Genomic DNA, 113,186 nt, shown 5'->3' with positions numbered 1-113,186 from the left:
GAGCCCGGCCGAGCTCGGCCGCATCCATCCCATCGCCCAGGTGACGGAGGAACTGACCGCCATCTTCGCCGACATGGGCTTCTCGGTGGCTGAAGGTCCCGACATCGAGGACGACTTCCACAATTTCACGGCGCTGAACTTCCCCGCCGGCCATCCGGCGCGCGAGATGCACGACACCTTCTTCCTGCCGCCCGGCAAGGACGGCGAGCGCAAGGTGCTGCGCACCCACACCTCGCCGGTGCAGGTGCGCACCATGCAGACCAAGGCGCCGCCCATCCGCGTCATCTGCCCCGGCCGCACCTATCGCTGCGACTCGGACCAGACCCACACCCCCATGTTCCACCAGGTGGAGGGGCTGGTGATCGACAGGCATGCCCATCTCGGCCACCTGAAGTGGATTCTCGAAGAATTCTGCAAGGCGTTCTTCGAGGTGGAGGGGGTGAAGATGCGCTTCCGCCCGTCCTTCTTCCCCTTCACCGAGCCAAGCATGGAAGTGGACATCCAGTGCGACCGCTCCCGCCCGGGCGAGATCCGCTTCGGCGAAGGCAGCGACTGGCTGGAGATCCTCGGCTGCGGCATGGTGCATCCCAACGTGCTCAGGAATTGCGGCATCGACCCGGACGAACATCAGGGCTTCGCCTGGGGCATGGGGATCGACCGCATCGCGATGCTGAAATACGGCATGAGCGACCTTAGAGCCTTCTTCGAGGCCGACGTGCGCTGGCTCTCCCACTACGGCTTCCGCCCGCTGGACTTCCCGACGCTCGCCGGCGGGCTGAGCGCGTAAGGAGCAGGACCCATGAAATTCACCTACTCCTGGCTCCAGGACCACCTGGAGCCCACCGCCTCGTTCGACGAGATCGTCGAGCGCCTGTCCCTCATCGGCCTGGAGGTGGAGGGCGTCGAGGACAAGGCGAAGCAGCTCGCCCCCTTCGTGGTGGGCGAGGTGCTGACCGCGCAGAAGCACCCCAATGCCGACAAGCTCAAGGTGTGCACCGTCTCCATCGGCAAAGGCGAGCCGATCCAGGTGGTGTGCGGCGCGCCCAATGCCCGCGCCGGGCTGAAGACCGTCTTCGCCGCGCCCGGCACGATCATCCCCACATCGGGGCTGGAACTGAAGATCGGCAAGATCCGCGACGTGGAGAGCCGCGGCATGCTGTGCTCGGCGCGCGAGATGGGCCTGTCCGAGGAGCATGAGGGCATCATCGAGCTGCCCGCCGACGCGCCCGTGGGCGCGCCGTTCGCCCAGGTTCTGGGGCTCGACGATCCGGTGATCGAGATCGCCGTGACGCCGAACCGCGCCGATTGCCTCGGCGTCTCCGGCGTCGCGCGCGACCTCGCCGCCGCCGGCCTCGGCGAGCTGATGGCGCCGCGCATCAAGCCGGTGGAGGGCGCGTTCCCCTCGCCGGTGAAGGTGAGCCTGGAGTTCGGCGACACCCCATCGCTGTGCCCGGCCTTCGCGCTGCGCGTGGTGAAGGGGGTCAAGAACGGCCCCTCCCCCGACTGGCTCCAGGAAAAGCTGCGCGCCATCGGCCTGCGCCCCATCAACGCGCTGGTGGACGTGACCAATTTCATGACGTTCGATCGCAACCGCCCGCTCCACGTCTTCGACGCGAGGAAGGTGGCTGGCGACCTCGTGGTGCGCCGGGCCAAAGCCGGCGAGACGCTTCTGGCGCTGGACGGCAAGACCTATGCGCTCGACGAGACCATGTGCGTGATCGCCGATGAAAACGGTGTCGAGAGCCTCGCCGGCATCATGGGCGGGGAAGCCTCCGGCTGCGACGAGACGACGACGGACGTGGTGATCGAATCGGCGTTGTGGGACGCGATCAACATCGCCCAGACCGGCCGCCGCCTGGGGATCAATTCGGATGCCCGCTTCCGCTTCGAGCGCGGCATCGACCCGGCCTTCACGCTGCCGGGGCTGGACCTGGCCACCCATCTCATCGTGCAGCTCTGCGGCGGGACGCCGTCGGACGTGGTGCTGGCGGGCGCCATCCCCGACACCGCCCGCACCATCGCCTTCCCCTTGTCGGAGGTGAGGCGCCTGTCCGGCCTCGACACCTCGGAAAAGGAAATCCGCGACGTGCTGGGCGCGCTCGGCTTTTCGGTCTCGGGCGCGGCGCCGGTGCTCGACGTGGTGCCGCCCTCCTGGCGCGGCGACATCGAGGGCAAGGCGGACCTGGTGGAGGAGGTGGTGCGCATTCTCGGCCTCGAGCGCGTGCCGGCGACCGAATTCCCGCGCGACGCCGACGCCAGGAAGCCGGTGCTCACCGCGCTCCAGCTGCGCACCCGCAAGGCGCGGCGCGCGCTCGCCGCGCGCGGGCTCGTCGAGGCGGTCACCTGGTCGTTCGTCTCGAAGGCGGAGGCGGAGACGTTCGGCGGCGGCAAGCCTGAGCTGGCGCTGTCCAACCCCATCGCCGCCGACCTCTCCGACATGCGCCCGAGCCTGCTGCCCGGCCTCCTGCGTGCCGCCCAGGCGAACGCCGACCGGGGCTTTGCCGACGTGGCGCTGTTCGAGGTGGGCCAGGTGTTCCTCGGCGACGGCGAGAAGGACCAGCGCCAGTGCGCCTCCGGCATCCGCCGCGGCACCGCGAAGCCCGACGGCGCCGGCCGCTTCTGGAACCGCGCGGCGGACGTCGTGGACGCCTTCGACGCCAAGGCCGACGCCATGGCCGCCCTCGCCGCCTGCGGTGCGCCGATGGCGAACCTGCAGGTCACGGCGGACGCGCCGTCCTGGTACCATCCGGGCCGCTCCGGCACGCTGCGCCTCGGCTCAAACGCCATGGCGCATTTCGGCGAGGTGCACCCGGCGGTGCTGGAGGCGCTCGACGTTTCGGGGCCGCTGGTGGCGTTCGAGATCACCCTCGACAAGATCCCCGAGCCCAAGGCCAAGGCGACGCGGGTCAAGCCGCCGCTCGAATTGTCCGCGTTCCAGCCGGTCCGGCGCGACTTCGCCTTCCTGGTGGGCCGCGAGGTGGCCGCCGCCGACATCCTGAAGGCGGCGCAGGGCGTGGACCGCAAGCTCGTGACCGGCGTCGGCGTGTTCGACCTCTATGAGGGCAAGGGCATCGAGCCGGACAAGAAGTCGGTGGCCATCGAGGTCACGCTGCAGCCGCGCGAGCGCACGCTCACGGACGAGGAGATCGAGGCCGTGGCGGGAAAGATCGTCGCCGAGGTGGCCAAGAAGACCGGCGCGGTGCTGCGCGCCTGAGGGCACCCCGGCCCCGTGGCGGCGCGCCCCAACCGCGCCCCGCGATGGCGCGGCCGGAGCGCCGAGCCGGGATCCAGCGCAGAACTCCTGCGCAGCAGGCGATCTGAAGGCACCCCGCTTGCGTCCTGAATTGTGATGATTTATGAAAATCATCACAATTCGAACTTCGAGGGTCACGGTCAGTGAACGTGCGCGGACGAGAGACGGCGGACGAGACCCGCGAGAAGATCGCGCAGGTGGCCGAGGAATTGTTTCGTCGCATGGGCTTCGCCAAGACCGCGGTGGCCGATATCGCGAACGAGCTCGGCATGTCGTCGGCCAACGTCTATCGCTTCTTTCCCTCCAAGAACGCCATCGTCGCCACCATCTGCCAGAAGTGCCTCACCGAGAACGAGGTGGAGATCGCCCAGGCCGTCGCCGGTCCGGGCACGCCGCAGGACCGGATCGTCGCCGCCTTCGGCTCGATCCTCGCTTATCACAAGGCCAATTTCCTGGCCGAGCGGCGCGTGCACGACATGGTCCTGGTGGCCATCGAGCACAATTGGCAGAACATCGAGGCCCACAAGGCGCGCATCGGCGCCATGCTGGCCGGCGTGCTGGCCGAAGGCATCCGGAGCGGCGCCTTCGTGGAGCACGATCCGGCCGAGGTCGCGACCATCCTGCTCGGCACCTGTGTGGGCTTCTGCCATCCGATCCTGATCGCCCAGAAGATCGACGAGAACCTGGAGGCGCAGCTCGACGCCACCGTGCGCTTCATCCTGCGCGGCGTCGAGGCCGAGCGCGCGCCGCTGGTAAGCAAGGCGGCGCCAGGCCAGGTCGCGCGGCGCGGGGACGGCTGAGCGCCAGAGACGGGCGCGGGTCGGCGGCGCGCCTGCCGGCGCGTCCTTGAAGCGACGCCGCAGGTGGGTGGCAGGGCCGGTTCGCGCCCTTGAAGTGATGATCGACGAGTTTCGTCAGTTTTGATCCATAACCTTTCATCGGTCAGGACGTTCGCCATGAGTGACCCTCTCGCATCAAGCACGCCCGGGACCCGCCGCGGCCGGTCCGACGGCCGCGCAGCCGCTCCTGCCGGCATCCGCATCCTTGCCGGCGGCGCCCTGCTGGCCGCCCTCCTCCTGCTGGCCGGTTGCGGCGACAGCGCGCCGGCCCAGACCGCGGGCCAGCGCGCCCGCCCGGTCCAGGTGGTCACCGTCGCCCTCGCCCCGCGCGAGGCGGAAAAGCGTTTCGTGGGCGTGGTCCGGGCGCGGCGCGAGATCGATCTCGCCTTCCGCGTGCCCGGCAAGGTCACCCAGCGCCTGGTGGGCATCGGCGACCGCATCGCGCCCGGCACCGTGGTGGCGCGCATCGATCCGGAGGACCTGAAGCTGGAGCTGCAAAGCGCCGAGGCCGAGCTCTCCGCAGCCAAGGCCAACCTGTCCCAGAATTCCGCCGAGGACGAGCGCGCCCGCTCGCTGACCGCCAAGGGCTTCGCCTCCGCCGCCGAGCTCGACCGCAAGGCGCTCGCCAAGGAGGAGGCGGTGGGCCGCCTGGAACGCGCCAAACGCTCCCTCGAACTGGCCCAGAACCGGCTGTCCTACGCCGAGCTGGTCTCGGATCAGGCGGGCGTCGTCATCGCCACCGCGGCGGAGCCGGGACAGGTGGTCTCCACCGGCCAGACCATCGTGCGGGTGGCGCGGCTCGACGAGAAGGAGGCCCTGGTGGCGCTGCCGGAGATCGACCTCGCCGACGCGCGCACCGCGCCCGCCGCCATGGAATTGTGGGCCGCGCCGGGCAAGGCCTATCGGGTGAAGCTGCGCGAACTCTCGCCCCAGGCGGATGCCACTTCGCGCACCTATCCGGCGCGCTTCACCATCCTCGATCCGGACGAAAGCGTGGCGCTCGGCATGACCGCCACCGTCACCCTGCATCCGAAGGACCAGGCCAAGGTGGCGCGCCTGCCGCTCTCCGCCGTCATCGACAAGGGCCGCGGCCCGCTCGTCTTCGTGGTGGAGGGCGATGCCTCCACCCTCGCCGAGCGCAAGGTGGAGATCGCCGCTTACACCGATGCGGAGGTGCTGGTGGCCGCCGGCCTCCAGGGCGGCGAGCGGGTGGTGACGCTCGGCGTGCAGACGCTGGAACCGGGCCAGGCCGTGCGCACCGTGCCGGCCAAGGGACAGCTCGCCACGGCGGGGCTGGCCGGCGGGGCGCGCCGATGAGCGCCCCCAAGACCCCAGCGGAGGCCACGGCGGACGCGAGCGCGGGCCAAGGCCGCTTCAACCTCTCGCGTTGGGCCATCACCCATCGCGCGCTGACCCTGTTCGCGATCCTGCTGCTCGCGGCGGCGGGGCTCTATTCCTATTTGAATCTCGGCCGGGCGGAGGACCCCTCCTTCACCATCAAGGTGATGGTGATCTCCGCGTCCTGGCCCGGCGCCACCGCCTCCGAGATGCAGGCCCAGGTGGCCGACCCGATCGAGAAGAAGCTCCAGTCCCTGCCGCATCTCGACCGGGTGGAGAGCTATTCGCGCCCGGGCGTGTCCTTCGTCCAGGTGATCCTGGCCGACAGCACGCCGGCACGCGAGGTCAAGGAGCTGTGGTACCAGGTGCGCAAGAAGGTCGGCGACATCAAGGGCGACCTGCCGCTCGGCGTGATCGGCCCCGGCTTCGACGACGAATATGGCGACGTCTATTCCAACCTCTACATGCTCTCCGGCAAGGGCGCCTCGCCCGCCGAGCTGAAGCGCCAGGCGGAGGAGATCCGCCAGCGCCTGCTGCGCGTTTCGGGGGTGGAGAAGGTGGACCTCGTGGGCGAGCGCCCCGAGCGCATCTATATCGAATTCTCCCACGCCCGCCTCGCCACCCTCGGCATCACGCCGCAGCAGATCTTCGACAGCGTGGCGCGCCAGAATGCGGTGGTGGCGGGCGGCGCCATCGACACCAAGGCGGACCGGATCAATCTGCGCCTCACCGGCGCGTTCTCCGGCGAGAAGGCGGTGGCCGAGGTGCCGGTGAATGCCGGCGGGGCGCTGCTGCGGCTCGGCGACATCGCCACCATCCACCGCGCCTACGAGGACCCGCCGGCCTTCCTGGTGCGCCAGAACGGCGAGGGGGCGCTGGGCATCGGCGTCTCCATGGCGGCAGGGCAGAACATCATCATTTGGGGCAAGGCGGTGAAGGCCGCCATGGACGAGGCGACGAGCGAGCTTCCGGTGGGCATCGACGTGGTCCAGGTGGCGGACCAGCCGCACATCGTCGGCGAGTCGGTGGGCGAGTTCCTCAAGACCTTCGGCGAGGCGCTGGTCATCGTGCTGGCGGTGAGCCTGCTCTCGCTCGGCCTGCGCACCGGCGTCGTGGTGGCGCTCTCGGTGCCCCTCGTGCTCGCCATCGTGTTCCTGGTGATGTTCGCCACCGGCATGGACCTCCACCGCATCACGCTGGGCGCGCTCATCATCGCCCTCGGTTTGCTGGTGGACGACGCCATCATCGCCATCGAGATGATGGTGGTGAAGATGGAGGAGGGCTGGGACCGCGCCCGCGCCGCCACCTTCGCCTGGACCTCCACCGCCTTTCCCATGCTCACCGGCACGCTGGTGACGGCGGCGGGCTTCCTGCCCGTGGGGTTTGCGAAGTCGTCGTCCGGCGAATATGCCGGCGGCATCTTCTGGGTGGTGGGCTTCGCGCTCGTGGCGTCGTGGTTCGTGGCGGTGATCTTCACCCCCTATCTCGGCTTCATGCTGCTGCCGCAGATGAAGAAAGCGGGCGCCCATGGCGCCCACGGAATGCATGACGGACGGCTCTACCGCCTGCTGCGGCGGGTGCTGGAATGGTGCCTCAGGCACCGCTTCCTCGTCATCGGCTCCACCTTCGGCCTGTTCGCGCTCTCGGTGGCCGGCTTCGGCCTGGTGCAGCAGCAATTCTTTCCCACCTCCACCCGGCCCGAGCTGTTCCTGGAGATGCGCCTGCCGGAGGGCACCTCGATCTCGGTGACGGAGGCGACCGCCCGCAAGGCCGAGGCGCTGATCGCCGGCGATGCCGACGTCGCCACCGCCACCACCTATGTCGGCCGCGGCACGCCGCGCTTCTGGCTCGGCCTCAGTCCGGTGCTGCCGAACCCGAATTTCGCGCAGATCGTGATCGTCGCGAAGGACGTGGAGGCCCGAGAGCGGCTCAAGGCCCGGCTCGACGCGGCGGTGGCGGACGGCGCCCTGCCCGAGGCGCGGGTGCGCATCGACCGCTTCGTGTTCGGCCCGCCGGTGGGCTTCCCGGTGCAGTTCCGGATCGCCGGCCCCGACCCGCTGGTGGTGCGCGACATCGCCGAGAAGGTCCGCAAGGTGATGGCGCAGGATCCCGCCGTCATCGATCCCCACCTCAATTGGGGCGAGCAGGTCAAATCCATCACCCTGGCGGTGGACCAGGACCGGGCCCGGGCCATCGGCACCACCCCGCGCGACCTCGCCGAGACGCTGCAGACCCTGCTCACCGGCTACACCGTGACCCAGCACCGCGAGGGCAACCTGCTGATCGACGTGGTGGCGCGCGCGGTGCCGGAGGAGCGGGTCGACCTCGAGCGGATCGGCGCGCTCACGGTGGCGGGCGGCAACGGCACGCCGGTGCCGCTCGCCCAGGTGGCGCGGATCGCCTATTCCTATGAGGAGCCGATCCTGTGGCGGCGTGACCGCGACATCGTGCTCACCGCCCGCGCCGACGTGACGGACGGCGTCCAGCCGCCCGACGTGACCACCCGGATCCTGCCGCGCCTCGCTCAGCTCAAGGCGGAGCTGCCGGCCGGCTACCGCATCGAGACCGGCGGCTCGATCGAGGAGAGCGTCAAGGCGAATGCCTCGCTGGCGGCGGTGTTCCCGGTGATGATCATCGTCATGCTGACGCTGCTGATGATCCAGCTGCAGAGCTTCTCGCGGCTCGGCCTGGTGCTGGCCACCGCGCCGCTCGGCCTGATCGGCGCCACCGCGGCGCTCTTGATCGCCCACCGGCCGTTCGGCTTCGTCGCCCTGCTCGGGCTGATCGCGCTCGCCGGCATGATCATGCGCAACACGGTGATCCTGGTGGACCAGATCGACCACGACATCGCCGAGGGCCGCGCGCCGCACCGCGCCATCGTCGACGCGACGCTGCGCCGCGCCCGGCCGGTGGTGCTGACCGCGCTCGCCGCGGTGCTGGGCATGATCCCGCTCGCCGGCAGCGTGTTCTGGGGACCCATGGCGGTCACCATCATGGGCGGCCTGCTGGTGGCGACCGCGCTCACGCTGCTGGTGGTGCCGGCGCTCTACGCGGCCGCCTTCCGGGTCGACGTGCGCGCGGCCGCCGCCGCGGAAGCGGGCGCGGTTCCGGTCCCGGCTCGGTGACCGGCGGGACCCGTCCGGGTCCCGCCGTCGGCATGGGATGGGGACGCGGGCTCAGGCCTTCTTGTCGCGCAGAGCGAGGCCGAACATGGCGGTGGTAACGCCGTTCACGATCAGATCGATGCCGAGGAACAGGCCGAGGATGTAGAGCGAGTTCACCGGCCAGCGGGCGATGATGACGAGGCCCAGCAGCAGCGTGATGGCGCCGGCGAAGACGATCCAGCCCCAGCCGGCGGCCGGCCGCGTGCCGAAGCCGGCGGCGATGCGGAACACGCCCTCCACCGCCAGCGCGACGCCGATCATCAGCGTCAGCACGCCGGCGCCGAGCAGCGGGTTGTACATCATGAGGGCGCCCGCCACCACGTAGAGCAGGCCGGCCAGAAGCCAGAAGAAGAAGCGGCCCCAGCCCTTCACCCGGAAGGCGTGGATCACCTGCACGACGCCGCCCACCACGACCAGCGCGCCCACATAGAGCACCGTCACGAGGGTGGAGGCGAGCACGTGGCCGAGCGCGACGAAGCCGAGGATGGCGAAGGCGACGCCGAGTGCGACGAACCAGCCCCAGCTGGCGCGGATGGACTGGAGGCCGTCGATGGCGGCGGCGGACGGGGCAGAAGCAGGCATGGTCATGGGCCGTCTCCGAGCGCGCCGGAGGAAGGTCGCCGCGACTCGCGGCAGGCCCGGCGTGCATGCGCCATCATACAGGAGTATGGCTCGCCACATAACGTCCCCGTGACCGGCACGGCGGGACCTTAAGGAGAAAGACATGCATGTCTCGGGAAGCGGTCCGCGCGCGTGGTGGGCGGCAGCCTATGGCAGGATGCCGGGCTGGGTGCGGCTGCATCCGCGGCTGTTTGTTGCCGTCGGGATCGCGGCCTATCTCTTGGTGCCGGTCCACAATCCGCGGGTGCGCTTCCTGGTCTCCTTCGACGTGGGCGCGGCCCTGTGGCTGCTGCTCGCCGGGCTGCTGGTGCTGCGCTGCGATCCCGCGCAGGTGCGCTGCCGGGCGCAGGGCGACGACGAGGGCGCCTGGGTCGCCCTGCTCGTAGCGGTGCTCGCCACGGGGTCGAGCCTCGTCGCCGTGATCATGGAGGCCGGGGCGCCGTCGGACGGCGAGCGATGGGCCCATGTCGCGCTCGCGGTGGGAACGCTGATCGCCTCCTGGCTCTTCTTCCACACCCTGTTCGCGTTCCACTATGCGCGCGAGTTCTACGATGCCGAGCGCGACGACCCGCAGCCGGCGCTGGGCTTCCCGGGGGGCGACGCGCCGGACTATTGGGACTTCCTCTATTTCGCCTTCAACATCGGCACCGCCTCGCAGACCGCGGACGTGACCGTGAACGCGCCGCGCCTGCGCCGCTTCGTGCTCGGCCATCAGATCGCGTCCTATATGTTCAACACCGCGGTGATCGCGCTCGGCGTGAACGTGGCGGCGGCGCTGATGTGAGCGCCGCCGGTCCTCGGAAAAGCAAACGGCCCGCGGCGCAGGGTGCGGCGCGGGCCTTCGCAGATCGAAGGGCTGGGCGACGCCGGGGAAACCGGCGCGGGCGGTCAGCGCTGGGCGGTGGACGATGCCGCGGGCGTGGAGCCCGTGGTGACCGGCCCGGGCGCCACGCCGGCCGCATTGGCCTGGGCGCCGCCGGGCTTGGGCAGGATCACCACCCGGGTGCCCACCTTGACGCGGTCATAGAGATCTTCCACGTCGTTGTTGAGCATGCGGAAGCAGCCGGAGGACACGAACTTGCCGATGGTCTGCGGCTCGTTGGTGCCGTGGATGCGATAGATGGTCCCGCCGAGATACATGGTGCGCGCGCCCAGCGGGTTGCCGGGGCCCCCCGCCATGAAGCGCGGCAGATATGGCTGACGCTGGATCATCTCGGTCGGCGGGCGCCAATCGGCCCATTCCTTCTTGCCGGTGATCTTCTCAGTCCCCGACCAGGTGAAGCCGTCGCGGCCGACGCCGATGCCGTAGCGGATCGCCTTGCCGCTCCCAAGCACATAATAGAGGTAGGTGTTGGGGGTATCGATGACGATGGTGCCCGCGGGCTGGGTGGTCACGTAGTCCACCGTCTGGCGGCGGAAGCGATCCGGCACCGGCTCGGCGGGATCCACGTCCTCGATGCGCGGGCCAGACGGCGCCTCCTGGGTGCCGGGCACCAAAGCGGCATTGGGCCCATAGACGCCGCCGGGCGGCGCCGCGGCGGTGCCATAAGCGACATTGCCCTGCGGGGACGGCGCCTGCGGGTACCCGGGAGCCGCCGCGGGCGCGCCCCCATAGACCTGCGGCTGCTGCCCATAGCCCGGCTGGGGATAAGCCTGCTGCGGATAAGCCTGCTGGCCGGGCGGATAGGCCTGCTGCGGCTGCGGATAAGCCTGCTGGGGGTAGGCCTGCTGCGGATAGCCGCCCCCCTGCTGGGGATAGGCCTGCTGCGGCGTGATCGACATGGGCTGGCCGGCATCGGCGGGCGCCGGCGCTCCGGAGGCCTGCTGCGGCGCGCCGGACGGGGCGTAGACCTGCGGCTGGCCGTAGCCGGACGGCGGCGGAAGGCTGGTCCGCTCCACCTGGTCGCTGCTGCCGCCGCGCATGGGCCGCGCATAGGGATCATTATAGCCGGGTGGCGGGGCGCCATAGCCCACGCTGCCGGGCGGCGTGTCGGGCGCCGCCGTCGCCTCCTCGGGTTCGGGAACACTATAGGTGCCGCTTCCGTACGAGCCTTGCGCGAAGGCAGGCAAAGACACGAGAGCCCCGAAGGCAGCGAGAAGGAAAGTCTGGCGCAGCATCATGGGGAAGCTGTTAACCTTGAAACGTGACGAAATTGGAAACGGCCCCGAGAAATTCTGCGGCCGGCTCCCGAGGGGACGGCCGCGAACGCCGGAGAACTCACCCTCGTGGCCGTGCCGCACGGGTTGTGCAGGGGATTATCCCGCGCCGCGATCGGGCGCAACGCGGCTTCGCGCTCCGCCGCAAATCGTGATCCGATCTTTGCCGCGTCCCGCCCCGGAGGCCCCCGCCCGCGGGCCTGCTTGCGCCCCGGCGACAAACGATATAAAGATATCCTTATGTCATTTGCCGACCTCGCTCTTCCCTTCCCGTTCGCGCTCGAGGGCCTGAAGGCCGCCGGCGAGAGCACGCGCCTGCGCCTGCTGGCCGTGCTCGCGGAGGCCGAGCTCACGGTCTCCGACCTGACCGAGATCCTCGGCCAGTCCCAGCCGCGAATCTCGCGTCATCTGAAGCTTCTGGCCGACGCCGGGCTGGTCGAGCGCCACCGCGAGGCGAGCTGGATCTTCTATCGCTGCGCCACCGAAGGCGCGGGCCGCGCCTTCGTGTCGCGTCTGCTGGCGGTGCTCGACCGCGCGGACGGCGTCCTGGCCCGCGACCGCGAGCGCCTCGCGGACGTGCGCGCCGCCCGCGCCGCCGCCGCCCAGAGCTATTTCGCGACCCATGCAAAAAGCTGGGACGAGATCCGCAAATTGCACGTGCCCGAGGCCTCGGTGGAGAGCGCCGTGCGCGAGGCGCTCGGCGGCGAGCCGATCCGCAGCCTGCTCGACCTCGGCACCGGCACCGCGCGCATGCTGGAGCTGTTCGCGCCCGACATCGAACGCGGCGTCGGCCTCGATCTCTCCCCGGACATGCTCGGGGTGGCGCGGGCCAATCTCGAGCGCGCCGGCATCCGCCATTGCACGGTGCGCCAGAGCGACATCTATGCCATTCCTGCCGCGCGCGATTCGTTCGACGTGGTGATCCTCCACCAGGTGCTCCACTTCCTCGACGACGCGGCGCGCGCGCTCGCCGAGGCGGCGCGGGTGCTGCGCCCGGGCGGCCGGCTTCTGGTGGTGGATTTCGCGCCCCACGATCTCGAATTCCTGCGCGAGGACCACGCCCACCGCCGGCTCGGCTTCGCGCGCGAGCAGATGGAGGCGTGGCTCGCCCAGGCGGGCCTACGCCCCGTGTCGTTCCGCACCCTCGTGCCCGAGGGCGGCGCCGGGGACGGGCTCGTGGTTTCCATCTGGCTCGCCCGCGACCCGCGCATGCTGATGGCGGGCGCCCACAGGGAGGTTGCGTGATGACTGACGCCGTGCGGGCGAGCCGCCAGACGGACAAGGCGCCGATCTCGGTCTCGTTCGAGTTCTTCCCGCCGAAGACCGAGGAGATGGAGAAGCAGCTCTGGTCGGCCATCGACCGGCTGGCGCCGCTTTCGCCGCGCTTCGTCTCGGTCACCTACGGCGCCGGCGGTTCCACGCGCGAACGCACCCACGCCACGGTTTCCCGCATCGTCAGGGAGACCGAGCTCCATCCCGCCGCCCACCTCACCTGCGTCGCCGCGACCCGCGAGGAGATCGACGAGGTGATCCGCGGCTATGGCGCCGCCGGGGTGAAGCACATCGTGGCGCTGCGCGGTGATCCGACCACCGGCGTCGGCACCAGATACGTGCCGCACGAGAACGGCTATGCCCATGCCTGTGACCTGGTGGCCGGCATCCGGCGCCTGGGCGATTTCGAGGTCTCGGTCTCGGCCTATCCGGAGAAGCACCCGGAGAGCCCGAGCATCGACGCCGACATCGATTATCTGAAGGCCAAGGTGGAGGCTGGGGCGACCCGCGCCATCACCCAGTTCTTCTTCGAGAACGACGTCTATTTCCGCTATCTCGACAAGGTGCGCGCCAAGGGCATCGACATTCCGATCGTGCCCGGCATCCTGCCGGTGACCAACTTCAAGCAGGCGTCGAGCTTCGCCACCCGCACCGGGGCGAGCGTGCCGGCCTGGCTGCTGAGGCGCTTCGAGGGGCTCGACGACGATGCCGAGACGCGCAAGCTGATCGCCGCGGCGGTCGCCGCCGAGCAGGTGACCGACCTCGTTGATCGCGGCGTCACCGATATCCATTTTTATACCTTGAACCGCGCCGACCTCGTCTACGCCATCTGCCACCTCATCGGCCTGCGCCCGAAGGTGGCGGCGCAAGCGCCGCAGGCGATCGCGGTTTGAACATCGAGCGTTCGTCCCGGCCGCCGGGCGGACCGATTTCGTGAACCTGCCTCCGGCAGCGGGAGAAGGAGCGTGCCGCGCTCCCGTTCCCCGTCCGTGACGGCCACCGACGCCTTATCCTCTCCCAAGGCGGCCCTCTTGCCCGCCGGAGCCCGAGACCGAGCCATGAGCACTGCCAGCGCAGACGCCGCCCGCGCCGCCGACATCTTCACCGCTTTGGAAGAGGCCGCCGCCGCGCGCATCCTGGTGCTCGACGGCGCCATGGGCACCATGATCCAGGGGCTCAAGCTCGACGAGGCGGGCTATCGCGGGGCGCGGTTCAAGGACTGGCCGCGCGACGTGAAGGGCAACAACGATCTGCTCAGCCTCACCCAGCCCGACGCGGTGCGCGAGATCCACCTGAAATACTTCCTCGCCGGCGCCGACATCGTCGAGACCAACACGTTTTCCTCCACCACCATCGCCCAGGCCGACTACGGCATGGAGGCGCTGGCCTACGAGCTGAACGTCGAAAGCGCGCGGCTCGCCAAGGAGGCGGCGCGGCTGGCGCAGGAGACCGACGGCCGGCGCCGCTTCGTCGCCGGCGCGCTCGGCCCCACCAACCGCACCGCCTCCATCTCGCCGGACGTGAACGACCCCGGCTTCCGGGCGGTGACCTTCGACGAGCTCGCCACCGCTTATGCCGAGCAGGCGCGCGGCCTGATCGCCGGCGGGGCCGACATCCTCCTCGTCGAGACCATCTTCGACACGCTCAATGCCAAGGCGGCGGTGTTCGCCATCGAGGGCCTGTTCGACGAGCTCGGCTTCCGCTTGCCGGTGATGATCTCCGGCACCATCACGGACCTGTCCGGCCGCACGCTGTCGGGCCAGACGCCGGCGGCGTTCTGGTATTCGCTCGCCCACGCGCAGCCGTTCTCCATCGGCCTCAATTGCGCGCTCGGCGCCAAGGAGATGCGCGCCCATGTGGCGGAGATCGGCCGGGTCGCCGACACGCTGGTGTGCGCCTATCCCAATGCCGGCCTGCCCAACGAGTTCGGCCTCTATGACGAGAGCCCGGAGGCGATGGCGGCGCTGGTGGGCGAGTTCGCCCAATCCGGCCTCGTGAACATCGTCGGCGGCTGCTGCGGCACCACGCCGCACCACATCCGCGCCATCGCCCAGGCGGTGGCCGGCAAGGCGCCGCGCGCGGTTCCCGAAATCCCGCGGCGCCTGCGCCTGTCGGGGCTGGAGCCGTTCGAGCTCAGCCCGGAAATCCCGTTCGTGAACGTGGGCGAGCGCACCAACGTCACCGGCTCGGCGCGCTTCAGGAAGCTCATCACCGCCGGCGACTTTCCCGCCGCGCTCGCGGTCGCCCGCGACCAGGTGGAGAGCGGCGCCCAGGTGATCGACATCAACATGGACGAAGGCCTGCTGGACAGCGAGGCCGCCATGATCACCTTCCTGAACCTCGTCGCCTCCGAGCCGGACATCGCCAAGGTGCCGGTGATGGTGGACAGCTCCAAGTGGTCGATCATCGAGCAGGGGCTCAAGCGCATCCAGGGCAAGGGCATCGTCAATTCCATCTCCATGAAGGAGGGGGAGGACAATTTCCGCGCCCAGGCCCGGCTCGTGCGCCGCTACGGCGCGGCCGTGGTGGTGATGGCGTTCGACGAGGAAGGCCAGGCCGACACGTTCGAGCGCAAGACCCAGATCTGCGCCCGCGCCTACAAGATCCTGACCGAGGAGCTGGGCTTCCCGCCCGAGGACATCATCTTCGACCCCAACATCTTCGCGGTGGCAACCGGGATCGAGGAGCACGCCCCCTACGGGGTCTATTTCATCGAGGCGACGCGCTGGATCAGGCAGAACCTGCCGCACGCCCACATTTCCGGCGGCGTCTCCAACCTGTCCTTCTCGTTCCGCGGCAACGAGCCGGTGCGCGAGGCCATGCACGCCGTGTTCCTCTACCACGCCATCCAGGCGGGCATGGACATGGGCATCGTCAATGCCGGCCAGCTCGCGGTCTATGACGAGATCGAGCCCGGCTTGCGCGAAGCCTGCGAGGACGTGGTGCTGAACCGCCGCGCGGACGCCACCGAGCGCCTCTTGGAGATCGCTGAAGGCTTCAAGGGCGCGGCCGGCAAGGAGAAGAAGGAGGCCGACCTCGCCTGGCGCACCTGGCCGGTGGAGAAGCGGCTGGAGCACGCCCTCGTCAACGGCATCACCGAGTTCGTGGAGACCGACACCGAGGAGGCGCGCCAATCCGTCGCCCGTCCGCTGCACGTCATCGAAGGCCCGCTGATGGCGGGCATGAACGTGGTCGGCGACCTGTTCGGCGCCGGCAAGATGTTCCTGCCCCAGGTGGTGAAGTCGGCGCGCGTGATGAAGCAGGCGGTGGCCTACCTCATGCCCTTCATGGAGAAGGAGAAGGAGGAGCAGGGCCTGACCGAGGCCTCGGCCGCCGGCAAGATCCTCATGGCGACCGTCAAGGGCGACGTGCACGACATCGGCAAGAACATCGTCGGCGTGGTGCTCCAGTGCAACAATTACGAGGTCATCGACCTCGGCGTCATGGTCCCCGCCGCCAGGATCCTGCAGACCGCCAAGGAGCAGAACGTGGACGTGATCGGCCTTAGCGGCCTCATCACGCCCTCGCTGGACGAGATGGTGAACGTCGCCGCCGAGATGGAGCGCGAGGGCTTCCACGTGCCGCTGCTGATCGGCGGCGCGACCACCTCGCGCGTCCACACGGCAGTGAAGATCTCGCCGCAATATCTGCGCGGCCAGGCGGTCTACGTCACCGATGCGAGCCGCGCGGTGGGCGTGGTCTCGAACCTGCTCAATCCGCAGACCAAGGCGGCCTACGTCGCCGACATCCGCGCCGAATACCAGAAGCTCGCCGAGGCGCACGCCCGCGCCGACGCCAACAAGCAGCGCGTGCCGCTCGCCAAGGCACGCGAGAACGCCTTGAGGCTGGACTTCTCCGACCATGCGCCGGTGAAGCCGAGCTTCCTCGGCACCCGCGTGTTCGAGGACCACGACCTCGCCGACCTCGTGCCCTACATCGACTGGACGCCCTTCTTCCAGTCCTGGGAGCTCACCGGGCGCTACCCCGCCATCTTCGACGACCCGACGGTGGGCGGGCCGGCACGCGCCTTGTTCGCGGACGCGCAGGCGATGCTCAAGACCATGGTCGAGGAGAAGTGGGTGACGGCGCGCGCGGTGATCGGCTTCTGGCCGGCGAACGCGGTGGGCGACGACATCCTCCTGTTCCGCGACGACACCCGCAAGACCCCGCTGGCGACGCTCCACACGCTGCGCCAGCAGCTGCCGCGCCGCGAGGGCAAGGCGGCGCTCGCGCTCGCCGACTTCGTCGCCCCGCTCGACGGCGGCGTGCCGGATTATGTGGGCGGCTTCGCAGTCACCACCGGCATCGGCGAGGAAGATCGCTCGGAGGCGTTCAAGGCCGCCAACGACGATTATTCCTCCATCCTCTTCAAGGCCCTGTGCGACCGCCTCGCCGAGGCGTTCGCCGAGCGCATGCACCATCTGGTGCGCACGCGGTTCTGGGGCTACGAGGCGGAAGAGACGCTGTCGAACGAGGACCTCATCGCCGAGAAGTATCGCGGCATCCGTCCGGCCCCGGGCTATCCCGCCCAGCCCGACCACACGGAGAAGGCGACGCTGTTCAAGCTCCTGGACGCGACGCAGGCGGCCGGCATCCATTTGACCGAGAGCTATGCCATGTGGCCGGGCTCGGCGGTGTCGGGGCTGTATTTCTCGCACCCGCAAAGCGCCTATTTCGGCGTCGGCCGCATCGAGCGCGACCAGGTGGAGGACTATGCCGCCCGCAAGGGCTGGAGCATCGAGGAGGCCGAGCGGTGGCTCGCCCCCATCCTCAATTACGATCCGGCGCGCCGGGCGGCGGCGGAGTAGAGGCGCTGGGCCGGCCGATCCAGCGCGGCACCCGCGCCCGGTAGGCCGCGAATTCCGCGCCGAAGCGGGCGGCGAGGTGCGCCTCCTCGCGCCGGGCGGCGAGGCGGTCGGTGGCGACGGCGGCGGTGAAGGCGGCCACCATCAGCCATCCATTGGCGAGCGCGAGGCCGAGCCCCAGCACCAGCAGCGTGTTGCCGAGATAGATCGGATTGCGCGAGAGCGCATAGGGTCCGCCCGTCACGAGGCGGTCCGCCGCCCGGTGGGGCAGGATGTTGGTGCGCGCTCTGTGAAGCGCGACGACCGACCAGAGGTCGAGGGCGAGCCCCATGGCGGCGAGGGTGCCGCCGGCGATGCGCAGCGCACCGCCGGCGGGCTCCCGCGGCCAGCCGAGCGGGGCCAGCCAGCCGAGGCCGAATCCAAGGGCGAGCGCCGCCCCGTAGAGAAGCGGCGGCCAGGGAATGCGGTTCGGCCGCTCGGCCGGAAGCCGCGTCATGCGGGGCCGCCCCCGCCGCTCAAGCGGCCTTCCTGCGCCCGGCGAGAAGCCCCAGCAGCCCGTAGGCGAAGACGATGCCGCCCACCGTGCCGGCGACGAAGATGGCGATCAGCAGCACCCAGTCGATGGGCCCGCCAATGTCGGCCCAGTCGGAATTGGTGACGGTGAAGGCGAGCCAGATGCCGAACACGCCGCCCGCGAGCCCAAGCAGCTCCGACAGCAGCAGCCGGCCGCTGACGATGCGCCGGTCGCGCGCCAGCACGTAGAGGCACAAGAGCACGATGAACACCACGAGGCCGACCAGGGGCCAGAACCACAGGCCCAGCATCTCCTGGAACACGGCAATGAAAACCGCGGGATCGAGTTCCTTCATCTTCCCCTCCCCTCAGGCCTGGCCGCGCAGCATGGCGATGTAAGTGGGATTGAGCGCGATCTCCTTCATCACCCAGGAGATCCACAATTCCTCCAGCGGCGCGATGATGCCGGGGAAGGAAGGGATCAGATTGTTGTTGTAGTCGAACTCCACCAGCATGGCCTGGCCGATGCGGGTGATCAGCGGGCACGAGGTGTAGCCGTTGTAGCGCGCGTCCGAGGTCTTGCCCTCGATGCTGGCCACAAGGTGGTCCACCGCCACCGGCACCTGCCACTTCACGCTGGCGGCGGTCTTGCCCTTGGGCACGCCAGCCACGTCGCCCACCCCGAACACGTTGGCGAAACGCTTGTGGCGCAGGGTGGCGGGATCCACCTCCATCCAGCCGTCGGCGGCGAACGGGCCGGACTGCCAGGGCAGCGGGCTTGAGCGCACCGCCGCGGGCGCGCGCATGGGCGGGATCACGTTGGTGAAGTCGTATTTGATCTCCTGCGGCCCCTGGGGGGTGGCGAAGGTGGCGATCCTGCGGCCCGGATCGATGGCGCTCATCACATGGCTGTAGCGGGTGGCGATGCCCCGGTCGGCGAACAGCATGCGCACCTTCTCGGAGACGATGGGCACCGAGAACAGGACCGTGTTCTGCGCGCAATAGATCAGCTCGGCCTTGCCGCGGTTGCCGCGCCGGCGCAGCACGTCGTCGGTGATGAAGGCGTATTTGAGCGGCGCGCCGGCGCATTTCATCTCGGTGGCCGGCCGCAGGAACAGGCCCGCCCCGCCGGTGTCGGCGAAGCGCGACATGGCGGCATAGGTGGCCGCCGCCTGTTCCGGCCCGGCATAGACCGAGCCGATGCCCTCCTTGCCGATGAGGGCGGTGTCCATGCCGGCGATGCCGGCATAGTTCAGCTCCAGGCCGGTCGCCACGATGAGGAAGTCGTAGGGCACCGCCTTGCCGCTCTCGGTCACCACCTTGTTGCCGACCGGATCGATCTCCGCCACCGCCTCGGGGATGAGGCTCACCCCCTGCGGCACATAGTCGGCCGTGCGCGACACCGAGTAGGAGGCGGGCTTGAGGCCGGCGGCGATGAGCGTGAAGCCGGGCTGGTAATAGTGATCGCGCCGCCGGTCGACCAGCGTGATCGAGGCCCCTTCGAGGCGCTGGGCGAGGCGCGCGGCGCTGGCGAGGCCGGCCGCGCCCGCCCCGGCGATGACGATGCGCGCACCGGCGCGCACCTTGCCCTCGGCGCGCGCGGCGGCGGGCAGCGCGCCGGCGCCGAGCGCCGCGAGCGCCCCGGCGAGGAAGCGCCGCCGGCCGAGTCCGGCCGCCTGGTTCAGGGACATCCTTGCGTCCTCCATCGGCCTCCCCCTGCCCGCTCCGGCCCGCCGCCCTGCGTCGCAGCGACCCGGACGCAAGTTTGCCCTTGCGATAACATTCAGATAATTTAATTTATCATATGCGAATGTTTCAAGGGCATCGCGCAACTTTCTTCCCTTGAGGGAATGGAGGGGCCGAGCCCCGAGCGAAGGGAGGAAACCTCATGGCCGCCTGTTCGTCCGCCGGATGCGTGTTCTGGCACAAGGCCTGGTCGCCTTACGCGGCCGGCATCCTCATCGGGCTCCTGCAGGTGCCCGCCTTCCTTCTGATCGAGACCGCGCTCGGGGCGTCGTCCTCGTACGTCACGGTCGGTGGATACTTGGCCGCCTTGGTCGATCCGTCGGTGACGCAGATCAAGTATGTGGCCAACCACATGGCGGCCTCGGCCAAGAACTGGTGGCAGGTGGGGCTGGTGGTGGGCGTGGCGCTCGGCGCCTTTCTCTCCAAGACCCTCTCGGGGGCGAAGCGCCAGCCCATCTCGCCCATCTGGACGCGCGCGCTCGGCACGGCGAATCCCGCGGTGCGCTACGCGGTCGCCTTCGGCGCCGGCTTCCTGATGCTGTTCGGCGCCCGCCTCGCGGACGGCTGCACCTCCGGCCATGGCTTGTCCGGCATGGCGCAGATGGCGGTCTCCTCCACCATCGCCGTCACCTTCATGTTCGTGGGGGGCATCGCCACCGCCTTCCTCCTGCTGCGCCGCATCTGACGCGCGCCACCCGAAGGAGAGATCCCATGTCCCTCGTCCAAGCCATCGTCATCGGCCTCGTCATGGGCGCCGTCTTCGGCCTCGCTCTGGAGAAGTCCCGGGTCTTCGAGCCGGGCATGATCGTCGGCCAGATGCAGATGCGGAACTTCATCATGCTGAAGGTGTTCCTCACCGCCGTCGCCACCGGCGCGGTGGTGATCGCGGCGCTGCACGGCCTCGGCCTCGCCAAGCTCGCACCCAAGGCCACCTTCTATGCGGCGGATGTGATCGGCGGCCTCGTGCTCGGCGCCGGCATCGCGCTCGCCGGCGCCTGCCCGGGCACGGTCCTGGCGCAGGTAGGGGTGGGCTATCGCGACGCGGTCTTCACGCTCCTCGGCGGCATAGCCGGCGCCATGGCCTTCTCCTATGCGGAGCCGACCCTGAAGCCGATGCTGCTCACCGGAGGGCCGGGCAAGATCACCTTCATGGACCTGACCGGCATCCCCTATTGGATGCTCGCGGCAGGCCTTGCGGTGGCGATCGTGATCGGTCTCGTGGCGCTGGAGAAGTGGCGGCCCTGGCGACAGGACCTCGGCGCCGACGTGGACGGCGACTTCGGCCCGCGCGAGCGCGCCGCCGCGCCCGCCGCCCGGCCCGAGCCCGCGGAATGAGCGCCGTGGCCGCGAACGTCCCGCGCGCCGCAAAGCGCATTGCCATCCTTGGCTCGGGCTTCGCGGCCCTCACCGCCGTGCGCGCGCTCCGGCGCCACAAGGTGGAGGCCGAGATCGTGCTCGTCTCCCCGGCGGACCGGCTCACCTATTTGCCGAGCCTCATCTGGGTGCCGGCGGGCCTGAGGCAGGCGCGCGACCTCGAAGTGCCGCTCAAGGGCTTCCTCGACGCCCACCGCGTGACCCACGTCGAGGCCCGCGTCACCGGCGTGACCGATGCCGGACGGACGGTGGAGACCACCGAGGGCCCCCTTGCCAACGACCTGCTGCTGATCGCCAGCGGCGGGCGCTATCTGCGCAAGCTGCCGGGCATCGCCCACGCCATCATTCCGTGCGAGGGCGTCGCCGCCGCCGAGGCGGTGCGCGACCGCCTGGCCGGCATGGGAAAGGGCACGGTCGCGGTGGGCTTCGCCGCCAACCCAAACGAGCCGTCCGCGGTGCGCGGCGGGCCGATGTTCGAGTTCCTGCTCGGCATGGACACGCTGCTGCGTCGGCAGGGCCGGCGCGCCGACATCGACCTCGTCTTCTTCAACCCCTCCCGCGAGCCCGGCCAACGGCTCGGTGCGCGCGCCGTGGCGGGCCTGCTCCGGCAGATGGAAAAGCGCGGCATCAAGACCCATCTCGGCCACAAGCTGGTGCGCTTCGAAGAGGACCAGGTGGTGAGCGAGGGCGGCGAGGTGCCGGCCGACCTGATCCTCTTCATGCCCGGCCTCACCGGCCCCGCCTGGCTGGAGGACAGCTGCCTGCCGATCTCGCCCGGCGGCTTCATCGCTGCGGACGCCACCTGCGCCGTCAAGGGGCTGAGGGACGTCTATGTGGCCGGCGACGCCGGCTCCTTCCCCGGCCCCGACTGGATGCCCAAGCAGGCGCACCAGGCCGACCTCCAGGCGGTGGCCGCGGCGCACAACATCTCCGCCACGCTCGCCGGACGGCGGGCGGAGGCGACCTTCAAGCCGGAGCTGGTGTGCATCGTCGACACGCTGGACGCCGGCATGCTGGTGTTCCGCAGCCCGCGCCTCAACCTTACTCTGCCCCGCCTGCCGGTGTTCCACCTGATGAAGCGCGGCTTCGAGCGGCACTATCTCGCCGCCTACCGCGCCGCCTGAGCCTTGAGGCGCGGCCGCCGGCACGCCTCAGTCCTCCTCCGCCTTGAAGCGGTCGAGGCCGCGCATGATGAACGGCGCCACCAAGGCGATGGCGGCGATGGCGAGCAGCGTCGCCGAGATCGGGCTCTCGATCAGCACCATCGGGTCGCCGAGGCTGATCGACAGCGCCCGGCGCAATTGCGCCTCCGCCACCGGACCGAGGATCAGCCCCACCACCACCGGCGCGATCGGATAGTCGAAGCGCCGCATGAGGTAGCCCAGCAGGCCGAACGCGGTGAGCATGCCGAGCTCCACCACCGAGGGCTTGGCGGCGATGGTGCCCATGGTGGCGAAGGCGAGGATGCCGGCATAGAGCCAGGGCTGGGGAATGGCGAGCAGGCGCACCCACAGCCCCACCAGCGGCAGGTTCAGGACCAGCAGCATGACGTTGGCGAGATAGAGGCTGGCGATCAGACCCCACACCAATTGGGGATGCTCGGCGAACAGCAGCGGCCCCGGATTGAGCCCGTATTGCTGGAACCCCGCCAGCATCATGGCGGCGGTCGCCGAGGTGGGCAGGCCGAGCGTCAGGAGCGGCACGAGCGTGCCCGCGGCCGAGGCGTTGTTGGCGGCTTCCGGGCCAGCGACCCCCTCGATGGCGCCGTGGCCGAACTCGTCCGGATGCTTGGAGAGCCGGCGCTCGATGGAATAGGACAGGAAGGTCGGGATCTCCGCCCCGCCGGCCGGCAGTGCGCCGATGGGAAAGCCGAGCAGCGTGCCGCGCAGCCACGGCTTCCACGAGCGCGACCAGTCCTGGGCGCTCATCCAGAGCGAACCGCGCACCGGCTCGAACTTTTCCTCTCCGTGGAGCCGGCGCGAGGCGACGAACAGCGCCTCGCCGACGGCGAACAGGCCGACCGCGAGGGTGGTGATCTCCACCCCGTCCAGCAGTTCGGGAACGCCGAACGTGAGCCGCGCCTGGCCGGTCAGCTTGTCGATGCCGACGAGGCCGAGGGCGAGCCCCAGGAACAGGCTCGTGAGGCCGCGCACCGGCGAGCCGCCGAAGGTGGCCGAGACGGTGACGAAGGCGACGCACATGAGCGCGAAATAATCCTCCGGCCCGAACTGCACCGCGATCTCGACCAGGGTGGGCGCGAGGAAGGTGAGGCCGAGGGTGGCGATCGTCCCGGCCACGAACGAGCCGATGGCCGAGGTGGCGAGCGCCGGCCCGCCCCGGCCCGCTTTGGCCATCTTGTTGCCCTCGAGCGCGGTCGCCATGGAGGCGCTCTCGCCCGGCGTGTTGATGAGGATGGCGGTGGTGGAGCCGCCATACATGCCGCCGTAATAGATGCCGGCGAACATGATCAGCGAGCCGGCCGGATCGAGCTTGTAGGTCACCGGCAGGAGCAGCGCCACGGTGAGCGCGGGGCCGATGCCGGGCAGCACGCCGACGGCGGTGCCGAGCAGCACGCCGATCAGCGCGAACATCAGGCTCGTCGGCTGGACCGCGACGGCGAGGCCCTGCAGGAGCGCGTTCAGGGTGTCCATGGATCCGCCTCAGAACAGACGCTCGATGGGGCCCATCGGCAAGGAGAGCGACAGCAGCTTGGCAAACAGCAGATAGGCGACGAGCGCCACCACCGCGCCGATGGCGAGATCGGTGAGGATCGCCCTGCGCCCGAAGGCCGTGGCGGTGGCCGCGAACAGGATGGCGGTGCCGGCGATGAAGCCGCCGCCGAGGCCGATGATCGCCATGAGGGCCACGAGCCCGCCGAGGATGAGAAGGATGGGCAGGAGATCGCCGCGCGCGCGGTGGGGCAGCGCGCCGCGCCCGGCGATGACGAGATTGGCGAGGCCGAGAAGCCCGAGGCCCGCGGCCACCACAAAGGGCATGGCGTCGGGCCCGAGGCCATAGGGGCTGGGCGAGCTCAGCCTGGAGGCGTCCCAGGCGATCACGCCGGCGATGGCGATGAGGCCGAGCGCGATGGCGATGCCGGAGACGTCGGGGGCCCCGCGGGAACCGTTGCCCTTGCCGTTCATTGAGGTCTCCCGAGGCGCGCCGCCCGCATGCGCCGCCGGCGCCCGGGACGAGGTGAAGGTCACCGCATCAGGGCTTGATCAGGCCCACCGACAAGAGCACCTCGCGGGTGCGGGCGATGTCGCTCTTCAGGAACGCCGCGAACGCCGCGCCGGGCAGGAACGCATCCTCCCAGCCCTTCTGCTTGAGGATCTCCTGCCAGGCGGGCGACTGCGCCATCTTCTCCACGAGATCGACCAGCGCCTTGGTCTGCTCGGCGGAGAGCCCGGGGGGCGCCACCACCGAGCGCCAGTTCACCACCTCCATGGGGATGCCGGCCTCCTTCAACGTCGGCGCATCGACGCCGGGAACCCGCGCGGGGCCGGTAAAGGCGAGGACGCGCAATTTGCCCGCTTTGACCTGGCCCTCGAACTCGCCGAAGCCGGAAATGCCCGCGGTGACCTTGCCGCCGATCACGGCGGCGAGCGCCTCGCCCCCGCCCGAGAACGGGATGTAGTTGATCTTGGTGGGGTCCGCCCCCGACGCCTGGACCAGGAGCGCGGCCGCGATATGGTCGGTGCCGCCGGCCGACCCGCCGGCGAACGTGACCTTGGCCGGGTTCGCCTTGATGGCGGCGACCAGGTCCGCGATGGTCTTCAAGGGCGAGGCGGCGGGCACCGCGATCGCCTCGGTCTCGGCGGTGAGCCGAGCGATCGGCGTCACGCTGTCGAGGCCCACCGGCGCCTTGTTGGTGAGGATGGCACCGACCATCACATAGCCGTTGACCATGAGCACGCCGGCATCGCCCTTGTTCGCGTTCACCAGCTGCGACAGCCCGATGGTGCCGCCCGCGCCGGGCACGTTGACCACCTGCACGCTCCGCGCGAGGCCCGCTGTCACGAGCGCCTGCTGCATGGAGCGGGCGGTCTGGTCCCATCCGCCGCCGGGCGCGGCCGGGGCGATGATCTTGAGGTCGCCGACCTGGGCGGCACCCTGGGCCAAAGCGGCCTGGGCGAGGGCGCCGGTTGCGGCAAGGCCGAAGGCCGCGGACAAAACGAGGCGCCGAAGCGCCGGAATGCGCGGATGCATGATGCGTTTCCCTTTGCCGAACGGGCGCGGGCGCCCTCCGCCTTGCCGGCGGTTTTCCGGCTGCAGCATTATCCGCCGCCACGGCGATGGGAAGGGGATTTCTTGCGATGTCGTAAGGTCATGGCCGGCCCGGCGTGCGCCGCCCTGGCGCCGCGCCGGTGGCGCCGGCACGCGTTAGGGACGTCTTGCGTCCGGCCGCGCGCCGTGGTTTTTCCCGAAGCCGGGATCGGCATCGCGCACGTCCCCCGGCGGAACAGGCGCCGCGGCCCCGCTCCGGCGTTTCCGCGACCGGCCGCCAGGACACACGTGACGCACGCCCGACAGGAGACGCCAACGCCATGAAGCTCTACGATTCGGGGCGCGCGCCCAATCCGCGCCGGGTGCGCATCTTCCTCGCCGAGAAGGGCGTCGAGGTGGAGCTGGTGCCGGTGGACCTCGCCAAGCTCGAGCACAAGAGCGCCGCCTTCACCCGCATCAATCCGCGCCAGCGCGTCCCCGCTTTGGTGCTCGACGACGGCACGGTGATCTGCGAGACCATGGCGATCTGCCGCTATGTGGAGGCGCTGAAGCCCGAGCCCAATTTGTTCGGCGCGACGCCGATCGAGCAGGGCCTGGTGGAGATGTGGCAGCGCCGGGTCGAGCTCGAGCTGCTCTATCCCATCATGTTCGTGGTGCGGCACACCAATCCCGGAATGGCCCAGGTGGAGGTGCCGCAGGTGCCCGAATGGGGCGAGGCGAACCGGCCCAAGGTGATGGCCTATCTCGAATTTCTGAACACCGAGCTGGCCGACCGCGCCTACATCGCCGGCGACCGCTTCACGGTGGCCGACATCACCGCCATGGTGGCGCTCGACTTCATGCGCGTGATCAAGGTCGAGGTGCCCGAGGGCTACGACCATCTGCGGCGTTGGAAGAGCGTGGTCTCCGAGCGCCCGAGCGCGAAGGCCTGAGGCGATGCACCTGACAGTGGTCGGCTGCGGCGACGCCTTCGGCTCCGGCGGGCGCAGCAATTCCTGCTACCGGATCACGGCAGGCGGGGTCACGGCGACGCTGGATTTCGGCGCCAGCGCGCCGGTCGCCTTCAACCGGCTCGGGCTCGACCCGGCCGAGATCGACATCGTCTTCCTCAGCCACCTGCACGGCGACCATTTCGGCGGCCTGCCGTTCCTGCTGCTGGACGGGCAGTTCGTGCACCGGCGCACCAAGCCGCTGCGCATCGTCGGCCCGCCGGGCACCCGCGCGCGGCTCGAAACCACCATGGAGGCGCTGTTTCCGCGCATGGGCGCCAATGCGTGGCGCTTCGTCTGGGAGGTGGTCGAGGTCGCGCCCGGCTCCACCACGACGCACGGCCCCTTCTCGCTCACCACCGCCGAGGTGATCCACCCCTCGGGCGCGCCCTCCACCGCCCTGCGGCTGAGCGACGGCGCGCGCATCCTCGCCTTCTCCGGCGACACCGAATGGACCGACGCGCTGCTGCCCATCGCCCGGGACGCCGACCTCTTCATCTGCGAGAGCTACATGTTCGAGGGCTCGCCGGTGGGCCACCTCGCCTACCGCACCATCGCCGCGCGCCGCGCCGACCTCGGCGCCAAGCGCATCCTGCTCACCCACATGGGCGATGGAATGTGGGCCCGGCGCGACGAGGTGGACGGCGCCCATTTCACCGTGGCGGAGGATGGCCTCTCACTCGACATCTGACGCCGCCCTCGACGCCCTGGTGGCGCGCATCCGCGCCTGCCGGCTGTGCGTGGAGGCGCCGCGCGGCGCGCCCTTGCCCCATGCGCCGCGACCCGTCCTGCGGGTCTCCGCCACCGCCTCGATCCTGGTGGCGAGCCAGGCGCCGGGCACCAAGGTGCACCTGTCCGGCCTGCCCTTCACCGACGCCTCGGGCGACCGGCTGCGCGCCTGGATGGGGGTCGGCAGCGACACCTTCTACGACGTGGCGCGCATCGCCATCGCGCCCATGGGCTTCTGCTTCCCGGGCCAGGACGCCAAGGGCGCGGACCTGCCGCCGCGCCGCGAATGCGTCGCCACCTGGCACGACGCGCTGTTTGCCGCCCTGCCGCGCTTTGCTCTGGTGCTGGCGGTGGGGCGGCCAGCGCAGGCCTATCACCTCAAGCGCCTCGGCCTCGGCCATCTGATCGGCCGCGGGCTGACCGAGACGGTGGCCAACTGGCGCGCGGTGCGCACCGCCGCGGCGGCGGGCGGGCACACCATGGTCTATCCCCTGCCCCACCCCTCCTGGCGCAACACCGGCTGGATCAGGAAGAATCCGTTCTTCGAAGCGGAGCTGCTGCCGGCGCTCAAGGCCGACATCGCCCGCCAGCTGCTGCGGGGCTAGGGCCGGATCGGCCTCCCTCGACCGGCGAGGGCCCGCGCCCGCTACAGGCCGAAGCGGCTCCAGAGCGCCTTTTCCTCGAGCGCGGCGAGCGCGCCGCGGGCGGCCTCGGCGCCAAAGCCGCCGGGCCGGCGCAGGAAGAACGGCGCGGGCGAGGTGATCAGCGGCAGGCGCACCTCCTCGCCGTAGCGTGCCTTGAGGATCGCGCGCACGTCGCCGAGCCCGTCCACCAAACCGAGACCGGCGGCTTGGGTGGCGAGCCAGAACTCGCCGGAGAACAGCGTCTCGTCGCTCGCGTTCAGCGCCTCGCCGCGCCGGGATCGCACGAGGTCGGCGAACACCACATGGAGCTCCTTGAGCAGCGCGTCGAGCCGCTCCACGTCCTCGGGGCGCTCGGGCCGGAAGGGATCGAGCATCATCTTCTTGTCGCCCGCGGTATAGACGCGCCGCTCGATGCCGAGGCGGGCGATCGCCTCGTTGAAGCCGAAGCCCGCCGTGAGAACGCCGATGGAGCCGACGATGGAGCAGGGATCGGCGAAGATCTCGTCGGCCGCGCAGGCGATCATGTAGCCGCCCGAGGCGGCCACGTCCTCGACGAAGGCGAAGACGTGCTTGTCCTTCTCTTCCGCCAGCGCGCGGATGCGCTTGAAGATGAGATGGGACTGCACCGCCGCGCCGCCGGGCGAATTGATGAGCAGCGCCACAGCGGGGGCCTGCTTCACCGAAAACGCCTTGTCCAGCGCCTTCGCCACCCCCGCAAGGGTTAGGCTCTGGCTGAACGGCGCGCTCATGCCGATGGCGCCCGACAGGCGCACCACCGGCACCACCGGCAGGTCGCGCCGCCAGCTCTTGGGGAGGAGATCGCGCGCGCGGCGCAGGAAATTGGAGGAGAGATCGTCAGGCATTTGTTCCGATTAGCGATCGACTGCGACGGCCTCAAGGCATGCTGAGGTTTCCCCTCACGCCACGATCGCCTAAAGGGAAGGCGCCGACCGGAGCCGAGGCCAGCCATGTTCGTGATCGCCCATCTGTCCGATCCCCATCTCGGCCCGATCCCGGAGGCGCGCCTCTCCGAGCTGCTGGGCAAGCGCTTCTTCGGCATGATGAACTGGATCGGCGCGCGGCGGCGCAATTTCGGCGCGGCGACGCTCACGCCGCTGATGGACGACCTCATGGCGCACGCCCCCGACCATGTCTGCGTCACCGGCGACCTCGTGAACGTGAGCCTGCCTGCGGAGTTCGACACCGGGGCGGCGTTCCTCACCTCGCTCGGGCCGGCCGACAAGGTGACCGTGGTGCCGGGCAACCACGACGCCTATGTCCGTTCGGCCATGCACTACCACCTGGAGCATTGGGCGCCGTTCCTCGCCGGCGACGACAGCCACCCCCACACGCCGGTGGACGTGGATGCCTTCCCTTTCGTGCGCCGGCGCGGATCGGTGGCGATCGTCGGCGTGTCCACCGCGGTGCCCACGGCGGTGTTCCTCGCCGGCGGGCACGTGGGCCGCAGCCAGCGCGCCCGGCTCGCCGACCTCCTGCGGCGCCTCGGCGAGGAGGGCCTGTTCCGGGCGGTGATGATCCACCATCCGCCGGTGGGCGCGCGCGCCTTCCACCGCGACCTGCGGGACGCCGAGGCGGTGCGGGAGGTGATCGGGTCGGCGGGGGCCGAACTCGTCATGCATGGCCACGACCACCGCGCCTCGCTGGGCACCATCGCCTCGGCCACGGGCGACATCCCGGTGGTGGGCGTGCCCTCGGCCTCGGCCGGCCCCGACGACGAGCGCGGCGCCGGCCGTTACAATCTCTACCGCGTCACCGGTGGTCCCGGCGCATGGCGCTGCGAGATGGAAACCCGCGGCTACGCGCCGGGCGAGGCAGGCGTGCGGGCGCGGGAACGCCGGCCGATCCTCGGCTGAGCGCGGCTCGGCCGCGCCGGGGCGCGGGGCGTTTATAGATGTGGCAAAGTCGTGATGCTCGCCGGGTTCCGCCATATTGCGACATCTAAAAGTAACGTCTTGTAACAGAAGCGCATTACGGAAGTTTAAGTTGAGAGCGCGGCCGCGGCAGGCGATGCTTGCTCATCCTTCAAGGAGGTTGAGACCATGAAGAAAGCCCTGATCGCCGCCACCGCCGCCGCTCTCATCGCCGGCTCCGCCGCCACCTATGCCGCCAACACCGAACGCGGCCCCGGCAGGGCCGACCGCTGGCAGCCGACCACGGCCGACTATGCCGCCCTCGCCGACGCCCGCATCGCTTCGCTCAAGGCGGGCCTCAAGCTGACCCCCGATCAGGAGAAGCTCTGGCCGCAGGTGGAGAGCACGCTGCGCGAGGTCTCGAAGGACCGCGCCGCCCGCATGATTGAGGCGCGCGAGGCCCGCAAGGCCAATGACGGCGCCCGCCCCGATCCCATCACCCGCATGCGCAACGCCGCCACCCGCATGGACGCCTCGGCGACCGACCTGCGCAAGCTCGCGGACGCCTCCCAGCCGCTCTACACCACCCTCGACGAAGCCCAGAAGCAACGGCTCAACATCCTGCTGCGCCAGAACATGAAGGGCATGGGGATGCAGCGCGGCCCGCACCACCGCTTCGGCTGAACCCGGAGGTATCCTCGGGCGGGCCGGCCGGCACCGCCCGAGTGCCGCGGCGACGCTCCGCGGCCGATCCATAAGCGACGTTGATGGATCGCTTGATAATTATTGCCTTCTATCAAGTAGACGGGCGCAGTATCCTGTAAAGGAAACGCCCTTCTGCATCGGCGCCCGCGCGCCCGGAGCGGAGGGGATCCCCTCCCGCTCGCGGCGGACCCCGACTTCCGATCCCGCCATCGGGATCCGCGACGGGTGCGGCGCGGCAAGCGCCCCGTCGGGGCGCGTGCGAGCTTACGATGTCGCCCGTTCCTTCCTCCGAGGTCTTCGAAACCCGGCCCCGCCGCAGCCTGGTGCTGCCCGCTTTCGTCATCATCGCCGCCGGCGGGCTGATCGGCATGATCACCTTCGGGCCGCGCTCCGTGTTCGGCCTGTTCCTGCTGCCCATGACGCTGGAATTCGGCTGGGGCCGGGACGTGTTCGCCATCTCGGTCGCGATCCAGAACCTGCTCTGGGGCGTCGGCTCGCCGTTCGCCGGCGCCATCGCCGACCGGTTCGGCACGGTGCGGGTGCTGTGGGCCGGCGCGCTGCTCTACGCCGCCGGCCTGGTGCTCATGGCCTATGCGCAGACGCCGCTGATGCTGCATCTGAGCGCCGGCGTGCTGGTGGGCTTCGGCCTTTCCGCCTGCTCCTTCAACCTGGTGCTGTCCGCGTTCGGCAAGCTGCTGCCGGATCATCTGAAGTCGCTCGGCTTCGGGCTCGCCACCGCGGCCGGCTCGTTCGGCCAGTTCCTGTTCCCGCCGCTGGCGCGCGGGCTCATGGACAGCGTCGGCTGGCACGAGACGCTGATCCTGTTCGGCTTCTCCATGCTGCTCACTTTGCCGGTGGCGGTCGCGCTCGCCACCGGCGGCGTCGGCAAGGCGCCCGCGGCCGCGGCCGCGAGCGTCGCGCCGGTCCAGCAGTCCATCGCCGGCGCGCTCGCCGAGGCGTTCCGCCACCCGAGCTACGTGATGCTGGTGCTCGGCTTCTTCACCTGCGGCTTCCAGCTCGCTTTCGTCACGGTCCACATGCCGGCCTATCTGGTGGACCAGGGCATGACGCTCGGCGTCGGCGCCTACACGCTGGCGCTGATCGGCCTGTTCAACATCATCGGCTCGCTGAGCGCCGGCTACCTGTCCGGGCGCTTCTCGCGCAAATGGATGCTGGCGCTGATCTATGCCGGGCGCGGCATCGCCATCTCCGCGTTCATGCTGGTGCCCACAACGCCGCTCAGCTGCTACCTGTTCGGCGCCGTGCTCGGCCTGATGTGGCTCTCCACCGTGCCGCCCACCTCCGGGCTCGTCATGCTCATGTTCGGCACCCGCTACATGGCCATGCTCTACGGCTTCGCCTTCTTTTCGCACCAGGTCGGTGGCTTCATCGGCGTGATGCTGGGCGGCGCGCTCTACGAATCAACCGGCTCGTACGCGGTGGTGTGGTGGCTCTCGGTGGCGCTCTCGTTCGCCTCCGCCGCCATCAACCTGCCGATCCGCGAGGAGCCGGTGCACCGGCCGGCGCCGCAGCCCGCCTGAGGCCGGCCGCCGCGTCCTCGCGGGCACACCAGCGGACAAATCGACCGCGCGGGGCGCCGGTTCGGCGTCACGCGCGGCTGCGGCGCTTGACAAGGCGCACCCCTGCGGGTGCATCTGTTCCTCAAACGTTCAGGATTTGCGATCGAGCCATGCGCAAGATCTCTCTCGCGATCGCCGGCCTTGCGCTCGCCGGTTCCGGGCTCGCCGGCTCCGCGCTCTTGGCCAGCGGGCCGGCGTGGGCCGAGCAGCTCAACGCCGAACAGGCGCGCACCTTCGTGGTGGGCCGGATATTCTCCTTCACCTGCTTCGAGGGCACCTCCGGCTCCGGCCGCATCTATGCCGACGGCTCGGTGGCCGGCACCATCTCGCTCGGCCAGAAGCCGGCGCGGTTTGTGCGGCTGCCGCCCAACACCCTGCGCGTGCGCGGCGAAGCCGTGTGCGGCTACGTGAAGGGCATGAGCTTCGAGCCCTGCTTCGACGTGGTGCGCACCGGCCCAAGCTCGTTCCGCGGCACCCTTGCGGGCATCGAGACCATGTGGTGCGAATTCGTCAGCAACAGCGGCGGATCGCGCCCGCAGGTCGCCTCCCGCCGCAAGAAGGGGACCGCCGAGGCGTCGGCCGAATAGAAGCCGCGCCCGCGATTCCGCCGGCCGGGTTCAGGCCGGGCTCCGCGCCGCCCCCGAGGCGCCGCCCTGCTCCCGCCCTTCCTCGCTCCGGCTTTCCTCGGCCGGCCCCGCCGCGACCTGGCCCTCGATGAGCGGGCGCAGCCTGCCGAGCTCGCGCGCGGCGTGATCCATGAACGCGCGCACCCGCGCCGTGGCCTTGATGTCGGGATGGGTCAACAGCCACAGCCCCGCCTCCAGCTCCGGCTGCGGCGGCAGAACGCGGACCAGACCGGGGCTGCGCTCGGCGATCATGCAGGGCAGGAGGCCGAGCCCGATGCCCGCCGCCGCCGCCTCCGACAGGCCGAGCACGGTGTTCACACGGTAGACGATCTTCTCCTCACCCACCCGCTCGCGCAGCCATTTGGCGGGCCGTATGCCGCTGAGCGGCTCGCCGAAGCCGAGCCAGTCGTGGCGCCGAAAGTCCTGCGGCGAGAGCGCCGCCGCGCAGGCTCCCGGCCGGGCGTAGACCGCCCAGGCAATGGAACCGATGCGTCGTCCCACCAGCGTATCGCCCGGCCGGTCGCTGGCGCGGATCGCCACATCCGCGTCGCGCTTCGACAGGTTCAGCGAGGGGTTCGCCACCACGATGTCGAGGCGGATCTCCGGATAGGCCTTGCGGAACGAGGCGAAGATCGGCGTCAGCAGGTGCACCAGGAGCGTGTCGTTGGTGGTCACGCGCAGTTCGCCCGACGGCCGCAGGTCCTGCCCGGTGATGCGGCGCTCGACCGCCGCCACCTCCTCCGCCATGCGTTCGGCGAGGCGCACCATCTCCTCGCCGGTCGGCGTCGGCACATAGCCGCCGCGCGAGCGCTCGAACAGGCGCGCGCCGAGCTGGCTCTCCAGCGCCCCGAGGCGGCGGAACACGGTGGAGTGGTTGACCGAGAGCTGGTCCGCCGCGCCGGCCAGCGAGCCGGTCTCGGCGACCGCGCGCACCAGCCGGAAATCGTCCCAGGGTATCATGTATTGCATCCATGCAAATTCATATTGTCATTTATACTGATCGATATGCATCGGGGAAAGCCTTACATCATGGTCACCTCAATCGGAGTTGACCACCATGATCGACACTCGCACCGCCCCCTACGGCCTCTTCCTGCTGCGCGCGGCGCTCGGCCTGATGTGGATCTCCCATGCGCTGCTGAAGGTGTTCGTGTTCTCCGTCGCCGGCTTCTCCGGCTTCCTCGCCAGCAAGGGCTTCCCGGCCGCGCTCGCGCTGCCCACCATCGGCGCCGAGCTGATCGGCGGCCTGCTGATCCTCGCCGGCATCTATGCCCGTCCGGTGGCGGTGCTGCTGATTCCGGTGATGCTCGGCGCCATGAGCGTCCACATTCCCAACGGCTGGATCTTCTCCGCCGCCGGCGGCGGCTGGGAATATCCCGCTTTCCTGGTGGTGGCCTCGCTCACCGTGGCGCTGGCCGGCGAGGGCGCCTTCGCCCTCAAGCCGTCCGCCCTGGTGCCTGGCCTCGGCCGCCGCGCCGTCGCCTGATCCCGGCGCGGGCGATCGCGACGCCGCCGCCCCGCCCTCAGGGCGCGGGCGGCGCGGCCGCGACCGGCGCGTCCCTGACGAGGAGGCGCTGGTAGAGCCAGCCCATGGCCACGAGCACCAGCCCGAGGCCGATGAAGGAGACCGCGCGCAGCACCCCTTCGAGGTCCGACATGTCGGAGAGGAACACCTTCAGCACCGTCACCACCATCACCGCCGCCGAGGCGAGGCGCAGCGTGCGCGAGCGGCGCCACAGCCCGAGCACCAGCAGCAGGATGCCGAAGCCGAGCCAGGCGGCCGAATAGGCGTACCACTCGCCGGCCGAGATCGCCGCCGGGTCGAGCACCGGCCCCTGGAACAGCCGGCTCACCTCGAAGGTGACGTAAGCAAGGCCCAGCACCACGGCGAGCGCGCGCGCGAACATCCGGGTCGGCCGTTCCGCCGCCGGCAGGCGCGCCGCGAACAGCAGCGCCAGCAGCGCCGGCAGCGCGTAGGCCACCAGCAGCTCATTGACCACCGGCCCGCCCACGCTCGTGCTGGTGGCGAAGGGATTGGGACCGACCAGGGCGCCGATCGCGAACAGCGCCGCAAGCCCCCCCATGAGGCGTGCGAACAGGCCGTAGAGCGGGCGCGCGCGCACCTGCGACAGCCGCAGCAGCGCCACCGCATAGGCGCCGTAGATGCTCGCCAGAAGCCCGGCCTCGAACAGGCCGGAGGGCTGCGCCAGCAGATCGCCCGGATGGGCGAGGTGGCGCACCTCGAAGGCGGCCAGCAGCACCGCGAACAGCAGAGCGAGGCCCTCATGCACCCGCCGCGGCCAGTCGTCGGCGGTTCGCCCCAGCACCTGCGCGCTGAGGGCGAAGGCGGCGGCCGGCACGCCGTAGCCCCACAGCAGCCAGTTGAAGATCGGCGTGCTGCCGAGCGCGTCGCCGGCGATGGTCGGGTCCGTCCCCACATGCAGCGCCACCAGCAGGCCGAGGCCCGCCGAGAGCTGGCGCAGCCCGGGCACCGGGCGCCGGGTCGCGACCCACGCCACCGCCAAAGCGGCGAGCGCGAGGCCGACCGTGAGCCAGCCTTTCTCCAGCGCGAAGGCGAGCGACAGCGCGAGGCTCACCACGCTGCCGGCGGCGAACGCGCCCGCCGCCGCGCCGCTCGGCCGGGCGCGCTGGGCGCTCTCGGCGCACAAGGCCAGCACCAAGGCGAGCGCGAGCCCGAGCGCCGCGAACGGCAGGCTCTTGTCGAGATCGGTGAGGCGCTCATAGCCCGCCACCAGCAGCAGCACCGCGCCGAGGCTCGCCGACCCCGCCCAGGCGAGGCTGGCGAAGGCGCGCCCCGGCCGGCGCGCGCCGAGGAGGCCGAGCGCGACCTGGAGGCCGCCGAGGATCAGGCCGTAAGCGATGAAATGGCCGAGCGGCAGCCGCGCCGGCTCGGGCACGGTGCCCGCCACCGGTCCGGCGGGCGCGAGCGCCGAGCCGGGAATGGGCGGGAAGTCCCATTGGGCGAGGATCACCGGCGCGGCGAGCGCCACGGCGAGGGCGGCGAGCACCGTCGGCGGCGCGCGCCAGGCGAGCGCCAGCGCGCCGAGCGCGGCGGCGACGAACAGCACGAGCGGACCGAAGGCGATGCCGCCATGGAGCGCCGCCGCCAGCGTCACCAGCAGCGCGCCGGCCGCGCCGACGCTGGAGACGAGGTCGGGGCCGTGCCCGGTCCGCGGCCCCCAGAGGTGGCCGGGCGCCAGCAGCGCGGCGGTCAGCGCCAGCAAAACGAGGCCCATGACGCCGCTCGCCGGCGTCGCCTGCGGCACGTCGAAGGCGAGCAGCGCAAGGCCCCACCCGGTCATGCCGGCGATGGCGAGCAGCGCCAGCAGGCGCCAGTGGCGCAGCCGCGCCACCGCGAGCGCGCTCGCGCCGACGGCGACGATCAGGATGGCGACGCCAAAAGCGTTGGGCTCCCGCGCGGCGATGAGGAGCGGCGTCGCCGCGGCGCCGGCGAAGCCGAGCACGCCGAGCGCCGGCCCGTGCAGCAGCGCCGCGAACACCGTGGCGATGGCGGTGAGCGCCAGCAGCACGAACGCCGCGCCGGGCGAGATCAGGTGGTAGAGCTCATGGGCGGCATAGATGCTGCCGAAGGCGGTCATGGTGCCGGCGGCGGTGAGCACGCTCGGCACATGGGCCGCGGGCAGGCCGGCAAAGCCCAGCCTCAGGTCCAGCCGGCGTAGCCATTCGCCGGCACCGAGCAGCGCGGCGGCGAGCAGCAGGCCGAGGCCGACCCGCGCCGCCGGACCGATGAGGTCCTGCTCCACCGCGTAGCGCACCAGGAACACGCCGCCGAGCGCGAGCGCGATGCCGCCGACCCACACCGCCCAGCGCGCGCCGAGCCGTTCCTCGAAGCCGGCGAGGCGCTCCTTCGGCGGCGGCGGCGCTCGCCCGCCATCCCTCCCGGCCGGCGGCGGCGCGGCGGCCGGCGGCTCGGGCGCGGGGATCGGCCGGGCCTCGGCTGGCTGCTCCGCCTCGGGCGGCGCCGGAGGCGTCTGGAACCGGGCGAGCGGCGAGGCGGGAGGTGCAGAACGCGCGGCCGCGTCGGCCTCCGGCGGCGCGAACCCGGCGGCGCGCAGGCGCAAATCCAGCTCCGCGACCTGCGCCTCCAGGAGGCGGATGCGTCCGCGCTGCGCCAGCGCCATCACCAGCGCGACGATCGCCATCACCGGGAAGGCGAGGACCAGAACCACCAGCCAGACCAGCTCGTCCATGGGTCCATCTCCCGGTCGACCGGGCAAACCTATAGCCGCGCCCAAGCCCGCGCCACTGGCACGGGGGGGCCGTGCACCGGCAACACCGGACGGGAGGTATCGTGAAAGGTCAGACGGCGCGAACGGCGGAAGGCCGCGCCACCTCGATACCGCCGTGGCGCTGCAACAATGGGTGGCGCAGCCCGCGAATCAGAACGGCCGCGTCACGCGGGCGCGGCCGTCGGAAACGGACGGGAAGCCGAAGGGGCGCGGACCGGGAGCCGGACCGGATCAGTAGCCGGGGAGGTCGAACGGGCCGGGGAGCGGCCAGCGGATGCCGGTGATCGGCCCGGGGCCGACCGCGCTGCCCTGGTAGTTCGGGAAGTTGTAGTTCAGCGGCAGCGCATAGTCCGTATAGGACTTGGAGCCGGGCTTCACCACCGTGCCGGCGTCGAGATAGGAGCGCTTGGCGATGGTGACCTGGGTGCGCTTCTTGCTGGATTGCGCCTCGGCCGTGCCGGCGAACGCCACCGCGAGCACGGCAGCGAGAGTGAGAGCGGGCGCAAAACGCATGGATAGCCTCCCAGGACGGCGACCACCGTCGGCTCTTGGTTACGGCATGCTTGGCCTTGAGGCAAGGAAACGGTCCGCATGGCAGCCCGGTTCCGCACGGGAGGCGGGCGCTCCGTGGCCTGCCGGCAACAGTCCAGCCGCCGCGCGCCGCCCGGCCGCCTGTTGATCGCCCCTGATCGCCCCTTGATCTCCTTTGGCGAGGACGGCGCAGGGCGGGCGTTCCGGCCGGCCTCGCGGAGGCTGCGAATCACGCCTGCGCGCAGGGCGTTCCAGCCTTGCGCCGCACGGCGTTGCGCCGGGCCGCGCTTCGTCATAAAAGTCCCCCCTTCGGCCCTTGCATGAACGGGGCCGTCCGTTTCCGAGGAACATCATGGGTTACAAGGTCGCCGTCGTCGGCGCCACGGGCAACGTGGGCCGGGAGATTCTGTCGATCCTCGCCGAGCGGGGCTTCCCCGCGGACGAGGTGGTCGCGCTCGCTTCGCGCCGGTCGCTGGGCACCGAGGTCTCCTTCGGCGACAAAACCCTCAAGGTGAAGGCGCTCGAAAACTACGACTTCTCCGACACCGACCTCTGCTTGATGTCGGCCGGCGGAGCGGTGTCGAAGGAATGGTCGCCGAAGATCGGCGCCCAAGGCTGCGTCGTGATCGACAATTCCTCGCAGTGGCGCATGGACCCGGACGTTCCCCTCATCGTCCCCGAGGTGAACGCGGACGCCATCACCGGCTTCACCAAGAAGAACATCATCGCCAACCCGAACTGCTCCACGGCGCAGCTCGTCGTGGCGCTGAAGCCGCTGCACGATGCGGCGACGATCAAGCGCGTGGTGGTCTCCACCTACCAGTCCGTCTCCGGCGCCGGCAAGGACGCCATGGACGAGCTGTTCACCCAGACCCGCGCGGTGTTCGTCTCCGACCCGGTGGAGCCGAAGAAGTTTCAAAAGCGCATCGCCTTCAACGTCATCCCCCAGATCGACGTGTTCCTGGATGACGGCTACACGAAGGAAGAGTGGAAGATGGTGGTCGAGACCAAGAAGATCCTCGACCCGAAGATCAAGCTCACGGCCACCTGCGTGCGGGTGCCGGTCTTCATCTCCCACTGCGAGGCGGTGAACGTCGAGTTCGAGAACGAGCTCTCCGCCGAGGATGCGCGCAAGATCCTGCGCGAGGCGCCGGGCGTGCTGGTCATCGACACCCGCGAGCCGGGCGGCTACGCCACGCCCCACGATGCGGCGGGCGAGGACGCCACCTTCATCTCGCGGCTGCGCGACGATCCCACCGTGGACAACGGCATCGCCTTCTGGTGCGTCTCCGACAACCTGCGCAAGGGCGCCGCGCTCAACGCGGTGCAGATCGCCGAGGTGCTGGTGAACCGCAAGCTCATCACCTCGCGCCGCCAGGCGGCCTGAGCCGCGCCCGCGGGCATCAAGGAAACCGGTCATCAAGGAACAGGCCCTCCCCCGCGGGAGGGCCTTTTTCATGGCGCCGGCGGCCGCGGGCGCCCGGTGCGCTGGGCGAAGGCCACCACCGCCACCACGGCGGCGGCGAAGGCCAGCGTCTCGGCGTCCGGCACCTCGCCATTGACGGGCCAGGCGAGCCCCACCGTCACGAAAGTCTGGAGCAGCTGCACCTGCCCGACCTTGGCGATGCCGCCCATGGCAAGGCCGGTATTCCAGAAGAAGAAGCCGACGAACTGGCTGAAGACGCCGAGATAGGCGAGCGCCGCCCAGGAGGTGAGCGCCACCGCCTCCGGCCGGGCGGGAAAGGAGAGCAGCGTGCCGACGAGGTTCACCGGCAGCGCCAGGATCAGCATGTAGCAGATCACCTCCCAGCCGCCCATGGAGCGGGCGAGGCGCCCGGTGATGGCATAGCCGGAGCTGCAGGCGATCACCGACAGCACCAGGAGGCCGTCGCCGGCGCCGAGCCCGTCGGCCGCGCCGTTGCGCAACGCGAAGGCGGCGACCAGCCCCGCGCCCACCGCGCTCGCCGCGACCAAGGGCAGACCCGGCCGCTCGCCGGCGAACAGCATGGCGGCGAGGGCGGTGGTCAGCGGCAGCAGCCCCAGCACCACGCCGCCATGGGCTGCGGGCACGGTCTGGATCGCCACCGCCATCAGCAGCGGGAAGATGAAGACCAGGGTCGCCGTGGCGAGCAGGAGGTCGACCAGTATGCGCCCGCGCAGCGGCCGCGGTCTGCCGATGGCGGCGAGAACCCCCACCGCCAGCACGCCGCCGATGGTGGCGCGGCCGAACGAGATGAACCACGGCCCGAGATCGTCGAGCGACAGGCGCGTCATGGGCAGCGTGGCGCCGAACACGACGACGCCGCACAGGCCGAGGAGGAAGCCGACAAGGACGCGGCGTTGCATGGAGCCTCCGAACACGGGCCCGGCGCACCGCGCGGCCAGCGCCCGCTGCTTAGGTCGCAAGAGACGGAAAGGACAGCGATTTCCCCTTATGCACCCATCACGCCCCCTGATGGGAGGTGGCGGCGAGGCGCGCCTTCAGGGCGTCGAAGGCGGCCGAGCGGTAGCCCTGGCGGCGGATGAGCAAAGTGGACAGGCGCGCGATAGGCGCGGTGGCGAGACCGGCGAGCCCCGGCCGCAATTCCAGCACCGAGCGCGGCACCGCCGCCACCGCCACGCCGGCCGAGACGCAGGCGAGCATCGCGTCGTAGGAGGCCAGTTCGATGCGGCGCAGCGGCCGGCGCCCGGCGCGGCCTTCCGCGAGCCACCGCTGCGCCACCGCCCGATAGGTGCAGCCCGCGGGCAGCGCCGCAAGGGTGTCGAGGCCGACGTCGGCGGGGCCTTCGACGGGACGGTGCCCAGGCGGGACGACCAGGAGCAATTCCTCCTCGAACACCGGCACCGCCTCCAGGGTGCCGTCGTCCTCGGGCGGCGCGCCCTCGCCCGGCAAAGCGGCCACCAGCGCGCAGTCGAGCCGATGCTCGTGCACCCCCGCCGCGAGGTCGCGGCTGGTGCCGGTGATGAGCTCCAGCGCCACTTCGGGAAAGTCGGCGTGGTAGCGCGCGAGCGGCGCCGGAAGCCGGCTCGCCGCCGTGCTTTCCATGGCGCCGAGCCTGAGCCGGCCGCAGGGAATGCCGGGCCGCACCGCGCCGCGCGCCTCACCGGCGAGCGCCAGCAGACGCCGGGCGTAGCCGAGGAAGGTCTCGCCCTCGGCGGTGAGCGCCATGCGCTTGCCGTCGCGCAGGAACAGCGCCGCTCCGAGATCCTGCTCCAGCGCCTGGATGCGGGTCGTCACGTTGGAGGGGGCGCGGCCGAGCAGGCCGGCGGCGCGGGTGACGCTGCCGGTCTCGGCCACGATGCGGAAAACGTCGAGGCTGGCGAGGTCCAAGGCTAAGTCCAATTTGAGAATGATATTTGATTTTTATTCTTGTTTGAGGAATATTGCATGACCCGAAGGCGCCCGCAAGGCGCCGGCCTCCGACGCGATCAGGGCCACCGCGCCCGAGGAGACGCCATGCCGCTTGCCCCCCGGCCCCCGTCCTCAGCCGCCATTCCGCAGGAGGAGAACACGGCGCGCGCGCGCTGGCCCGACCGGCGGCTGCTCGATCTGTTCGGCATCGACCTGCCGATCCTGCTGGGACCGCTCGCGGGGGCGGGAACGCCGGAACTGGCGATCGCCGTGACCCGCGCCGGCGGCCTCGGTGCCCTGCCCTGCGCGATGTACGATCTCGAGCGGTTCGCGGCGGCATTGGCGCAGGTGCGCGTGGCGACGGACGGTCCGGTCAACGCCAATTTCTTCGTCCATCGCCCGCCGGCGCCCGATCCGGTGGCCATGCTCGCCTGGCGCGCGCGCCTTGCGCCTTATTATGTGGAATTGGGGCTCGACCCGCAGGCGGCGCCGCCCGCCGGCGGACGCACGCCGTTCGACGCCGATTTCTGCGCTTTGGTGGAGCGGCTGCGGCCGGAGGTGGTGAGCTTCCATTTCGGCCTGCCCGAGCCGGCGTTGCTGGAGCGCGTCAAGGCCACCGGCGCGAAGGTGATTTCCGCCGCCACCACGGTGGCCGAGGCGCGCTATCTGGCGGACCACGGCTGCGACGCGGTGATCGCCATGGGGCTGGAGGCGGGCGGCCATCGCGGCACCTTCCTCGATGCCGACATTCCCGGCGCCATGGCGCGCCAGCCCGGCACCTTCGCTTTGGTGCCCCAGGTGGCGGACGCGGTGCCGGTCCCGGTGATCGCGGCCGGCGGCATCGCCGACGGCCGCGGCATCGCCGCGGCCCTGGTGCTGGGCGCGAGCGCGGCGCAGATCGGCACCGTCTTCCTGCTCGCCCGCGAGGCGCGCATTCCCGAGGTCCACCGCGCGGCCTTGCGGGCGGCGCGCGACGATGCCACCGCCCTCACCAATCTGTTCACCGGCCGGCCCGCGCGCGGGCTCATGAACCGCCTGATGCACGAGATCGGACCGATGAGCGCCGACGCGCCGGCCTTTCCCTTGGCCGGCGGCGCGCTCGCCCCGCTGCGGGCCGAGGCGGAGGCGGCCGGCTCCAGCGCCTTCACCAATCTTTGGGCGGGCCAGGCGGCCGCGCTCTCGCTCTGGGCCGACGGCATGGCGGCAGGCGACATCGTCGCCCGCCTCGCCGCCGACGCGCGCGCCCGGCTCGGCGCGCCGGCCTGATCTCCGGAGCCGGCGGCCGCCGGGGCCTAGGTCGGAAGCGTCACGCCCGGCCGCCTCCGGTCGCGGGTGCCAGCTGGCCGCCGGCGGCCGTTCGCCATGGCCGCCGCCACCAGGGTGTAGGAGATCAGCATCAGGAGGAACCAGGAGGTGAGCTTGCTGGGATGCACCATCGTCCAGGAGCCGATCTGGTTGGGGTAGAGCCACGCGCCTGCGCCGGTGCCGATGTTCTCCCCGACCCAGATGAAGAAGGCAACGAGAAAGAAGCCGAGCAGCAGCGGCATGCGCCGGTGGACCTTCCAGACCTTGAAGTGGACAACCGTCCTGAAAAATAGGACCACGGCGGCCGCCACCAGCACCCAGCGCAAGTCGATGCCCCAGTGGTTGGTGAAGAAGTTCCCGTAGATGGCGGCCGAAAGGGCGCCGAGCGCCCACAGCGGAGGATGCCCGCTGAAGCGGAAGTCGAACAGGCGCCAGGCGCGGGCCATATAGCTGCCCACCGCCGCATACATGAACCCGGAGAACAGCGGGACACCGGCCAGTCGCAGATAGCTCGCCTCGGGATAGTACCAGGAGCCGATCGAGGTCTTGAACAGCTCCATCACCGTGCCGACGACGTGGAACACCAGGATGACCTTGGCCTCCTCCAGGGTCTCGAGGCCGAACCACAGCAGCCCCGCCTGAACGATGACGCAGGCGATCACCAGCGCGTCGTAGCGGGACATGGCCGCATGCGCCGGATACCAGAGCCGCGTCGCGATGATGAGGCCGAGCAGGATGCCGCCGAACAGGCAGGCCCAGCCCTGCTTGATGCCGAACCGGAGGAATTCGTAGAGCCCGGCCGAGAGCTTGCCGCGGCGGGCGAAGGAAGCGCCGACGCGCGCCTCCCGCTCGGCCAGGGCGGCCAGGAACGGCCAGCCCGCCGCGGCACTTCGCGCGCGCGGTTCGAAAGACATCTTCGCCGGCATGATCGTGCGCCCCCTCCGTCGGGGCCGGGAGTAGCGCCCGTCAAGATGACGATTTCAAGCCGGCCGCGCAGCACTCCTGGGGCGGTCCCGGGCCGGCCGCCCGGCCGCCGTGGTCGGCCCTTCCGCCCGGCGGGCGCGATCGAGGCCGGCCCGCCGGCCGGGCCGCGCCGGCGCGCCGGCTCAGAAGCGGTAGTTCACGCCGCCGCGCAGCACGCTGCCGTCGAAGCCCACGGTCTGCGGGCCGACCACGGTCGGGAACGTGGAATCGCCGAGGTCGAAATACAGGTACTCGAACTTGGCGCTCCAGTTGCGGTCGAGCGCCATCTCCAGGCCGGCGCCGAGGGTCCAGCCGCTCTGGGTGCGGCTGGAGGACAGGCCGAGCACGTCGAAATTGCCTTTGCCCCAGGCATAGCCCACGGTGCCGAAGAACAGCATCCGGTCGAAGGTGAAGCCGCCCCGCGCGCGGACGGTGCCGAGATTGTCGAGCGTGAAGCCGCCGCCGGAAATGCCGGCGAAGTCGAAGTCGGCCTCGAGCCCGATGACGAACGGATTGCCCAGCTGAAGGTTGTAGCCGGCCTGGACACCGCCGAGGAAGCCGTCCGGCTTGTCGACGTCGGCGGTGCCCCAGCCATAGCCGACATTGGCGCCGATATAAAAGCCGGTCCAGTTGGTGAAGGCGGACGCCGGCTGGACATAGGCCCGCGGCGCCCCATAGCCCATGTCGGCGGCGCCCGCCGGGCAGGCCGTGCCGAGCACGAGCACGGCGGCAGTTGACGTCAGAAGGCGGCGAACCGGGCGTCGGGCCATGATCAACACTCCCCATACGGCCGCGCCCCGCGCGGCGGCCTGTGCCCATCTTCCCGCACGCCGGTTGCCGGCACCTTCCCCGCCAAGCGCCACCGCGGCTTATGCTGAATCGCCGATAAACCATCCGGCGCCCTGAATTCGCGTGCCTCGGCGCCGGCGGCGAGCTCCGAGCGGCGCGCGCGGCGCCGGCCGCGTTCCGCCAGGGTTTGCGAACGGTAAAGCCGGCCGCCCCCTGGTTCTGCGGCCGGCCAGTGCCTAACTTGCGGCCATGACCGGCAGACGCCCCACCGACCCGCCCAAGATCGCCCTCGACGCCGACGAGACCCAGGACACGGCTTCGCGCGAGGCCGTGCTCCTGCCCGAGATCGAGGCGGAGGAGGCGGCTCCCGCCGCCGAGAGCCTCGCAACCGGCCGCGAGGCCATCGTCAAGGCGGCAAAGCACGCGCCGGCCGGGCCGGGCGTCTACCGGATGATCGATGGTGCCGGCCAGGTGCTCTATGTGGGCAAGGCCAAGAGCATCAAGAAGCGCGTCACCAGCTACACGCGCCCGGTGGGGCACACCAACCGCATCGCCCGCATGATCGCGGCGACCGCCACCATGGAATTCGTCTCCACCCGCACCGAGCCCGAGGCGCTGCTGCTGGAGGCGAACCTCATCAAGCAGCTGAAGCCGCGCTTCAACGTGCTGCTGCGGGACGACAAGTCCTTCCCCTACATCCTCATCACCGCCGACCACGTGTCGCCGCAGATCCTCAAGCACCGCGGCGCGCGCAACCGGCCGGGGGACTATTACGGGCCGTTCGCCAGCGTCTGGGCGGTGGACCGCACCATCAACGCGCTGCAGCGGGCGTTCCTTTTGCGCTCGTGCTCGGACAGCTATTACGAGAACCGCACCCGCCCGTGCCTCTTGTTCCAGATCAAGCGCTGCGCCGGCCCCTGCACCGGCGAGATCGGCCACGAGGACTACAAGGAGCTGGTGCGGGAGGCGCGCGCCTTTCTCTCCGGCCGCTCCCGCGCGGTGAAGGAGGAGCTGGCGCGCGAGATGGAGGCGGCCTCCCACGATCTCGAATTCGAGCGCGCCGGCCGGCTGCGCGACCGGCTCGCCGCGCTCTCGGCGGTGCAGGGCTCCCAGGGCATCAATCCGCGCGGCGTGGAGGAGGCGGACGTGTTCGCCGCCACCCAGCAGAGCGGGGCCACCTGCATCGAGGTGTTCTTCTTCCGCACCGGCCAGAACTGGGGCAACCGCGCTTATTATCCGCGCGCCGACCGCTCGCTCTCGGAGGCCGAGGTGCTGGGCGCCTTCCTGTCCCAATTCTACGAGGACAAGCCGGTGCCGCGCCTGGTCCTGCTCTCCCACGAAGTGGAGGAGCAGGAGCTGATCGCCGAGGCGCTGTCGGAGAAATCCGGCTTCCGGGTCGAGATCGCGGCGCCCAAGCGCGGCGAGAAGCGCGACCTCGTGGCGCACGCGCTGCAGAACGCCCGCGAGGCGCTCGCCCGCACTCTGGCCGAGAGCGCCACCCAGGCCAAGCTCTTGGAGGGCGTGGCGCAGGCGTTCGGCCTCAAGGCGCCACTGAGGCGCATCGAGGTCTATGACAATTCCCACATCATGGGCACCAATGCGGTGGGCGGCATGATCGTCGCCGGGCCGGAGGGCTTCGCCAAGGGGCAGTACCGGAAGTTCAACATCAAGTCGGCAGACCTCACGCCGGGCGACGATTTCGGCATGATGCGCGAGGTGCTGCGCCGCCGCTTCGCGCGCCTGATGAAGGAGGCGCCGCGGGGGGCGAGAGCGGAGCAGGCCCCAGGGATGGAAAGCCGGTCCCCGCTTGCGGGCGAGGATGAGGCCGAGGGCGATACGCGCGGCCGAGAAGCGGCCCTCTCCCGGCGCGCCGGCGGGCCGCGCGGCGGCGGAACGTCCGCCGACCTGCCCCCGCCCGACGAGGATATCGGCCCGGGCGCCGACCTCGCCGAGGAGGACGACGCCCCCGCCGTGGCCGACACTCCGCCCTGGCCGGATTTGGTGCTGATCGACGGCGGCCTCGGCCAGCTCAACGCCGCCCGGCAGGTGCTCGCCGAGCTCGGTATCGCCGACGTGCCGCTGGTGGGCATCGCCAAGGGGCTCGACCGCGAGGCGGGGCGCGAGCAGTTTTTCCTTCCCGGCAAAACACCCTTCCGCATGGAGCCGCGCGACCCGGTGCTCTACTTCATCCAGCGCCTGCGCGACGAGGCGCACCGCTTCGCCATCGGCTCGCACCGGGCGCGGCGCAAGAAGGACATCACCGAGGCCGGCCTGCAGGCGATCCCCGGCGTGGGGCCGACGAGAAAGCGCGCGCTGCTGCGCCATTTCGGCACGCTGAAGGCGATCGAGCGCGCCTCGCTCGCCGACCTCAGCCAGGTGGCGGGCATCAACGCGACCACCGCGCAGGCGGTCTACGATTATTTTCACGGTCGGCCGTGATCGGCCTCCTCCCGTGCTCGTTCCTTGACGGGGGCGCCGGAGCCGACCAAGGAAGAGCGGACAAGTTCGGGGCCGCAGGTCCGCGCCTTCACGGTCGGCGCCCCGAGGAAGAGTGAGCCCATGGCCGACGCCGCCACCCGCCCCTCCCCGTCGAGCCCCGCCCCGGCGGCGCGCGGCCACGCATTCTCGCTGCCGAACCTGCTCACCTACGGACGCTGCGTGGCGGTGCCGCTGGTGGCGGGATGCCTGTTCTGGTCGGACATCCTGCAGGGCGGCGTGTGGCTGCGCTGGGTGGCGCTGGCGCTGTTCATCGCCGCCGCCGTCACCGACTTCTTCGACGGCTATCTGGCCCGCGCCTGGTCGCAGCAGTCCGCCATCGGCCGCATGCTCGACCCGATCGCCGACAAGCTGCTGGTCTCCACCTGCCTGCTGATGCTGGCCTCCGACGGCACCATCCGCGGCTGGTCGCTGTGGGCCGCCATCGTCATCCTGTGCCGCGAGATCCTGGTCTCGGGGCTGCGGGAGTTTTTGGCCGAGCTGCGCGTCTCGGTGCCGGTCTCGCGGCTCGCCAAGTGGAAGACGGCGCTGCAGCTGATCGCCGTGGGCGTGCTGCTGGCGGGCCCCGCCGGCGAGAAGGTGCTGCCCGGCGTCTCGTTCGTGGGCCTCACCCTCCTGTGGGTCTCGGCGGTGCTGACGCTCTATACCGGCTACGACTATTTCCGCGCCGGGGCGCGCCATTTGGTGGAGGACGGCCGGTGAAGGTGCTCTATTTCGCCTGGCTGCGCGAGCGCGTGGGCCGCGCCGAGGAAATGGTGGAACCGCCCGCGCACGTGGTCACCGTGGCCGACCTCGCCCGCTGGCTGGCGGGCAGGGACGAGGCCCACGCCCACGCCTTCGCCAACCCGGCCGTGGTGCGCGCCGCCCTCGACCGGCGCCACGTGAAGCCGGATGCGCCCATCGCCGGGGTGAAGGAGATCGCCTTCTTCCCGCCCATGACCGGAGGCTGAGCGCCATGTTCGAGGTGCGCGTCCAGAGCGGACCGTTCGACGCCGGCGCGGAAGCCGCGCGCCTTTCGGACGGCCGCACCGACGTGGGCGCCCTCGTCACCTTCACCGGCCTGTGCCGCGCCGATCCGGACGAAACCGGCGCGCCGCTCACCGCTTTGGCGCTGGAGCACTATCCCGGCATGGCGGAAGACGAGATGGTCCGCCACCTGAACGAGGCGCGCGCGCGCTGGCCGCTCACCGGCGCGGTGATCGTACACCGCCACGGGCGCATCCTGCCCGGCGAGCCGATCGTGCTGGTGGTCACCGCCTCCGCCCACCGGGAGGCCGCCTTCGCGGCCGCGTCCTTCCTCATGGACTGGCTGAAGACCAACGCCCCCTTCTGGAAGAAGGAGGAGCGCGGGGACGCGGGCGGCTGGGTGGCCGCCAAGGCCAGCGACGACGAGGCCGCCGCCCGCTGGACCGGCGGCTGACGGCCTCAGCGCCACGGCCGACCGTAGCGGTGCGGATCTACGGCTCCGCTCGCGTTTGCCCTTCCCCGCCGCAGCGGGAGCGGGTATTAAAATCGGCAACGAGCTTTCTCTGGCGGATGGCGGGCTTCTTCCTGGCCTCTAGAATAAAACGGTAGCGAACAACCGTAGAGCTCCTGGAAAAACCCGTCGTCGGCTCCGGAAGTTTGGCGGCGCGGGATCGTTTGCGCATCGCCCCCGGGGCCGCGCCGGCTTGGAGTCCGTCACAAGGCCCGTTTGGGTCCGGGAGGCCAGGATGCGTTGCAAGTCCATCGCCGCGGGGGTGCTCGCCGCCTCCCTCCTCTTCTCCCTCTCTTCTGCCCGCGCCGCCGACCCCGCGCCCGCAGCCGCCCCGGCGATCCCGGTGGGCGTCGCGCAGGCGAGGATGAAGCCGGTGAGCCAGGCGCTGGAATTCGTCGGCCGCGTGGAATCGCCCGAGCGGGTGGAGATCCGCGCCCGGGTGAAGGGCATGCTGGAGGCGGTGCTGTTCAAGGAAGGCGACGTGGTGAAGGAGGGCGCGCCGCTCTACCGCATCGAGAAGCCGCTGTTCCAGGCCGACGTGGAGAATGCGGAGGGCGAGGTGGGGCGCGCCAAGGCGGCCCTGGACCTGGCCAAGATCCAGCGCGACCGCGCCGAGGAGTTGCTGGCCAAGAATGCCGGCACGGTCGTGGCGCGCGACCAGGCGATCGCCGCCGAGGCCTCGTCCAAGGGCCAGTTGCTGACCGCCGAAGCGCACCTGAAGACCGCCAAGATCAATCTCGGCTACACCGACATCGTCTCGCCGATCACCGGCAAGATCGGCCGCACCGCGTTCACGCGCGGGCACATCGTCGGCCCGGATTCCGGCGTGCTCGCGACCATCGTGAGCGAGAACCCCATGTACGTCACCTTCCCGGTGAGCCAGCGCGACTATCTCGAGGCGCAGAAGGAGGAGGGCAAGGTGGATCTCACCAACGTGGAGGTCCGCATCAAGTTCTCCGACGGCACCACCTATCCCGAGATCGGGCGCATCAATTTCGTCGACGTCAGCGTGAGCCGCAGCACCGACACGGTGGTGATGCGTGCCGACGTGCCGAACCCCAAGGGGGCGCTGATCGACGGGCAATTGGTGCGGGTCGAGCTGAAGTCCGGCACGCCGCAGGAGAAGATCGTCGTTCCCCAGGCGGCGCTGGTGGCCGACCAGGGCGGCGTCTACGTCTTTGTGGTGGAGGACGGCAAGGCGATGACGCGGCGGGTGAAACCGGGCGGCACGCTGGGCGCCGGCATCATCATCGAGGACGGGCTTAAGCCCGGCGATCAGGTGGTGGTGGACGGCTTCGAGCAGCTGCGGCCGGGCGCGAGCGTGCGCGCGACCCCCGCGGCCGGCCTCGCCAGCGGAGGCTGATCCATGCTCTCGTCGGTCTTCGTCGATCGCCCGCGCCTCGCCATCGTCATCGCCATCGTCACCGTGATCGCCGGCGCGCTGTCGCTGATGGCGATCCCGATCGCCCAGTATCCCGACATCATCCCGCCCCAGGTGTCGGTGAGCACCTTCTTCCCCGGCGCCTCCGCCGAGATCGTCGACGCCACCGTCGCCCAGCCCATCGAGGCGCAGGTGGTGGGCGTCGACAAGCTGATCTACATGAAGAGCGTCTCCGGCGACGACGGCTCCTACACCCTGACCGGCTCGTTCGAGCTCGGCACCGATCCCGACATCAACACCGTCAACATGAACAACCGCGTCCAGGTGGCGCTCTCCAAGCTGCCGGAGGACGTGAAGCGCCAGGGCGTGGTGGTGAAGAAGAAGTCGTCCGCGCTGCTCGGCGTGCTCGCCATCTCTTCGCCCAAGGCCACCAAGGACCCGCTCTATCTCTCCAACTACGTCACCATCAATGTCCTCGACGAATTGAAGAGCATTCCCGGCGTCGGCGACGCGGCCCTTTGGGGCCCCCAGGACTACGCCATGCGCGCCTGGGTGAAGACCGACCGCCTCACCGGCCTCAACCTGACCACCGGCGACATCGTCGACGCCATCCGGGCGCAGAACATCCAGGCCGCGGTGGGCCGCATCGGCGCGCGGCCGATCTCCGACGACCAGCAGTTGCAGCTCAACCTGCGCACAAAGGGCCGGCTCTCCACCATCGAGGATTTCGAGAAGATCGTTCTGCGCACCAATCCGGACGGCTCGGTGCTGCGGCTCGGCGACGTGGCGCGGCTGGAGCTGGGCGCGGCGAACCTCGACCGCGAGACGCTGTTCAACGGCGGCCCGGCGGCGGTGCTGGCGCTCTACCAGTCGCCCGGCGCCAACGCCATCACCACCATCGGCGCGATCCGCGCCCGCATGGCGGAGCTGGCCAAGGCCTTCCCCGAGGACATGGAGTGGAAGGTCACCTACGACCCCACCATCTTCGTGACCGACACCATCCACGAGGTGGAGAAGACCCTCATCGAGGCCTTCGTCCTGGTGGTGCTGGTGGTCTACCTGTTCCTCGGCTCGTTCCGGGCGACGCTGATCCCGACGCTGGCCGTGCCGGTGAGCCTCATCGGCACGTTCATCGTGCTGAACGCCATCGGCTATTCGGCCAACACCGTGTCGCTGCTCGCCATCGTGCTCGCCATCGGCATCGTCGTCGACGACGCCATCGTGGTGGTGGAGAACGTCGAACGGGTGATGGAGGAGCACCCCGAACTCTCCCCCGCCGAGGCCACGAAAAAGGCCATGGCGGAGATCACGGCGCCGATCATCGCCATCACCTTGGTCCTGCTCTCGGTGTTCGTGCCGGTGGCCTTCATCCCCGGGATTTCGGGCGAACTGTTCCGCCAGTTCGCGATCACCGTGGCGGTGGCCATGTTCCTGTCGGCGATCAACGCGCTGACGCTGTCGCCCGCTTTGTGCGCCATCCTGCTCAAGCCGACCCATGGGCCGAGGAAGGGGCCGATCGGCTATGTCATGCGCTTCATCGACCGCGTGCGCGACGGCTACGGCGCGATCGTGGCGCGGCTGGTGCGCTGGTCGCTGATCGGCCTGATCGCGGTGTTCGTCGCCTCCGGCGGCATCCTGGCGCTCTCCAATGCGACGCCCACCGGCTTCCTGCCCGAGGACGACCAGGGCGCCTTCTTCGTGGTGGTGCAATTGCCCGGCGGCTCGTCCGTGGGCCGCACCGAGGCGGTGATCCGCGCCGCCGAAGCGATCCTCAAGGAGGAGCACACGGTCGAGGACTATACCTCGGTGGTGGGCCTCAACTTCATCGACAACTATTCCCAGTCCAATGCCGGCTTCATCGTCGTCACGCTGAAGCCGTTCGAGGACCGCGACGGGACCGAGAACGGCGCCGCCGCCATCATCGACCGGCTGGGCGCGAAGATGCGCCAGATCTCCGGCGGCACGGTGGTGCCGCTGGCGCCGCCGCCCATCGTCGGCCTCGGCACCGGCGGCGGCTTCGCCTATGTGCTCCAGGACCTGCGGGCCGGCGATCCCAAGGTGCTGGCCCAGGTGCTGCGCGGCCTCGTCATCGCCGCCAACCAGGACCCCCGGCTGTCGCGGGTGTTCTCCACCTACTCGGCCGCCAATCCCTCCATCTTCCTCGACATCGACCGCGAGAAGGCGCAGGTGCTCGGCGTGCCGCTGAACGACGTGTTCCAGGCGCTCCAGACCTCGCTCGGCGGGCTCTATGTCAACGACATGAACCTGTTCGGCCGCACCTGGCAGGTGCAGGTGCAGTCGGAGGCGGAGGACCGGAAGAGCATCGACGACGTCTACCGCATCCACGTGCGCAACGCCAAAGGCGAGATGATCCCACTGCGCTCGTTCGTGGAGGTGAAGGTGGAGGTCGGGCCACCAGCCTTGATCCGCTACAACAACAAGCGCGCGGTTACGGTCCAGGGTGCCCCGGCCGAGGGCGTGTCGTCCGGCCAGGCGCTCGCCGCCATGGAGGAGGTGGCCGCCAAGACCTTGCCCGCGGGATTTGCCGGCGCCTGGACCGACACCTCGTTCCAGGAGAAGCGGGCCGAGGGCAAGACCGCCATCATCCTTGCCTTCGCGGTGCTGTTCGCCTTCCTGTTCCTGGTGGCACTCTATGAGAGCTGGTCGATCCCGGTGCCGGTGCTGCTGTCGGTCACCGTGGGCATTCTGGGCGCGTTCGCGGCGATCCTGCTCGCCGGCCTCACCCTCGACCTCTACGGCCAGATCGGCATGATCGTGCTGATCGGCCTCGCGGCGAAGAACGGCATCCTCATCGTCGAGTTCGCCAAGGAGCGGCGCGAGTCCGGCGAGCCGCTGCTCCAGGCCGCGACCGAGGGCGCGCGGCTGCGCTTCCGCCCAGTGATGATGACCTCGCTCGCCTTCATCCTCGGCCTCTATCCGCTGGTGGTGGCGACCGGGGCGGCGCAGATGGCGCGGCAGAACGTGGGCACGCCGGTGTTCGGCGGCATGATCTTCGCCTCGGTGCTGGGCATCTTCGCGATCCCGCCGCTCTACGTGCTGTTCCAGGCGATCCGCGAGCGCCTGCGGCCGGGCGCGCGCCCCAAGGTACCGCCGCCGGCGCCCGCCGGCGCCGAAGGGGCCGGCGGGCCGGCCGCGGCCGGCCCGCATTCTTGATCTGGCATAAGGACGTGCACGCCCTCGTGCCCTGAATGGAGGACCGCACCGCGCGGCGTACCTTCCGCCGCGCGGGCGAGAAGCCCGAAGCGCCGACCTGCGAGAGCGGCGCGCCGACCAAGGGAGCCGAACGATGACGAACGCTTCGCAAACCAAGTCCGCGGACACGCTCGGAGACGAGACCTTCATGTCCGCCGACGACCTGCGGGCCTATATGGACGAGGTGGAGCGCGCGAAGCTCGACAAGGAGCTCTCCGCCATGGACAAGGCGGACCAGGCGCGCCAGGAGCTGATCAAGACGCTGTCCGAGCGCATCGACCTCACCCCCGAGCACCTGCACGAGATATCCCAGAGCCTGGTGTCGAAGATGCGGCTCGCCGCCCAGCGGGGCGAGACCGAGATCATGGTGATGCGCTTCCCCAACGTGCTGTGCACCGACAAAGGCCGCGCCATCAACAATGCGGAGGAGGGCTGGCCCGAGACCCTCACCGGCCGCCCACGCCAGGCCTTCGAACTGTGGCGCGACCACCTGCGCCCGGCCCACTACAAGCTGAAGGCGATGATCGTCGACTGGCCCAACGGCATGCCCGGCGACGTCGGTTTCTTCCTCAGCTGGGCCTGAGCGCGCGTGCCCCGCCGGCCCGGCGGGGCGCCCCCCAAGAGATGCGTTCAACAACAAGAACAGCTGCGTTATGGAGGAGGCATCCCATGGAGCGCCCCGAACCCCTCAAGCGGAAGGACTACGAGCACCATCTGCAGAAGCTCCATGTGGAGCTGGTGAAGCTCCAGCTCTGGGCCAAAACGACCGGCGCCAAGGTCTGTGTGCTGTTCGAAGGCCGCGACGGCGCCGGCAAGGGTGGCGTCATCAAGGCGATCATGGAGCGCGTCAGCCCGCGCATCTTCCGCGTCATCGCCCTGCCCCCGCCCACCGAGCGGGAGCGCTCGCAGATGTTCCTCCAGCGCTACATCCCGCTTCTGCCGGCGGCCGGCGAGATCATGATTTTCGACCGCTCCTGGTACAACCGGGCAGGCGTCGAGCGGGTGATGGGCTTCTGCACCGAGGAGCAGGCGAAGATGTTTCTCATGGCGACGCCGCTGGTGGAGCGGGCGATCGTCGAGTCCGGCGTCATCCTCATCAAGTACTGGCTGGAGGTGTCACAGGAGGAGCAGACCCGGCGCATGGAGAGCCGCATCGACGATCCGCGCAAGATCTGGAAGCTCTCGCCGATGGACGTCGAATCCTATGCCCGCTGGAACGATTATTCCCGCGCCCGGGCCGAGATGATCGCCGCCACCGACACCGAATGGGCGCCCTGGCACGTCGCCTTCTCCGACGACAAGAAGCGCACGCGCCTCAACATCATCTCGCACCTGCTCTCGCAGATTCCCTACACCGACGTGAAGCACGCGAAGGTGAAGCTGCCCAAGCGCGGCAAGGACCACGGCCACGAGGACGATTTCGCCCCGCGCCACGTGGTGCCGCAGCGGTTCTAGAGCGCCATCCGATCATGGGAAACCACCCTCCGGCCTATTGAATGGAGCCGGCCTCCGCGGTGGTGTCTCGGTTTGAAGATCCGCGGCCACGCCAGCGCAGCAGCGCCCTGCCCCCTTGCGGCAGACCGATCCCATTTCGGCGCGGCTCCCCTCCCCCTTGTGGGGAGGGCAATCCCGCAAGGGGGAAACGTGCGCCGGAGGTCGGCGGAAGATCCCTGCGCGACAGCCATCTCCCGCACGCGGGAAGGGAGCTGCCGCGCCGCCTCGTTTTCAAACCGAAACGCCACGGCCTCCGCCCGGCGCTTGCGGGGCAGCGCGGGATGGTCAAAATCCCCCCATGCTCGCCCGCCCCGAATCGCTCCCTGCCCCGCCTTGCCTCGCCGCGCAGTCCATCGCCGGGCACGAGGCGCTGCTCGATCCCTCTGGCGCGCTGTTCCTGGTGGAGGCGCGGGCGCTGGTGGTGGCGGACATGCACCTGGAGAAGGGCTCCGCCTTCGCCCGGCGCGGGCAGATGCTGCCGCCCTACGACACCGCCGAGACCCTGGCCGGCCTCGCCGGCCTGGTGCGCCGCTTCGCGCCGCGCCTGGTGGTGGCGCTGGGCGACAGCCTGCACGACCGCTGGGGCGCCGAGCGCATCGGCGAAAACGCCCGGGCGGCGCTCGCCGCGTTCCAGGCGGGCCGCGATTTCCTCTGGATCGCCGGCAACCACGATCCCGAGCCCCACGGCCTCGGCGGCCAATGCCTGGGCGCGCTCAATCTCGGCGGCCTGGTGCTGCGCCACGAGCCGGAGGCGCAGGGCCGGGCGGCGGCGGGCGAGATCTGCGGCCATCTGCACCCGGTGGCGCGCGTGGTGCGGCGCGGGCGCGCGCTGCGGAGGCGCTGCTTCGTAACCGACGGGGCGCGCATGGTGCTGCCGGCCTTCGGCGCCTATGCCGGGGGCCTCGAGGTCTCCGCCCCCGCCATTGCCCGCCTGTTCGGCCCGGACGGCTTCACCGCGCACCTGCTGGGCGCGGGGCGCACCTACCGCCTTGCCTCAAGCGCCTGCTTCTGATCCGTCTCACGGCGCGTCCCGGCGGCGGCGGATGCGCACATAGAGCGCGCCCTCGCCGCCATGGCGGCGGCCGGCCGCCTCGAAGCCCACGATCGTCGCCCTCAGATCCGGCTCGGCGAGCCACAGCGGCACCGCGCGGCGCAGCACCCCGCGCGCGCCTTCCGCGAGGCCGAGATCGGCGCCGGCGGCGGAACGGTCGCCTTTGCCGGTGATCACCAGCACCACGCCATGGCCGCGCGCCTGGGCCTCCTTCAGGAACTGCCGCAGCAGCCGATGGGCGGCGGCCTGGGTGAGGCCGTGCAGATCGAGCCGTGCATCCACCTCGGCGCCGCGCACCAGGCGGCGGCGCGCCTTCGGCTCGAGCGCCGCGAGCGGCGGCGCAGGCGGCGCGGCGGGCGCCGGGGCGCGGGCGCAAGCGGCGCGGGCGGGCGTGTCGGGCGGCGCCTCGGCCGGGATGGCGGGGACCGGTCCAGCCGGCGCCTCGCCCGCGGGCGCAAGCGGCCGCAGCGGGGTGACCGAGCGCGTCACCAGGTCCCAGAGCGCGCGCTCCTTGTCGTCCAGCAGCCTGCGGCGGGAGCGCCGGCTCATGGCGTGGTCCCCGCCCCGCCCTGCGACACAAGGCGCGGCACCAGCAGCGTGAAGCCGCCGGCATGGCGGATGCGCCCCGCGCGCGAGCCCGCCTCCCGGCCGGCGCCGAAATAAAGGTCCGCCCGCGCCGGGCCGCGGATCGCCGAGCCGGTGTCCTGGGCGATCATGAGGCGGCGGAACGGCTCGGCCGTCCCAGGCGCGGCGAGCGGCAGCTCGGCCTGAACAAATACCGGCGTGCCGTAGCTGTGCAGATGGCGGTCGACCGCGAGGGAGCGGCCGGCGGTGAGCGGCACGCCCTGCGCGCCCATGGCGCCGGCGTCGGCGGGCAGGTCCAGCGCCTTGAAGAAGACATAAGACGGATTCTCGCGCCGGAGCGCGCGCCCGGCCTCGGGATCGGCCTCCATGAACGCGCGGATGCGGTCCATGGACATCTCCTCGCGCGGCACGATCCCGCGCGCGATCAGCAGCCGGCCCACGGGCAGATAAAGGTGGCCGTTGAAGCCGTCGTAATTGAGCTTGAGCACCCGCCCGTCGGCGAGGCGCACGCGGCCGGAGCCCTGGATCTGCATGAAGAACAGGTCGACCGGGTCCTTCAGCCAGACGAGCTCCAGCCCTTGTCCGGCGAGCGCCCCGTCCTCGATCGCGGCGCGGTCGAAATAGGGCACGAGCCGCCCGTCCACCAGCCGTCCCGCCGCGCCGGAATTGGCCGTGGGGCTCTCCATGACGAGGTCCTTGGGGCGGGCGTAGACCGGCACAGCGTAGGTTTCGGTCGGGACCGCGGAGCCCTCGGCCTCGACCTCGTAATAGCCGGTATAAAAGCCTTCCCCGCCGCCGTCCGGCACCACCCGGAAGGGGCGGAAATTGGCCTCGAAGAACAGCCGCGCGAGGACCGGCGACGGATGCCCCGGGCCGAGGCGCGCGGCGGCCGCGCACGCCGCCGCGAGACCCGCCGTCAGCGTCGGCGCGGAGGCCGGGCCGGCGTCGGGCAGGACGCGGCCGACGGCGCCGCAGCTGTTGCGGAAGGTATCGAAGGCGGCCGCGGCGTCGTCCTCGGCCCAGCCCTCGAGGGCGCCATAGGCGACCGGATCGAGGCGCGCGCCGGCCAGGGCCGGTGGCGACAGCACGGCGGCGGACGCCGCCGATGCGGGACCGGCGCCGAGGGCAAGGCCCGAAAGCGGCGCGCCGGCGAGCACGGCAACGAAGGTCAGGGCAACGAAGATCAGGGCGCGGTCACGCGGCGCAGCGCGCAGGCCCGCGCCGGGGCGCCGGACGGCGCCGCGCGGGAGCAAGGGATCCGCCGCGCGGGGCACCGCCGCCTCACTGTGCGGCTTCGGTGGCCACCAGCTTCCAGTTCGGATCGCGGGCGCCGAGCTCGCGGGCGAAGGTCCATACGTCGGTCACGTCCGCCACCGTGTCGGGGCTGCCGTCCACCACGGTGCCGTCGCGCGCGCGGGTCACCGAGATCAGCTTCGAGACGAAGCGCACCGTGAGCTGGGCGTTGCGGCCGCGCACGGTGACGTCCTGGAGGTCCGCGCGCTCGATGGAGACGAAGCGCGATTCCATGGTCTCGCCGCGGCTCTCGCGGTCGGCGATGGCGGCGACAAAGCCCTCATAGACGTCCTTGGCGAGCAGGTCCTTCAGCAGGCGCCGGTCGCCGGCCGCGAAAGCGGTGACGATCATCTCGTAGGCGGCCTTGGCGCCAGTGAGGAAATGCTTGGCGTCGAAGTCGGCTTCCTGGCGGGCGATCTCGTCGAGCGCCGCGGCGTTGGCCGAACCCTCCTCGGTCACGCCCTCCCAGCGGAAGCCCTGGGGTTCCGGCGCGTCCGCCGCGGGCGCGGCCGGGGTCGCCGCCGCGCGCTCCGGCAGCGTGACGACGTTGTTCTCGGGCGCCGGCTGGGGCGGGCGCGCGGCATCGCGGGAATAGGGATCGTAGGGTGGCCGCTCGCGCCCGGTCCGCTGGCCGAGCACGCTGCGCAGCCGCACGAAGATGAACACGGCCAGAGCCAGGAAGATGATCGTGTAGATGTCGAGCACTGCGCTTCGCCATGCCTTGCGCCCCGGCGACCCCCGCCTCCGGGACATCGTTGCCTCGTTCAAGACCGGACCCCGCCTGGGATCAGGCTTCTGGATCCCGTCTTTCGGAATGGGAGGACGGGCCGGCGGACCTTGCCGCATCCCGCGCCGCGCGCCCTCGCCACTGTAGCCTTATGTACGTCGCATGCCGCCAAGCGCCAGCCCCTCGGGGGGCGCCCCGCGTGTTTTCCTCCACCTTACGGCAGGGGACGCCCGCGCGCCACCTCCGCTCGCGGTCGCGCCGGGGCCCGATTGACCGCCCCGGCGCCCTACCATACAGTTCATCAAAACGATTAGAATTCGGCCGCAGAGCCGTTCTTAGGGAGAAAACGCCACATGCGCCGCCTTCTCGCAGCGGGGCTCGTCCTCGCTTTTTCCGCCCTCGCCGCCGCTACCCCCACGCGCGCCGCGCCCTATCCGGACCGGCCCATCACCATGATCGTTCCGTGGGGCGCCGGCGGCGGCACCGACGCGGTGGCGCGCATCGTCGCATCCCTTCTGGAGCGTGATCTCGGCCAGCCCGTCGCGGTGGTGAACCGCACCGGCGGGCAGGGCGTGGTCGGCCACCAGGCGATCGCCGACGCGACGCCGGACGGCTACACGCTCGGCCTCATCACGGTGGAGATCGCCATGATGCACTGGGCCGGCCTCACCCCGCTCACCCCCGCTTCCTACACCCCGCTGTCGCTGATGAACGAGGACCCCGCCGGCCTCCAGGTGCGCACCGACGCGCCCTACAAGACGGCGCAGGAGGTGCTCGACGACATCAAGAAGAACCCCGGCAAGTTCAAGGCCTCGGGCACCGGCCAGGGGGGCATCTGGCACCTCGCGCTCGCCGGCATGCTGTCCTCGCTGAAGATGGACCCGGCGAGCGTGCCGTGGGTGCCGTCCAACGGCGCCGCGCCCGGCCTGCAGGACCTGGTGGCCGGCGGCGTGCAGGTGGTGACCTGCTCGCTGCCCGAGGCGCGCTCGCTGATCGACGCCGGCCGCGTCAAGAGCCTCGCGATCATGAGCGCGGAGCGCTCCAAGCTGATGCCCAGCGTGCCCACCCTCAAGGAGGCCACGGGCTCGGACTGGACCATCGGCGCCTGGCGCGGCGTCGCCGCCCCCAAAGGCCTGCCGGCGGAGGTCGCGCAGAAGCTCCAGGCGGCGCTCAAGAAGGCCTATGAGAGCAAGGAGTACCAGGACTTCCTGGCGAGCCGCGGGTTCGGCGGCAAATATGCGGACGGCCCCGGCTTCGGCGCCTTCATGGCCGCGGCGGACGCCTCGCTCGGCAAGGTGATGAAGGAGGTGGGGCTCGCGAAGTAGCGCGCCCGCCAGCTTCACCCGATCGCCGGCGCCGCGGGCCCGTCCCGCGGAACCGGTCCCGACCCCTTGGCACGAGGCGGCCTCATGCGCGTCAGCGACCTCATCGTGGGCCTTCTGGTCCTCATCGGCGCGGCGGCGCTCTATGTGGTCGCCTCAACCTTCCCGCCCATACCGGGCCAGCAATACGGGGCGGACGTGTTCCCGAAGCTCACCGCCGCGGGGCTCGCCGCCTGCGGCTTCCTCCTGTGCCTCGGCGCGGCCCGGGCCGGGCCCTTCCCGCTCGCTTGGGCCACCTGGGTGCGCGAGCCGGGCGCGCTGGCGCGCGCGCTCGGCACCATCGCCCTTACCGCCGCCTATCTGGTGCTCGTGCCTTATCTCGGCTTCGTGGTGACGGCGAGCCTCGTGCTCACCGGCCTGTTCCTCCTGGTGCGGGTCCGCCTCCAGGTCGCCGTGCCGGTGGCGGTGGCGGTCGCGCTCGTCACCTGGTGGTCGTTCGCCCACGGTTTGCGCGTGCCGCTGCCGCGCGGCCTCGTCGAGGGGTTTTTGTGATGGGCGCCATCGAGACCGGCATCGTCATGGTGCTGCGCTGGGACGTGATCCTCACCGTCCTCGCAGCCTCCATCTTCGGCCTGGTGGTGGGCGCCATTCCCGGCCTCACGGCCACCATGGCCATCGCCCTGCTGGTGCCCATCACCTTCTTCATGGAGCCGCTGCCGGCGGTGGGCGCCATGATCGCCTGCTCGGCCATGGCGATCTTCGCCGGCGACATCCCCTCCACCTTGATGCGCATGCCGGGGACGCCGGCCTCCGCCGCTTATACGGAAGAGTGCTACGCCATGACCCGCAAGGGCCAGGCGGAGGTGGCGCTCGGCGCCAACGTGCTGTTCTCGGCGCTGGGCGGCCTGTTCGGCACCTTCATCCTGATCCTCGCCGCGCCGCTGCTCGCCGAGGTGGCGCTGGGCTTCTCCTCGTTCGAATATTTCTGGCTGGCGCTGCTCGGGCTCGCCTGCGCCATCTTCATCGGCGCCGGCTCGCCGGTGAAGGGGCTGATCTCGCTGCTGCTCGGCCTGTTCGTCGCCCAGGTGGGGATCGACAATCCGGGCGGGCTGCCGCGCTTCACCTTCGGCTCCACCGAGCTGCTCGGCGGCATCGACTTCATCCCCGCCATGATCGGCCTGTTCGCCATGTCGGAGGTGATCCGCACCATGGCCTCCGGCGCCCGCGACTGGCAGGTCAAGCAGACCTCCATCGGCAATCCGCTGAAGGGCTGGGGCGCCATGTTCGTGAAATACTGGCCGCAGCAGATCCGCGGCAACCTCACGGGCACCGCCATCGGCATCCTGCCAGGCGCCGGCGCGGACATCGCCGCCTGGGTGTCCTACGCCACCAGCCGCAAATTCTCGAAGACCCCGGAGAAGTTCGGCACCGGCCACGTGGAAGGCATCATCGAGAGCACCTCGTCGAACAATGCGGCGCTGGCGGGGGCCTGGGTGCCGGCGCTGGTGTTCGGCATTCCCGGCGACAGCATCACCGCGGTGGTGATCGGCGTGCTCTATCTGAAGGGCCTCAATCCCGGGCCGATGCTGTTCATCAACAACCCGCAGACCATCTATGCGGTGTTCACCATCTTCATCCTCGCCAACCTGCTGATGGTCCCGCTGGGGCTCCTGGCGCTGAAGGCCGGCACGGCGCTGCTCAAGTTCCCGCGCCGCATCCTGATCCCGATCATCCTGATGTTTTGCATCGTCGGGTCGTACGCGGTGAACAACTCGCCCTATGGCGTGGTGGTGATGCTGGTGTTCGGCGTGCTCGGCTTCCTCATGGAGGAGCACGAGATCCCGATCGCGCCCTGCGTGCTCGGCATCGTGCTGGGCAAGCTCCTGGAGGAGAGCTTCGTCACCTCCATGATCAAGGCGGACGGCAACCTGCTCGCCTTCTTCGAGCGGCCGATCTCGGGCACGCTCGGGGCGCTCACCATCCTGGTCTTCGTGTGGCCGATCTGGTCGGCGCTGCGGGCGCGCCGACGGGCGCCCGCAGCCGGGTGAGGGAAAGGGATCGACGGCGCGCGCAGGCTCACTGCGCCGGGCGCAGCTTCGCCGCGTCGGCCTCCGGCGGCAGATAGAGCGCGCCGTCGCGATAGACCGCGCCCTCCATGACGCCTTTGCCGTCCTTCACCGCGATGGTGCCGACGAAGGCGCCCAGCGTCGACTGGTGGTCGCCCGCCCGGAACGTGACGGTGCCGAACGGGGTGTCCACCGCGATGCCCTTCGCGGCGGCGATCAGCTTGTCGGTGTCGGTCGAGCCCGCTTTGGCGATGATGGCGGCCGCCGCCTTCATGGTGGCATACCCCACCACCGAGCCGAGCCGCGGATAGTCGCCCCATTTCGCCTGATAGGCCTTGAGGAACGCCTGGTGGGCGGGGGTGTCGATGACCTGCCAGGGATAGCCGGTGACGATCCAGCCCACCGGCGCCTCGTCCTTCAGCGGGTCGAGATATTCCGGCTCGCCGGTGAGGAAGCTCACCACCGCGCGGTCCTTGAACAGGCCGCGGGTGGTGCCCTCGCGCACCAGTTTCGCGAGGTCGGGGCCGAAGGTGACGTTGAGGATGGCGTCGGGCTTCGCCGCGGCGATCGCCTGCACCACCGGGCCGGCGTCGATCTTGCCCTGGGGCGGCCACTGCTCGGCCACCCATTCGATGTCCGGGCGCTTCTCGGACAGGATCTTCTTGAACACCGCCACCGCCGACTGGCCATATTCGTAGTTCGGCGCGATCGAGGCCCAGCGCTTGGCCGGGAGCTTGGCCGCCTGCTCCGCCAGCATCGCCGCCTGCATGTAATTGGAGGGCCGCAGGCGGAAGGTGTAGGCGTTGCCCTTGTCCCAGACGATGGCGTCGGTGAGCGGCTCGGCGGCGAGGAAGAAGACCTTCTTCTGCTTGGCGAAGTCGGAGACCGCGAGGCCCACATGGGAGAAGAAGGTGCCCATCAGCATGGCCACCTTGTCGGAAGCGACCAGTTCGTTGGCGGCGGTGATGGCGTCGGCCGGCTTGCCGGCGTCATCCTTGGAGATCACCTCCACCTTGCGGCCCAGCAGGCCGCCCGCGGCATTGATCTCCTCGAGCGCCAGCTGCCAGCCCTTGCGGTAGGGCTCGGTGAAGGCGGGGATGGTGGAATAGGAATTGATCTCGCCGATGCGGATCTGTTCCTGCGCCCGCACGGCGCCGGGCGCGAGCGCGGCGAGCAGGCCGAGCGCGCCGGCGGCGAGAAGCGCACGGCGGGCGGGCGGGTGCAGGGCAAGCGGAGCGGGCATCGGCGTCTCTCCTTCGCGGTCCGGGCGCGACGCGCCCGCTGCGGAATTCGAGACGCTAGAGAGGGGCGCGGGCCAGGGGTGTCAATGGATTTCGTCGTCGCCGCCGCCCTGCTGGCGCGATCGTCCCAGCAGGATGGCGCCGCCGGCTCAGCGGCGCAGGCGGTCGAGCAGCTCGATGCTGGGGTAGCCGTCGGCGCGCATGCCGGAGCGGGCCTGGAACTCCTGGATCGCCACCTTGCTCTGGGTGCCGAGGATGCCGTCCGGATTGCCCACGTCGTAGCCCTTCTGGGTGAGCCGCTGCTGGATCTCGACGCGCTCGCCGCGCGAGAGCCCGCGCGTCTCCCTGGGCCAGGACTGCGCGAAGCCGCCGCCGCCGCGCAGGCGGTCGCCCAGATGGCCGATGGCGAGGGCGTAGGCGTCGGCGGGGTTGTACTTGCGGATCACGTCGAAGTTCTCGAGCATCAGGAACGCCGGCCCGTCGGCACCCGCCGGCAGCAGCAGATAGGCGGCGTCGCCCGGACGCGGGAAGCCCTTGCCGCCCGGCCGGGCGATGCCCAAAGCCGCCCATTTCGAGATCGGCTGCCTGAACTCCCGGTTGGCCTTTCTGAAGTCGAAGCCGTCCGGCACCACCACCTCGTAGCCCCAGGTCTTGCCGAACTGCCAGCCGTCGAGCTTCAGATTGTTGGCGGTGGAGGCGATGATGTCGGGGATCGATGTGACCACGTCGCGCTTGCCGTCGCCGTCGAAATCGACCGCGAACTGCTGGAACGAGGTGGGCATGAACTGGGTGGGGCCGAAGGCGCCGGCCCAGGAGCCCTTCAGGTGGTCGTTCGGCACGTCGCCGCTCTGCAGGATCTGCAGCGTCGCCAGGAACTCGCCGCGGAAATAGTCCTGGCGCCGGCCGATGCAGGCGAGGGTGGCGGTGGAGGAGAGCACCGAGCGCGAGCCGGTGCCCTTGGGATCGCCATAGGTGGATTCGATGCCCCAGATCGCCGCCACCGCGTAGCGGTCGACGCCGTAGGCCTTCTCCACCTGATCGAAGATCGGCTTGTAGCGCTCCAGCACCTCCCGGCCCTTCTTCACCCGGAACTCGGTGACCAGCATGTTCACGTAGTCGCCGATGGGCTTGGAGAATTCCGGCTGGCTGTCGAGGAAGGTCATGATGCGCATGTCCGGCTGGAGCCGGCTGGTGTAGCGCTCGAAGGTCTGGCGGCTGACCCCCATGGACTGGGCCTTGGGCCACAGGTCGCGGATGCAGGCCGAGAAGTTCGCCTCGGCGCGCGACAGCGCCTCCGGGGTCATGTCCGGGTGGACGAAGCGGGTGGCGCCCGAGGGATCGATGGAGCCGGTGGTCTGCGCCTGCGCGGCGGCGGGCGAGATGAGGCAGGCTGCCGCGAGCGCCAGCATCACGCCGGAGGCGTATATGGGTGTTCTCGAAGCCATCGCTCACGTCCCTTCCGGCGCATCCGCCGTCTCGAAAATCTCCCCGGCGCGCGGACCTGCCGCGGGACCCTCCGCAGCGGCCCGGCGGGACCTATGGGGACCCAATATGGTTGCGCCGCGGTTAACGTAAGGCAAGATTTTGGAAGCCGGCGCCCACCCGCCTGGGCGGCCCGGCGCATGCGCGGGCCGCCGTCAAATACCTCCACTGTCGGAGCTTCCTTCTCCGTTGCGTCAGCGAAGAGAACGTGCTGCGTTGCGAAACGACGCGGCGCGCCCGGAACCGCGCATCGTCCCCGGCATTCCTTGCCGGAACCTCACGGTTTCGTGCTAAGCGATCGAGCGCCCTGGCAGAACAGCGGACTGATATTCATGGCCAAACCCATCCGGAAAGCGATCCTTCCCGTCGCCGGCCTCGGCACGCGCTTCCTTCCCGCCACCAAGGCGGTGCCCAAGGAGATGCTGACCGTGGTCGACCGTCCCGTGGTGCAGCATGTGGTGGATGAGGCGCGGGCGGCGGGCATCGAGCACATCGTGTTCGTCACCGGCCGCAACAAGGCGGTGATCGAGGACCATTTCGACCGGCAGTTCGAGCTCGAGCGCACGCTCGAGGAGCGCGGCAAGGCGAAAGAGCTGGCACAGCTGGACCGCGATACCCCCAAGGCCGGCACCACCTCCTTCACGCGCCAGCAGCAGCCGCTCGGCCTCGGCCACGCGGTGTGGTGCGCGCGCGACATCATCGGCGACGAGCCGTTCGCCCTGCTGCTGCCGGACATGCTGCACATGACCAAGACCGGCGCCAGCAACGGCAAAGGCTGCCTCGCCTCCATGGTGGAGGCCTACGGCAAGACCGGCGGCAACATGATCGCGGTCTACGAGGTGCCGGACGACCAGACCCACCAATACGGCATCGTCGGCAAGGGCGCCGAGGCGGCGCCGGGCGTGCACGCCATCGCCGCCATGGTGGAGAAGCCCAAGCCCGGAACCGCCCCCTCGAACCTCGCCATATCGGGCCGCTACATCCTCCAGCCCGGCATCTTCGACCTGCTGGCGAGCCAGGAGACCGGCGCCGGCGGCGAGATCCAGCTCACCGATTCCATGCTGAAGCTGATGGAGCGCGAGCCCTTCTATGCCGTCACCTTCGACGGCGCGATCTACGATTGCGGCTCGAAGATCGGCTTCCTGATGGCGAACGTGGCTTATGCGCTGTCCCGCCCGGACATCGCCCCCGCCTTCGAGGCGGAGCTGCGCGGCATGCTCGCCAGCAATTGAGCCCGATGCGGGGCGCGCCTTCGCGCCCCGCCACCATTCCGCCGAAGTCCCACGCGAGGCATGTGCAACTCTGCGGAGCGGCCATGCGTCTTCAGCGATTCGCCTTTTGTCTTGCCTTCCTGCTCGCGCTCTCGGCGCGCGCCGAGGCGCACCCCCATGTGTGGGTGACCATGAAGAGCGAGCTGGTGTTCGCGCCGGACGGCAAGCTCTCCGCCATCAAGCAGGCGTGGACCTTCGACGACGCCTTCAGCGCGTTCGCGCTCCAGGGCATGGAGAAGCAGAAGGACGGCAGCTACGGCGACGACGTGCTGAAGCCGCTCGCCGAGGTGAACGTCACCTCGCTCAAGGAATACGACTATTTCGTCCGCGGAAAGACGGCGACGGGCAAGATCGCCTTCAAGGACCCGGTGGATTACTACCTCACCTACGAGAACGAGACGCTGACGCTCCACTTCACGCTGCCGCTGACCACGCCGATCGCCGCGAAAGGCGCGCTAAGCTTCGAGATCTACGATCCCACCATCTTCGTCTCCTTCGCCTTCGCGGAGAAGGATGCGGTTTCGGCCGCGGGCGCGCCGCGCGGGTGCAGCGCCGAGGCGGTCTCGCCGACGCCGGGATCGGGGCCGAGCATGACGCTTTCCGAAAGCTTCTTCACCAACCTGACGGCGAGCTCCGATTACGGCGCCCAGTTCGCGGACAGGATCAAGGTGTCCTGCCGGTGAGGGCCCGGCTCGGACCGCTCGGCCGCGCGCTTCTGCTCTGCGCCCTGCTGGGCGGCGCTGTGCTGATGACGGCGGCGGTGGAGCCGGCGCTGGCGCAGGCGCTTGGGCCCGCGCCCAAGGCGACCCCCTTCGGTTTGGGGGGACCGGCGGCGACGCCGCCGCCCTCCGGCATCACCGCCTTCATCATTGCCAAGCAGGCCGAATTCTACCGCTCGCTGGTGCAGGCGGTGCGCGCCGCCAAGGCGGACGGCCATGCCTTGTGGCTGCTCGCCGGCCTGTCCTTCGCCTATGGCGTCTTCCATGCCGCCGGGCCGGGCCACGGCAAAGCGGTGATCTCCTCCTATCTGCTCGCGGACGGCGGCACCCTGAAGCGCGGCGCGCTGCTCTCGCTCGCCGCGGGGATGGTGCAGGCGCTCGCCGCGATCCTGTTTGTGGGCATCCTCGCTTTGGTGCTGCGCTCGACCGCCGTCACCATGGCGCGCGCCATGGACGTGGTGGAGATCGCCGCCTACAGCGCCATCGGCGCCTTCGGGCTCTATCTGGCAGTCGTGAAGGGGCGCGCCTTCCTCGGCGCGGTCACCGGCCGGACGGCGGGCCATGCCCATGGCGAGGATTGCGGCTGCGAGGGCCACATGCCCGATCCCGCTCTGGTGGCCGGCCAAGGCGGCTTCCGGCGCGCCGCGGTGGCGGTGCTCTCCGCCGGCGCGCGGCCATGCTCGGGGGCGATCCTGGTGCTCACCTTCGCGCTCTCCCAGGGCGTGTTCATGAGCGGCATGGCCGCCGCCTTCGCCATGGGCCTCGGCACCGCGCTCACCGTGACCGCCATCGCCGCGCTGGCGGTCTACGGCAAGCGTCTGGCGGTACGCATCGCCGCGGCCGACACCCGCTGGGCTTCCATCGCCATGAGCGGCATCGAGCTTCTGGCGGCGCTGCTGGTGATGCTGTTCGGGCTCGGCCTGCTCACCGGCTATCTGCAGAGCGAACGGCTGCTGCCGGGCTAAGTGCCGCCGCCGGGCGGGCCGGATGCCATGCCGCGCTGCGGCACCCATACCGCGATGCACCAAAATGCGTCACGCCCGGCTTTTGGGCAATTTCGTTTCGATTGGAGTTGGAACAACGAAATTGCCGGGTGCGACACTCCGTGCCAGCCTAGGCGGAACGGCTGCGGCAGTTTGACCCGCCGGCCGCGCCGGCGACGCCTCGCCGGCCCTGGAGGCGCCCCATGGCCCTTAAGCCCGTATCGCTCGACGACAAATACGACCTGTCCCAGGAGCGGGTGTTCGTCTCCGGCACCCAGGCGCTGGTGCGCCTCGCTCTGATGCAGAAGGAGCGCGACCGCAGGGCCGGCCTCAACACCGCCGGCTACGTGACGGGCTATCGCGGCTCCCCGCTCGGCGGGCTCGACCAGCAGTTCAACCGCGCCGACAAGCTGCTGAAGGCCAACGACATCAAGTTCCAGCCGGGGCTCAACGAGGACCTCGCCGCCACCGCGCTGTGGGGCTCCCAGCAGGCGGAGCTGCGCGGCGAAGGCCGTTTCGACGGCGTGTTCGGCCTCTGGTACGGCAAGGGCCCGGGGGTCGACCGCTCGGGCGACGTGTTCCGCCACGCCAACAATGCCGGCACCGCAAGGCATGGCGGCGTGATCGCGCTGATGGGCGACGATCACACCTGCGAGAGCTCCACCACCGCGCACCAAAGCGAGTTCCACTTCGTCGACGTGATGATCCCGGTGCTCAATCCGGCGGGGGTGCAGGAGATCATCGACTATGGCCTGCAGGCGTGGGCGCTGTCGCGCTTCTCCGGCGCCTGGGTGGGCCTCAAGGCGGTGAAGGACACGATCGAATCCACCGGCATCGTCGATGGCCGGCTCGACCGGGTCGCCATCGTCCATCCCGCCGACTTCGCGATGCCGCCCGGCGGCCTCAACATCCGCCTCGGCGATACCCCGATCGCCCAGGAGGAGCGGCTCCAGGAATATAAGCGCGACGCCATCCTGCACTTCCTGCGGGCGAACAAGCTCAACCGCTTCGTCACCTCCGGCGGGGCGCGCGCGCGCATCGGCATCGCCACGGTGGGCAAGTCCTATCTCGACGTGCGCCTGGCGCTGGACGAACTGGGTATCGACGAGGTGCGCGCCAACGACCTCGGCATCCGCATCTGGAAGGTCGCCTGTCCCTGGCCGCTGGAGACGCGGGGGCTGATGGAGTTCGCGCGCGGCCTCGACCTCATCATGGTGGTGGAGGAGAAGCGCTCCCTCATCGAGGTGCAGGTGCGCGAAGAGCTGTACGGCACCGCCAATCAGCCGGTCTGCATCGGCAAGAAGGACGAACAGGGCCGCTGGCTGTTCCCGGTGAAGGGCGCGCTCGATCCCAACGACATCGCCGTCGCCCTCGGCAAGCGCCTGCTGGCGTATGGCGACATCCCCGACATTGCCCGCCGTGTGGCCGAGCTGGAGGAGGCGCAGCGCGCGCTCGCCGCCACCGCCGACGTCGCCACCCGCATCCCCTATTTCTGCTCCGGCTGCCCGCACAATTCCTCCACCAAGGTGCCTGAGGGCATGCGCGCTTATGCCGGCATCGGCTGCCATTACATGGTGCAGTGGATGGACCGGCAGACCACCGGCTTCACCCAGATGGGCGGCGAGGGCGCCAACTGGATCGGCGAGGCGCCGTTCTCCAGCCGGCCGCATGTGTTCCAGAATCTCGGCGACGGCACCTACAACCATTCCGGCTACCTCGCCATCCGCGCCTCGATCGCGGCGGGGGTGAACGTCACCTACAAGATCCTGTTCAACGACGCGGTGGCCATGACCGGCGGCCAGACCCACGAGGGCAACCTCACGGTGCCGGTGATCGCCCGCCAGGTGGCGGCCGAAGGCGTCCAGCGGGTGGTGGTGGTCACCGACGAGCCGGGCAAGTATCCGGCCGGCACGGCGTGGCCGACGGGGCTCACCATCCACCACCGGGACGACCTCGATCAGGTCCAGCGCGCGCTCGCGGCGGTGCCCGGCGTCACCGCCTTGATCTACGACCAGACCTGCGCCTCCGAGAAGCGCCGCCGCAGGAAGCGCGGCCTGTTCCCCGACCCGGACAAGCGCGTCATCATCAACGAGCGGGTCTGCGAGGGCTGCGGCGATTGCGGGGTGAAGTCCAATTGCGTCTCGGTGCAGCCGCTCGAGACCGAATGGGGCCGAAAGCGCGAGATCGACCAGTCCTCGTGCAACAAGGACTTCTCCTGCGTCAACGGCTTCTGCCCGTCCTTCGTCACGGTGCACGGCGCCAAGCCGAAGAAGGCGGCCGGCGCGGCCTCCGGCGCCGACGACTGGGCTCCGCTGCCCGATCCGACGCGGCCTGAGATCGCTGGCACCTACGGCATCATCGCCACCGGGGTCGGCGGCACCGGCGTCGTCACCATCGGCGCCATCATCGGCATGGCGGCGCATTTGGAAGGCAAGGCCTGCGGCATGATCGACATGGCCGGGCTCGCCCAGAAGGGTGGGGCGGTCTACAGCCACATCCGCCTCGCCAACGACCCCGCCGACATCACCGCGATCCGCGTCCCCGCCCGCGGCGCCGACGTGATCCTCGGCGGCGACATCGTCGTGGCCGGCACCAAGAAGGTGCTGGCCGCGGTGAAGCCGGGCAAGACCCTGGTGGTGGTCAACACCCACGAGGTGCTGCCCGGCGACTTCACGCGCAACGCCGATTTCTCGCTGCCCACCGAGCGCATCAAGCGCACCATCTCCCAGGCGGCGGGGCCCGAGAACACGCACTTCATCGAGGCCAGCCGCCTGGCCGCGGCGCTGTTCGGCAACTCCCTGGCGCAGAACATCTTCATGGTGGGCTACGCCTACCAGTTCGGCGCCCTGCCGGTGTCGGCGCAGGCGATTGAGCGCGCCATCGAGCTGAACGGCGAGGCGGTCGCCATGAACAAGGCCGCCTTCCTGTGGGGCCGCCGGGCGGCCCACGATCCCGCCCGGGTGGAGGCGCTCGCCGCCCCCAAGGGCGAGGGCTCGCCGGCCCGCCGGCTCTCGAAGGACCTCGGCGAGGTGATCGCCCGCCGGGTCGAGGACCTCACGGCCTACCAGAACGCCGCTTATGCCGAGCGCTACCGCGCTCTGGTGGACAAGGTGCGCCAGGCCGAGGCGGCGCGCGCGCCGGGTCGGGCCGGCCTTGCCGAAGCGGTCGCCAAGAACCTCTACAAGCTCATGGCCTACAAGGACGAGTACGAGGTGGCGCGGCTGTTCACCGACGGCGACTTCCTGCGCCAGGTGGACCGCGCCTTCGACGGCGCGCTGCGCTTCGAGTTCCACATGGCGCCGCCGATCTTCGCCCGCCCCGATCCGATCACCGGCGCGCCGCGCAAGATGGCCTTCGGCCCCTGGATGCTGCGCGCGCTCGGCGTATTGGCGACGCTGAAGGGCCTGCGCGGCACCGCGCTCGACGTGTTCGGCTACAGCGCCGAGCGCCGCACCGAGCGGCGGCTGATCGCCGACTACGAGCGCATGCTCGAGCGGGTGCTCGGCCGGCTCGATCCCGCGAACCACGCGCTGGCGGTGGCGCTTGCCGCGATCCCGGAGAAGATCCGCGGTTACGGCCCGGTGAAGGCGCGCCATCTCGCCGCCGCCAAGGCCGAGGAGGCGGACCTGCTCGCCCGCTTCGAGGCGCCCGCCGCGCCCGCCGCGGTGGCCGCCGAATAGGCCGCTATTCGGCGAGCCGCTCCACCCGGCGCATGAAGCCCGACGGTGACTCGCGCTCCACCTTGAAGACGTTCTGCGGCGCCGCGGGGTCGCCATAGCCGAGCGCCATGCCGCACACCACCATGCGCTCGTCCGGGATGGCGAGGCGGTGGGCGATCTGCCGCCAATAGGGGATGAAGGCCGCCTGCGGGCAGGTGTCGAGGCCGAGCCCGCGCGCGGCGATCATGATGTTCTGCAGGAACATGCCGTAGTCGAGGATGGAGCCGCGCTCCAAGTCCCGGTCCATGGTGAAGATGAGGCCCACCGGGGCGCCGAAGAACAGGAAGTTGCGCGCCTGGTGCGCGGCGGTCGCCGCCGTGTCGCCCTTGGCGATGCCGAGCGCGGCATAAAGGTCCCAGCCCACCTTGCGCCGCCGGGCGAGATAGGGCTCGCGCCAGCGCCGCGGATAATAGGCAAATTCCTCCTCGCCCCTGTCGCCGGACAGATAGAGGTCGTGCAGTTCGCGGCCGAACCGCTCCAGAGGCTCGCCCTCCAGCACCAGCACCTGCCAGGGCTGGACGTTGGAGCCGCTCGGCGCGTGCGCGGCAAGGGCGAGGATCTCCTCGAGGATCGCGGGAGCGACGGGCTTCGGCAGGAACGCGCGGATCGACCTTCGGGTGGCGATGGCCTGCCGCGCCGACAGCTCGGCGTCGGGCGCGGTGGCCGCGCCCTCGGGCGAGCGCGGCGGGGAAACGGCGTCGGACATGAAGCTCCTCGGCAATCAGGCAAGGGGGGAATCGGCCACACCATAAGGATGACGGCCGGCGTCTCAAAGCGCCTCCGGGCCCGACGCCGCATGAAGAAAAGTGATGACGCCATAAGCTTTTGTAGGGACACGTCCGGCCCGCGGCGGGTTGCGCCGCCGGCCTGGAAGGAGCAAGAAGATGCTCCCTCCCCCGCTTCTGCGCGCGATGATAAACGGCGTGATCCTCATCGGCTTTTTCGTGATGGTCCTCGCCGGCGCGGTGAAGGGCATGGTGGGCATGGGCATGCCCACGGTCGCCATCGGCCTGCTGACGCTCGTCTTGCCGCCGGCGCAGGCGGTGGCGCTGCTCATCATCCCGGCCGCCTTCACCAATGTCTGGCAATACGCCACCGGGCCCGGCGCGGGCGCCACGGCGCGGCGCTTCGCCTCCATGATGGCGGCCATGACGCTCGGCACCTTCATCGGCGGGTTCGGCATCGGCGGGCTCGATTCGCCGTTCACGCTGCCGGCCATGGGCACGGTGATGATCTGCTACGGCCTGCTCGGCCTCGCCTCGGTTCCCCTGCACCTGCCGCCGCGCTGGGAGCAGCCGCTGGCGCCGCTCGTCGGCCTCGCCACCGGCGTCATCAACGGCATGACCAGCATGGCGATGCTGCCGGCGGTGGTGTTCTTCAAGGCGCTCGGGCTCGGGCGGGACGACATGGTCCAGGCGCTGGGCCTGAACTTCATGGTGGCCTCGTTCGCGATGATGCCGATCCTGATGTGGCCGGGCAGCTCTGGCGCGCCGCTGCTGGACCCGTGGATCATCGGCGCCTCGATCGCGGCATTGCTGCCCGCAGGGCTCGGCCTGAACCTCGGCCGGCGCCTGCGCATCATGGCCTCGCCGGAAATCTTCTCGCGGATCTTCTTCGGCTTCCTGACCCTGCTCGGGACCTACATGGCGGTGCGCGGCGTTCTCAAGCTCGCCGCCTGAGGGCGCGCCTCACTCCGAGAGGCGGTGGATGTCGTGCACGACGATGCCGATGGAATCGTCGGGCTTCTTGATCCATTCGCGCCGGCGCAGGGTCTTCACCGTGTCGTCGTAGCCGGTCTGCCAGTGGTCGCGCATGGAGGTGCCGGAGAATTCGTAGTCCTTGAACTCCCGCTCGTAGGTCTTCTCCTGATAGATCAGGTGGCAGATGTTGACCGGGCCGGAGGCGCCGTATTCCTCGATCAGGCGCTCGTCCTCGGGGGTGCGCAGCTGCTCGGGGATGCGCAGCAGCGATTCGTAGAGCTTGGAGCGCAGCTCCTGCACCCGCCGGAACACGTCCGTGGTGTAGCGGGTGCGGCTCGAATACGTGATGTCCTTCTGCCGCTCCGAGACGTCGAACATGTCGCGCGGCAGCTGGCCGTGGGCGCTGAACAGGTCCACCTGAAACACCAGCGCGCTCGGATGGTCCGGCTGGTCCAGCAGGAACTGGAGCGGGGTGTTGGAGACCACGCCGCCGTCCCAATAGTATTCGCCGTCGATCTTGATGGCGGGAAAGCCCGGCGGCAGCGCGCCGGAGGCCATCACATGCTCCGGGCCGATGGTATGATACTTGTTGTCGAAATAGATGAAGTTGCCGGTGCGCACGTTGACCGCGCCGACCGAGAAGCGCTTCTGCCCGGAATTGATGAGGTCGAAGTCCACGAGCTTCAGCAGCGTGTCGTGCAAGGGCGCGGTGTCGTAGAAGGAGGTGGCGCCCGTGGCCCCGGTGGGCAGCAGCCAGGGATTGGGGAAGCGCGGGCGGAAGAAGCCGGGCTGGCCCTGCAGGATGGTCATGGCCGCGCTCGCCTGGTTGCGCCAGGTGCGGAAGATGTCGCCTTCCGGCGTGTAGAGCCAGACCTTGCGGCCGGAGATGGTCTCCCAGAATTCCCTGAGCCGCGGCAGGCGGTTCTCCGGCGTGTTGCCGGCGATGATCGCCGAGTTGATGGCGCCGATGGAAACGCCCGAGATCCAGTTCGGCTCGCAGCCGGTCTCGGCCAGCGCCTCGTAGACGCCGGCCTGGTAGGCGCCGAGCGCGCCGCCGCCCTGGAACACCAGGGCGACGCGATCGTAGGCGCCAATGATATCGCAGAGGTCGTCAGGCAATCCCTTGGGGCGCGGATTCATGTCGTCTCACCTCGGTGACGGGCCGCCACGGCGCGCGGCGCAGCCGCGGCGCTCTTGAAACTCACGTCTGATCGGCAAGGTAATCATAGACCACTTCGCCGAGGCCTAGGGTCAGGTCCGCCTTCAGGTGCACGGCGGAGAGCACCTCCCGCACGGGCAGGCTGGCCACGTCGCAGATCGCATGGGGGAACAGGCCGAGGGCGGCCGGACCGGTCCAACACTCCTTGAGGGTGATGTCCTCAAGGAAGTAGCGCACCAGCTCGCAGATGCGGGGCTTGGCGTCCACGTCCGGGATGATCTTGATGAGGAAGCTCGGCGCGAGCAAAGAGGCGAGCACCTTCTCCCGGTCGCAGGCTACGTGCTTGTAGCCCATGGTGCCGGAGGCGCACAGGACGCTGCCGTAATGCAGCGTGCCCACCAGCGTGTCGGTCTCCACCTGGATCTTGGGCTTGGCGTATTTCTTCGGGAAGCCCCAGATCTCGCGGCCGCCGGCGATCGGCGCCTCGTCGTCGAGGAACATGGAATGGACGTAGCCGCCCTCGACCCCGTTGAACTTCACCGGGATCACCTGCCCGGTCTCGGTATAGTCGCCGAAGCCGGTCGAATCCGGCATGCGGATGAACTCGTACTTCACGATCGGCTCGAACACCTCGAGCGGCTCCGGCACCACCCGCTGCAGCGCCTCGAGGTCGGTGCGGTAGGTGATGATCAGGTACTCGCGGTCGAAGAACTTGTACGGCCCCGGCGGATAAGAGGGGCTGACGAGCGGCATGGAATAAGCGGTGCGGCGGACGTCAGCGATCTTCATCGTCAGGGCTCTCCGTCTGGCACCCGTTTCGCAGATGCGAAGGCACGATAGCCGATAGCGGTGACAGGTGACAGGGCCGCGACGGCCGCGCTTGCGGCCCGTCAGAAAGCGAGCACGCCGGCCGCCCCGCTTTGTGTTGCATAGGCGACCGCGCCGCCGGCGGGATGCCAGGCGATGGCGGCGACCGGGTCGGCGTCGGGCGCCCGCAGCAGGATCTCCGCCGCGTCGGAGACGCGCACCATCATCACCATGCCGTCCTCGTAGCCGGCGGCGATCACCGGGTCCTTGGGGTGGCAGGCCACCACCGTCACCCGGGAGGTGGGGGACGGCGCGAGCATGGTCGGCGCCTTGCCCATCGGGCCGTCCTTGGCCTGGAACGGCCACATCACCACCTCGCCCGAGCCCGAGGTCGCGAGCCACTTGCCGTCCGCCGTGAAGGCAAAGGACTTCACCCGCGAGGGATAGCCGGACATGCGCATATGGGCGCCGTCCACCACGCGCCAGCCGTGCAGCGTCGGCTCCTGCATGGTGGTGACCAGGAAGCGCCCGTCGGGCGAGAACGCCACGCCGAGGTGCGAGCCCTTCCAGGCGAGCAGCTCGGGCTTGGCGGACGGGGCGTTGGGGAACCACAGCGTCGCCCCGCCATAATGGGCGACGGCGAGCCGCAGGCCCTTGGGGGCGAAGGCGAGCCCGCCCACGGTGGAGGGCGCCTCGAAGCTCTTCGTCTCGCCCCTGGCCAGCACGAAGGCGGTCTTGCCGGCGGAATAAGCGAGCGCGCCGTCCGGGCCGAGCGCCAGGCGGTCGATCCAGCGGCCCTTGTGGGCGGCGCGTTCAACCGCCGTGCCGTCCGGACGGGTCTCCACCACGCGGCCGTCGTCGCCGCCGGTGACGAGACGGGTGCCGTCCGCCACCGCGCACAGCACGGCCCCCGCGTGGGCGGTCACCGCCTTGGCTCCACCGAAACCCAGGAACACGCGCCCCTCCGCGCCGGCGAAGGCCGGCGTCGCGTCGAGAAAGGCGGCGGCGACGATCTCGGCGCCGAGGGAGAAAGTGGTGACCTTGTCGGTGAGGCTCGAAGGGGCAAGGGACATGAAGCAGTGCCTGCGCGCGGCCCGAAGGCGGAAAGGGCCTTCTTAAGCCACCGGGCGCGGCGAGACGCAAGGTGGGCGGCGGCGCGGCCCGTTGCGCGGCGCGGCGCGGGGCGCCATAACGTGCCCATGATCATTCGCGACGAGATGCCCGCCGACGCGGCGCCGCTGCGCGCGCTGGTCGCCATCGCCTTCGGCGGCCCGGCCGAGGCCGATCTGGTGGACCGGCTGCGCGCGGACGGCGATGCGGCCGTCTCCCTGGTGGCGCAGGACGCCTCCGGGCTGCTCGGCCACCTGCTGCTGTCGCCGATGGAAGCCCCGTTCGCCGCGCTCGCATTGGCGCCGCTGTGCGTGCGCCCCGACCGCCAGCGCGCGGGAATCGGCGGCGCGCTGGTCCAGGCCGGGATGACGCAGGCCCGGGAGGCGGGCGCGCGCGCCGTCTTCGTGCTGGGCGACCCGGACTATTACCGACGCTTCGGCTTCCGGGCGGACCTCGCGGCGGGCTTCGAGACGCCCTATGCGGGGCGCCATTTCATGGCGCTCGCCCTCGGAGGTCCGCTGCCCGAGGCAAGCGGCGTGCTGCGCCACGCGCCGGCCTTCGCCGCATTGGGCTGAAGGCGCAAGCGAGGCTTTCAGTCGGCCTCCGCCTTCACCAGCGGGCAGCCGCCCTCATTGAGCGGGCGGAACGCCGTGTCGCCGGGGATGACGCGGATCAGCTCCAGATAGTCCCACGGATACTTCTGCTCGGCGGGCGCCTTCACCTTCAGCAGATAGAGGTCGTGGACCATGCGGCCGTCGGCGCGGATGCGCCCGCCATGGGAGAAGAAGTCGTCCACCGGGGTCGCCTTCATCTGCGCCACCACGGTCCCGGTCTCCGCGGTGCCCGCGGCCCGGACCGCCTTCAGGTAGTGCAGGATCGAGGAATAGACGCCCGCCTGGCCCATGGTGGGCATCGCCTTGTGGCGCGCGAAGAAGCGCTTCGACCAGGCGCGGGTCTCGTCATTGAGATCCCAGTAGAAGCCCTGGGTCAGGATCAGCCCCTTGGCGGTGGGCAGGCCGATGGCGTGGATGTCGGTGATGTGGAGATAGAGGCCGGCGAGCTTGACGCCCGACTGCGGGATGCCGAACTCGTTGGCCTGCTTGATGGCGTTCACCTGGTCCGCCCCGGAATTGGCGAACGCGATGAGCCTTGCCCCCGCGCCCTGGGCCTGGAGCAGATAGGAGGAAAAGTCGGTGGCGCCCTGCGGGTGCTTCACGTGGCCGACGATCGCACCACCGCCCTTCTCCACCGCCTGGACCGTGTCGCGCTCCAGCGCCGCGCCGAAGGCGTAGTCGGCGGTGATGAAGAACCACGGCCCGTCCTTGGCGAGCGAAGCCCCGGTGCCGGCGGCGAGCGCGTAGGTGTCGTAGGTCCAATGGATGCCGGTCGGGGCGCAGAACTTGCCGGTGAAGTCGGACGAGCCGCCGGTGGAGGCGAGCACCAGCTTGTTCTTGCGCCGGCCGATCTCCTGCACCGCCAGCAGCACCGAGGAGGTGGGGATGTCGGCGATCACGTCGACGCCCTGCTCGTCGATCCAGCGGTTGACGATGGCCGAGCCCACGTCCGGCTTGTTCTGGTGGTCGCCCACCACGATCTCGATCGGCCGGCCGAGCACCGTGCCGCCGAAATCCTCCACCGCCAGCTGCGCGGCGATCACCGAGCCGGGGCCGGCCATGTCGGCATAGATGCCGGACTGGTCGTTGAGAATGCCGATTCGCAGGGGCTTCACGTCGGCGGCGACGCGCGGCGCCGGCAGGAGCAAGACCGCGGCGAAGGCGGCGAGAATGGTGCGGTGCATGGGAACTCCCGGAACGGAAAGACTGCCAACCGCATTATTCGACATTTTCGAGCGATTCAATATATATTACGTTGTATAGTGCGATATATTTATAATCACATTTTGATAGTGTTTTAATTGGGCGGCGCCGCCCGGCGCCTCGCCCATGGCCGGCTTTGTGGTCTATGAGAGCGGCCATGCCCGCCGTCGCGCCGCTCCCCATCGATGCCGTCCTCGACGACCTCATGCGCACCCTCGCGGCGAACACCGCGGCGGTGCTCGTGGCCCCGCCCGGCGCGGGAAAGACCACGCGGGTGCCGCTGGCGCTGCTCGACGCGGCCTGGGTGAAGGGCGGCAAGATCCTGGTGCTGGAGCCGCGCCGGCTCGCCGCCCGCGCCGCTGCCCACCGCATGGCGCAGACTTTGGGCGAGCGGGTCGGCGCGCGCGTCGGCTACCGGGTGCGGCTCAGGTCCGAGGTCTCGGCCAAGACCCGCATCGAGGTGGTGACCGAAGGCGTGTTCACCCGCATGGTGCTGGACGATCCGGAGCTGTCCGGGGTCGCCGCGGTGCTGTTCGACGAGTTCCACGAGCGCAGCCTCGATGCCGACCTCGGCCTGGCGCTGGCGCTCGACAGCCAGCGCGGCCTGCGCGAGGACCTGCGCCTGCTCGCCATGTCCGCCACGCTGGATGGCGCCCGCGTCGCCGCGCTCCTGGGAGCGCCGGGGACCCCGGCGCCGGTGATCGCCAGCGCGGGCCGCGCCTTCCCGGTCGAGACGCGCCATCTGCCGCGTGATCCGCGCGCGCGGATCGAGGCCCAGATGGCCGACGCCGTGATCCGCGCGCTCGGCGCGGAGCCCGGCTCCATCCTCGCTTTCCTGCCCGGCGCCGCCGAGATCCGCCGCACCCGCGACCTGCTGGCGCAGAAGGTGCGCGATCCCGCCGTCGACCTTGCCCCCCTGTTCGGCGCCATGGACGCGTCGGAGCAGGACCTGGCGCTCCTGCCCGCCCCGCCGGGCCGGCGCAAGGTGGTGCTCGCCACCGCCATCGCCGAGACCTCGCTCACCATCGAGGGCGTGCGCGTGGTGGTGGACAGCGGCCTTGCCCGCGTGCCGCGCTTCGAGCCGGACGTGGGGCTGACGACGCTCGAGACCGTGCGCGTCTCCCGCGCCGGCGCCGACCAGAGGCGCGGGCGCGCCGGACGCACCGAGCCGGGCGTGTGCTACCGGCTCTGGAGCGAGGGCGAGACCGCGAGCCTGAAGCCCTTCGCCACGCCGGAAATCCTCTCCGCCGATCTGACCGGCCTGGTGCTCGACCTCGCCCGCGCCGGGGTGCGCGAGCCGGCATCCCTGCCCTTCCTCGACCCGCCGCCCGAGCCGGCGGTGAAGGAGGCGAAGGCGCTGCTCGCTTTGCTCGGCGCGCTCGACGCCGAGGGCCGCGTCACCGCCTTGGGCGCGCGCATGGCGCGCCTGCCTTTGCCGTCGCGCCTCGCCCACATGGTGGTGCGTGGCGCGGACCTCGGCGCCGGCCGGCTGGCGAGCGAGATCGCGGCCGTGCTCACCGAGCGCGGGCTCGGCGGCGACGGGGTCGACCTCGGCCACCGGCTGGACGATTTCCGCCGCGACCGCTCGCGCCGCGCCGAGGACGCCCGCCGCCTCGCCGCCCGCTGGGCCGAGGCGGCCGGCGCCGGTCCCGAAGGTGGCGGCGTGGCGCCGTCTTCCGCCGCGCTGCTGGCGCTGGCCTTCCCCGACCGCATCGCCAAGGCGCGCGGCGACGGCACGCGCTTCCTCCTGCGCAACGGCCGGGCCGGGGCGGTGGACCCTGCGGCGGCGCTGGCCAAGGCGCCTTTTCTCGCCATCGCCGAAATGTCCGGCCGGGCCGATGCCGCCCGCATCGTCCTTGCCGCCGCGCTCGACGCGGCCGAGATCGAGGCCATGTTCGGGGCCGAGATCACGGACGGCCTGGAGGTGACGTTCGATGCCGCCGCCGCGGCCGTGCGGGCGCGCGAGACCCGCCGGCTGGGGGCGCTCACTTTGTCGTCGCGCCCCCGCCCGGCGCCGCCCGATGCCGCCACCGCGCGTTTGCTGGCGGAAGGCGTCGCCGGCCTCGGCATCGCCCGCCTGCCCTTCACCCCGGCGCTCGCCCAGTGGCGCGACCGCGTCTCCTTCCTGCGCGCCGCCGAAGGCGCGCCTTGGCCGGACCTTTCCGACGCCGCGCTCGCTGCTGCGGCGGCGGACTGGCTGGCGCCGTTCATCGCCGGCCGCACGGCGCTCGCCGAGATCACCGCTTCCGACCTCGACGGCGCGCTGAAGGCGCTGCTGCCCTATGCGCTCTCCGCGCGCCTCGAGGCCGAGGCGCCGACCCATTTCACCGCCCCCACGGGCACCCGCGTTCCGGTGGACTACGGCGCCGAGGGCGGCCCGCAGGTGGAGGTGCGGGTGCAGGAATTGTTCGGGCTCAAGACCCATCCGGCGCTCGCCGGCGGGCGCATTCCGCTCACGCTGGCTTTGCTCTCGCCGGCGCGCCGGCCGATCCAGGTCACGAAGGATCTGCCGCAATTCTGGCGCGGCTCCTGGCGCGACGTGCGCGCCGAGATGCGCGGGCGCTATCCCAAGCACCCCTGGCCCGAGGACCCGTCCCAGGCCGACCCCACCACCCGCGCCAAGCCGCGCGGCACCTGAGGGTTCAGCGCGCCGGGTCGAGCGCGTCCGTATCGGGGGCGATGCCCTTGGAGGTGGGCGCGCCGTCGTCGAACGGCGCGAGATGATCGATCACCATCTGCCGGTAGCGCGGCAGGCCCTTATAGGCAGCGATGTCGGGATGAAGGTCGCGCAGCACCCGGTGCAGGCGGCGGCGCCATTTCGGCACCTTGGCGATGTCGGCCACCGAGGTGAGATAGCAGCGGATGCCGAACAGGATGGCGTTGGAGCGCGGCAGGCGGAACAGGGTCTGGAGTTCCACGCGCAGGTGCACCTTCTCGGCCACGTTCTCGGGCGTCACGGTGGCCTTGTCGGGGCCCCAGACGGGGTAATTCTCCGGCGAGGTGTCGAGCCTTGGATTGACGGTCATGGTCCAGTTGAGGCGCCGCACCGGCTGGCCGCACTGCAGCCGCATCAGGTATTTCAGCGCCCGGTCGAACACGCCCTTCTCGTGCGCCAGCGGCACCGGCCCGTGCCATTCGTGGAACGTCATGCCGATGTCGAATTCCAGCGACCAGTCGGCCTGGGTCGTGACCATGCCGCCATCCACGAACAGATTGTCCTCGCGCTGGTCCTGCAGCGTGAAGTCGCCCTGCGCCTGGCGGGTGATGTACTCGAACGGCGGGCAGGGCAGCGTCTCCGCCCTGCCGAAGGTGAAGGACTGCTGGAGGCCGAGCGGGCGGTTGACCCAGGTCCACAGGTCGCCCGCCTTGGTGAGCAAGAAGTGCTCGGGATAGTCCGCCGCGAGGCTCTCCATGATGAGCTCCAGCGTGTCCCACTGCGCCGCCATCATGTGCGACAGCACCTGGCAGCGCTTGGGGTCCTCGCTAAGCACCTTGGCCCGCTCGTGGCACTCGGCCACATAATGCTCGTCGATGTCGAACACCGCCTGGAACGCCGCCGTCGGCCCGCCCCGGACATGCGGCTCGATGTTCACCGAGTACATGTAGGTGTCTTCGGCGAACGGGAACGGGAAGCGCAGGATGTCTTGCGCCGTCTTGCGATAGGTGAAGGTGTCGCGGAAGGTCTCGGACGGCTTGAACTGCAAGGTCATGGTCTCGTCCTTTGAAATAAGGCCGCCGAGCCTTTGCCCGGAGAACCCCTCCCCCTTGTGGGGAGGGGCAGGGGTGGGGTTCCGCCGTTCGGGGAGAGTGTGGCGACATCCCCTCCCCCACACCCCTCCCCACAAGGGGGGAGGGGAGGCCCCGCTAAAGATCGATCACGAGGCGCGGCCCGCGGGCGCGCGAGACGCAGGTCATGATGGCGGTGCCCGCCGCCTTCTCCTCAAGCGAGAGGAAGTCGTCCCGGTGCTCCACCTCGCCCTCGATGACGGGCGTGCGGCACTCGCCGCAGGCGCCGCCGCGGCACAGGCACGGGGCGGCGACGCCCGCCGCCTCGATCGCCTCCAGAAGCGACTGGGCCTCGCCCACCTCCACCTCGATGCCGGAGCGCTTGAGCACCGCCTTGAAGGGCAGGCCGCCCGAGGTGTCGCCGAAGCTCTCCTTGTGGATCTTTCCCGACGGCCAGCCGAGCGCCAGCGCGGTCGCGCTCACCGCGTCCATGAGCGGGCGCGGCCCGCACACATAAAGGTGCGTGCCGAGCGGCTGGCGTGCGAGCAGGCCGGCCATGTTGAAGGCGGCCCGCCCGCCGCCATGGACGCGGATCTCCTCGCCCGCCGCGAACGGGGCGAGCAGGCGCTCGAACACCGGGACCTCGTCCGCCGCCGAGAGCTGGTGCAGTTCGTAGCGCGCGCCGCGGGCCTTCAATTCCGGCAGGTGGGACAGAAGCGGCGTGATGCCGATGCCGCCGCCGATCAGCAGGTGCTTTCTCGCCGTCGCCGCCACCGGGAACAGGCTCGACGGCAGCGCCATCTCAAGCACGTCGCCGCGCGCCACCTTGTGGTGCAGGAAGGCCGAGCCGCCGCGCGACTGGGCGACCAGCCGGACGATGATGTCGTAGCGCGCCCGCTCGGCCGGCGGCGAGACGAGGGAATAGGCGTTCTTCATCACCTTGGCGCCGTCGCGCAAGGTGAGCATCACGTGCCCGCCCGCCGGCGGCGTCGGGAACAGGCCGCCATGGGCCGGCTCGAAGGAGAAGCGCTTGAGGCCGGGCGCCAGCGGCTCGATCTCGCGCACGCGCACGGCGCAGGTCCCGGCGGGGCTCATGCGTAAAGCTCCTCGGGCTCGGGCACCTCGCCGGGCACCTCGGCGTCCACCTGCACCCCCATGAAGGCGGCGAGCCGGCGCGAGAAATGGTCGCGCACGAACAATGGCGCGCCGCAGCCGGAGCAGGTGACGATGGAGGTGGTGACCTTTTCCGTCACCGTGCGACAATGGACGCAGAAGATGCGCCGCGCCTTGGTGCCCACATGGGCGAAGCCGATCTCCTCCCGACCGAGGCCGGCGGCCTGGGCGATGCCGAACAGGTCCCACAGGAACGGCTCGGTGCCGGCGCCATAGAGCCTAAGGCCCATGCGCTCGCGGGCGAGCCGCTCCTCGAGCGCGCTCAGAAGGTGCGGCACCGCGCGGAACACCCGCACGGCGCCCGCCGCCTCCTCCATCACCGGCGCGCCGGGAACGGCGCTGCGATGGGCGACGGTCCAGACCTCGAAGGCGGCGGCGCTCACGCCCTGCGCCAGCGCCCCGGGCGGCACCGCGCCGCCCTCGACCACCAGGAGATGGTGCCGTCCGGCCGGGTCGGGGGAGATCGGCCGGTATTTCGGCCGGCTCTTGATGCCCTGGTCGCTCATCTCGGCTCGCTCATTGGGGGACGACCGCCGGCCGCCCATGACGTCGCGGCGCCGGCACGCGCGCGCACCGGGCATGGACCTATTTTTCTTCACAAGAAAAATAGTTGTCAATGACGAGAAGGGTGGAAAACGCGCGCAGGGACTGGGAAATGATAGTCACCGGCCGCCGAAATCTTGGGCAGGCGGCGGCTTTTTCAGCATGCCCCGTGGCCGGTCAGGCGCGCACCCGGGTCTTCCGCGGATCGAAATGGGGGAAGGGCACGATGCGCGCGGGGATGCGCTTCCTGAGCCCGTCCAGCTTGCCGATCTCCACCTCGGCCCCCTCCTGTGCCGCGGAAACGTCGAGCCGCGCCAGCGCGATCTGCGCCTTCAGGATCGGCGACTTGGCGGCCGAGGTGACGACGCCCACCTGGCCGCGCCCCACATGGACCGGGTCGCCATGGCCCACATCCTCGTTGGAGGCGATGGCGAGCCCCACCAGCCTGCGGGCGGGATTGGCCTTGCGGCGGGCGAGCGCGTCGCGGCCGACGAAGTCCTCGTCCTTCGCCGCCACGGCAAAGCCGATGCCGGCCTCGAACGGGTCGGTCTGGTCGCAGAAGTCATAGCCGGCGAACACCAGGCCCGCCTCCACCCGCAGCATGTCGAGGGCGGTGAGGCCGAGCGGCTTCAGGCCCTTGGGCGCGCCCTCCGCCCACACCGCGTCCCACAGCGCCACCGCGTCCTTCGGGTGGCACCAGATCTCGAAGCCAAGCTCGCCGGTATAGCCGGTGCGCGAGACCACCAGCGCCGGCCCCTGTGGCCCGCCGAGCCGGGCGACGGCGAAGCGGAACCATTTCAGCTCGGCGATGGCGGGCTGGCTCGGCCCGGTCCAGATCAATGCGGCGAGGATCTCGCGGCAGAGCGGGCCCTGCACGGCGATGTTGTGGAGCTGGTCGGTGGAGGATTTCACCCAGGCCTTCAGGCCCCATTGGGCGGCCTTCTCGCGCAGCCAGGTGCCGGTGAATTCCTCGCCGCACACCACGCGGAAGTTCGCCGGGCCGAGGCGGAAGATGGTGGCATCGTCCAGCATGCCGCCGCTGTCGTAGCAGAGCGCGGTATAGACCACCTGGCCGACCGTGAGCTTCCGGATGTCGCGCGTCGCCGTGCGCTGGAGCAGCAGCTCCGCGTCCGGCCCGGTCACCTCGAACTTGCGCAAGGCGGACAGGTCCATCACCGCCGCCTTCTCGCGGCAGGCCCAGTATTCGGCGATCGGCCCCTCGCCGGTATAGCAGGCGGGCAGCCAGAAGCCGCGATACTCCACGAAGTTGCGGGTGAGGAGCGAGGTGCGGGGGTGGAAGGCGCTCTCGCGCGTCAGGCGCGGCTCGGCGTCGGGCGTCATGCGGAAGGCGATCCCCTTGGAGAAGTCCTCTGCGGCGTCGTAGACGCGCACATGGATGTCGGTGGGCTCCCAGGCATTGGCGGCGTCGATGTCGTCGGCGCAGGAGGAGACGGCGCAGACGAGGTCGGTGAGCGCGCGCAAGAGCACATAGTCGCCCGCCTGCGACCACGGCTCGTCCATGGAAAGCGCGTTCGAGCCCTCGATTGAGGTGTTGTAGAAGAAGTTGATGGCCGGCCAGCCGCGCCGCTCCCGGATGCCGAACGGGGCCAAAGCGGCGTTGAAATTGTCCGAGCAATTGGCGTGGCCCGGATAGCCCATGTCCTCGTAATATTTCGCCGAGCAGGCCAGCGCGAAGGTGTCGTGGCGGCCCACCGTGTCCCGCACCACCTCCACCAGCGGCACCTGGCGCGCGTCGAAATACTTCGAGTGGAGACCCGGGCCGGGATAGGCCGCGCCCATCAGGGTGCGGGTGGTGGTGGCGTCGAGGCCGAACTCCTCGCCCGCGTCCAGCGCCCTGGCGTCGAAGGCGAGGAAGTCCGAACACTGGCGGCCAGCCACGTCGATGATCTGGATATAGTCGCCGGCCTTGACCGTGAAGGCGCGCGCCTCAGCCGCCGGCACCCGCAGGTCGAGCTTGGGGGCGGCCAGAGGCTCGGGCAGGTCGTCGAAGCCGGCGGCGCGGGCGATGGTCACGAGAAGGTCGGTGGGCGCGCTTTGCTCGTCCGGCGGCATGGGGCGGCCGGGAGCGACCACCACCAGCAGCAGGTCGGCGGCGGCGGTGAGCGTGACGCGGCCGCCCGGCGCCGGGCCGGCCGCAAGCGCCAGCCGCCCCTTCTGCGCGCCGGGCGCGATGCCGTGCGCGGCGAGAAGGCGCGCCGTGGCGCGGCCGCCTGCGCCGGCATCGGCGATCACCTGCGCGAGGTCCGGCCCGCCGGCTTCGCCGGCAAGCCCGAGCCGCGCGCCGGCATCGCCTGCCCCGTCGAGGGCGAAGACCAGGGCGCTCTGGAGCCCTTCCGGATCGGCGATGGTGACGCCGTCGCCCGCCTTCAGCGCGAAGGCCTCGCACCCGCCGCCCCGCACCCTGTGGCGCCGTGCAGCACCGGTGGTGGGAAAGGGGGCGGGCCTGGCGGCGGCGTCCATGCGCTAGCCTTTCTCGTTGACGGCAAGCAGCCGGTAGCTGCCGCGGAAATAGAGCAGCGGGCTGCCCTCGTCCTCCACGTGGAGATGCACCACCCGGCCGACAAAGATGACGTGGTCGCCGCCGTCATAATGGGCGTAGGGCACGCACTCGAAGGTGGCGAGGGCGGGCCTGAGCTTGGGCGCGCCGGTGACGCCGCGCACCCAGTCGATGCCGGCGAACTTGTCGCCGCCGGCCCGCGCGAAGCTGTTGGAGATGCCTTCCTGGCCCTCCAGCAGGATGTTCACGGCGTAGGCGTCCACCTGCTCGAAGCGCGCCAGCGAATAGAGGTTGCGGGCCATGGAGAACAGCACCAGCGGCGGATCGAGGGAGACGGAGGAAAACGAATTCACCGTCACCCCGAGCGGGCCTTCGGCATCGTGCGCCGCGACCACGGCGATGCCGGTGGCAAAGCGGCCCAAGGCATTGCGCAACTCGCGGGGATCAAAACGGGCGTCGATATCAATGGCAGTCATGGAAACATCTCTCGGAATATGGGTCGACGTTGCCATTGTAAGACAATTTCGCGCCTCTGGCTGCCTTCGTAACCGGCGGCCTCCGGCCCGGCCGGAGAGCGGATGGATGCTCGGCCGAGCCGGAGCACGACGGCCGTAGCTGACCCAGACCTCTCCATTTGCCCCCTCTCCCCTTGCGGGAGAGGGCAGGGTGAGGGGTGTCACCGTCCTGTGGGCTATGGGACGCCCCACGCGGCGCGGACCCCTCACCCACCGCGCTGCGCGTGGCACCCTCTCCCGCAAGAGGGAGGGAAACCACGGTGCCTGTTCCCGCTACCCGCCCACCGGGCCGTCCTGTGCCCCTCACGCCACCTTGGCGGGCTCGAGCTCGGCGAGCAGCTTCTCGGCGAAGGCGCGCTTCTCGGCGTCGTCCATCTTCTTGATCTCGTTGTTGAGCACGCGCTCGTTGATGGACTTGTTCCAATAGTCCAGCGAGCCGAAGCCGAGCAAAGCGGCCTTGCCCACGAACTGGCGCAGCACCTCGTTGGTGGGGCCCATCACCCAGCCGGCCTTGCCGTCGCGCAGATAGCGCTCGATCTGCAGCGCCGGGCGGAAGCCGGTGCCGCCGGTGGCGTGGAGCATCTTGTCCACCACATAGGCGACGTTTTTGGCGGCCTCGAACTTCACCTGCCACAGCCAGTGCAGCAGGCCCGCGCGCGGCAGCGCGTCGAGGTCCTCGTGGATCGACCAGTCGCAATTGTTGGTCACCGCGTCGAGCGCCTGCGCCATCTGGAAGTCGAAGGCGCGGCACGCATTGGTGTCCATGATCGCCTCGCCCACATAGTCCTGGATGGTGGGGTAGTCGGCGACGCGGAGCCCGACGTCATTGTGGGTCTTGCGGGTGGTGTGGCGCTTGGCGATGTCGATCACCGCCAGCGCGATGCCGTTCCAGCAGGCGGACGAGCAGGTGAGGAAGAACGGGTCCACCACCTCGTCGTTGGATTTGGCGCCGTCGCCCACCGGGCCCACGAGCGCCTCCTTCGGCAGGAGGGCGTTCTCCACCATGATCGGGCCGGACTGGTTGCCGCGCAGCCCGAGCCCGTCCCATTCGGAGGGATTGGCCCTTACGTCGTCCTTGGTGACGAGGAAGCAGGACAGGTCGGAGTAGTCGCCCGAGAAGCCGGGGCTGGTGGTCTGCACGATGTACCAGTCGGCGAAGCCGCCGGAGGTGGTCCAGGAGGCCTTCTTGGTCACCCTCCAGCCGTCGCCATGGGCCTCGGCCTTGGAGGAGATGGGATACCAGAAGTGCGAGCCGGTCTCGGGGTCCGAATAAGACAGCGTGCCGATCAGCACGTCCTTGTCGAGCCGCGTCAGGATGTCGGTGAGCAGCGGGTTGTCGTGGTGGCGCAGGAGCGCCGCGGCCACCGCGCCGAGATGCATGGTGTAGCACATGGCGGTGGAGGGACAGCCGTAGCGGGCGATGGTCTCCACCACCATGGCGGCGCACACATGGTTCTCGCCGCGGCCGCCGAGCTCTTTCGGCACGTTGAGGGAGAGCAATCCGAGGCCGGCCAGGGCCTCGAAATTCTTGCGCGGATAGACATAGTCCGCGTCGCTCTCCACCGCATTGGCGCGCAGCGTGGATTCGCACAAGGCGATGAGCTTTTTCTGGAGCGCCTTCTGGGCCGGCGAGAGCAGCCATTGCGGGTCCCATTCGAACCCGAGGCCCCAGAACGGCTCCGCGCCCCACATCTTGGTTTCGGACATGACCTGGCTCCAGCTGGCTCCGCCGCGGGTCCCCCGACCCGGCCTTTGGAAGGGCGGCCGCCCGTTCTCCTCAGTGAATTTTTTTGACGGCGTAGAAACAAGATGCCATCGACACCGGGGCGTGCAAGTCGAAGAATTGGGCAAATGCTGGTCAAATTGTGAACTGCGAAGCACTGGCGCCCGCTGGGCCGCCATTCATCCCCGCCCGCTGTTCGGGCAGAAGAGGCAAAAATTTCTTCTCTGGAAAAGTAATTGACACACAAGAGTTGGCCGACAAGGATGCGCGGCCGGAGCGGAGCGGAGCGCGCGGACGTGGCGCGCCGCCCTCAAGATCGTGCAGCACAAGCAGGGGGAAGGCATGAGCGAGACCGTCTGGAGGCAATCGATCCTCAACGGGCGTCACCGGGAACTCGGCTCGAAGCTCGAAGAAACCTGGAACGACATGGCGATCCCCCAGCATTACGCCACCGACCCCTATCTGGAGACGGCGGCGGTGCGCTATCAAGCGGGGCTGATCGACGTCTCGGCGCTGAAGATCATCGACGTCGCCGGCAAGGACGCCCTCGCCTTCCTCAACCAACTGCTCACCGCCGACATCTCCAAGATCCCCGCCGGGCGCTCCATGATCTCCTCCATCGTCGACGCGGACGGCGGGCTGATCGACGACGTGCTGGTCTATGTGGACGGCGACGGCGCCTTCCGCCTGTCCCATGGCGGCGGCACTCTGGAGCAGGCGCTGCCGGTGGTGGCGCAGGGCTTCGACGTCACCTTCCAGCGCGACGACGACGTGCACATCCTCTCGCTCCAGGGTCCCCTCGCCCTCGACATCCTCAGCCCCCACACGCCCCTGGACCTGAAAGCCCTGCCCTATTTCGGGCACGGCCGGACGACGCTGTTCGGCACCCCCGTCTCGCTCGCCCGCGGCGGCTATTCCGCCGAGCGCGGCTACGAGGTGTTCTGCGCGGCCAAGGACGCGGTGGACCTGTGGGACAGGATCCTCGAAGCGGGCAAGCCGTTCGGCGCCATGCCGGTGTCGTGGGACTGCCTCGACATCGTGCGGGTGGAGGGCGCGCTCTTGTTCTTCCCGTTCGACATGCCGCACAAGGACACGACGCCCTTCGAGGTGCTCATGGACTGGTCGGTGGACCTCACGAAGCCCGATTTCCGCGGCAAGGCGGCGCTGGCGAAGCGCAAGGGCACCGAGCGCACCCACCAGGCCGGCATCGAGGTGCTGGCACAAAAGGCGATCACGCCCGGCGCCAGGATCTTCAAGGACGGCGAGGAGGTGGGCGTGGTGAACTCCACCACCTACAGCCGCCACCTCATGAAGTCGCTGGCGCTGGTGTCGCTCGTCCCCACCGTGACGGCGCTCGGCACCGCGCTCACCGTGAAGGACGGGGAAGAGACCTTCGCGGCGAACGTGGTGCGCACGCCGTTCTACGATCCCATGCGGCTGCGCACCCACCCGCTGGAGGAGCGCGGCTGAGCGGGAGGTGGCCGCCTGCTTCCAGCCACGCTTCGCAGCGCCGTCTCATGGCGCCGCCGGGCGCAGCGGGCTGCGCAGAAGGGCGACCAGTTCGGACTGGCGGTGGACGCCGCATTTGCGGAACACCGCCTTCAGGTGGCCGCGGACGGTGCTATCGGACAATACGAGAGCGGCGGCGACCTCCCCCACGGAGGCACCCTCGGCCACCATGCGGGCGACCCGCGCCTCGGCCGGAGTGAGATCGAACAGCGCCTGGACGAGCGGGGCGCCCAAGGTCTCGCCCTCGCCGAGTTCGCTCACCACCAGCAGCGCGCCGGCGCCGGCGAAGATGTCATGCGCGCTGCGGCGCATGGGCACCACATGCACGACCAGGGCGCCGTGCCCCTCGCCGGCGCGGACCGGGATCGAGCCTACCGCCTGCGACCACAGCTCACGGTTCAGCCGCGCCAGGGCCGCGCCGAGCAGGGTGTCGGCGTGGCGATCGGCCAGCCCCAGGCGCTGGCGCCGGTCCAGGAAAAGCTGGCCGAGAAACCGCCCGAATTCGGGATTTGCATCGAGCATACGTCCGGTGGGGCCGACCGTGGCGGCCGGGACGCCGAGCGCGGTGAACGCGCCGAGCGTCGCCGCCAGCCGCTCCAGCGCGAGGCGGGTGGACGCCACCGCGGCGCGCGCCACATGGGGCTTCAGCGCGGTCAGCCATGCCACGGCATCGTCGCCGAACGGCGCCTGCGTGCCGGGCCGCTCAAGGCTCAGGATGGTCCACGCGCCGTCCGGCAGGAACTGCTTCAGCGCCATCGACCAGCCCACGCCCAAGCTGCGCATAGTCTTGAAATAAAGTAGATTCTCGATCTCGTCGGGGGTGAAGAGGTCCTGGTCGCGCACCACCGGCAGGTCCGGCCGCAGCATCGCCCGGTCGATGCGGGGATTGTGATCCATCGCCCCCGTGGCGGCCCACTGTTCGAACGGCGCCTTCAGGTCCGGGGAGGCGAAGCCGCGGATCATTCCCGCGCGCGACATGAACATGACGGCGCCGATACCACCGGCCTTTCGGCCGCACAGGTCGATGGCCTGAGGCCACAATTCGGGAAGAACGGCCGCCTCGTAAAGGCCATCCAGCACGTCCAGATCGTCCACCGCAGCTGCCCCTCACGTTCCACGACCACCGTCGCAGGACATCATAACACCGAGGCTACAACCTGGAGGCTGCGGGCGCCCAGGAGAATGCCGTCATGCGGACCTCGGCCTTGGCCGAACGTGGCGCTCGCCGGACCGGAGGCGACCCCGGCGCGCGACCAGGCCCCGGCGCGCGCCGGGGCCGCGCCATCAGAGCGGCTTGAGGCCGGCCTCGATCTGCGCCCGCTTGCCCTCCAGGAAGGGCGGCAGCGAGAGGCGCTCGCCCAGCGTCGCCAGCGGCTCGTCGGCGGTGAAGCCGGGCTCGTCGGTGGCGAGCTCGAACAGCACCCCGTTCGGCTCGCGGAAATAGAGCGAGCGGAAGTAGAAGCGGTCCACCTTGCCCGAGTTCGGGATGCGCAGCTCCTTCAGCCGCGCCGCCCAGTCGTCATACTGGTCGAAGGTGGGCACGCGGAACGCCACGTGGTGCACCGCTCCCGCGCCCTGCACGGCGGGCTCGAGGCCCGGCTCCACTTTCACATGAAGCTCGGCGGCGGGGCCGCCCTCGCCCATCTCGAACACATGCACCGCGCGCCCGTCCTCGCTGGCATAGTCGCGCACCGCGCGAAGGCCCATCACGTCCTTCAGGATCACGCCGGTGGCGCGCAGGTCCGGCACCGACAGGGTGATCGGCCCGAGGCCGCGCACCTGGTGCGGCGCGGGCACGGGGCTCCTGTCCCACGGCACGCCGGGGCCATTGCCGCCGTCCACCACGAGGCCGAGGCGCTGGCCCTCGAAATCCTCGAACAGGATCTGGTTGCGCCCGTCGCGGGTCTCGATGCCGCCATGGGCGACGCCGGCGTCGGCGAGCCGGCCGGCCCAAAAATCGAGCGCCCCGTCGTCGGCGACCCGCAGATGGGTGCGCACGATGGAATGGGTGCCGCGCCGCTCGCGCGCCACCGGCCAGTCGAAGAAGGTGAGGTCGGTGCCGGGATTGGCGAGGCCGTCCGCATAGAACAGGTGGTAGGCCGAGGTGTCGTCCTGGTTCACCGTCTTCTTCACGAGGCGCATGCCCAGCGTGCCGGTATAGAAGCGGTGATTGGCGGCGGCCTGGGCGGTCACGGCGGTGAGATGGTGGATACCTGTGAGCTGCATGGTGTCCTCCGGGCGGAGGCCCGCCTCCGCGTCATGTCTCCCCCGAGATAGGCCGGGCGGCGGACCGTTGCGAGAGCGCGACGCGCAAGCCGAAATTGCGTCGATGCAATGTTTCGGATCGCGATACCTTTTATTTTTGGCGCCTTCGCAACAAAACCGAGCCCTGTGAACCGGCCATTAACCCTTTTTTCATGCGGCGCGCCGCTCCAGCCGGAAATCGTCGATTGCGCAACTCCCCTCAGGCTCTGCTATAGGCGTGGGGCAAGGGGGAACCCAAGTGGCTGTGACCATGTGCAAAGGCAGGGCACCGAGACGCGAGGCGGCGAGGATCGGCCGGGCGGCAAGGCCGTGGGCGCCGCGCCTGCTGGTGGCGCTCGCGTTCGTGCTGCCGCTGGGCGCCTGCGCCGATCGGCCCGGCCCCGAGGCGCTGACCCCCACCCTCGCCACCGCTCCCGGCACCAAGCCGGCGACGGTGCTGGTGGCCTCGACCCGCGCCCGCGACCCGCGCCCCGGCACCTTCTTCAACGGCGAGCGCGCCCCGCTCACCTTCGCCCGGGTGGACATGTCGGTTCCGCCCACCCACAGGCCGGGCGAGATCGAATGGCCGAAGTCGCAGCCGGGCAACCCGCAGACCGACATGGTGGTGCGCGACGCGGTCTATCGCGACACCCAGCAGCAATTCCTCGCCGACCTCAACGCCGAGCTCGCGCGCCGGGCGAAGGGACAGAAGAAGGTCTTCATCTTCGTCCACGGCTACAACACCCAATATGCCGAGGCGCTCTACCGCCTGTCGCAGATGGCGGTGGATTCGGGCGCCTCCGGCGTGCCCGTGCTGTTCACCTGGGCCTCGCGCGCCACCACCGAGGCCTATGTCTACGACAACAACAGCGCCACCGCGGCGCGCGACGCGCTGGAGGAGACGGTGCGCCTCGCCTTCGCCAGCAATGCGGAGCAGGTGAGCATCATGGCCCATTCCATGGGCAATTGGGTGACCGTGGAGGCGCTGCGCCAGATCCGAATCTCCGGCAAGGGCGTGCCGGTCGAGCGCCTCGACCAGGTGATCCTCGCTGCGCCCGACATCGACGTCGACGTGTTCAAGTCCCAGCTCAAGCGCTTCGGCAAGCCCGCCAAGCCGTTCGTGGTGATCGTCTCGCGCGACGACAAGGCGCTCGGCTTCTCCGACTTCATCGCCGGCGGCAAGACCCGCCTCGGCGCCTATACCAACGACGAGGAGCTGGTCGATCTCGGCGCCGTGGTGGTGGACATGACCGACGTGAAGGCGCTCGACAGCTTCAACCACGGCAAGTTCGCCCAGCTCGCCGAGATGGCGCCGCAGCTGCGCGGCATGATCGCCCGGCAGACGGCCTCGGGCGCCGCCCCCGCCTCCACTGTCTCCTTCGAGGGCGTGCAGATCGTCGGCCTCGACCGCGCCGCCCAGCGGGCGCATCAGGCCACGGCCGAGGCGGCCGCGCCGGCACCGGCCCCGGCGCCCGCCCAATAGGGCGCGAGCCGCGCGGGCTTCTCTCCCGGCGGCAGGTGGTCTAAAGGCGTCGGGCCATGGCCTATTCCGTCAAAGAGATGTTCAAGACGCTCCAGGGCGAGGGCGCCCAGGCCGGCCGCGCGGCAGTGTTCTGCCGGTTCTCGGGCTGCAATCTGTGGTCCGGGCGCGAGGAGCACCGCGCGGACGCGACGTGCCGCTTCTGCGACACCGACTTCGTCGGCACCGACGGGGCGGGCGGCGGGCGCTTCGCCGATGCCACAGCGCTCGCCGCGGCCATCGCCGCCACATGGGCGGGCGACCGGCAGGCGCGCTTCGTGGTGTTCACCGGCGGCGAGCCGCTGCTGCAGCTCGACGGCGACCTCGTGGCGGCGGTGCACGCCGAGGGCTTCGAGATCGCGGTGGAGACCAACGGCACGCTGGCGGCGCCCGAGGGCATCGACTGGATCTGCGTCAGCCCCAAAGCGGGCGCGGGGCTGGTCCAGCGGCGCGGGCAGGAGATGAAGCTGGTGTTCCCGCAGGACGGCCTGCCGCCGCAGGCGATGGAGGGGCTCGATTTCGCCCATTTCTTTCTCCAGCCCATGGACGGGCCGGACCGCGCCGCCAACACCGCGGCGGCGGTCGCCTACTGCCTCGCCCATCCGCGCTGGCGGCTCTCGCTGCAGACCCACAAGATGATCGGCATCCCATGACGCGCCTGAGGATCACCCAGGGCTTCACCTTCGAGGCGGCGCATTTCCTGCCCCATGTGCCGCAGACGCACCGCTGCTTCCGCATGCACGGCCATTCCTACCGCGTGGACCTGACCCTCGAGGGCGAGGTCGATCCAAAGACCGGCTTCGTGGCGGACTTCTTCGACGTGGAGGCGGCCTTCGCCCCGCTCCTCGCCCAGCTCGACCACCATTGCCTCAACGACATCGCCGGGCTGGAGAACCCCACCGCCGAGCTGATCTGCGTGTGGATCTGGGACCGCGTGCGCCCGGTCCTGCCCCAGCTCGCGCAGGTGCGGGTCTACGAGACGCCGCTCTCGTTCGCGGATTATTGCGGCGGCTGAGGCCGCTGCGCGGCCTATGTCGGCTCCTGAGCCACGGCGGTCCGGCCGACGCCTGGGACGGCGTCGGCGTCCGCGTCCGGCGTCCCCGGCGCGCGGCCCTCGCCGGCCCAGATGCCCTCGACCGACCGCAGCGCCGGGATGGCAAAATCGGTGAAGGCGCGCACCGCGGGCCGCATGAAGCGGACCGAGGGATAGGCGATGAACGCCTCGGTGGGCCTGACCTCGTACTCCGGCAGGATCCGCACCAGCCGTCCCGCCCGCAAATGATCGCTCACCAGCAGCTCCTGGACCGGGCCCGCCGCGTGCCCCTCCAGCAGGGTTGCCGCCAAGGCGTCCGCGGCGTTGGTCCGCAGGAAGGGCCGGACGAGGACCTCAAACGTCCGGCCGCCGCGCGTGAGGGCCAGCGTCTCGCTCTGCGAGAGCACGCGCGGGGTGGTGACGAGGTCGATCTCGCCCAGCCGCTCCAGGGTCTCCACCGGCCCGCAGCGGGCGAGGAAATCGGGCGAGGCCGCGAGGATGCGCCGGATCAGCCCCAGCCGGCGGACGATCAGGCTCTGGTCTTCCGGGCGGCCGTACTTCACCGCCAGGTCGAAATTCTCATAGACGAGGTCCACGCTGCGGTTTTCCAGCACCAGATCGACCGCCACTTGCGGATGGCGCCGCTGGAATGCCATCACGATGGGGTGCAGATGGCGCGCGCCGATGCAGGTGGGCGCATGCAGGCGCAGCGCCCCGTCCACGGCACCCATGTCCCGCCGCACGCCTTCCACCGCCGCGTCGATGGTGGCGAGCGCCGAGCGGCTGGCCTCGTACAGCGCCCGGCCCTGTGGGGTGGCGCGCACCAGCCGCGCCGAACGCTCCAGGAGGCGCGCGCCCACATGGCGCTCGAGATTGCGCAGATGCTTGGTCACCGCCGGCTGGGACACGCCGAGATCGCGAGCGGCGGCGGTGACGGAGCCGCGCTCCACCGTGCGGATGAAGGCGCGCAAGGCGAGCGCAATGTCCATTCATATCCAAGAGCTATGGTCGTTATTACCCCATAACATCTGGACGCTGGCGCTGCAATGCGCTCCCCTCCCGGCGCGTCGCGACGCAGCGCGACCAGCGCGCAAGGACCAGCCGGGGATGGATATGGACAGACGCACCTTCGCCTTGGCCTGCTCGGCCCTGCTCGCCGGATGCGCCGGCACGGAGGAGCGGACGATCGGCGCCGAGGCTCCCCTGCCCGACCCGGCCCATGTGCGCATGTATGCGGCCGTGAGCACCGAGCCCTTCGCCGTGCCGGCGGTGGACCTTGCGGAGGTGGATGCGCGGTTTCTCCGGCGCGAGGTCGCCTATGCGACGCGCGAGCAGCCCGGCACCATCGTCGTCGATCCCCAAGCGCGGTATGCGTACCTGGTCCTGGAACGGGGGCGGGCGATCCGCTACGGCGTCGGCGTGGGCAAGCAGGAGGGGTTCAACTTCCAGGGCGCCGCCACGATCGCCCGCAAGGCGGAATGGCCCCATTGGACCCCCACCGCCGACATGATCCGGCGCGAGCCCGAGCGCTATGCCAAATATGCCGCCGGCCTGCCGGGGGGGCCCGGCAACCCGCTCGGCCCGCGCGCGCTCTATCTCTACCGCAACGGCCAGGACACGCTCTACCGCCTGCACGGCACGACCGAGCCCTGGACCATCGGCACCATGGTTTCGTCGGGCTGCGTGCGGCTCCTCAACCAGGACATCATCGACCTCTACCGGCGCGTGCCGGTGGGAACGAAGGCGGTCGTCCTCCCGGCAGGCGGCGCGGCGTCGTCTAGAGCGCGATCCGATCAAATTGAATCAATTTGACCGGTGAATCGCCCTCTAAATTGATGAAAGAGAATGCGTTGTCCGATCAGCTTGCGGTGCAAGCTGATCGGCGCGTGCTCTAGCGCGCGATCCGATCCATTTGATTGACCGGGATCGGCGCGTGCCCTGGAGCCGCCTCAGAGGTGCTTTTCCACGAACCCCTGGAAGGCGGCGAGCTGCTTGCCGATGAAAGCCGACGTGCCCGCGTCGGTGATGACGCCGTCCTCGATCTTCTTGTTGGCCTGGGAGACCATCACCTCGGGCATGTTCATCACCGGCGCGTCGAGCGCCACCAGGATCTGGCGCAGATGATACTGCGCGCGGGCACCGCCCAGCGCCCCGGGCGAGGCGGACATGATCAAGGTCGGCTTGCCCTTCAGCGGCTGGCGCTCCTTGATGCGCGAGAGCCAGTCGAGGGCGTTCTTCAGCCCGCCGGGCACCGAGTAATTGTATTCCGGCGTGACGATGACGAGGCCGTCCGCCGCGGCGACCGCCCCGCCCATGTCGGTGACCGCCTGCGGCATGCCGGCGGCCTCGATGTCGCCGTCATAGATGGGAAGGCTCGCCACCGAGGGCAGCAGCGCCACCTCGACCCCCTCGGGCGCGAGCCCCGGCAGAGCGCGGGCGAGCGCCGCATTGTAGGAGCCCTTGCGCACGCTGCCGACCAGAACCACCCATTTCATGGCATCTCTCCTTGCGTGGCGGCAACATAACGCGCCCGCCGCCGAAACCGAAGCCGCGTGCGGGCAAAGGCGGCGCGCACGAAAGCGCCGCGCGGCCCTGGCGCCGCGCGCCCGACGACAACCAAAGTTCCGGGGACGGAGTTCTGCAGAAGGTTGCCCCGCTCCCCTGAGGGACGAGCGTGGGCGCCCTCGCGGCGGCGGCCGGCGGCCGCGCGCCGTCAGTAGGACAGGAAGAGCGGGACCTTGCTTTCCTTCAGCATGGATTCGGTCACGCCGCCGAGCACCCATTCGCGCATCAGCGAGTGGTTGAAGGCGCCCATCACCAGCAGGTCGGCGCCGAACAGCTCGACCTGCTCGGCGATGGTGGCGGCGATGGAATTCTGCACCACCAGGTTCTTCACCGTCACGTTGACGCCGTGGCGGGCGAGGTGCGGGGCAAGCTCGGCGCCCGGCAGGGACTTGGCGAGCTCCTTCTCGGTGCCGACCGCCAGGACCTCCACCGCCTCGGCCGCCTTCAGGAAGGCCATGGCGTCGTTCACGGCGCGCGCGGCCCGGGCGCTGGCGTCCCAGGCGACGATGACGCGCCCGCCCTTGAAGGTGTCGCAGTGCTCGGGGACCACGATGAGCGGCCGGCCGCTCTCGAACAGCAGCGCCTCGATGAGCCCGCGGTCCGCATTGATGGTCGCGGTCTCGGAATCGACGATGGCGACGTCGTGCACCATGGCCTGGGCGACGAACACCTCCACCAGCTGGCCGTAGGCGAGCTGGGGGGTCTCCACCGAGGCCGCGACGCCGGCCGCCGCCGCGTCGCCGCGCGCCCGCTCGCCCACCGCGGCCGCGAACTCGCGCAGGCGCTTGTTGTGCGCGGCCACCAAATTGGCGCCCATGGAGTTCACGAACGTGGTGCCGAGCACCACCTTCAGCGACGCCGCCTGGATGGTGGCGTGCGCACCTGCCTTCTCGGCCAGCGAAATGCCGTAGGAGAGCGCCGCCGACGGCTCGTCGATGCCCTCCTCCGTCATGCCGATGAGCACGCTCTTGATGTTCTGCAGCATGAGCCTTCCTCCTCTCGATACGTAATTTATGTAGCGGACGCCGCCTGCGAGCGCGTTGCGTTGCCTCAACGCGTTACCGGTCGCCCGTTCACTGTCCCCCGGACCGTGACGGCCCGGCCACGGCGCCGGAACGCGCATGCCCCGACGGGAAGCCTGGGCACAGGCGCCGCGAGATGCCATAGGTAGCCGGCCCTTGCCCGCGACGCCAGGACCGCCGGCGGGGAAAGCGTCATCGACCGGGACGAGCGGGGGCTCACGAGATGCTGTTGGGACGGGGCGCAGGCATCGCGCTGGGCATCACGCTCGCCATCGCCGTCGTGCTTGCCAGCCTCTATTTCGCGCTCGCCATCCACTACTGGATCCCTTGGCCGGCGCCCGTGCGCACCTTCGGCGCGCTCGCCTTTCCGGCAGCGATGCTGGCGCTGTGGTTCGCGCCCGGACGCCGACGCCGGACGCGCCGCGTCCTGGTCGCCGTGGCCTTCCTCGCGCTCGGCACGGCCTATGCCGCCAAGCTGCCGGCCGAACAGGACTGGGTGGCGCTCCAAAGCGAGCAGGCCTTCGCCACCTTCGACGACGACACGGTGACCATCGCCAACCTGCGGGACGCGCTCCACCGGCCCGGCGCCCCCTCCGAGCCGCGCTGGATCACCGCGCGCTTCGACCTGTCCACCCTCGAGGGCGTCGATCTGATCATCCAGCCGTTCGGCGGCGTGAAGGCGCTGGCTCACGTGATGCTCTCGTTCCGCTTCGCCGACGGACGGCACGTGGTGGTCTCCATGGAGGCGCGGCAGGCGAAGGGTGCCGCCTTCGACCCCGTCGCCGGCTTCTTCCGGCGCGATCAACTCTATCCCGAGCTCGGCACCGAGCGCGACCTGATTTGGGAGCGGCTCGCCCGCACGCCGCCCGACGAGGTGCAGATCTATCCGGTGAAGGCGAGCGCCGAGGCGGTGCGGATCTATTTCCGCCGCATCCTCGATTTCGTGAACGCGAGCCATCGCCAGCCGCGCTTTTATTCGACGCTTCGGGAAAGCTGCATGACGACGCTGATGAACCTCGCCCCCGAGAGCTTCGCACAGGTGCCGTGGCGCGACCTGCGCCGCTGGATCCCGGGCTATTCGCTCAGCCTGTTCCAGCAGCTCGGTCTGGTGGACGGCGACCTTGGCGCCGACGACCTGGCGCGGGAGGCCCGGCTGCGCCCAAGCATCCGCCCGCCGGCCGAATTCCCCGCGGACGCCGCCTGGAGCGCCCATATCCGCGCGCGCCGCCCGTGAGGCGCCGCGCGCCGTAACGCAATGCCCCATCATGGGAGACCACGATGATCGAGGACCTCAATCTGTTCGCAACCCAGCTGGTTACCCTCTGGGTGGTGCTCGAGCCGGTCAGTCACCTCTCCATGTTCCTGGCGGTGACAAACCATCTCGACCGGGCCGAGCGGCGCAAGGCGGCCGCCATCGGCCTCGGCTTCGCCCTGCTGATCCTGGTGGTGTTCGCGGTCGTCGGGCGGATGCTGCTGGAGGCCATGGGGATCTCCATCATCGCCTTCCAGATCGCCGGCGGCCTGATCCTGTTTCTGTTCTCGCTCACCATGATCTTCACCGACGCGAGCGCGCACGGCCCGGTGGAGGTGAGCGAGGACCGCACCGCGGCGAGCGTCGCGGTCTATCCGCTGGCCATTCCCGTGGTCGCGGGCCCGGGCGCGATCCTCTCGGTGGTGCTGTTCTCCGACAACAATCGCGGCTCGGTGGAGGCGCAGATGGTCACGCTGGCGGCACTGGGCGCCATGATGGCGGCGCTGCTCGTGGTGTTCTGGCTCGGCGACTACATCGTGCGCATCATCGGCAAGAGCGGGGCGAACCTGCTGCGGCGGGTGATGGGCATCCTGCTCGCCGCCCTGTCGGTGAACCTCGTGCTCAACGCGCTGCAGATCTGGCTGGGGCTGCCTCCCATCTGAGGGAAGGCACTTCACCTATCGGCGAAAGCACTTATCCTATGGGTGAAGGCGCCGGTCGCGGGCGCTCCGAGGCCGAAGGCGGCGAAAGCGCGCCCCGGCCCCGCCGTTCCAAAACCAGAACCGCCGCCGCGCCGCGATCTCCCCTGCGGCCGGTCCCCCAGGAGGAAACGCCCTTGTCCCTGCCCGCCTCGCTCGCCGGCCGCCTGGCCGTGCCCGCCATCGCCGCGCCCATGTTCCTCGTGTCCGGCCCGGAGCTCGTGAGCGAGACCTGCCGCGGCGGCGTGCTCGGCACCTTTCCCGCGCTCAACGCGCGTTCGACGCAGATCTATGCCGACTGGCTCGACGACATCGCCGCCCGGCTCGCCGGCAGCCCCGGGGCGGCCCCGTTCGGGGTCAACCTGATCGTCCACAAGTCCAACCAGCGCCTGGAGGCGGACCTCAAGGTGACGGTGGACAAGAAGGTGCCGCTGGTCATCACCTCGCTCGGCGCGGTGCGCGACGTGGTGGACGCGGTGCATTCCTATGGCGGCCTGGTGTTCCACGACGTCATCAACCTGCGCCACGCCGAAAAGGCGGCGCAGGCCGGAGTGGACGGCATCATCGCCGTGTGCGCCGGCGCCGGCGGGCATGCGGGCGTGCTCTCGCCGTTCGCGCTGGTGGGCGAGATCCGCCGCTTCTTCGACAAGACCATCGTGCTCGCCGGCTGCCTGTCCAACGGCGCGCAGATCGCCGCGGCGCAGGCGATGGGGGCGGACCTCGCTTATTTCGGCACCCGCTTCATCGCCACAAGCGAGAGCCTGGCGCCGGAAGGCTACAAGCAGATGCTGCTGGCGTCGACGGCCGACGACATCGTCTATACCGACGCCATATCGGGCGTGAACGCCAATTTCCTCAAGCCCTCCATCGTCGCCGCCGGGCTCGACCCGGCCCATCTGAAGAAGCACGGCGAGCTGGACATGGCGAGCGAGCACAAGGCCTGGAGGGATTTCTGGTCGGCTGGCCAGGGGGTCGGCGCGATCGCCGACGTGCCGCCGGCGCGCGAGCTCGCTCTGCGGCTTGGCCGCGAGTACGAGGCGGCGCTGGAGGCGGCGGCGGCGCGGCTCGCGGCGCGGCGGCAGCGCCCGCTTTCGGCGGCGTCGTAGGGGCAATTCCAGAACCTGGAGCCTCCTTTCTCCCGCTTGCGGGGGAGGGAAAACACCCTCACCCCGCCTTGAACCGGGCGCGGATGCGCTGCTCCAGCTCGTCGCGCACCGCGCGGTAGGCGTCGAGCCGCTGCTCGCGGTTGCCCGCTTCCAGGGTGGGATCGGAGGTCGGCCAGTATTCCACGTCGAGAGCGTTGGTGCGCGTCAGCTCCAGCGCCTTATGGTGCGCGTCCGGCGCGAGCGAGACCGCGAGGTCGAAGCCGAGGCCCTCATATTCCTCCAACTCGTCGACGGTCTTGGGCCGGTGCTTCCTCACATCGAGGCCGATCTCCTCCATCACCGCCGCGACGAAGGGGTCGGGCTCGCCGACATGGACCCCGGCGGAGCCCACATAAAGCGACTTGCCGAACAGGTGGCGCGCGAGCGCCGCCGCCATGACCGAGCGGACGACGTTCTGGCTGCACAGGAACAGGACCGATTGCGGCCGCGCTGAGCGCCGGGACGCCGCCGGAGGCTCCATGCCGCCTACCCCTTCCAGTGGAGCGCGCAGATCAGCGTGAACAGGCGCCGTGCGGTGTCGAAATCCACCTCGACCTTGTCCTTCAGGCGCTCGCGCAGCAGCTCGGAGCCCTCGTTGTGGAGCCCGCGCCGGCCCATGTCGATGGCCTCGATCTGGCTCGGCGTGGCGGTGCGGATGGCGGCGTAATAGCTCTCGCAGACCAGGAAATAGTCCTTCACCACCTTGCGGAAGGGGCTGAGCGAGAGGTGGTGCTGGACCACCTGGTCGCCGGCCTCGCGCTTGATGTCGAACACCAGGCGGTTGTCCATCAGCGAGATGTGGAGCGCGTAGGGGCCGGCGCCCGGATCGCCGCAGGGAAAGAAGGAATTGTCCTCCACCAGGTCCCAGATGGCGGTGGCGCGCTCGTGCTCGATGTCGGCCGTGGACGGGCCAATGGAGGCCTGATCCAGGGTGACCGCCATGAGGCGGGCCTTGGGCTTCTCCCTCGACGGATCGGTCATTGGCCCCCCTCCGGCGGCAGGTTGGTCCGGATCGCCACCGAGCGGCCGTGCGCGTCGAGCCGCTCGGCGGCGGCGAGCCGCATGGCCGCGGGTCCGAGCGCGGCGAGCGCGTCGGGCGTGCATTTCAGGATCGAGGTGCGCTTCATGAAGTCCAGCACCGAGAGGCCGGAGGAGAAGCGCGCCGAACGGGCGGTGGGCAGCACGTGGTTCGAGCCGCCCACATAGTCGCCGATCGCCTCCGGGGTGTGCGCGCCGATGAAGATCGCCCCCGCATGGCGCACCCGGCCGGCGAGGCGGTCCGCCTCCAGCGCATGGATCTCCAGATGCTCGGGGGCGACGCGGTCCACCAGCGCGATCGCCGCATCCAAGCTTTCCACCTTGATGATGGCGCCGTGGTCGCGCCAGGAGGCGCGGGCGATCTGTTCGCGCGGCAGGCGGGCGAGCATGTCCTCCACCGCCGCTTCCACGTTGGTGGCCAGGTCCTCGGAATCGGTGACCAGGATCGACTGCGCGGCGGCATCGTGCTCCGCCTGGGCGAGCAGATCGGCGGCGACGAAGTCGGCATTGGCGCTGGCATCGGCGAGAATCAGCACCTCGGAGGGGCCGGCGATCATGTCGATGCCCACCTTGCCGAACACCTGGCGCTTGGCCGCCGCCACATAAGCGTTGCCCGGGCCGACGATCTTGTCCACCGGGGCGATGGTCTCGGTGCCATAAGCGAGCGCCGCCACCGCCTGGGCGCCGCCCACGCGGTAGACCTCGTGGACCCCGGCGAGCCGCGCCGCCGCAAGCACCAGAGGCGCGATCACCCCGTCCGGGGCCGGCACCACCATGACGATGCGCGGCACGCCGGCGACCTTGGCCGGCACCGCATTCATCAGCACCGAGGAGGGATAGGCCGCGGTGCCGCCGGGCACATAGAGCCCCACGGCGTCGACGCTGGTCCAGCGGTGGCCGAGCGTGACGCCCGCGGCGTCGGTATAAAGGTCGTCGGCCGGGCGCTGGCGCGCGTGGTGGGCCTCGATCCGGGCCTTGGCGAGCTCCAGCGCGGCGCGGGTCTCGGCATCGACCGACGCCAGCGCGGCGTCGAGTTCGGCCTCGGCCACGCGCAGGCCGAGGGCGCAAAGGTCCACCCGGTCGAAGGTGCGGGAATGGTCGATCAGCGCCTCATCCCCGCGCGCGCGCACGTCGGCGATGATCTGCGCCACGGTGGCGTTCACGTCCACCGAGGTCTCCCGCTTCGAACCGAGGAAGTCGGCGAAACGGGCGGGGAAATCGGCGCTGGCGGTATCAAGGCGGATCGGCATGGCGCCTTGCTAGAGCAGGACGGCGCCGGTGGGAAGCCCTGCCCGTGGCGGGCCGCCGGCCGGTCGGCCCTGCGCGGCGCCGCCGCCTGCCCCGGCGCGGCGCGGCGGACGCCGCCTCAGGCGGCGCTGCCGGCCGCGTGCTTGGGCACGTGGGCGCAGCCCCAGGCGGGGCCGAGATCCTTCAGGCTCGCCTCGATGCACTCGACCTCGAGGCGCACCTCGGCGCCCCCCGAGAAGGTGAGCAGCACGAAGCCCGAGGGGGTCTCGGTGACCTCGAAGGTGACGGCGAGCAGGTTCAGGACGCCCTCGCGCTGGGCCGCGTCGAGGCCGCGGCACTTCACCTGACGCACGCGCTCGAAGTGCAGGCCGGCGCGGCGCCGCACGGTCTCCCCGGTGACCTCCTTGTGGTCCCAGTCGAAACGGTTGAGCAGCAGCGCGAAACGCTGCACGCGTGGCAGGAAGCCCATGTCGTCCCGCTTGACCACCGCATCCTGGAGATGGGCGGAGAGGATCGCGAGATCTTCCTCGTCGAGCGCGAGCAACTTCAAGGAATTCATGACGCCACCGCCTGTTTTCGTTGTCGCGGACATAGCGACGATGGGGCCGGCCTTCAAGGTCCGCGCCGCACTTTGCGTGGCGTCACTGGCGCCGGCGGGCGGCGCGCAATCCTGTCATGAGTAGGGTCCGGTGGCCGTTCAAGGAGGCCGACCTGCTTCCGGGCCTTGCCGCCGGCAATCCGGAGCGCACCGGCGCGGCGTTGTTCAGGGACGATACCAAGACCCTGACCTGGTAGGCCCGCCACGGGCCCGCGGGGTGAAGCCCGCCGTGCTCGGCCCGCCCCAGATCCGTCAGGGGCGGGCCGGGGCGTCGTCGCTCCGGCCCGCAGCGGTCGGCGCGCCGGCAATGGAGATGGGGCCGCCGCCGATCAGCCGTTCGGCCTCCTGCGGCGGCATGGGACGGGCGAAGGCGAAGCCCTGTGCCAGCTCGCAGCCGCGGCTGCGCAGCCATTCCGCCTGTTCGCGCGTCTCCACCCCCTCGGCGACGGTGACGAGGCGCAGCGCGTGGCCAAGGCCGATCATGGAGGCGATGATCTTGCGGATCTGGGAATCCTCGCCGATGCCCCTTGTGAAGCTGGCGTCGATCTTCATCTTGTCGAACGGCAGCTGGTGCAGGTGCGTGAGGCTCGAATAGCCGGTGCCGAAATCGTCCAGCGACACGCGCACGCCCTTGGCCTTGAGCGCCGCGATGGAGCGGCGGGCGGCGTCGAAGTCGATCAGCAGCGCCGTCTCGGTGATCTCCACCTCGAGGCGCCGGGGCGGGAAGTCGTGCTCGTCGAGGAGATCGAGGATCGACTGGGCGAAGCCCTTCTCCACCAGTTGCGGCGGCGAACTGTTGATGGCGATGGTCAGGTGGTCCGGCCAGTCGCGGGTGTCCTGGCACACGAGGGTGATCATGCGGCGCAGCAGCACGTCGTTGAGCCCGAGGTCCTGGATGATCGGCACGAACTCGTACGGACCGAGCAGGCCGCGCCGGGGATGCTGCCAGCGCGCCAATGCCTCGAACCCAACCGGATTGAGGCTCGAGAGGCTGACCAGCGGCTGGTAGTGGGCGACGATCTCGTCATTGACGAGGGCGGTGCGGATCTCGGCCTCGAGCTCAAGCCGCTGGCGCCGCCGCGCGTCGAGCGCGCCGTCGAACAGGACGTAGCGGTTGCGCCCCGCCGCCTTGGCCTGGAACATGGCGGCCTCGGCGTGCTGGAGCAGTTCGCTCTCGTCGGCGCCGTCGCGCGGGAACTTGGCGATGCCGATGCTCACCGTGATGCCGGTGGTCGCGCCGCTCTCGTCGGGGAAAGGCTGGCGCGCGGCGGTGAGGATGCGCTCGGAGATGCGGAAGATGTCCTCAATGCCGGCGCCGTCGGTGAGCGGGAACAGGATCGCGAACTCATCCGAGCCCTGCCGCGCCAGCACGTCCTGGAGCCGCAGCACCGAGCGCACGCGGTCGGAGAAGGCGCGCAGGATCCGGTCGCCGCCGCCGTGCCCGAGCAGATCATTGACCGAGAGGAAATGGTCGATGTCCACCACCAGCACGGCGAGCCGCGTGCCGTGGGTGCGGGCGAAGTCGAGGTGGCGCGAGAGCTCCTCGCGGAACATCTGGCGGTTGGCGACGCCCGTGAGCGCGTCGTAGCGCGACAGGTCCTGGACCGCCGCCTCGGCCTGCCGGCGCAGGGCGATCTCGCGCTTGAGCTGGCGGCTGCGCAGGACGAGCACCGCTGTCAAAGCGAAGCTGCCCACAAGGCCGAGCCAATACATCTCGTCGAGCTGGAAGCCCTCGTGGCTGCGCGTGAAGGCGTAGAATTTCTCGAACGCGTTGCCGACCACGAGGGCGGCGAACACCGCGAGCGAGAGCCCCGCGATCAGCGCATAGGCGAGGCCGCTCCGTTCAGGCGGGTTGGTTGCCCCGCCGGCCGGGGATGGCCCTGGAGGCGGCGCGATCGAACCGCCCTCGCGCCGGACGGAAGTCCCATTTTCCGATGCCAAGTGCGTATACTCGATTGGACGCCCGATGGTAGAGCGCGACGCGCCCCCAGGGAACCGCCGCATTGTTCCATGTGGGCGGTGAACAGCCCTCTAACTTGCCGAAATGGAGCTGGCCTTCCGCCAAGCGGAAGGCCACTACGGGTCACAGTGCCCGCCCGGCGGTCCCGGCGGGCCTCGGCGTCAGGGGCCGTTCGCCGCGGAGCGGCCTCAGGCGCTGATGCGCTCGATCACCGCGCCGCAGCGCGACAGCTTCTCCTCGAGCTTCTCGAAGCCGCGGTCGAGGTGATAGACGCGCTGCACGATGGTCTCGCCCTCGGCGGCGAGGCCGGCGATCACCAGCGAGACCGAGGCGCGCAGGTCGGTCGCCATCACCGGCGCGCCGGTGAGGCGCTCGCGGCCGTCGATGGTGGCGGTGTCGCCGTCGAGATGGATCTGCGCCCCGAAGCGCGCCAGCTCCTGCACATGCATGAAGCGGTTCTCGAAGATGGTCTCGGTGATGCGCGAGCGCCCGCGCGCCCGCGTCATCAGCGCCATCAGCTGCGCCTGAAGGTCGGTGGGGAAGCCCGGATAGGGCGCGGTCGACACCTCGACCGGCAGAATGCCGATGCCGTTGCGGCGCACCCTGATGCCCTCGTTGGTGACGTCGATCTCGGCCCCGGCCTGGCGCAGGATGTCGAGCGCGCTGTCGAGCAGATCGGCGCGGGCGCCGGCCAGCATCACGTCGCCGCCCATCATGGCGGTCGCCATGGCATAGGTGCCGGTCTCGATGCGGTCGGGCAGCACGGCATGGCGCGCGCCCTTGAGGCGCGGCACGCCGGCGACATGGATGGTGGAGGTGCCGGCGCCGGAGATGCGCGCGCCCATCTTGATCAGGCAGTCGGCGACGTCGACCACCTCGGGCTCGCGCGCGGCGTTCTCGATCACGCTCTCGCCGTCGGCGAGGCTCGCCGCCATGATGGCGGTGTGGGTGGCGCCCACCGAGACCTTGGGGAAGGCGATGCGCCCGCCCTTGAGGCCCTTCGGCGCCTTGGCGTTCACGTAGCCGGCGTCGATGTCGATCTCGGCGCCGAGCGCGCGCAGCGCATCGAGGTGGAAGTCCACGGGGCGCGTGCCGATGGCGCAGCCGCCCGGCAGCGAGACCTTGGCGATGCCCATGCGCGCGATCAGCGGCGCGATCACCCAGAACGAGGCGCGCATGCGCGAGACCAGATCGTAGGGCGCGGTAGTGTCGACGATCACGCGGGCGTCGATCTCCAGCGTCTGGCCGGCATAGGGATCGTCGCCATTGCGCTTGCCGTGGGTGGTGATGTCCACGCCATGATTGCCGAGGATGCGCTGGAGCAGCGCCACGTCGGCGAGCCGCGGCACGTTCTCGAGCACCAGGGTCTCTTCCGACAGCAGGCCGGCGATCATCAGCGGCAAGGCGGCGTTCTTGGCACCGGAGATGGGGATGGTCCCGGTGAGCGCCTGTCCGCCGACGATGCGAATCTTGTCCATGCTGCTCCTACCCCCCGGCACCCGCTCCGCGCGATGGCGCGGGACCGTCCCGTAACACGCGAACCAGTAGCTTTAGCCCGGCTCGTCCCGTGAGACAATTGCGTCCCGGGCTACCGGCCCGGGCGCGGCGTCCTCGCCCGCCGGCGCGCCGGCGGACACCGCCGGGGTGGCGGCGGCCGCGGCCTTGCGCGCGCGCGCCTGGTCCTTGCGGCGGGCGAGGTTCGCGCGCAAGGCGGCGGCGCGGCGGGCGTCCTTCGCGTCGTCGGGCATCATGGCGGAAAGGTAAGCGCCGTCACGGCCGCGGCGCAAGGCCGATGCGCCACCCGCCGGTGGCGCGGGCGCGTCCTGCGGGGCGTCAGAGGCCGAGGAAGCGGGAGCGGCGGCCATCCGGCTCGGGCTCGTCGGGCTCGGGGCCGGGATCGTCCGGCAGCGGTGGCATGGCGATGATGGGCTCGGCGGCGACCGGCTCCGAGCGCGCCCCCCGCTCCGCCGCGGCGCGCGCGGCGCCGGGCGGCGCGAGCCGCACCACCGAAGCGCCGGCCTCCGCTCCCGCCTTCGGCGCGGGGGCCTCCGGCGCTGCCGGCACCACCGCCCGCGCGGCGGCGGGGGCGGGCTCGGACGACCGGGACTCGGCCTCGAGCGGCTTTGGCGCGGGCCCCCTGGGCTCGAGCGCCTTGGGCTCGGCCGGCTTGGGCTCGGCGACCTTGGGCTCGGGCGCCTGCGGTTCAGGCGCGGCGCGGACGACCGGCGCGGACGGCGTCTCCGCCATCGCCGGCGCGCCCGCATCATCCGTGCCGGCGACGGCGTCGGGCGCCGGATCGGGCGCGACGGGCGCGGCCGGGGGCGGCACGCGCGCGGCCGCGTCCACCGCCAGCGCGGCGGCGGCCTTGGCCTCCTCGCTGGCGCGCACGGCGGCGATGGCCGCCTTCACGCGCTCGGCCTCGTGCTCCAGGATCGGCGTCGCCGACACGCCGGGCGGCACCGCCCAGACGAAGGCGTCGAGCTTGCCGGAGATCGGCGACACCGGCGCCCAGTGGTCGGAGACCACGCCGTCGGCGATCCAGGCCGGATCGCGGGTGGCGCGCACCGCGCGGGCGGTCCATTCACGCGCCTTGCCGATGTCGGCGTGCTCGGCGGCCTCGAGCTCGGCCATCAGCAGGCAGATGCGCTGGCTCGGCTCGGCGACGAGCGGCTCCAGCACCAGCCGGGCGTGCTGGAATTCCTGCGCGTCGATGGCGGCGCGGGCCAGCGCGATGGCGCTCTCGCGGGCGCTCGGTGCCTTGTTCGCCAGCACCCGGATGCGCTTCAGCCGGTCGAGCGCGGCATCGCCCGGCCGCAAATGCGCCTCCACCTCGGCGAGCTCGGGATGGGGGTTGGCGGCGAACGCGGTCTCGACGATCTTGGCCGCCTTCTTCAATTCCCCGGCGGCGCCCAGCAGCCGGCCGGCGCAGGCGGCGGCGGGCACCAAGGTCGGCGCGAGGCGCACCGCCTCCACCGCGCGCTCGCGCGCCACCAGCGGGTCGATGTGCTCGAGGGCGATGGCCTCGGCGGCGAGCAGCACGCCGCGGCGGCGGCGATACTGGGCCTTGTCGATGCCCTTCTGCGCCATCTGGCGTTCCAGCACCGCGCGCGCGCCGGCAAAATCGCCGTCGGCGCAGCGCGCCTCGATCACCGCGTCCACCGCCCAGGCGAGCGCGGGCGCGGCGGCAGCGGCCTCCTCGGCGATGCGCGCGGCGGCGCGGGCATCGCCGGCCCGGCGCGCCTCCATGTGCAGGCCGCGCAGGCCGAGCAGGCGCGTGTCGGCGCGCTCGGCCATGGCGCGGAACTGGGCCACGGCCTCCTCGCGGTCGCCGTCGAACTGCGCGGTCTGCGCCGCCAGCAGACGGGTCAGCGGCTCGTTGGGCAGCAGCCGCGCGGCGTCGGCGCGCGCCAGGCGAGCGGCGGCGGCATCGCCGGTGCCGATCGCCAGCAGGCCGCGGGTCACCGCCTCCCAGCCCTTGTCCCGGCGCCGGCGGCGCGAATGGCGCGCCACCATCTGCGGCGAGCGCAGGAGCAGCGACAGCGCGCGCCAGAGCGCCATCATCAGCGCGGTGAGAAGGGCGAGCGCGGCGAGCGCCACCGGCACGGTGGTCTCCACCCGCCAGCCCTCCCAGGCCAGCGTGATCTCGCCCGGCCGGTCGGCGAGCCAGCCGATGCCGAAGGCGAGCGCGGCGAGGACGATGAGCAGGACGACGAGGCGGATCACGGCATCTTCCCCGAAATGGCGGCGAGCGACTGCTGGGTGAGCGCGGCCACCGCGTCCGCGGCCGCCCGGCGCGCGGCGATCTGTGCGGTCACGTCGGCGAGCTTGGTCTGGGCCTGCGGCGGCAGGCGCTTCAGCGCGGCCAGCGCGGCGGCGAAGGCGCCGGCGCGCACCTCGGCCACCGCCTGGTCGAGCGGGGCACGGGCCTCGGACGGGTCGGCCTCGCCTTCCCGGCGCACCTTCACGAGGCTGCCGGCGCTGGCGGCGAGGCGCGCGAACAGGCCGTCCTCGCCGGCCGCGGGCGCGGCGGCGGGCGCGGCGAAGGCCGCTTCCCCCTGCTCGGCCAGGGCGCGCGCCAGCGCGGCGTTGGTGGGAAGGCCGGCCTTGGCGGTGGCGGCGATGGGATCGAGCGGGCTCGCGGCCGGGCCGAGGACGGCGCGGGCCGCATCCAGCTCGGCGGCGAACGGCCGGCCGGAGGCCACCGCCTGGTCCAGTTCGGCCAGCACCACGAGCGCCGTGGAGGCACGCGCCAGCCGCACCGTCGCGGCGGCGGTCTCCTTCAATTGGGCGTCGAAGGCGTCGAGGCGGGGGCTCAAGGCGCTCGCCTGCCGGGTGGCGCCATCCACCGCCGTCTTCAGCGCGTCCTGGCCGCGGGCCAGCGCCGCCTGGGCCTTGTCGAGGGCGTCCTGGCCTTGCCGCAGCGCCGTGATTTCGCCGCGCGCCCCGTTCAGGGCGCCGCGGGCGGCCTCGACCTCGCTTTTCAGGCCGTCGATGGCCGGCTGCAGCCCGGCGGGCGCGGCCTTGGCGCTCGCCTCCAGGGCGGCGAGCCCCGATTTGAGCGCGGCCAGGCGCGCATCCGCCGCATCGAGGCGGCCCGACACGTCAGGGGCGGCGCCGGTCGGGCGCGCCTCCAGCGCCGCGAGGCGGCTGGACAGCGCGGTGAGGTCCGCGGCGAGGGCGGGCGGCACCTCGGCGGCGGACGACGGCGCCGGCGGGGGCGGCGCCAGCAGCCGCATGACGGCAGCCCCGCCGATCCCGCCGCCCACCACGCCGGCGATCAAGGCGGCGACGAGCGCCATGGCGCCCGATCCGCGGCGCGGCGCCGCATCCGCGTGTGGCGGCGGGGGCTGGTCGGCCGGCGCGGGGGCGGCATCGTCCCCAGCGGTATCAAGGTCTGGTTCGGGCGGCGTGCCGTGCGCCTCCGGCGCCGGCGGCGATTCGGGCGGCAGGTCGGCGGATCTGTCGGCGGACGGGTGGAAAGGCGCCCCGTCCCCGGCCGCGGAGCCCCCGGGCGCGGCGTCTTCGGACCGGCTCCCGGCGGGCGCGGAATCGGCCGAGGCGGAGGGCGTGGCGGGCACGCCGGGGGTCGGCTCGGCCGCAATCTCCTCGGCCCTCAGATCGAGGGTCGGCGGCGTCGGCCGGGGTCGGGGGGCTGGGCCCGCCGGGTTCGGATCATCGCTCGCCATGTTCGTCCTCGCGGTCCGCCGTCCCCCCATCGGATAGACCGCCGCAAGCCGCGCCGCAACCGGCGCTCCTCACAGCAAAGCGAGAAGCGCGTCCTCGTTGGGCGCGGCGGCGATCTCGACCCCGCTGCCCGCGCCGAGCGGCGCGGCCACCTGCGCCGACAGGCACAGATGTCGCACCTGCCGAAGCCGATCGTCCAGCCCGGCGGCGGCGGCGCAGGCAAGCAGGGTCTTCACGGTACGCGGAGAAAAATGCAGCGCGGCGCCGATGGTTCCCTGCGCGAGCGCGGCGCGGGTTGCTTCCGCCAGCGCGTCGGCGGGCAGCGCCGCATAGACGATGGCGAGTTCCACCGCGAGCCCCGGCCCCGCGACCAAGGCGCCGAGGTCCGCCGCCCGGTCCTCGCCCGCCGGGTGGAGCACCCGCGCGCCCGCCCCGAGCGCGGCGGCGAGCCGGCCGGCGAGCGCCTCGGCGTCGCCCGCGCAGTCGGTCACCTGCGCGAAGCCCGCCTGGCGCGCCGCCTGCGCGGTGCGCGCGCCGACGCAGAAGGCGGGCAGCGCGGCGAGGCGACGGGCGCCGGGATGGGCGGCAAGCGCCTTGACCCCGTTCACCGAGGTGAAGGCGACCGCGTCGAACCTACCGTCGGGCAGCGCCGCGCCGGTGGGGGCGATGCGCAGCATGGGGTCCACCAGCGCCGCGTGCCCCATCTCGGAAAGGCGCTCCGCCGTCAGGGACGCCGCCGGCTCGGGTCGGGTCACGAGCACCCGCATGGCCCGGCCTAAAGCCCCAAGGCGCGCGCCGGGGCGCTCTCGCGAAGCCGCGCCCCGAGCGTGCGGCCGATCGTCTGCGCCGCGGCGACGGGGCCCGCCTCGACGCCTGCGGCGGCGTCCGCGCCGTCCGGCGCCAGGACCAGGCCGGAAAGGTGCACCAGCGCCCCCTCGACGCAGGCGAGCCCGGCGATGGGGGTGCGGCACGAGCCGTCGAGCGCCGCCAGGAACGCGCGCTCGGCGGTCACGGCGATGCCGGTGGCGGCGCAGGCGATGGCGGCGATGGCGTCATTGGTCGCGGGGTCGTCGATGCGGCACTCGATCGCCACCGCCCCCTGCCCCACCGCCGGCAGGAAGGCGTCGGTGGAGAGCACCGCGTCCGCCTCCTGCGCGAGGCCGAGCCTTGTGAGACCGGCGAGCGCCAGAAGGGTGGCGTCGAGATCGCCCTCGCGCACCCGCTTCAGGCGGGTGTGGACATTGCCACGCAGCAGTTCCACATGCAGATCGGGCCGCAGGCGCCGCAGCTGCGCCTCGCGCCGCAACGAGGCGGTGCCCACGCGCGCCCCGGCGGGCAGGTCGTCAAGGCCTGTTCCGCGCTTCAGGATCAGCGCGTCGCGCACGTCCGCCCGCGGCAGGTAGCCGGAAAGATGCAGGCCATCGGGCAGCACCGTCGCCACGTCCTTGGCCGAATGCACCGCCAGATCCACCGCGCCGGCGAGCAGCTGGTCCTCGATCTCCTTGGTGAAGAGGCCCTTGCCCCCGGCCTCGGCGAGCGCCCGGTCCTGGATCGCGTCGCCCGAGGTGCGGATCACCGCGATGGCGATCTCCCCCTGCGCGCGGCCCAGCGCCGCGCAGAGCGCGTCGCGCACGGCGTTGGCCTGCCACAGCGCCAGCGGGCTGCCCCGCGTGCCGATGGTGAGGCGCGCGGAGGCGCGGTCAATGGTGCCGCCCGCTTGGCGGTTCGTGTTCTGGTTCATGGATGCGTACAATGCGCATTGGAATCAAAATGGATAGAGCGGCGTTGCGGCGCAGCCGGAACGCCGCGCGGGAAAGGCGGTCCAGTGGCGGATTTGAAGGTGGCGGATTTGACGGCGGCGGAGCCCAAGGCGGCGGAACTCCTGGTGCTCGGCATCGAGACCACGTGCGACGAGACGTCGGCGGCGGTGGTCTCGCGCTCGCTGACCGGGTCGGGCGAAATCCGCTCCAACGTGATCCGCTCCCAGGTGGAGATCCACGCCCCGTTCGGCGGCGTGGTGCCGGAAATGGCGGCGCGCGCCCATGTGGAGGTGCTCGACCACGTGATCGCCGAAGCCATGAAGCAGGCCGGCATCGCCTATCGCGACCTCTCGGGCATCGCCGCCGCGGCCGGGCCGGGCCTGATCGGCGGCGTCATCGTCGGCCTCACCACCGCCAAGGCGCTGGCGCTCGCGGTGCGCAAGCCGCTGATCGCCGTCAACCACCTGGAGGCGCATGCGCTCACCGCGCGCCTCACCGACGGCGTGGCGTTCCCGTTCCTGCTGCTGCTGGTCTCCGGCGGCCACACCCAGCTCCTGGCGGTGGAGGACGTGGGGCGCTACACCCGGCTCGGCACCACGCTCGACGACGCCGTCGGCGAGGCCTTCGACAAGGTGGCGAAGATGCTGAGCCTGCCCTATCCCGGCGGCCCGCACGTGGAAGAAGAGGCGGCGCGGGGCGACGACGAGCGCTTCGTGTTCCCGCGCCCGCTCATGGGCCGGCGCGAGCCGGACTTCTCGCTCTCCGGCCTCAAGACCGCGGTGCGGCTGGAGGCGGACCGGCTCGCCCCGCTCACCGACGACGACGTCGCCGATCTGTGCGCCTCGTTCCAGGCCGCCGTGGTGGAGGTCATCGCCGACCGGGTGCGGGCCGGCGCGCGCGCCTTCCGCGAGAAGATCGGGCGCGGGCCCTCGGCCCTCGTGGTGGCGGGCGGCGTCGCCGCCAACCGGGCGATCCGCGCCCGGCTCGGCCAGATCGCCATCGAGCTCAACACCAGGCTCGCCATCCCGGCGCCGGACCTGTGCACCGACAATGGCGCCATGATCGCCTGGGCCGGCGCCGAGCGGCTCGCGCGCGACCTCGTCGACCCGCTCGACGCGAGCCCGCGCGCCCGCTGGCCGCTCGACCCGGTGGCCGCCGGCCCCCTGGCGCGGGCCTGAGCATGGCGCCGATAAAGACCATCGGCGTGGTGGGCGCGGGCGCCTGGGGCACCGCGCTCGCCAACGCCGCCGCGCGCGCCGGGCGCCGCGCCATCCTGTGGGCGCGCGACGACGCGCTCGTCGCCGACATGGCGCGGCGGCGCGAGAATGCGCGCGCGCTGCCCGGCATCGGCTTCGACGACCGGGTCACCGTGACCGCGCGCCTCGCCGACGCGGCGCGCGCGGACGCGGTGCTGCTCGTGGTGCCGGCGCAGGCAT

99 protein-coding genes (2 of these 99 running past the window's edge) are annotated in these 113,186 nt (G+C 70.7%); 51 read left to right on the top strand and 48 right to left on the bottom strand.

From position 1 onward, the window contains the following. The 5 genes from pheS to ABLE88_RS21940 form a co-directional block, all read left to right on the top strand. Window positions 1–787, top strand: the 3' portion of a protein-coding gene (pheS, locus tag ABLE88_RS21960; protein WP_348833940.1) for a phenylalanine--tRNA ligase subunit alpha. Its footprint begins 323 nt before the window's first position; the window shows 787 of its 1,110 coding nt (coding positions 324–1,110); its start codon lies off the left edge, out of view; its stop codon occupies window positions 785–787. Between the two features lie 12 nt (window positions 788–799). Continuing rightward, a complete protein-coding gene (pheT, locus tag ABLE88_RS21955; RefSeq protein WP_348833939.1) occupies window positions 800–3,214 on the top strand; it encodes a phenylalanine--tRNA ligase subunit beta in 2,415 nt (804 codons plus the stop codon). Between the two features lie 188 nt (window positions 3,215–3,402). After that, window positions 3,403–4,053, top strand: a complete 651-nt coding sequence (locus ABLE88_RS21950) for a TetR/AcrR family transcriptional regulator (protein WP_348833938.1) — start codon at window positions 3,403–3,405, stop codon at window positions 4,051–4,053. A 156-nt stretch (window positions 4,054–4,209) separates the two neighbouring features. Next, window positions 4,210–5,409 (top strand): efflux RND transporter periplasmic adaptor subunit, encoded by a 1,200-nt coding sequence (locus tag ABLE88_RS21945; RefSeq protein WP_348833936.1) that lies wholly within the window; start codon window positions 4,210–4,212, stop codon window positions 5,407–5,409. Beyond that, entirely contained in the window at window positions 5,406–8,555 is a 3,150-nt protein-coding gene (locus ABLE88_RS21940; RefSeq protein WP_348833935.1) for an efflux RND transporter permease subunit, read from the top strand. Before ABLE88_RS21945 ends, ABLE88_RS21940 begins: the two co-directional genes overlap by 4 nt. 51 nt (window positions 8,556–8,606) lie before the next feature. Here ABLE88_RS21940 and ABLE88_RS21935 read toward each other — a convergent pair whose 3' ends face one another. After that, window positions 8,607–9,182, bottom strand: a complete 576-nt coding sequence (locus ABLE88_RS21935; protein ID WP_510182933.1) for an HdeD family acid-resistance protein — start codon at window positions 9,180–9,182, stop codon at window positions 8,607–8,609. A 136-nt stretch (window positions 9,183–9,318) separates the two neighbouring features. Here ABLE88_RS21935 and ABLE88_RS21930 point away from each other — a divergent pair, with 136 nt between their 5' ends. Then, on the top strand, window positions 9,319–9,999 hold the full coding sequence (locus ABLE88_RS21930; RefSeq protein ID WP_348833934.1) for a DUF1345 domain-containing protein: 681 nt from the start codon (window positions 9,319–9,321) through the stop codon (window positions 9,997–9,999). Between the two features lie 104 nt (window positions 10,000–10,103). On the opposite strand, the gene ABLE88_RS21925 is transcribed toward ABLE88_RS21930, so the two are convergent. Then, window positions 10,104–11,291 (bottom strand): L,D-transpeptidase family protein, encoded by a 1,188-nt coding sequence (locus ABLE88_RS21925; protein WP_348833933.1) that lies wholly within the window; start codon window positions 11,289–11,291, stop codon window positions 10,104–10,106. 321 nt (window positions 11,292–11,612) lie between these two features. On the opposite strand from ABLE88_RS21925, the gene ABLE88_RS21920 reads away from it, so the two are divergent. From ABLE88_RS21920 to metH, 3 genes are all read left to right on the top strand, one after another. Then, on the top strand, window positions 11,613–12,617 hold the full coding sequence (locus tag ABLE88_RS21920) for an ArsR/SmtB family transcription factor (RefSeq protein ID WP_348833932.1): 1,005 nt from the start codon (window positions 11,613–11,615) through the stop codon (window positions 12,615–12,617). Beyond that, window positions 12,617–13,537, top strand: a complete 921-nt coding sequence (gene metF / locus ABLE88_RS21915; RefSeq protein WP_348833931.1) for a methylenetetrahydrofolate reductase [NAD(P)H] — start codon at window positions 12,617–12,619, stop codon at window positions 13,535–13,537. Before ABLE88_RS21920 ends, metF begins: the two co-directional genes overlap by 1 nt. 165 nt (window positions 13,538–13,702) lie before the next feature. Beyond that, a complete protein-coding gene (gene metH, locus ABLE88_RS21910) occupies window positions 13,703–17,452 on the top strand; it encodes a methionine synthase (RefSeq protein WP_348833930.1) in 3,750 nt (1,249 codons plus the stop codon). Here metH and ABLE88_RS21905 read toward each other — a convergent pair. From ABLE88_RS21905 to ABLE88_RS21895, 3 genes are read right to left on the bottom strand one after another with little or no spacing between them, the layout of a single operon-like run. Continuing rightward, entirely contained in the window at window positions 17,415–17,945 is a 531-nt protein-coding gene (locus ABLE88_RS21905) for a methyltransferase family protein (protein ID WP_348833929.1), read from the bottom strand. The genes metH and ABLE88_RS21905 overlap by 38 nt on opposite strands. A gap of 19 nt (window positions 17,946–17,964) precedes the next feature. Then, complete coding sequence (locus ABLE88_RS21900; RefSeq protein ID WP_348833928.1) at window positions 17,965–18,318, bottom strand: DUF5368 family protein; 354 nt, start codon at window positions 18,316–18,318, stop codon at window positions 17,965–17,967. A gap of 12 nt (window positions 18,319–18,330) precedes the next feature. Continuing rightward, window positions 18,331–19,653, bottom strand: coding sequence for an NAD(P)/FAD-dependent oxidoreductase (locus ABLE88_RS21895; protein ID WP_348833926.1), 1,323 nt, complete (start codon window positions 19,651–19,653; stop codon window positions 18,331–18,333). Window positions 19,654–19,850: 197 nt separating this feature from the next. Between ABLE88_RS21895 and ABLE88_RS21890 the strand changes: the two genes are divergently transcribed. From ABLE88_RS21890 to ABLE88_RS21880, 3 genes are read left to right on the top strand one after another with little or no spacing between them, the layout of a single operon-like run. Then, window positions 19,851–20,393 carry a YeeE/YedE thiosulfate transporter family protein gene (locus tag ABLE88_RS21890; protein ID WP_348833925.1) on the top strand — a complete coding sequence of 181 codons (543 nt, stop codon included), beginning with the start codon at window positions 19,851–19,853 and terminating at the stop codon, window positions 20,391–20,393. Between the two features lie 26 nt (window positions 20,394–20,419). Then, window positions 20,420–21,043: a YeeE/YedE thiosulfate transporter family protein gene (locus tag ABLE88_RS21885; protein WP_348833924.1), complete on the top strand. Its 624-nt coding sequence runs from the start codon at window positions 20,420–20,422 to the stop codon at window positions 21,041–21,043. Beyond that, a complete protein-coding gene (locus ABLE88_RS21880; protein ID WP_348833923.1) occupies window positions 21,040–22,206 on the top strand; it encodes an NAD(P)/FAD-dependent oxidoreductase in 1,167 nt (388 codons plus the stop codon). The genes ABLE88_RS21885 and ABLE88_RS21880 overlap by 4 nt, the downstream gene beginning before the upstream one ends. Before the next feature lie 27 nt (window positions 22,207–22,233). On the opposite strand, the gene ABLE88_RS21875 is transcribed toward ABLE88_RS21880, so the two are convergent. The 3 genes from ABLE88_RS21875 to ABLE88_RS21865 all read right to left on the bottom strand — a co-directional run bounded on the left by ABLE88_RS21875 (window position 22,234) and on the right by ABLE88_RS21865 (window position 25,291). Continuing rightward, on the bottom strand, window positions 22,234–23,733 hold the full coding sequence (locus ABLE88_RS21875; protein WP_348833922.1) for a tripartite tricarboxylate transporter permease: 1,500 nt from the start codon (window positions 23,731–23,733) through the stop codon (window positions 22,234–22,236). A 9-nt stretch (window positions 23,734–23,742) separates the two neighbouring features. Then, entirely contained in the window at window positions 23,743–24,225 is a 483-nt protein-coding gene (locus ABLE88_RS21870; protein ID WP_348833921.1) for a tripartite tricarboxylate transporter TctB family protein, read from the bottom strand. Window positions 24,226–24,292: 67 nt separating this feature from the next. Next, a complete protein-coding gene (locus ABLE88_RS21865) occupies window positions 24,293–25,291 on the bottom strand; it encodes a tripartite tricarboxylate transporter substrate binding protein (protein ID WP_348833920.1) in 999 nt (332 codons plus the stop codon). A 338-nt stretch (window positions 25,292–25,629) separates the two neighbouring features. Here ABLE88_RS21865 and ABLE88_RS21860 point away from each other — a divergent pair, with 338 nt between their 5' ends. From ABLE88_RS21860 to ABLE88_RS21850, 3 genes are read left to right on the top strand one after another with little or no spacing between them, the layout of a single operon-like run. After that, window positions 25,630–26,241 (top strand): glutathione S-transferase family protein, encoded by a 612-nt coding sequence (locus ABLE88_RS21860; protein ID WP_348833918.1) that lies wholly within the window; start codon window positions 25,630–25,632, stop codon window positions 26,239–26,241. 4 nt (window positions 26,242–26,245) lie between these two features. Next, a complete protein-coding gene (locus tag ABLE88_RS21855; protein WP_348833917.1) occupies window positions 26,246–26,989 on the top strand; it encodes an MBL fold metallo-hydrolase in 744 nt (247 codons plus the stop codon). Next, window positions 26,967–27,632 carry a uracil-DNA glycosylase family protein gene (locus ABLE88_RS21850; protein ID WP_348833916.1) on the top strand — a complete coding sequence of 222 codons (666 nt, stop codon included), beginning with the start codon at window positions 26,967–26,969 and terminating at the stop codon, window positions 27,630–27,632. The genes ABLE88_RS21855 and ABLE88_RS21850 overlap by 23 nt, the downstream gene beginning before the upstream one ends. Window positions 27,633–27,673: 41 nt before the next feature. Here ABLE88_RS21850 and ABLE88_RS21845 read toward each other — a convergent pair whose 3' ends face one another. Next, entirely contained in the window at window positions 27,674–28,534 is an 861-nt protein-coding gene (locus ABLE88_RS21845; protein WP_348833914.1) for a S49 family peptidase, read from the bottom strand. A 105-nt stretch (window positions 28,535–28,639) separates the two neighbouring features. On the opposite strand from ABLE88_RS21845, the gene ABLE88_RS21840 reads away from it, so the two are divergent. The 4 genes from ABLE88_RS21840 (at window position 28,640) to ABLE88_RS21825 (ending at window position 32,414) form a co-directional block, all read left to right on the top strand. Beyond that, window positions 28,640–29,545: a metallophosphoesterase family protein gene (locus tag ABLE88_RS21840; protein WP_348833913.1), complete on the top strand. Its 906-nt coding sequence runs from the start codon at window positions 28,640–28,642 to the stop codon at window positions 29,543–29,545. A gap of 186 nt (window positions 29,546–29,731) precedes the next feature. Continuing rightward, window positions 29,732–30,226 (top strand): Spy/CpxP family protein refolding chaperone, encoded by a 495-nt coding sequence (locus tag ABLE88_RS21835; RefSeq protein ID WP_348833912.1) that lies wholly within the window; start codon window positions 29,732–29,734, stop codon window positions 30,224–30,226. A gap of 290 nt (window positions 30,227–30,516) precedes the next feature. After that, window positions 30,517–31,788: an MFS transporter gene (locus ABLE88_RS21830; RefSeq protein WP_348833911.1), complete on the top strand. Its 1,272-nt coding sequence runs from the start codon at window positions 30,517–30,519 to the stop codon at window positions 31,786–31,788. A 149-nt stretch (window positions 31,789–31,937) separates the two neighbouring features. Continuing rightward, the gene (locus ABLE88_RS21825) at window positions 31,938–32,414 is read left to right on the top strand and encodes a hypothetical protein (protein WP_348833910.1); all 477 of its coding nucleotides are present in this window, start codon (window positions 31,938–31,940) and stop codon (window positions 32,412–32,414) included. A 30-nt stretch (window positions 32,415–32,444) separates the two neighbouring features. Here ABLE88_RS21825 and ABLE88_RS21820 read toward each other — a convergent pair whose 3' ends face one another. Further along, entirely contained in the window at window positions 32,445–33,413 is a 969-nt protein-coding gene (locus tag ABLE88_RS21820) for a LysR family transcriptional regulator (RefSeq protein ID WP_348833909.1), read from the bottom strand. A 97-nt stretch (window positions 33,414–33,510) separates the two neighbouring features. Here ABLE88_RS21820 and ABLE88_RS21815 point away from each other — a divergent pair, with 97 nt between their 5' ends. Next, window positions 33,511–33,939: a DoxX family protein gene (locus ABLE88_RS21815; RefSeq protein WP_348833908.1), complete on the top strand. Its 429-nt coding sequence runs from the start codon at window positions 33,511–33,513 to the stop codon at window positions 33,937–33,939. A 37-nt stretch (window positions 33,940–33,976) separates the two neighbouring features. On the opposite strand, the gene ABLE88_RS21810 is transcribed toward ABLE88_RS21815, so the two are convergent. Both ABLE88_RS21810 and ABLE88_RS21805 read right to left on the bottom strand, forming a co-directional pair. Beyond that, a complete protein-coding gene (locus tag ABLE88_RS21810; RefSeq protein WP_348833907.1) occupies window positions 33,977–36,685 on the bottom strand; it encodes a DUF2339 domain-containing protein in 2,709 nt (902 codons plus the stop codon). Between the two features lie 270 nt (window positions 36,686–36,955). Continuing rightward, window positions 36,956–37,237 (bottom strand): hypothetical protein, encoded by a 282-nt coding sequence (locus ABLE88_RS21805; protein WP_348833905.1) that lies wholly within the window; start codon window positions 37,235–37,237, stop codon window positions 36,956–36,958. Window positions 37,238–37,607: 370 nt separating this feature from the next. On the opposite strand from ABLE88_RS21805, the gene ABLE88_RS21800 reads away from it, so the two are divergent. Then, the gene (locus ABLE88_RS21800) at window positions 37,608–38,642 is read left to right on the top strand and encodes an aspartate-semialdehyde dehydrogenase (protein ID WP_348833904.1); all 1,035 of its coding nucleotides are present in this window, start codon (window positions 37,608–37,610) and stop codon (window positions 38,640–38,642) included. 68 nt (window positions 38,643–38,710) lie between these two features. Here ABLE88_RS21800 and ABLE88_RS21795 read toward each other — a convergent pair whose 3' ends face one another. Together ABLE88_RS21795 and ABLE88_RS21790 are read right to left on the bottom strand one after the other, a co-directional pair. Further along, window positions 38,711–39,601 (bottom strand): DMT family transporter, encoded by an 891-nt coding sequence (locus ABLE88_RS21795; RefSeq protein WP_348833903.1) that lies wholly within the window; start codon window positions 39,599–39,601, stop codon window positions 38,711–38,713. 97 nt (window positions 39,602–39,698) lie between these two features. Continuing rightward, complete coding sequence (locus ABLE88_RS21790) at window positions 39,699–40,586, bottom strand: LysR family transcriptional regulator (RefSeq protein ID WP_348833902.1); 888 nt, start codon at window positions 40,584–40,586, stop codon at window positions 39,699–39,701. A 126-nt stretch (window positions 40,587–40,712) separates the two neighbouring features. Here ABLE88_RS21790 and ABLE88_RS21785 point away from each other — a divergent pair, with 126 nt between their 5' ends. After that, entirely contained in the window at window positions 40,713–41,873 is a 1,161-nt protein-coding gene (locus tag ABLE88_RS21785; protein ID WP_348833901.1) for an NAD(P)H-dependent flavin oxidoreductase, read from the top strand. 26 nt (window positions 41,874–41,899) lie between these two features. Here ABLE88_RS21785 and ABLE88_RS21780 read toward each other — a convergent pair whose 3' ends face one another. Then, entirely contained in the window at window positions 41,900–42,826 is a 927-nt protein-coding gene (locus ABLE88_RS21780) for a DUF817 domain-containing protein (RefSeq protein WP_348833900.1), read from the bottom strand. A 192-nt stretch (window positions 42,827–43,018) separates the two neighbouring features. Further along, window positions 43,019–43,645: an outer membrane protein gene (locus ABLE88_RS21775; RefSeq protein WP_348833899.1), complete on the bottom strand. Its 627-nt coding sequence runs from the start codon at window positions 43,643–43,645 to the stop codon at window positions 43,019–43,021. A 268-nt stretch (window positions 43,646–43,913) separates the two neighbouring features. Here ABLE88_RS21775 and uvrC point away from each other — a divergent pair, with 268 nt between their 5' ends. From uvrC to pdeM, 9 genes are all read left to right on the top strand, one after another. Further along, a complete protein-coding gene (uvrC, locus tag ABLE88_RS21770) occupies window positions 43,914–46,103 on the top strand; it encodes an excinuclease ABC subunit UvrC (protein ID WP_510182932.1) in 2,190 nt (729 codons plus the stop codon). A 120-nt stretch (window positions 46,104–46,223) separates the two neighbouring features. Continuing rightward, on the top strand, window positions 46,224–46,862 hold the full coding sequence (gene pgsA, locus ABLE88_RS21765; RefSeq protein ID WP_348833898.1) for a CDP-diacylglycerol--glycerol-3-phosphate 3-phosphatidyltransferase: 639 nt from the start codon (window positions 46,224–46,226) through the stop codon (window positions 46,860–46,862). Beyond that, window positions 46,859–47,110 (top strand): molybdopterin converting factor subunit 1, encoded by a 252-nt coding sequence (moaD, locus tag ABLE88_RS21760; RefSeq protein ID WP_348833897.1) that lies wholly within the window; start codon window positions 46,859–46,861, stop codon window positions 47,108–47,110. Before pgsA ends, moaD begins: the two co-directional genes overlap by 4 nt. Before the next feature lie 5 nt (window positions 47,111–47,115). Further along, window positions 47,116–47,580 carry a molybdenum cofactor biosynthesis protein MoaE gene (locus tag ABLE88_RS21755; RefSeq protein WP_348833896.1) on the top strand — a complete coding sequence of 155 codons (465 nt, stop codon included), beginning with the start codon at window positions 47,116–47,118 and terminating at the stop codon, window positions 47,578–47,580. Between the two features lie 292 nt (window positions 47,581–47,872). Continuing rightward, window positions 47,873–49,000: an efflux RND transporter periplasmic adaptor subunit gene (locus tag ABLE88_RS21750; protein ID WP_348833895.1), complete on the top strand. Its 1,128-nt coding sequence runs from the start codon at window positions 47,873–47,875 to the stop codon at window positions 48,998–49,000. Window positions 49,001–49,003: 3 nt separating this feature from the next. After that, window positions 49,004–52,192, top strand: a complete 3,189-nt coding sequence (locus ABLE88_RS21745) for an efflux RND transporter permease subunit (protein WP_348833894.1) — start codon at window positions 49,004–49,006, stop codon at window positions 52,190–52,192. Between the two features lie 133 nt (window positions 52,193–52,325). After that, entirely contained in the window at window positions 52,326–52,814 is a 489-nt protein-coding gene (locus ABLE88_RS21740; RefSeq protein WP_348833893.1) for a hypothetical protein, read from the top strand. A gap of 86 nt (window positions 52,815–52,900) precedes the next feature. Next, window positions 52,901–53,686, top strand: coding sequence for a polyphosphate kinase 2 (gene ppk2 / locus ABLE88_RS21735; protein ID WP_348833892.1), 786 nt, complete (start codon window positions 52,901–52,903; stop codon window positions 53,684–53,686). A gap of 337 nt (window positions 53,687–54,023) precedes the next feature. Next, the gene (gene pdeM / locus ABLE88_RS21730) at window positions 54,024–54,737 is read left to right on the top strand and encodes a ligase-associated DNA damage response endonuclease PdeM (protein WP_348833891.1); all 714 of its coding nucleotides are present in this window, start codon (window positions 54,024–54,026) and stop codon (window positions 54,735–54,737) included. Between the two features lie 6 nt (window positions 54,738–54,743). Here pdeM and ABLE88_RS21725 read toward each other — a convergent pair whose 3' ends face one another. Genes ABLE88_RS21725 through ABLE88_RS21715 form a run of 3 tightly spaced genes read right to left on the bottom strand, consistent with a single transcriptional unit; the run spans window position 54,744 to window position 57,407 of the window. Further along, window positions 54,744–55,325, bottom strand: coding sequence for a Smr/MutS family protein (locus tag ABLE88_RS21725; RefSeq protein WP_348833890.1), 582 nt, complete (start codon window positions 55,323–55,325; stop codon window positions 54,744–54,746). Then, complete coding sequence (gene mltA / locus ABLE88_RS21720; protein WP_348833889.1) at window positions 55,322–56,614, bottom strand: murein transglycosylase A; 1,293 nt, start codon at window positions 56,612–56,614, stop codon at window positions 55,322–55,324. Before mltA ends, ABLE88_RS21725 begins: the two co-directional genes overlap by 4 nt. A gap of 28 nt (window positions 56,615–56,642) precedes the next feature. Next, window positions 56,643–57,407 (bottom strand): Tim44/TimA family putative adaptor protein, encoded by a 765-nt coding sequence (locus tag ABLE88_RS21715; protein WP_510182931.1) that lies wholly within the window; start codon window positions 57,405–57,407, stop codon window positions 56,643–56,645. Between the two features lie 327 nt (window positions 57,408–57,734). Here ABLE88_RS21715 and ABLE88_RS21710 point away from each other — a divergent pair, with 327 nt between their 5' ends. From ABLE88_RS21710 to ABLE88_RS21700, 3 genes are all read left to right on the top strand, one after another. Beyond that, entirely contained in the window at window positions 57,735–58,706 is a 972-nt protein-coding gene (locus ABLE88_RS21710) for a tripartite tricarboxylate transporter substrate binding protein (protein WP_348833887.1), read from the top strand. 84 nt (window positions 58,707–58,790) lie between these two features. After that, a complete protein-coding gene (locus tag ABLE88_RS21705) occupies window positions 58,791–59,255 on the top strand; it encodes a tripartite tricarboxylate transporter TctB family protein (protein ID WP_348833886.1) in 465 nt (154 codons plus the stop codon). Beyond that, a complete protein-coding gene (locus ABLE88_RS21700) occupies window positions 59,255–60,751 on the top strand; it encodes a tripartite tricarboxylate transporter permease (RefSeq protein WP_348833885.1) in 1,497 nt (498 codons plus the stop codon). Before ABLE88_RS21705 ends, ABLE88_RS21700 begins: the two co-directional genes overlap by 1 nt. Window positions 60,752–60,779: 28 nt before the next feature. On the opposite strand, the gene ABLE88_RS21695 is transcribed toward ABLE88_RS21700, so the two are convergent. Together ABLE88_RS21695 and ABLE88_RS21690 are read right to left on the bottom strand one after the other, a co-directional pair. Then, entirely contained in the window at window positions 60,780–62,012 is a 1,233-nt protein-coding gene (locus ABLE88_RS21695) for an ABC transporter substrate-binding protein (RefSeq protein WP_348833883.1), read from the bottom strand. A 147-nt stretch (window positions 62,013–62,159) separates the two neighbouring features. Continuing rightward, on the bottom strand, window positions 62,160–63,455 hold the full coding sequence (locus ABLE88_RS21690; RefSeq protein WP_348833882.1) for a lytic murein transglycosylase: 1,296 nt from the start codon (window positions 63,453–63,455) through the stop codon (window positions 62,160–62,162). 369 nt (window positions 63,456–63,824) lie between these two features. Between ABLE88_RS21690 and galU the strand changes: the two genes are divergently transcribed. From galU to ABLE88_RS21670, 4 genes are all read left to right on the top strand, one after another. Beyond that, window positions 63,825–64,724, top strand: coding sequence for a UTP--glucose-1-phosphate uridylyltransferase GalU (gene galU / locus ABLE88_RS21685; RefSeq protein ID WP_348833881.1), 900 nt, complete (start codon window positions 63,825–63,827; stop codon window positions 64,722–64,724). An 83-nt stretch (window positions 64,725–64,807) separates the two neighbouring features. After that, on the top strand, window positions 64,808–65,446 hold the full coding sequence (locus ABLE88_RS21680) for a DUF1007 family protein (RefSeq protein ID WP_348833880.1): 639 nt from the start codon (window positions 64,808–64,810) through the stop codon (window positions 65,444–65,446). Further along, window positions 65,443–66,447, top strand: coding sequence for a nickel/cobalt transporter (locus ABLE88_RS21675; protein ID WP_348833879.1), 1,005 nt, complete (start codon window positions 65,443–65,445; stop codon window positions 66,445–66,447). Before ABLE88_RS21680 ends, ABLE88_RS21675 begins: the two co-directional genes overlap by 4 nt. Window positions 66,448–66,668: 221 nt before the next feature. After that, entirely contained in the window at window positions 66,669–70,145 is a 3,477-nt protein-coding gene (locus ABLE88_RS21670) for an indolepyruvate ferredoxin oxidoreductase family protein (protein WP_348833878.1), read from the top strand. A 4-nt stretch (window positions 70,146–70,149) separates the two neighbouring features. Here ABLE88_RS21670 and ABLE88_RS21665 read toward each other — a convergent pair whose 3' ends face one another. Next, window positions 70,150–70,890, bottom strand: coding sequence for a nitroreductase (locus ABLE88_RS21665; protein ID WP_348833877.1), 741 nt, complete (start codon window positions 70,888–70,890; stop codon window positions 70,150–70,152). Window positions 70,891–71,068: 178 nt separating this feature from the next. Here ABLE88_RS21665 and ABLE88_RS21660 point away from each other — a divergent pair, with 178 nt between their 5' ends. Beyond that, the gene (locus ABLE88_RS21660; protein ID WP_348833876.1) at window positions 71,069–71,863 is read left to right on the top strand and encodes a sulfite exporter TauE/SafE family protein; all 795 of its coding nucleotides are present in this window, start codon (window positions 71,069–71,071) and stop codon (window positions 71,861–71,863) included. A 9-nt stretch (window positions 71,864–71,872) separates the two neighbouring features. Here the strand turns inward: ABLE88_RS21660 and ABLE88_RS21655 are convergent, their stop codons facing one another. From ABLE88_RS21655 to ABLE88_RS21645, 3 genes are all read right to left on the bottom strand, one after another. Next, on the bottom strand, window positions 71,873–73,024 hold the full coding sequence (locus ABLE88_RS21655; RefSeq protein WP_348833875.1) for a patatin-like phospholipase family protein: 1,152 nt from the start codon (window positions 73,022–73,024) through the stop codon (window positions 71,873–71,875). Window positions 73,025–73,085: 61 nt separating this feature from the next. Then, window positions 73,086–73,832: an acetoacetate decarboxylase gene (locus ABLE88_RS21650; protein WP_348833873.1), complete on the bottom strand. Its 747-nt coding sequence runs from the start codon at window positions 73,830–73,832 to the stop codon at window positions 73,086–73,088. 101 nt (window positions 73,833–73,933) lie between these two features. Continuing rightward, complete coding sequence (locus ABLE88_RS21645) at window positions 73,934–74,923, bottom strand: WD40 repeat domain-containing protein (RefSeq protein WP_348833872.1); 990 nt, start codon at window positions 74,921–74,923, stop codon at window positions 73,934–73,936. 126 nt (window positions 74,924–75,049) lie between these two features. On the opposite strand from ABLE88_RS21645, the gene ABLE88_RS21640 reads away from it, so the two are divergent. Then, entirely contained in the window at window positions 75,050–75,535 is a 486-nt protein-coding gene (locus tag ABLE88_RS21640) for a GNAT family N-acetyltransferase (RefSeq protein ID WP_348833991.1), read from the top strand. A gap of 17 nt (window positions 75,536–75,552) precedes the next feature. On the opposite strand, the gene ABLE88_RS21635 is transcribed toward ABLE88_RS21640, so the two are convergent. Continuing rightward, window positions 75,553–76,758: an ABC transporter substrate-binding protein gene (locus ABLE88_RS21635; RefSeq protein WP_348833871.1), complete on the bottom strand. Its 1,206-nt coding sequence runs from the start codon at window positions 76,756–76,758 to the stop codon at window positions 75,553–75,555. Between the two features lie 176 nt (window positions 76,759–76,934). On the opposite strand from ABLE88_RS21635, the gene hrpB reads away from it, so the two are divergent. Beyond that, window positions 76,935–79,415, top strand: coding sequence for an ATP-dependent helicase HrpB (gene hrpB / locus ABLE88_RS21630; protein ID WP_348833870.1), 2,481 nt, complete (start codon window positions 76,935–76,937; stop codon window positions 79,413–79,415). 4 nt (window positions 79,416–79,419) lie between these two features. On the opposite strand, the gene ABLE88_RS21625 is transcribed toward hrpB, so the two are convergent. The 6 genes from ABLE88_RS21625 to ABLE88_RS21600 form a co-directional block, all read right to left on the bottom strand. Further along, on the bottom strand, window positions 79,420–80,487 hold the full coding sequence (locus ABLE88_RS21625) for a heme-dependent oxidative N-demethylase family protein (RefSeq protein WP_348833868.1): 1,068 nt from the start codon (window positions 80,485–80,487) through the stop codon (window positions 79,420–79,422). 154 nt (window positions 80,488–80,641) lie between these two features. Beyond that, on the bottom strand, window positions 80,642–81,598 hold the full coding sequence (locus ABLE88_RS21620) for a PDR/VanB family oxidoreductase (protein ID WP_348833867.1): 957 nt from the start codon (window positions 81,596–81,598) through the stop codon (window positions 80,642–80,644). Then, complete coding sequence (locus ABLE88_RS21615) at window positions 81,595–82,182, bottom strand: dimethylamine monooxygenase subunit DmmA family protein (protein WP_348833866.1); 588 nt, start codon at window positions 82,180–82,182, stop codon at window positions 81,595–81,597. Before ABLE88_RS21615 ends, ABLE88_RS21620 begins: the two co-directional genes overlap by 4 nt. 214 nt (window positions 82,183–82,396) lie before the next feature. Further along, complete coding sequence (locus tag ABLE88_RS21610; protein WP_348833865.1) at window positions 82,397–84,700, bottom strand: trimethylamine N-oxide demethylase; 2,304 nt, start codon at window positions 84,698–84,700, stop codon at window positions 82,397–82,399. 3 nt (window positions 84,701–84,703) lie between these two features. Continuing rightward, entirely contained in the window at window positions 84,704–85,213 is a 510-nt protein-coding gene (locus tag ABLE88_RS21605) for a flavin reductase family protein (RefSeq protein WP_348833864.1), read from the bottom strand. 342 nt (window positions 85,214–85,555) lie between these two features. Beyond that, complete coding sequence (locus ABLE88_RS21600; protein WP_348833863.1) at window positions 85,556–86,959, bottom strand: acyl-CoA dehydrogenase family protein; 1,404 nt, start codon at window positions 86,957–86,959, stop codon at window positions 85,556–85,558. A 358-nt stretch (window positions 86,960–87,317) separates the two neighbouring features. On the opposite strand from ABLE88_RS21600, the gene ABLE88_RS21595 reads away from it, so the two are divergent. Continuing rightward, on the top strand, window positions 87,318–88,445 hold the full coding sequence (locus ABLE88_RS21595; RefSeq protein ID WP_348833862.1) for an aminomethyl transferase family protein: 1,128 nt from the start codon (window positions 87,318–87,320) through the stop codon (window positions 88,443–88,445). A 45-nt stretch (window positions 88,446–88,490) separates the two neighbouring features. On the opposite strand, the gene ABLE88_RS21590 is transcribed toward ABLE88_RS21595, so the two are convergent. Beyond that, on the bottom strand, window positions 88,491–89,579 hold the full coding sequence (locus ABLE88_RS21590) for a helix-turn-helix transcriptional regulator (RefSeq protein ID WP_348833861.1): 1,089 nt from the start codon (window positions 89,577–89,579) through the stop codon (window positions 88,491–88,493). A 189-nt stretch (window positions 89,580–89,768) separates the two neighbouring features. Beyond that, entirely contained in the window at window positions 89,769–90,710 is a 942-nt protein-coding gene (locus tag ABLE88_RS21585; RefSeq protein WP_348833860.1) for a ring-cleaving dioxygenase, read from the bottom strand. Between the two features lie 277 nt (window positions 90,711–90,987). On the opposite strand from ABLE88_RS21585, the gene ABLE88_RS21580 reads away from it, so the two are divergent. The 3 genes from ABLE88_RS21580 to queD are packed head-to-tail and all read left to right on the top strand — an operon-like array spanning window position 90,988 to window position 93,262. Continuing rightward, entirely contained in the window at window positions 90,988–92,211 is a 1,224-nt protein-coding gene (locus ABLE88_RS21580) for an alpha/beta hydrolase (RefSeq protein ID WP_348833859.1), read from the top strand. 56 nt (window positions 92,212–92,267) lie between these two features. Further along, entirely contained in the window at window positions 92,268–92,900 is a 633-nt protein-coding gene (gene queE / locus ABLE88_RS21575; protein WP_348833858.1) for a 7-carboxy-7-deazaguanine synthase, read from the top strand. Between the two features lie 5 nt (window positions 92,901–92,905). Then, a complete protein-coding gene (gene queD, locus ABLE88_RS21570; RefSeq protein WP_348833990.1) occupies window positions 92,906–93,262 on the top strand; it encodes a 6-carboxytetrahydropterin synthase QueD in 357 nt (118 codons plus the stop codon). A 14-nt stretch (window positions 93,263–93,276) separates the two neighbouring features. Here the strand turns inward: queD and ABLE88_RS21565 are convergent, their stop codons facing one another. Further along, window positions 93,277–94,269 carry a LysR family transcriptional regulator gene (locus ABLE88_RS21565; protein WP_348833857.1) on the bottom strand — a complete coding sequence of 331 codons (993 nt, stop codon included), beginning with the start codon at window positions 94,267–94,269 and terminating at the stop codon, window positions 93,277–93,279. Between the two features lie 124 nt (window positions 94,270–94,393). Here ABLE88_RS21565 and ABLE88_RS21560 point away from each other — a divergent pair, with 124 nt between their 5' ends. After that, window positions 94,394–95,092, top strand: a complete 699-nt coding sequence (locus ABLE88_RS21560; RefSeq protein ID WP_348833856.1) for a L,D-transpeptidase — start codon at window positions 94,394–94,396, stop codon at window positions 95,090–95,092. A 137-nt stretch (window positions 95,093–95,229) separates the two neighbouring features. Here the strand turns inward: ABLE88_RS21560 and ABLE88_RS21555 are convergent, their stop codons facing one another. Further along, window positions 95,230–95,775: an NADPH-dependent FMN reductase gene (locus ABLE88_RS21555; RefSeq protein WP_348833855.1), complete on the bottom strand. Its 546-nt coding sequence runs from the start codon at window positions 95,773–95,775 to the stop codon at window positions 95,230–95,232. A 218-nt stretch (window positions 95,776–95,993) separates the two neighbouring features. Beyond that, window positions 95,994–96,830, bottom strand: a complete 837-nt coding sequence (locus tag ABLE88_RS21550; protein WP_348833853.1) for a universal stress protein — start codon at window positions 96,828–96,830, stop codon at window positions 95,994–95,996. A 266-nt stretch (window positions 96,831–97,096) separates the two neighbouring features. On the opposite strand from ABLE88_RS21550, the gene ABLE88_RS21545 reads away from it, so the two are divergent. From ABLE88_RS21545 to ABLE88_RS21535, 3 genes are all read left to right on the top strand, one after another. Next, window positions 97,097–98,101, top strand: coding sequence for a lipoprotein N-acyltransferase Lnb domain-containing protein (locus ABLE88_RS21545; protein WP_348833852.1), 1,005 nt, complete (start codon window positions 97,097–97,099; stop codon window positions 98,099–98,101). Window positions 98,102–98,145: 44 nt separating this feature from the next. After that, window positions 98,146–98,781 (top strand): MarC family protein, encoded by a 636-nt coding sequence (locus ABLE88_RS21540; protein ID WP_348833850.1) that lies wholly within the window; start codon window positions 98,146–98,148, stop codon window positions 98,779–98,781. Between the two features lie 173 nt (window positions 98,782–98,954). Continuing rightward, on the top strand, window positions 98,955–99,923 hold the full coding sequence (locus ABLE88_RS21535; protein WP_348833849.1) for an NAD(P)H-dependent flavin oxidoreductase: 969 nt from the start codon (window positions 98,955–98,957) through the stop codon (window positions 99,921–99,923). Window positions 99,924–99,981: 58 nt separating this feature from the next. Here the strand turns inward: ABLE88_RS21535 and ABLE88_RS21530 are convergent, their stop codons facing one another. From ABLE88_RS21530 to hemC, 11 genes are all read right to left on the bottom strand, one after another. Continuing rightward, window positions 99,982–100,443, bottom strand: a complete 462-nt coding sequence (locus tag ABLE88_RS21530) for an arsenate-mycothiol transferase ArsC (protein WP_348833848.1) — start codon at window positions 100,441–100,443, stop codon at window positions 99,982–99,984. Between the two features lie 5 nt (window positions 100,444–100,448). Beyond that, entirely contained in the window at window positions 100,449–100,943 is a 495-nt protein-coding gene (locus tag ABLE88_RS21525) for a UPF0262 family protein (RefSeq protein ID WP_348833847.1), read from the bottom strand. Then, window positions 100,940–102,250, bottom strand: coding sequence for a histidinol dehydrogenase (gene hisD / locus ABLE88_RS21520; protein ID WP_348833846.1), 1,311 nt, complete (start codon window positions 102,248–102,250; stop codon window positions 100,940–100,942). The genes ABLE88_RS21525 and hisD overlap by 4 nt, the downstream gene beginning before the upstream one ends. 116 nt (window positions 102,251–102,366) lie before the next feature. Further along, entirely contained in the window at window positions 102,367–102,807 is a 441-nt protein-coding gene (locus ABLE88_RS21515; protein WP_348833844.1) for a DUF2948 family protein, read from the bottom strand. A gap of 291 nt (window positions 102,808–103,098) precedes the next feature. Then, complete coding sequence (locus tag ABLE88_RS21510; RefSeq protein ID WP_348833843.1) at window positions 103,099–104,643, bottom strand: putative bifunctional diguanylate cyclase/phosphodiesterase; 1,545 nt, start codon at window positions 104,641–104,643, stop codon at window positions 103,099–103,101. Window positions 104,644–104,994: 351 nt separating this feature from the next. Next, window positions 104,995–106,284, bottom strand: a complete 1,290-nt coding sequence (gene murA / locus ABLE88_RS21505; protein ID WP_348833842.1) for a UDP-N-acetylglucosamine 1-carboxyvinyltransferase — start codon at window positions 106,282–106,284, stop codon at window positions 104,995–104,997. A 72-nt stretch (window positions 106,285–106,356) separates the two neighbouring features. Next, window positions 106,357–106,671 carry a hypothetical protein gene (locus tag ABLE88_RS21500; RefSeq protein ID WP_348833841.1) on the bottom strand — a complete coding sequence of 105 codons (315 nt, stop codon included), beginning with the start codon at window positions 106,669–106,671 and terminating at the stop codon, window positions 106,357–106,359. Beyond that, a complete protein-coding gene (locus ABLE88_RS21495; protein WP_348833840.1) occupies window positions 106,640–108,529 on the bottom strand; it encodes a heme biosynthesis protein HemY in 1,890 nt (629 codons plus the stop codon). Before ABLE88_RS21495 ends, ABLE88_RS21500 begins: the two co-directional genes overlap by 32 nt. After that, on the bottom strand, window positions 108,526–109,605 hold the full coding sequence (locus ABLE88_RS21490; RefSeq protein WP_348833838.1) for a hypothetical protein: 1,080 nt from the start codon (window positions 109,603–109,605) through the stop codon (window positions 108,526–108,528). Before ABLE88_RS21490 ends, ABLE88_RS21495 begins: the two co-directional genes overlap by 4 nt. A 456-nt stretch (window positions 109,606–110,061) precedes the next feature. Then, the gene (locus ABLE88_RS21485; protein ID WP_348833837.1) at window positions 110,062–110,757 is read right to left on the bottom strand and encodes a uroporphyrinogen-III synthase; all 696 of its coding nucleotides are present in this window, start codon (window positions 110,755–110,757) and stop codon (window positions 110,062–110,064) included. A gap of 8 nt (window positions 110,758–110,765) precedes the next feature. Further along, window positions 110,766–111,731, bottom strand: coding sequence for a hydroxymethylbilane synthase (gene hemC, locus ABLE88_RS21480; protein ID WP_348833835.1), 966 nt, complete (start codon window positions 111,729–111,731; stop codon window positions 110,766–110,768). 84 nt (window positions 111,732–111,815) lie between these two features. On the opposite strand from hemC, the gene tsaD reads away from it, so the two are divergent. Together tsaD and ABLE88_RS21470 are read left to right on the top strand one after the other, a co-directional pair. Then, complete coding sequence (gene tsaD / locus ABLE88_RS21475) at window positions 111,816–112,928, top strand: tRNA (adenosine(37)-N6)-threonylcarbamoyltransferase complex transferase subunit TsaD (RefSeq protein WP_348833834.1); 1,113 nt, start codon at window positions 111,816–111,818, stop codon at window positions 112,926–112,928. Between the two features lie 2 nt (window positions 112,929–112,930). Then, on the top strand, window positions 112,931–113,186 hold the start of the coding sequence (locus ABLE88_RS21470; protein ID WP_348833833.1) for an NAD(P)H-dependent glycerol-3-phosphate dehydrogenase. It continues 725 nt past the right edge of the window; 256 of the gene's 981 nt are visible here — the first part of the coding sequence; the start codon lies at window positions 112,931–112,933; its stop codon lies off the right edge, out of view.

Source organism: Xanthobacter luteus, from assembly GCF_040049235.1.
In the GTDB taxonomy this organism is placed as follows: domain Bacteria; phylum Pseudomonadota; class Alphaproteobacteria; order Rhizobiales; family Xanthobacteraceae; genus Xanthobacter.
This window is presented reverse-complemented; position numbering and strand designations above follow the sequence as displayed.

Bases quoted from the DNA above. Each gene is read 5' to 3' on its own strand.
- pheT (WP_348833939.1), top strand. From the start codon at position 800: ATGAAATTCACCTACTCCTGGCTCCAGGACCACCTGGAGCCCACCGCC.
- ABLE88_RS21945 (WP_348833936.1), top strand. From the start codon at position 4,210: ATGAGTGACCCTCTCGCATCAAGCACGCCCGGGACCCGCCGCGGCCGG.
- ABLE88_RS21940 (WP_348833935.1), top strand. From the start codon at position 5,406: ATGAGCGCCCCCAAGACCCCAGCGGAGGCCACGGCGGACGCGAGCGCG.
- ABLE88_RS21935 (WP_510182933.1), bottom strand. From the start codon at position 9,182: ATGACCATGCCTGCTTCTGCCCCGTCCGCCGCCGCCATCGACGGCCTC.
- ABLE88_RS21930 (WP_348833934.1), top strand. From the start codon at position 9,319: ATGCATGTCTCGGGAAGCGGTCCGCGCGCGTGGTGGGCGGCAGCCTAT.
- ABLE88_RS21920 (WP_348833932.1), top strand. From the start codon at position 11,613: ATGTCATTTGCCGACCTCGCTCTTCCCTTCCCGTTCGCGCTCGAGGGC.
- metF (WP_348833931.1), top strand. From the start codon at position 12,617: ATGACTGACGCCGTGCGGGCGAGCCGCCAGACGGACAAGGCGCCGATC.
- metH (WP_348833930.1), top strand. From the start codon at position 13,703: ATGAGCACTGCCAGCGCAGACGCCGCCCGCGCCGCCGACATCTTCACC.
- ABLE88_RS21905 (WP_348833929.1), bottom strand. From the start codon at position 17,945: ATGACGCGGCTTCCGGCCGAGCGGCCGAACCGCATTCCCTGGCCGCCG.
- ABLE88_RS21900 (WP_348833928.1), bottom strand. From the start codon at position 18,318: ATGAAGGAACTCGATCCCGCGGTTTTCATTGCCGTGTTCCAGGAGATG.
- ABLE88_RS21895 (WP_348833926.1), bottom strand. From the start codon at position 19,653: ATGTCCCTGAACCAGGCGGCCGGACTCGGCCGGCGGCGCTTCCTCGCC.
- ABLE88_RS21890 (WP_348833925.1), top strand. From the start codon at position 19,851: ATGGCCGCCTGTTCGTCCGCCGGATGCGTGTTCTGGCACAAGGCCTGG.
- ABLE88_RS21885 (WP_348833924.1), top strand. From the start codon at position 20,420: ATGTCCCTCGTCCAAGCCATCGTCATCGGCCTCGTCATGGGCGCCGTC.
- ABLE88_RS21880 (WP_348833923.1), top strand. From the start codon at position 21,040: ATGAGCGCCGTGGCCGCGAACGTCCCGCGCGCCGCAAAGCGCATTGCC.
- ABLE88_RS21875 (WP_348833922.1), bottom strand. From the start codon at position 23,733: ATGGACACCCTGAACGCGCTCCTGCAGGGCCTCGCCGTCGCGGTCCAG.
- ABLE88_RS21870 (WP_348833921.1), bottom strand. From the start codon at position 24,225: ATGAACGGCAAGGGCAACGGTTCCCGCGGGGCCCCCGACGTCTCCGGC.
- ABLE88_RS21865 (WP_348833920.1), bottom strand. From the start codon at position 25,291: ATGCATCCGCGCATTCCGGCGCTTCGGCGCCTCGTTTTGTCCGCGGCC.
- ABLE88_RS21860 (WP_348833918.1), top strand. From the start codon at position 25,630: ATGAAGCTCTACGATTCGGGGCGCGCGCCCAATCCGCGCCGGGTGCGC.
- ABLE88_RS21855 (WP_348833917.1), top strand. From the start codon at position 26,246: ATGCACCTGACAGTGGTCGGCTGCGGCGACGCCTTCGGCTCCGGCGGG.
- ABLE88_RS21850 (WP_348833916.1), top strand. From the start codon at position 26,967: ATGGCCTCTCACTCGACATCTGACGCCGCCCTCGACGCCCTGGTGGCG.
- ABLE88_RS21845 (WP_348833914.1), bottom strand. From the start codon at position 28,534: ATGCCTGACGATCTCTCCTCCAATTTCCTGCGCCGCGCGCGCGATCTC.
- ABLE88_RS21840 (WP_348833913.1), top strand. From the start codon at position 28,640: ATGTTCGTGATCGCCCATCTGTCCGATCCCCATCTCGGCCCGATCCCG.
- ABLE88_RS21835 (WP_348833912.1), top strand. From the start codon at position 29,732: ATGAAGAAAGCCCTGATCGCCGCCACCGCCGCCGCTCTCATCGCCGGC.
- ABLE88_RS21830 (WP_348833911.1), top strand. From the start codon at position 30,517: ATGTCGCCCGTTCCTTCCTCCGAGGTCTTCGAAACCCGGCCCCGCCGC.
- ABLE88_RS21825 (WP_348833910.1), top strand. From the start codon at position 31,938: ATGCGCAAGATCTCTCTCGCGATCGCCGGCCTTGCGCTCGCCGGTTCC.
- ABLE88_RS21820 (WP_348833909.1), bottom strand. From the start codon at position 33,413: ATGATACCCTGGGACGATTTCCGGCTGGTGCGCGCGGTCGCCGAGACC.
- ABLE88_RS21815 (WP_348833908.1), top strand. From the start codon at position 33,511: ATGATCGACACTCGCACCGCCCCCTACGGCCTCTTCCTGCTGCGCGCG.
- ABLE88_RS21810 (WP_348833907.1), bottom strand. From the start codon at position 36,685: ATGGACGAGCTGGTCTGGCTGGTGGTTCTGGTCCTCGCCTTCCCGGTG.
- ABLE88_RS21805 (WP_348833905.1), bottom strand. From the start codon at position 37,237: ATGCGTTTTGCGCCCGCTCTCACTCTCGCTGCCGTGCTCGCGGTGGCG.
- ABLE88_RS21800 (WP_348833904.1), top strand. From the start codon at position 37,608: ATGGGTTACAAGGTCGCCGTCGTCGGCGCCACGGGCAACGTGGGCCGG.
- ABLE88_RS21795 (WP_348833903.1), bottom strand. From the start codon at position 39,601: ATGCAACGCCGCGTCCTTGTCGGCTTCCTCCTCGGCCTGTGCGGCGTC.
- ABLE88_RS21785 (WP_348833901.1), top strand. From the start codon at position 40,713: ATGCCGCTTGCCCCCCGGCCCCCGTCCTCAGCCGCCATTCCGCAGGAG.
- ABLE88_RS21780 (WP_348833900.1), bottom strand. From the start codon at position 42,826: ATGTCTTTCGAACCGCGCGCGCGAAGTGCCGCGGCGGGCTGGCCGTTC.
- ABLE88_RS21775 (WP_348833899.1), bottom strand. From the start codon at position 43,645: ATGGCCCGACGCCCGGTTCGCCGCCTTCTGACGTCAACTGCCGCCGTG.
- uvrC (WP_510182932.1), top strand. From the start codon at position 43,914: ATGACCGGCAGACGCCCCACCGACCCGCCCAAGATCGCCCTCGACGCC.
- pgsA (WP_348833898.1), top strand. From the start codon at position 46,224: ATGGCCGACGCCGCCACCCGCCCCTCCCCGTCGAGCCCCGCCCCGGCG.
- ABLE88_RS21755 (WP_348833896.1), top strand. From the start codon at position 47,116: ATGTTCGAGGTGCGCGTCCAGAGCGGACCGTTCGACGCCGGCGCGGAA.
- ABLE88_RS21750 (WP_348833895.1), top strand. From the start codon at position 47,873: ATGCGTTGCAAGTCCATCGCCGCGGGGGTGCTCGCCGCCTCCCTCCTC.
- ABLE88_RS21745 (WP_348833894.1), top strand. From the start codon at position 49,004: ATGCTCTCGTCGGTCTTCGTCGATCGCCCGCGCCTCGCCATCGTCATC.
- ABLE88_RS21740 (WP_348833893.1), top strand. From the start codon at position 52,326: ATGACGAACGCTTCGCAAACCAAGTCCGCGGACACGCTCGGAGACGAG.
- ppk2 (WP_348833892.1), top strand. From the start codon at position 52,901: ATGGAGCGCCCCGAACCCCTCAAGCGGAAGGACTACGAGCACCATCTG.
- pdeM (WP_348833891.1), top strand. From the start codon at position 54,024: ATGCTCGCCCGCCCCGAATCGCTCCCTGCCCCGCCTTGCCTCGCCGCG.
- ABLE88_RS21725 (WP_348833890.1), bottom strand. From the start codon at position 55,325: ATGAGCCGGCGCTCCCGCCGCAGGCTGCTGGACGACAAGGAGCGCGCG.
- ABLE88_RS21715 (WP_510182931.1), bottom strand. From the start codon at position 57,407: ATGTCCCGGAGGCGGGGGTCGCCGGGGCGCAAGGCATGGCGAAGCGCA.
- ABLE88_RS21710 (WP_348833887.1), top strand. From the start codon at position 57,735: ATGCGCCGCCTTCTCGCAGCGGGGCTCGTCCTCGCTTTTTCCGCCCTC.
- ABLE88_RS21705 (WP_348833886.1), top strand. From the start codon at position 58,791: ATGCGCGTCAGCGACCTCATCGTGGGCCTTCTGGTCCTCATCGGCGCG.
- ABLE88_RS21700 (WP_348833885.1), top strand. From the start codon at position 59,255: ATGGGCGCCATCGAGACCGGCATCGTCATGGTGCTGCGCTGGGACGTG.
- ABLE88_RS21695 (WP_348833883.1), bottom strand. From the start codon at position 62,012: ATGCCCGCTCCGCTTGCCCTGCACCCGCCCGCCCGCCGTGCGCTTCTC.
- ABLE88_RS21690 (WP_348833882.1), bottom strand. From the start codon at position 63,455: ATGGCTTCGAGAACACCCATATACGCCTCCGGCGTGATGCTGGCGCTC.
- galU (WP_348833881.1), top strand. From the start codon at position 63,825: ATGGCCAAACCCATCCGGAAAGCGATCCTTCCCGTCGCCGGCCTCGGC.
- ABLE88_RS21680 (WP_348833880.1), top strand. From the start codon at position 64,808: ATGCGTCTTCAGCGATTCGCCTTTTGTCTTGCCTTCCTGCTCGCGCTC.
- ABLE88_RS21670 (WP_348833878.1), top strand. From the start codon at position 66,669: ATGGCCCTTAAGCCCGTATCGCTCGACGACAAATACGACCTGTCCCAG.
- ABLE88_RS21665 (WP_348833877.1), bottom strand. From the start codon at position 70,890: ATGTCCGACGCCGTTTCCCCGCCGCGCTCGCCCGAGGGCGCGGCCACC.
- ABLE88_RS21660 (WP_348833876.1), top strand. From the start codon at position 71,069: ATGCTCCCTCCCCCGCTTCTGCGCGCGATGATAAACGGCGTGATCCTC.
- ABLE88_RS21655 (WP_348833875.1), bottom strand. From the start codon at position 73,024: ATGAATCCGCGCCCCAAGGGATTGCCTGACGACCTCTGCGATATCATT.
- ABLE88_RS21650 (WP_348833873.1), bottom strand. From the start codon at position 73,832: ATGAAGATCGCTGACGTCCGCCGCACCGCTTATTCCATGCCGCTCGTC.
- ABLE88_RS21645 (WP_348833872.1), bottom strand. From the start codon at position 74,923: ATGTCCCTTGCCCCTTCGAGCCTCACCGACAAGGTCACCACTTTCTCC.
- ABLE88_RS21640 (WP_348833991.1), top strand. From the start codon at position 75,050: ATGATCATTCGCGACGAGATGCCCGCCGACGCGGCGCCGCTGCGCGCG.
- ABLE88_RS21635 (WP_348833871.1), bottom strand. From the start codon at position 76,758: ATGCACCGCACCATTCTCGCCGCCTTCGCCGCGGTCTTGCTCCTGCCG.
- hrpB (WP_348833870.1), top strand. From the start codon at position 76,935: ATGCCCGCCGTCGCGCCGCTCCCCATCGATGCCGTCCTCGACGACCTC.
- ABLE88_RS21625 (WP_348833868.1), bottom strand. From the start codon at position 80,487: ATGACCTTGCAGTTCAAGCCGTCCGAGACCTTCCGCGACACCTTCACC.
- ABLE88_RS21620 (WP_348833867.1), bottom strand. From the start codon at position 81,598: ATGAGCCCCGCCGGGACCTGCGCCGTGCGCGTGCGCGAGATCGAGCCG.
- ABLE88_RS21615 (WP_348833866.1), bottom strand. From the start codon at position 82,182: ATGAGCGACCAGGGCATCAAGAGCCGGCCGAAATACCGGCCGATCTCC.
- ABLE88_RS21610 (WP_348833865.1), bottom strand. From the start codon at position 84,700: ATGGACGCCGCCGCCAGGCCCGCCCCCTTTCCCACCACCGGTGCTGCA.
- ABLE88_RS21605 (WP_348833864.1), bottom strand. From the start codon at position 85,213: ATGACTGCCATTGATATCGACGCCCGTTTTGATCCCCGCGAGTTGCGC.
- ABLE88_RS21600 (WP_348833863.1), bottom strand. From the start codon at position 86,959: ATGTCCGAAACCAAGATGTGGGGCGCGGAGCCGTTCTGGGGCCTCGGG.
- ABLE88_RS21595 (WP_348833862.1), top strand. From the start codon at position 87,318: ATGAGCGAGACCGTCTGGAGGCAATCGATCCTCAACGGGCGTCACCGG.
- ABLE88_RS21585 (WP_348833860.1), bottom strand. From the start codon at position 90,710: ATGCAGCTCACAGGTATCCACCATCTCACCGCCGTGACCGCCCAGGCC.
- queE (WP_348833858.1), top strand. From the start codon at position 92,268: ATGGCCTATTCCGTCAAAGAGATGTTCAAGACGCTCCAGGGCGAGGGC.
- ABLE88_RS21565 (WP_348833857.1), bottom strand. From the start codon at position 94,269: ATGGACATTGCGCTCGCCTTGCGCGCCTTCATCCGCACGGTGGAGCGC.
- ABLE88_RS21560 (WP_348833856.1), top strand. From the start codon at position 94,394: ATGGACAGACGCACCTTCGCCTTGGCCTGCTCGGCCCTGCTCGCCGGA.
- ABLE88_RS21555 (WP_348833855.1), bottom strand. From the start codon at position 95,775: ATGAAATGGGTGGTTCTGGTCGGCAGCGTGCGCAAGGGCTCCTACAAT.
- ABLE88_RS21550 (WP_348833853.1), bottom strand. From the start codon at position 96,830: ATGCTGCAGAACATCAAGAGCGTGCTCATCGGCATGACGGAGGAGGGC.
- ABLE88_RS21540 (WP_348833850.1), top strand. From the start codon at position 98,146: ATGATCGAGGACCTCAATCTGTTCGCAACCCAGCTGGTTACCCTCTGG.
- ABLE88_RS21530 (WP_348833848.1), bottom strand. From the start codon at position 100,443: ATGGAGCCTCCGGCGGCGTCCCGGCGCTCAGCGCGGCCGCAATCGGTC.
- ABLE88_RS21525 (WP_348833847.1), bottom strand. From the start codon at position 100,943: ATGACCGATCCGTCGAGGGAGAAGCCCAAGGCCCGCCTCATGGCGGTC.
- hisD (WP_348833846.1), bottom strand. From the start codon at position 102,250: ATGCCGATCCGCCTTGATACCGCCAGCGCCGATTTCCCCGCCCGTTTC.
- ABLE88_RS21515 (WP_348833844.1), bottom strand. From the start codon at position 102,807: ATGAATTCCTTGAAGTTGCTCGCGCTCGACGAGGAAGATCTCGCGATC.
- murA (WP_348833842.1), bottom strand. From the start codon at position 106,284: ATGGACAAGATTCGCATCGTCGGCGGACAGGCGCTCACCGGGACCATC.
- ABLE88_RS21500 (WP_348833841.1), bottom strand. From the start codon at position 106,671: ATGGCCGCCGCTCCCGCTTCCTCGGCCTCTGACGCCCCGCAGGACGCG.
- ABLE88_RS21490 (WP_348833838.1), bottom strand. From the start codon at position 109,605: ATGGCGCTCGTCGCCGCCTTGATCGCCGGCGTGGTGGGCGGCGGGATC.
- ABLE88_RS21485 (WP_348833837.1), bottom strand. From the start codon at position 110,757: ATGCGGGTGCTCGTGACCCGACCCGAGCCGGCGGCGTCCCTGACGGCG.
- hemC (WP_348833835.1), bottom strand. From the start codon at position 111,731: ATGAACCAGAACACGAACCGCCAAGCGGGCGGCACCATTGACCGCGCC.